A 114498-nucleotide genomic window follows, 5' to 3' on the forward strand; every position below is an offset into this window, starting at 1 on the left:
TTTCGCTTTGAACGCCGCTGAGTGCGTCCGTCGGGTTCTCTTCGTCATCTTCCGGGTTCCTTTGCCGGCATTATCGCCGGCTCAGGCCCCGAGCGTTCCACTTATCCGGCTGTCCGAATTTGCGCAGCCACCTCTTCCGCCTAGGCAATGCACGGAGCAGCAGATAGAACAAGTCATCGCCACATCTATCTGGCGTTCGTAGGGTTGGCAATCAACGATCGGTCCGGCCAGTCACGGTCCGCGCCCGTCGCACCGATACCCTGAACCACTGCTCCTAATGCGCATATAAATCATCTCTGGTTAACAGAATATGTTAATGGCGTTATCATTAAAGTCACGATTCCTTTTTGCGCGCGGGCATCGGTGAAACCGTTTTGGGTGAAGCGCCGGACCTTGCCGGCACCCGGACACGCGGGGCAATCCCATCGCGGCCGTTCCGTAAAACGTCGCGCCATCCATGCTGCTCGGTACCGAGCCGCCAAGCCACTGCCATTCGATGCCCGTGCATTACTTCCGAAGCCTGACGGGAAAGCAACGTAACGCCCACGCCAACCGTCAGTTGGGATTCTCGCTTGCCTTCATCGCGGGTGCGATCAACGCCGGCGGATTCTTGGCTGTCAAGCAATACACGTCTCATATGAGCGGCATCGTGTCGGCGATCGCGGATCAGCTCGCACTGGGCGACGTGCCGCTCGCGCTTGCCGGCATCGGCTCGCTGTCGTCGTTCATTTTCGGTGCCGGCTGCTCCGCCGTCCTGATCAATTGGGGACGCCGCCGCGATCTGCACAGCCAATATGTGCTTCCGCTGCTCGTCGAGGCGGTGCTGCTGCTGTTGTTCGGACTGCTGGGCAGTCATCTCGCGCTGCGCGAAGCGTTCTTCGTCCCCGTCACGGTAGTTCTGCTCTGCTTCATCATGGGACTGCAAAACGCAATGATCACGAAGTTGTCCGGCGCAGAGATCCGTACCACGCATATGACGGGGATCGTGACCGACATCGGCATCGAGCTGGGCAAGCTTTTTTACTGGAACTCGTCGAAGGCAGCCGTAGGAGCCAAAGCCGTGATCGCCAACCGCACGAAACTGAAAATTCACGCGACCATGCTCGCCTCATTCTTCACGGGCTGCGTGACAGGCGCACTCGGCTTCAAGCATGTCGGCTATGTGTCGACCGTGCCGCTCGCGGCGATATTGGTCGCGCTCGCGATCGTGCCGATCATCGACGATATGCTGGCTTTTCTTTATCGACGGAACCGTTAGCGGCCGAGCGCGGCTCGTCGTCAAACGAGCCGATTGCAAGGCATTACCGCCTGACGCGGCTAGCCAACGAAAGACGCGGAGCGGCTCCGCACTATCCGCACGAAGCGTCCGAAGGCTATCGGAAACCTTATCGCACCAAGCTGTCGCGCGTTTGGGCGGCGCTCCGAAGCGAATGCATTACAATCGGATTCACATATCTGCCTGAACCATGCCGAGATGGAAACGAAAACCGCACGATTGACCGTTCTGATCGACCCTGCCAAAAAGAAAGCATTCGAAACGCTGTGTGCGGAACAGGATCTCACTCCATCGCAAGTCGTGCGCCAGCTCATTCGCGAGTATCTGGCGCAGCATGGCGTGACGTATAAAACGAAAAGCGCGCTCGGCGGCCGAGCTCGCCGACGGACCGAATAACCGCACGCGCGCGCCGTACCGAATATTCTCCGTTGCGCGGTTATACTCCGCACTCATCGGACGCATCGCTGTCTGCCAAATGATTCGTCATCCTTCGGATATCGGGGTGTCGAATTTCTACGATTCGCTCCGACTCGCTACCTCGCTCCTACCGAATGCTGACCTCTAACCGGCGGGCACGGCTTCCTGCGCACGCAGCAGCATGAACGCACCGCTCGCTGTCGAAGCCAGATGACATGCGCGGCGCACGTGCCCATGCGTAAGCGGCAGTCCGAATCGATCTCATGCGTCATTTCGCGGTTGATAATCTTTTTACAGTAGCGGGCTTATTTTTTACCGCGTTTCGATATTTTTGAAACCATACTGTTCCGTCTATCGATGCAGGTTTAAGCCAATTCGAAAGCGGATATGCATGCGCATGCATGCTTTATCGTTTGTCGTGCGCGCCTGCCTCACCGACGACGATGTCCGACTATCTGCCGATCCGTTATCCGCTCCAAAGTGTGCCGCAACGCGCATCGTCTGATCGCACGACGGTCGGCGGGCTCCAGCGTCCCGCAAGCGTTGCAGCCACTCATCCAGCCCGGTTTCCCTCTCCGGCGTTCACCGGCTGCCGGAGCGTTTCATCCGTTGTTTTCCATTCATCATGACAGAGCTTTCGATCATCAAGACATCGCTTTTCGCTGCCGCGATATCCGGCACGCTTGTCGCTTCCGCGCACGCTCAGAGCAGCGTCACGTTATACGGTCTCATCGATACCGGTATTGTTTATACCAACAATCAGAACGGCCACAGCAGCTGGCGAATGGGCACCAGCTCGACGCAGAACACCGTCTTCGGGCTCAAGGGAGCCGAGGATCTGGGTGGCGGTTTGCACGCGGTGTTCAAGCTCGAGCAAGGCTTCAATCTGAACAACGGCAGCCAGGCGTTCTCCGGTGACGCATTCGGCTCGCAGGCATGGGCGGGACTGCAAAGCGAGCCATACGGCACGGTGACGTTCGGCCGCCAGTTCGATGTGCTCAATGATTTGCTCGGACCGCTATCGGCCGGCAGCAATACCTGGGGCGGTAATCTGGCCGCGCATCCGTTCGGGAACGACAACCTCGCCGCGAATTCCGTCACGGCCAACAATACGGTCAAGTACGTGAGCCCCACGCGCTATGGCGTCACGGCCGCAGGCATGTATTCGTTCAGCAACCAGGCGGGCGGCTTTGCGAACAACCGTGCATACGGGATCAGCGCCGCGTTCGCGCAAGGGCCCGTCAATGTCGCGGCAGGCTATTTGCAGTTCAACAACGCGGGCGGCGGCCCGGCGGGCGGCAATCCGAACGGCGCGCTCGCGCAGAGCGACAGCAGCGCGAACTTCATAGCAAAACGACAGCGCATCTGGGGTGCCGGCGGCAGCTACGCGCTGGGCCCGGCCACCGTCGGGCTGGTGTGGAGCCACACGCAGATCGACGACATGATCAACGTGATGTCGCTCGGCAGCGGCAGTTACATGCCGCTTCATGGCACGCTGCGCATCGACAACTATGAAGTCAACGCGAAATACGCGATCACGCCGGCATGGGTCGTATCGGCCGCTTACACATTGACCGACGGCGCTTATTCGAACGGGGCGACGAACGCGTCTCCCAAATGGAACACGGTGATGCTGCAAACCGCTTATTCGCTGAGCAAACGCACCGATGTCTACGTCGAAGGCGTGTATCAGCACGTGCATGGCGCGCCTTCCGGCTCCGCGCTCGCCAATGCGATGATCAATACGCTGTCGCCGTCTTCGACCGGTACGCAAGTGGCCGTCACGGCCGGCCTGCGGCACGCGTTCTGAGCGCGCGGCAACGCCCGTTCCCCTCAGCGGCGGCACTCAACGGATGCCGCCGCAAGATCCGGCACGGCGCGGTACAACCCGGGCGATGCGCCACACTCCGCGGCAACGCGCGGCGCGACGCCGTCGCATCGGCACACGCCGCTCCATCCCGCCCGTTACGCAGCAACCGGCCCGCGACTCGGCAGGGCCTCGGGCTTCGGCATCGCGCCGCGCCAGTCCTCGCCGCCTTCGAGCGCGGGCGTCGAGTCGAACAGCTCCGCGATCCAGTCGGCAAACACGCGGACTTTCGCCGACAAATGACGGTTGTTCGGATAAACGATCGAGATCGGCTTGGGCTTCGGATTGAAGTCCGGCAGCACTTCCCGCAGGGTTCCGTTGAGCAGATGCGGCAGCACCATGAAGAGCGTCGGCTGAATCATTCCAAAGCCCTCGATGCCACATGTCACATAGGCATCCGAATCGTTGACGAGAACCACGCCGTCCATCCTGACCTCAACCGTCTTGCCGTCGATCAGAAACATCCACGGCAGCGGCCGGCCGCCGTGGTTCGCGGGGAAATTCACCGCGTGATGTTCGGCCAGATCCTCGATCGCGCGCGGCTCGCCGTGGCGCCGCAGATAATCGGGTGACGCGCAGGTCACGCGCCTGAGCATGCCGATCCGGCGCGCGACCATCGACGAATCCTCGAGCGGGCCAACCCGGATCATGCAATCGACGCCCTCCTCGATCGGATCCACCAATCGGTCCGACAACCCCAGATCGAGCGTGATGTCAGGGTAGCGCTGACGGAACATCGACAGCGCGGGTATCACGAGCCGGCGCCCGAGCGAGCCCGGCATATGAACCCGCAACGCGCCGCTTGGCTTGCGGTTGCCCGCCTGAAAGCTCGCGTCCGTCTCCGCGATCTCGGCCATGATCTTGATACAGTGCTCGTAGTAAGCGGTGCCGTCCGGCGTGAGCGCGAGCCGGCGAGTCGTCCGGTTCATCAGTCGCACGCCGAGCAGTGCCTCGAGATTCTGGATGATCGTCGTCACCGTCGCGCGCGGCATGCCGAGCGTGTCGGCCGCCCGCGTGAAGCTGTTCGCGTCGACTACGCGCGTGAAAACTTCCATTGCCTGGATGCGGTCCATGCTATCCCCTTCGAATCGCCAACAGCGCAAAATAGAACTCCGGCGATATCCGATACAAGTCGTTTTCTTATTATTCGTGTTCACCGAATAGTGATGCACGCCGGCGCCGCGCGCGCTTGCCGCGCCCGCGAACGTCCGCGTCGATTGTTGGAAACGCCTGCGCCCCGGGGCGGTTCTTGCAAAAGGGACGCGCGGTAGCAGCAAAACCGGTCCGCGCATCCGGCCGCCCCTGCGATGCGCGCTTTTGCGCGCCGCCGCCGCGTCAACGCACGAACCGTAGCGTATGCTCGGCCGCTCCCGGCAGAAAAGGCTGGGGTGCGCCCTTCACCCATGCATCGTGGCCCGCCAGAAAGAATGGGCTGAACGGATGGCCGCTCTGCCCGCCCGGCATGTTGAAAATACCGCCCTCCTCGTGCCCGGGCGACACGACCATGCGCTCCGACTGTCCAAAATCCGGCCCGGCCACGCGCGGCATATGGATATCGCCCGGCACCTGATCGGCCGGTGCGGACAGCCAGCGCCCGAAAAATGGCACGCTGCGCGCGAACGGATGGGCGATGCTCAGCGTATTGCGCGCCCCCCAGGTCGCGCCGGCGAGCGGCGCGCCGTCCACGGTCAGGGCCGCGATCGTCTTGTCGATTGCGCTCAATTGCACGTCGCGCCAGTTCGATGTGCCGCCCGGCAACCACGCGGCCGGCCGCTCGTCGAGCAGCCGCGCGACGAGCACCGGCCAGCGCGGATTCGCCAGCGCGTAATCCGCGCCGGCGTCCAATTGCTTCAAGCGCGCGTCGAGGCCGCCGAACAGCATGTCGTACAGGCGAAACAGGAAGCCGCGCGCGAGCGTGTAGCCGACCGAGTCGACACTCGCCCGGCCCGTCCAGCCGTGTTCAAGCAACCGTTTGAATTCGGCGCGCGCCGGATGGTCGGCGAGCGCAGCGTCGTCGAGCACGCGCAGTGCGCGCTCGCGCCACGGCGACATGAAGCGCGCGCGATCGTCGAGGTCGACCTGATAGGCGGCACGCTCGTCGGTACGGCCGAGCGCCGTCAGCGCATCGCGCAATTGGCCGGCGCGCGCGCCGAGATCCGCGCCGCCGTCGCCGATCAACTGGTACGCGTCGCCCGCCAATTGCCGGCTGTTCGCCGTCCACAGCTGACCGGCCGCCGGATCGACGATGCGCGGATACGCATCGGGCGGCAACGGCACGCGCCACGACGGCGCACCGTCGTCCGCGCTCGCACGGCGATCGGGCAACGCGCCCGCGATCGTCCAGCCGATGTGGCCCGCGCTGTCGCCGATCACGATGTTCTGCGCGGGAATGCCGGCCGCATGGGCGATGTGGATCGCCTCGTCGACATCGTGAGCGTCGGACATGCGCGCCAGCGCCAGATTCACCGCGCCGGGCGTCTGCGCAATCCAATGGACTGCGTAGTATTGGCCGCCGATCTCGCGTACCGGCCCGACGGACGTTTGCAGCACGGTCATCTGGACCGGCGCGGCGTCGCGCACCCGGATCGTTTCGGTATAGGCGTGCGCGGCTTCCCACGTGCCACCGAGCCGGAAGGTGTGCGCATCGCTCTCGTGCGGCTCGAGCGGCACCAGTTCGAGACCGTTCACGTAGCCGTTGGTGAACCCCCACGCAACCTGGCCGTTGCTGCCGACCACGACAGCCGGCACGCCCGGCAGCGTGACGCCGGCAACGCGCCGCACCACGCCTGCGTCGCTCCGATACGCAAACGCGGCACGATACCAGATGTTCGGCAGCCGCAGCCCCAGATGCATGTCGTCGCCGACGATCGCCGCGCCGGTCGCGCTGCGAGGGCCGGCCAGCACCCAATTGTTGCTGCCGACCGACGATTGATCGTCGATCGAGACGAGACGTGCGCCGACGTTGCCGGGGGGTTGCGGCGGTGCGGCACGCAACCATGCGGGCGCGGCATCGGGCACCGGCGCGGCCGGCCCGGCGATCGCGGGCGCATCGAGCGGCGCATCAAAACGGCTCGATTCAGGCAGCAAAAACGCAAGCTGACGCGGCTCGGCATGTTCCTGCAACCAGCGCCGCGCGACCGCGCGCGACGCAAGCCTGCCTTGCAGATCGAAATACATCGCCCAAATCGCGAGCAGCGAGTCCTCCGGCCGCCACAATCTCGGCGGCATCCGCAACAGCCCGTATTCGAACGGACGAACATGCAGCGCGGACAAGCCGTCGTTGACGCCTTGCGTGTAGCGCTGCAACAACCGCGCATCGTCGACCGGCAGTTGCGACAATGTGTCCGCGGCAAGCTCGCGCAGCCGGAACGATCGATGCTCGCGATCGACGCCAAGCGCCTGCGGCCCAAACAGTTCCGACAGTTCGCCCGCGCCGATCCGCCGCAGCAAATCCATCTGGAAGAACCGGTCCTGCGCATGCAGATAGCCGATCGCATAGGCCGCATCGAAGCGGTCGCGCGCGGTGATCGTCGGCACGCCGAGCGCATCGCGCCCGGCCGTCACCGGCGCGCCGAGCGTCGGCACGCGCACGTCGCCGTCGAGCTGCGGCAGGCTCGCGCGCAGCCACGCGGCCACGCCTGCGGCCACGGCCAGCAGAATCATCAATATCAGGCCCGACAGGATCTTGAGCCAACGCAGCGTACGGTTTTTGTTCGGTGTCATGAATGCGCGAGTCCATCGGTTTGGAGTGATCGCGTAGCGCGTCGGGCAGCGCGGCCGTGCTGCGCATATTCATTGGCGGCGCGCGTTGCGTCAAGGTCGGCGCAGTCGAATTTGCGCGCAGGCGTTCATCTTTGGCGCGCGGCCGGCGCCGCCGGCGCCCGCAGCGGCGCAAGCGTCATGAAAGCGAAATCGTTTCCAAAACGTGTTGCTTTCCGGGCCAATCCGTAAGGAATACTGCACGAATTGGTACTAAACTACTCGAAACGGGCGTCGCCTGCGCCGGCGCCCTCGGGGAGATGCCGCCATGAACCGGCCGCTGATTCGGATCGCGCCGCGCCCGTCCGGGACGCTGCCATCCTGGAAGAGTGTCAAATGGTCGCTGGTGGCGATCGTGGTGATCGCGCTCGCCGCCGCGACGCGGCTCGTCCAGATCGAAATCGACACGTCGTGGCTGCAAGCGCGGTTTCTGTCGGCGCTCACGCGCGGCATCGGCTACGAACCCGGTGACGGCGTCAGCCACCGGATCCGCTTTCCCGAGCGCGGGCCGTACGATCTTCGCCTCGGCTACGCGCTGCTGCCGTCGTTCGAGCACCGCCTGTTGTCGCGAGGCTTTGCCGTCGCGTCGCAAGCGCGTGCGTCGGAGCGCATGCTAGCGCTCGCCGACGACGGCCTGTTTTTGCCCTACGGCGAAAAAGATCAGGCCGGCCTGTCGATCGTCGACACCGCGAACGCACCGCTCTTCGACGCCGTCTATCCGCATCACGTCTATCGCGACTTCGCCGCGATCCCGCCGGTCATCGTCCAGTCGTTGCTTTTCATCGAGGACCGCTACCTGCTCGATCCCGATCAGCCCAGCCGCAATCCCGCGATCGACTGGGGCCGCTTCAGCCGCGCGCTCGCGGACCAAGCCACGCGCGTCGTGAATCGGCATCATGCGGCGGCAGGCGGCAGCACGCTCGCGACGCAGATCGAGAAATTCCGGCACTCGCCCGACGGGCGCACGGCGACGCCGCCGGAGAAACTTCGGCAGATCGCGTCGGCGTCGGTACGCGCGTATTTGAACGGCGCGCAGACGATGCCCGCGCGCCGGGCGATCGTGGTCCATTACCTGAACGCCGTGCCGCTCGCCGCACGGCCCCATATCGGCGAAGTGACGGGCTTGGGCGATGGCCTTGCCGCGTGGTACGGCCGCGACTTCGACGAGGTCAACCGCCTGCTCGCCGCGCCGTTCACGCCCGACAACGCCGGCGCGCAAGGCGTCGCGTTCAGGCAGACGCTGTCGCTGATGATCGCGCAGCGCGCGCCGTCATACTTCCTGAATCGCGGCTATCCGGCGTTGCAGCGGCTCACCGACAGCTATCTGCGCTTACTCGCGAGCAATGACGTGATTGCACCGCCGCTGCGCGATGCCGCGCTGGCCGCGCGCATCGAGCGCAGCGGCGCGCCTGCGCAGCCCCCCGCGCCATCGTTCGTCACGCGCAAGGCAGTGACGTCGGCGCGCGCGTATCTGCTCGGCGCGCTTGGCGTCGACAACGTCTACCAGCTCGACCGCCTCGATCTGCGCGCGACCGACACGCTCGACAACGCCGCGCAGCAAGCGGTCGCGGCGGCGCTGGCGCGCGCGTCGACGCGCGACGGTGCGCGCGCCGCGGGCCTGTATGGCTTCGAGATGCTGCGCCCAGGCGATGATCCGTCGAAGATTCTGTATAGCTTCACGCTGTACGAACGCCACGGCGGCGCGAACCTGCTGCGCGTGCAGACCGACAGTGTCGACCAGCCGTTCGACATCAACCAAGGCGCGCGGCTGAACCTCGGTTCGACCGCGAAACTGCGCACGCTCGTCACGTATTTACAGATCGTCGCCGAGCTGCATACGCGCTATGCGGCGATGAGCGACACGGAACTCGCGCAGATCAAGCCCGATCCGTCCGACGCGCTCACGCGCTGGGCGCTCGACTATCTGATGCACGCACCGAATCGCTCGTTGCAGCCGATGCTCGATGCCGCAGTCGAGCGCAAATATTCGGCCAACCCCGGCGAAACCTTCTATACCGGCGGCGGCGCGCAAAGCTTCACGAATTTCGCGAAATGGGAAAACCACAGCGTGCTGAGCGTGCGCGCCGCATTCCGGAATTCGGTCAATCTCGTGTTCGTGCGGCTGATGCGCGACATCGTGCGTTACGAAACGATCCGCGCGAACGGCCCGCCGTCACAATGGCTCGACGATCCGGCAGAGCGCCGCCGCTATCTGCTGCGCTTCGTCGACGACGAAAGCCGCGTGTACGTGAAGCGCTTTTATACGAAGTACGCGGGCCGATCCGGCGACGGCGCGCTCGCTGCGATGCTCGACAACGTGCGCAAATCGCCGCCGCGCGTCGCGACGGTGCTGCGCAGCGTCGCGCCCGACGCGCCGCGCGAATGGTTCGATGCGCAGATGCGCGCGGCGCTGCGGCACACACCCGCCGCCCAAACGCTGTCGGACGACGCGCTCGCGAAGCTCTATGCGAAGTACGCAGCCGATCGCTTCAATCTCAACGACTGCGGCTACATTTCCGGGGTTCACCCGCTCGCGCTGTGGACGCTCGCGTATCTGCGCGCGCATCCGAACGCCGCGCTCGACGACGTGCAGAACGCGAGCCGCGACGCACGGCTGAGCGCATACACATGGCTCTTCAAAACGCGCTATCACGCGACGCAGGACCGGCGGATCCGCCGCATCGTCGAGCTGCGCGCATACGATGCGATCGGCGCGTCGTGGCGCGCGCTCGGTTATCCGTTCGAGCATCTGACGCCTTCGTATGCGGCGGCGATCGGCGCGTCGGGCGACCAGCCGGCCGCACTCGCGAAGCTGGTGGGCATCATCGCGAACGGCGGGATGAAGGTGCCGGACGAACGGATCGCATCGCTCGACTTCGCGCGCGGCACGCCTTACGAAACCCGCTTCGTGCATACGGCAGGCACGCCGCAGCCGCTGCTGTCGCCGGAAATCGCGAACGAAGCGCGCGCGCTGCTGCGCGAAGTCGTTCAGCAGGGCACCGGCCGGCGTCTCGCGCAGGGGCTGACGTTCGCCGACGGCAGGACGCTCGACGTATACGGCAAGACCGGCACGGGCGATCAGCGTTACAACGTGTATGCGCGCGGCGCGCGCTTGATCGAATCGCGCAAGGTCAACCGCAGCGCGACGTTCGCGTTCGCACTCGGCGAGCGCTTCTTCGGCGTGCTGACCGCCTATGTGCACGAACCCTATGCCGCCCGCTACGATTTCACGAGCGCAATGGCGGTGCAGTTGCTGAAGTCGCTCGCGCCGGCGCTGCAGCCGCTCGTCGCACAGCCCGCGCGGCAAACAAATGCGCTACGGCCCGCCGCGCTGCCCGCGGATCATCCGGCGCCGCGAGCGCGTGCTTCATACGTCATTGACTGATCACGCACACTTGCCGCACGTAGGCGAATCGGCCGAGCCCAGACGGGAGAGCAGGGCGCGCGCCTGCTCGACGACATCGCTCGCGAGCGGCCGGAACGTAAAGCGCTCGGCCTGCGGCAACCGGACGAAATGCGCGCGACTGCTGCGCGCATAGGCGGGATCGTAATGCACGTCGACGAGTTCCTCGAACAGCTCGCTGCGCCGATCCTCGTCGAGCAGCGCATGCCATTTGCCGATCCGCGCGTGCCCATGCAGCGGCACGAGTTTTTCGAGCTGAATCTTGAAGAACGTGGTGAGATCGAACAGATGCCCATAGTCCTGCAACAGCAACTCGACGCGCTCGTCCCGCGCGGTTTCGACGTTGACGCAATCCGCGCGATGCATGCCGTTGAGCAGCGAAAGCGGCAGTGCGATCGCGCCGATGCGCCGGCTTTCCGCCTCGACGAAGACCGGCCGCCCGCGATCGAAACCGCGCAGCGTGCGTACCAGAGCCGTGTCGAACGCTTTCTGCGACGGTTGCTCGCCACTGGGCAGCGCGCCGAGCAGCGAGCCGCGGTGTGCGGCAAGCGCCTCGAGATCGAGCGTCTGCGCGCCGGCGGCCGCGAGCGCGTGCAGCAGGCGCGTCTTGCCGCTGCCAGTATGTCCCGTCAGCACGACGTAGCGAAATCCGTCGGGCAGCGTGTCGAGCGCCTCGATGACCGAACGGCGGTACGTCTTGTAGCCGCCGTCGAGCTGGCACGCACGCCAGCCGATCATGTTGAGCCAGACGGTCATCGCGCCGGAACGCTTGCCGCCACGCCAACAGTAGACGAGCGGGCGCCAGTTGCGCGGACGATCGGCGAACGTCGTATCGAGATGCGCGGCGATATTGCGCCCGACCATCGCCGCGCCCACGCGCGTCGCCTCGAACGGCGACACCTGCTTGTACATCGTACCGACGATCACCCGTTCCTCGTTGCTGAGAACGGGCGCGTTCAGCGCGCCGGGAATATGGTCTTCCGCATATTCGAGCGGCGTGCGGACATCGATGATCTCGTCGAATTCATCGATCCGGTCGAGGGAAACGGGTTGGGGGTTCAACGTATCGGGTACGGCGGGGCCGCATCGCAGGCGCAAAGGGGCCGCTATTATCGCACGTGCGCCCGCTGCGCCGGCCGGGGTGGCTGCCGAATGCGCCAGCCGGTGCAAACCGTGCGCCGACGCATGCGGTCGCGCTCCTTTACTTGCGGCGCGCCTTGCTGAGCACGACCGTCTCGAACAGCTCGTACTCGGCCGTAGGCTTCTGGTCGGCGCCAGGCGCATGGTAGTACTTCACCGTGATCGACGTGTCGCCGCCGCGCTCGCCCGGATCGTAGTCGAACACCGCGATCCCGTAGCCCGTGCCGGTATCGTGCCGCGCGGACCAGATCGCGTCCTCGAGCGCATCCGCGCCATGCCGCACGAACGTATTCGGCGCCGCGCCCGGCACCGGACGGTTTGGCTTCGTGAACACGCGCGCCTGCGGCAGCCCGGTGGCCGGATTCTCGCCGTAAGTATCGGCCGGCGCGCTCGTGCCGCCGCCGCCGAGAATCAAATGGATCGTGCCGTGCGTCGTGTCGTACTTGCCGTCCACCGGCTCCGACGTGATCACTGGCCGCGGCTGCAACGTATCGACCACCTCGCCCGTCACGGCATCGACGCCCGTGCGATGCCGGCAGCCGCGCACCGGAAAGCTGCGCTCGTAGTCGTGGTCATGGCCGCACAGCACGAGATCGACGCCATAGCGATCGAACAGCGGCAGCCACGCTTCGCGGATGCCTTTGTCGGAGCCGTTGCCGCTCTTGGACGAACTCAACGCGTCCTGATGCATCTGCACGACGATCCAGTCGATGTCGCGATCGCACGATGCGCGGCGCAGTGTCTGTTCGAGCCAGCGCGTTTGCTCGCCGCGACTGTAGCCGCGCAAATAGAACGACGTGCCGGGCTCGATCGCCGGATTGCCGGTGCTCGCCGCGGGCACGAGCGGATTCGGGCCCGCGACGAACGCGCCCGCATCCTGATAGACGACGTCGTCCGCATCGAGCGACACGAACAACACCGCGCCGACGCGAAAGCTGTACCAGCGCCCCGGAAAACGCGTGCCGTTCTCCGGCAGCGTGTAGCGCGCGAGATACGAATCGAAGCCTTGCGGGCCATTGTGAAACTCGACTTCGTGATTGCCGGGGCATGGCATCCACGGACGATTCGCGGCCGATGTCTGGTTGTTGTTGCCGAAATCGCGCCACACGGCCGGCTGATGCTGCGGGTTCAGGTTCGCATAGCAAAGATCGCCGTTCAGCAAATGGAAGAGCGGCTCGAAGCGCTCGACCGCCTGCACCGCGAAACGGCTTTGCGGCGACGACAGCACCCAGCCGGTGTTCGGCGTCGCGAGATCGCCGTAGCTCGTCCAGCGAAACGGCGCGCGGCCGTGCGGCGCCGTCCGGAAACGCGCGGCGAACGGCTGCGCGGCATTGCCGTCGTTGTCGGCCGTGACCTCGTAACGGTAGACGGCACCGGGCTTCAGGCCGTGCAGCCGCGCATGATAAGTGAACACCACCTCGCCGTTCAGGCCGTCTGTATAGGCGCGCTGCACGCCATGCGCCGTGCGCCACGCGCTGTCCGGGCCCATGAAGCGCACGCGCGGATTCACCGCGGCCGCAAGCGTCGCCCACGACACGATCACCTCCGACGCGTCGCCATTGCCCCAGGTCAGATGGATCTGCTCGGGGGTGCCGTCCGGCGCGGCGGCCGCCGCCCGCGCGGCAGCGAAGCCGCTCGCCGCGCTCGCGAAGCCGGACGCGCCGGCGAATTTCAGGAAGCCGCGGCGCGACACGCACGCGTGCGGATCGGCGGGCGGCTTGCCGGATGTTTCGGGCGTTTCGGATGTTTCGGGCGCTTCGCTGGCGGTCTTGTTCGGCATGGCTGTCGTTCTGCTTTCGGCGGTCGAGGGGCGAAAGGCAGCTTTCGCTGCGCGGAGAAATCGTTGCAATACAGGACGCGACGATAGACCGGAAAGTGTGACGACGCGATGTCATCGCGTAGGCGCGTAGGCGCTTAGCGTATGGTGCGACTGCGACTGCGACTGCGACTGCGACTGCGACTGCGACTGCGACTGCGACTGCGACTGCGACTGCGACTGCGACTGCGACTGCGAGCAGCACGGTAAGCACGCGTATCACGCAATGCAAGCTCCATTCGGCTAAACGTCCGGCATCCGGCGCCCGCCCGGACATCACGATGCCAGCTGCACGCGCGCCCTGCGCACCTCATAACGCCCGCGCCCCGCCGCCTCGCCGCGCGCGACGGCTTGCGCTTGGCCTGCTTCGCTTCGCGCTCCCGGCTCCATTGCTCGAGCAGCGCGCGCGTCTGAGCATTGATCGTCGCTTTCAGCAGCGCCACGCGTGCATCGTCAAACTCGTTCCATTGAAGCAACGTGAGCATCGAACGCCGCGCGGTATGAAAAATCATGAATTGGCCAAACAGGCTCGACATCCGAATCAGCGTGACGGGATCGTCCGGCGCGCTGCCCGTGATGCGCGCGATGAGCGCCGCGCCCACGTCGTTAAGCGGCCGGCGCACGCGCCGCGTGATGATCTCGGTCGCGCTGTCCGGCTCGTAGCCGGCCTGTTCGCGCGCAAAGAACATCCGCTGGCTCTGTTTATTCGCCTTCTCGAACATCCGCCCGGCGACGATTTCCAGGATCTGCACGAATGCCTCGATCAGCTCGGGCACCGGCGCGTTCGCGTCGAGCACCCGCCGCGCGTGCTCGACGGCAGGCCCGAACTCGTTCCACGCCTGATCGGCGATCGCCTCGATACACGCGCGGTACACGCCTTCCTTGTTCTCGAAGTAATACTGCAACGCGGGCGCATTGACGCCCGCGCGCGCCGCGATGTCGCGCGTGGACGCGCCGGCGAAACCATGTTCGCCGAACAGCTCGACGGCCGCCTCGATGATGCGCTGCTTCGTCTCTTCTCCGCGCGCGTAGCCGGCGGCCGACGCACGGCGAAGCTTCTTCGCCTCTTTCATAACCTTCTCGTGAATCGTCTTTGCGCATTCTACTTGACTTATTTTTATCAAGTGGAATAATTCTTCCGCCTGGAATAAATTGAACGGAATCGGACAGTCAAGATGTCGACAGCAGCAGGCAATCCGCCGAAAGGAAATCGCCAGGAAGACGCGGCGGCGCCCGCGCGCCGGCCGTCGAAACGCACGATCGGGATCGTGCTGGGCGTGATCGCCGCGATCGCGGGCGCGATATGGCTCGCGCGCTGGTGGAGCGTCGGCCGCTTCATCGAAAGCACCAACGATGCGTACCTGCAAGCGGACAGCGTCGTGATCGCGCCCAAGGTGTCGGGCTACGTGACCGACGTCTATGTGCGCGACAACCAGCCAGTGCATGCGGGAGACCCTCTCGTGCGCCTCGACGTGCGCCAGTACCGGGTGTCGCTCGACCAGGCGCTCGCGACCGTCGACGCGCGCCGCGCCGACATCGCGCGCGCCGAAGCCGAGATCCGGCAACAGCAGGCGAACATCGCGCAGGCGGATGCGCAACGGCGGCTCGCGCAGGTCAGCGCGCGCCATGCGAGCGACGAGGTCGCGCGTTATGCGCCCCTCGTGTCGACGGGCGCCGAAACCGCCGAGCGTCTCGCCGATTTGAAGAGCACACGCGACCAGGCGCAGGCGACGCTCGCCGCGAATACCGCGGCGCTCGCCGCCGCGCGCTCGCAAATCGCATCGACGGGCGCGCAGCTCGCGCAGGCGCGCGCGCAGTTGGAGGCCGCCGAGGCAAACGCCGCACAGGCGCGCCTCGATCTGGACAACACGATCGTCAAGAGCGCGTTCGCGGGGCGCGTCGGCGACCGCACGGTGCGCGTCGGCCAATACGTGCAGCCCGGCACGCGTCTGCTGACCGTCGTGCCGGTGCAGGACACCTACCTGGTCGCGAACTTCAAGGAAACGCAAATCGGCCGGATGCGCGCGGGCCAGCCGGTCGCGCTGAGCATCGATGCGCTGCCCGGGCGCAAGCTGCACGGCGTCGTCGACAGCTTCGCGCCCGGCACCGGCTCCCAGTTCGCGCTGCTGCCGCCCGAGAACGCGACCGGCAATTTCACGAAGATCGTCCAGCGCGTGCCCGTGCGCATCCGCGTCGATGCCGATCGCGATGCGCGCGACGTGCTCGTGCCGGGTCTGTCCGTCACCGTCGACGTCGACACGCGCTCGAACCCGGGCGACGATACGGCGAAACGTCATGGCTGATGCGAACACCGCGGCCATGCCGCCGCACCCCGAGCGCGCGAGCGCGACCGATTGGATCGCGGTTGCCGCAGGCGCGCTCGGCGCGCTGATGGCAACGCTCGACATCTCGATCACGAACTCGGCGCTGCCGCAGATCCAGGGCGAGATCGGCGCGACCGGCACCGAAGGCACGTGGATCTCCACCGGCTACCTGATGTCGGAAATCGTGATGATTCCACTTGCCGCGTGGTTGACGCGCGTGTTCGGGCTGCGCAACTTCCTGCTCGCGAACGCGGCGCTCTTCATCGCGTTCTCGATGATGTGCGGCTGGTCGGGCACGCTCGCGATGATGATCGCCGGACGCATCGGCCAGGGCTTCACGGGCGGCGCGCTGATCCCGACCGCGCAAACCATCATCCGCACGCGGCTGCCGGTCTCGCAATTGCCGGTGGGCATGACGCTGTTCGGCCTCATCGTGCTGCTCGGCCCGCTGTTCGGGCCGGTGCTCGGCGGCTGGCTCGCGGAAAACGTGAGCTGGAGCTGGTGCTTCTTCATCAATCTGCCGGTCTGCATCTTGCTGATGACGCTGCTGCTCGTCGGGCTGCCATCGGATCGGCCGCAGTGGCACGCGTTCGTCAACGCCGACTGGCTCGGCATCGCCGGGCTCGCGATCGGCCTGAGCACGCTGACCGTCGTGCTCGAGGAAGGTCAGCGCGAGCGCTGGTTCGAATCGCAGATGATCGTCACGCTCAGTTGCATCTCCGCGTTCGGCATGCTGCTGATCGCGCTGTCGCAGCTCACCGCGAAGCGGCCAATCATGCGGCTCTCGCTGATGCGCAATCCGCGCTACGCGAGCGTGATCGTCATCGTGTCGGCGGTCGGCGCGGCGCTCTACGGCGTGTCGTACCTGCTGCCGCAGTTCCTGAGCATCGTCGCCGGCTACAACGCGCAGCAATCCGGCGCGATCATGCTGCTGTCTGGGTTACCCGCGTTCCTCGTGATGCCGATCCTGCCGCGCCTGCTCGGCAAGGTCGATTTCCGCGTGCTCGTGATCGGCGGGCTGCTGCTGTTCTTCGCAAGCTGCATGCTCGACATCGACCTCACCGCGCAAAGCGTCGGCCACGACTTCGTCTGGTCGCAGCTCATCCGCGGCGTCGCGCAGATGCTCGCGATGATGCCGCTCAACCAGGCGTCGATGGCAGCCGTCGCGCGCGAGGATTCGGGCGACGCGGCGGGCCTCTACAACATGGCGCGCAATCTCGGCGGCTCGATCGGGCTCGCGATCATCGGCACCGTGATCGATCGGCGCACGACGTTTCACGCCGCGAGAATCCGCGAATCGCTGAGCGCGAACTCGGCGCTCGGCCAGGAGCGGCTTGCCGCGAACGCGGCCGGCTGGTTCGCTCAGACAGGCGATCTCGCCTACGCGAAGATGCGTGCGCTCGGCCAGCTCGCGCTGCAGATCCAGCAGCAGGCGGTCGTGATGACCTACTCGGAAACCTTCTATCTGCTCGGGCTGGCGCTGCTCGCATGCGTGCCGCTCGCGCTCCTGCTCAGGACGCCCGCGAGGCAGCAGAACGCGCCGTCCGCAGGCCACTGACGAATCGATTCACCATGATTGCTCCTCGCTTTTCCCGCACCGGGTGCGCCGCGCTTGCCGCACTCGCCGCGTGCGCGCTTGCCGGCTGCACGGTCGGCCCCGATTACCGCGGCGCGCCGAGCGCGCCCGACGGCGTGCAGCACGCGCGGACGTTCGTACGCGCACCGGCGGCAGGCGTCGCAAGCGTCACGCCCGAGCCGAGCCGATGGTGGCTCGCGCTCGGCGATACATATCTGAACGACCTGATCGACGCGGCGCTCGCGCACAACCCGGATCTGCACGCCGCGCAAGCGCGGCTGCGCGAGGCGCGCGCGCAACTCACCCGACAACGCGCCGCGGCGCTGCCCAAGGCGTCCGCCGATGCCGCCGCGCTGCGCATGCGCGCGCCCGATGCCAGCGTGATCGGCTTGCCCGCGGGCGCGGCGCAAAACGCAGCGATGCCGGCCGCGATGGCCGGCACCGGCCCGCTGCAGCTCTACACGGCAGGCTTCGATGCGACCTGGGAAATCGATCTGTTCGGCGGCACGCGGCGGGCGACCGAGGCCGCGTCGGCCCAGGCGGACGCGGTCGAGGCCGATCTCGCCGATACGCAGGTGTCGCTTGCCGCCGAGGTCGCGCAAGCGTATATCGATCTGCGCGACGAGCAGCAGCGCCTCGCGCTGTCGCAACGCACGGCCGACATCCAGCAAAAGATGCTCGATCTCACGCTGCAGCGCCGCGCGCGCGGCGTAGCCGCTGACGCCGACGTCGAGCGGCTCACGACCCAAGTGGAAAACACCCGCGCGACGCTGATTCCGCTCGACGCGCAAGTAAGCGAATCGCTCGACCGCCTCGCGGTGCTGACAGGCCGCGCGCCCGGCGCGCTCGACGCCGCGTTGTCCAAGCCCGCGCCGCTGCCCGGGTTGCCGGCGTCGGTGCCGATCGGCGAGCCGGCCGCGCTGCTCGCGCGCCGCCCCGATATCCGCGCGGCCGAGCGCCGGCTCGCGTCGAGCAACGCGCAAATCGGCGAGCGTATCGCCGACTACTTTCCGAAGCTCACGCTGATGGGCAATCTCGGCTTTTCCGCGAGCGCGCCCGGCCATCTGTTTCGCCAGCAAAACTTCAGTTGGATGGGCGTACCGTATCTGCAATGGAACGTGCTCGACTTCGGCCGCACCCAAGGCGCGGTGCGCGCGGCCGAGGCGTCGCGCGACGAGGCCGACGCACGTTATCAAAAGACCGTGCTTGCCGCGCTGCAGGACGCGAATGCCGCGCTGTCACGTTACGGCCATCAACGCGAGCACGTCGTTACGCTGCGCAAGGTCGAAACGTCGGCGAGCCATTCGGCGGCGCTGATGCGTCAGCGCTATGCGGCGGGCGTATCCACGCTGATCGATCTGCTCGACACGCAGCGCGAGGAATTCAGCGCGCAGCAGAACGTGATCGCAGGCCACGCGGAATTGCTGAAGGACTACGTATCGCTGCAAAAAAGCCTCGGGCTTGGCTGGCAGCCGGCTGTGAGCCCGACGGTGAGTACGGCCGCGAGCCCGGTTGCGAGTGCGGTTGTAGGTCAGACGGTGGGTTCGGTTACGAGCCCGAATTGAAACCCTGACGGCGATGACGGTCTCGGCTTGCGCGCCCGCCCGCGTTACGCGAATGCAGCCGAAGCGAAGGTCCGCTCGCGCTGCGCTCGATCCATCGCGGACCGCCGATTTCCGCGCACGGGCGACTGAGCGCAGCGCACCGCCACAAAAGAAGCGATGCATAACCGGGCGCCAAGCCGCCCGGCGAGTCGCACCGGAAAACCGGCGGCCGCACGCCGCGTCACTGCGACCGGCCGTCGTAATGCTGGACGGTAACCGCGTCGAGATCGATACCTTCGACGCATCGCAGATTGATCGCCGCCATTGGGTTGCCCTTCGGATCGACGCCTTCGCCAAACGGATGAATGCCGCACACCGCGCAGAAGTGGTGCTTGATCACATGCCGATTGAACGTATAGGTGCTCATGCGCTCCTGCGGCATGAGCAGCCGCAAGCTGGCACGCGGCACGAACCACATCAGCGCACCCTTGCGCGAACAGAGCGAGCAATTGCATGCGAGCGCTCCGCCGATTTCGCCTTCGACCTCGAACTTCACATTGCCGCAATGGCAACTGCCGGTATATAGCATGACCGCCTCCTTGACCAGGACTGAATCGGATAGGCGTCGAGCCGGCTCTGGGGCCGGTTGCCGAGCGCGCGATCACGGTAGCTCAGCCGATGGCGGCACGCAATTGGGGAGCTGCCGTAGCGGCGGGTCGGCGGGTCGGCGCGTCGGCGCGTCGGCGCGTCGGCGCGTCGGCGCGTCGGCGCGTCGGCAAGCATAAACCCCGAGCGGCGATCGCGGCCTGCCGTGACAGGGTCGGCCAAATAGCGCCAGCCCTTCTATCCTGGAAAATTGATCCACGGTCTCCCAGACCATCGCACGGTATCTCGAGCCTGCCTTCATGGACCGAATCCGCGAGCGCGCAATATGTCTTAACCGTTCGAAATTGGCCCTATCCGTCGACCCGGGTCCGGCATGCCGGGTCAAATGCCCGGCACTCAGCACATTGCACGCCAAGCAAAATGAGGAAAGGGGCCCGGGGCCAGCGGCGCATGTAGATTTCTTCTCAATCCCGAAAGCCGCTGGCAAATCACGACAAGCCGTTACTTCACCCGCCTCAAGGTACTCGAATCGACGTGCGTAAACGGCTTGTTGTACACGTGCAACCCAGTCTGTTGCGAATACTTTAATTCGTCTCCCGTTATGTCGATATTAATCAAAAAATCATTCGTTTTATCATTTTTCGACATAAATTGCGATTCAGCCACACCATGCGATTTAAGCGTCATTTTCTCGCCCGCCTTCCCCTCGGCCAAAACGCACACCGCCCGCGGAATACAAAACGCATCGTAGACCATCTGGTTTTTCTTATCGTAGATCAAATATCCACGCTGATCGTGAAACTTCTTGCGATCCGATCGCCGAAATACCTCTTGCTTGTAATACATCGCGACAAGATATTGCTCGCTCGCATTCGTGGCGTCAGCGGCCGGCTCGAACGTCAGCACTTCGTAGTATGGCGATACCGAGGGCATCCCCTTGCCCACTTTCGAGGTAGCTTGTCCAGGAGCAACATCGACGCCACCGGACTCTATGGTCTTCCAGGTTCCAACCAACTTCGCCAACGGCCCAAAATCCATTCCATCGATTACGGTATCTTTTGCATGGGACGTCATCGATGCGAAAATCATTGAACAAATAATAAACTTTCTCAACATTTCCCCCTCCATTTCTCGCCATGGACGGATACAGCATATCATATAATATTATCAAGATAAGTATTTTCAGAGACAACCTGAAATAATACGATCAAGGATTCGCATATATATTTAAATTGCTCGAAATCCCTTTCGAATCCAATGATTGATTCGCACCCTTCCGCAATCGTCCCCTCGCTGTTTCATCGGCCCCGCCGATTTCATCACGCGATATAAACATCATTGCGCCAATATTCCAAAGTACTGACGCATAAACCAAGAAAATCAAAGCGCCGGTGCCATTGCGCCAAACAGCAGGTTACCGGTCCGAACACATAAACGCGAAAAACTGGATGAATGCTCCGCGCACATTGAGCCAGGCAATGACGCCGGCGCAGAAACGGCTGCATCCCGGTCAACCGAAATCGGCCCCAATCGCGCCGAACCGCAACGCTACGCCGCCGCCCCTCCCGAGCCCCGCCCGCATCCTGACCACTATTTGCACAACCGCGCGATCGATTCTGCTTATCCCGCCCGCGGATGTACGATGTTGCGCGCGAAATCGTCAGAACCAGGAGACACCCAGATGAAAATCATCCGCCTCGAAACCTTCGTCGTCCCGCCGCGCTGGCTGTTTCTGAAGATCGAAACCGACGCGGGCATCGCCGGCTGGGGCGAACCGATCGTCGAAGGCCGCGCGCACACCGTCGAGGCGGCAGTGCACGAGCTGGCCGACTATCTGATCGGCCAGGACCCGCTGCGCATCGAAGATCACTGGCAGGTGATGTACCGCGCCGGCTTCTATCGCGGCGGCCCGATCACGATGAGCGCGATCGCCGGCATCGACCAGGCGCTTTGGGACATCAAGGGCAAGCATCACGGCGCGCCCATCCATGCGTTGCTCGGCGGCCCCGTGCGCGATCGCATCAAGGTCTATTCGTGGATCGGCGGCGACCGCCCGAACGACGTCGCGAACAACGCGCGCGCCGTCGTCGAGCGCGGCTTCCAGGCGGTGAAGATGAACGGCTCCGAGGAGTTGCAGATCATCGACTCGTTCGACAAGGTCGAGCGCGTGATCGAAAACGTCGCCGCGGTACGCGACGCGGTGGGGCCATACGTCGGCATCGGCGTCGATTTTCACGGCCGCGTGCACAAGCCGATGGCCAAGGTGCTCGCGAAGGAACTGGACCCATACAAGCTGATGTTCATCGAGGAGCCCGTGCTGTCGGAGAACGCGCAAGCGCTGCGCGACATCGCGAACCAGACCAGCACGCCGATCGCGCTCGGCGAGCGGCTCTACTCGCGCTGGGATTTCAAGCACATCCTTGAGGGCGGCTATGTCGACATCGTGCAGCCGGACGCGTCGCACGCAGGCGGGATCACCGAATGCCGGAAGATCGCGACGCTCGCGGAAAGCTACGACGTCGCGCTCGCGCTGCACTGCCCGCTCGGACCGATCGCGCTCGCCGCGTGCCTGCAGCTCGACGCGGTCAGCTACAACGCATTCATTCAGGAGCAGAGCCTGGGCATCCACTACAACCAGGGCAGCGATCTGCTCGACTATCTGTGCAACCCGGACGTGTTCCGCTACGCGGACGGCTTCGTCGCGATTCCGCAAGGCCCAGGGCTCGGCATCGACGTCGACGAGGAAAAAGTCCGCGAGATGGCGAAGACCGGACATCGCTGGCGCAACCCGGTCTGGCGGCATGCGGACGGCAGCGTCGCGGAATGGTGAGCGCTAAGGCCGGCGTCGCGGCGGGGCCAGTCACGCCGCTTCGCTGTGCCCGGATCGCTTGGCCCGTGCGCGCCGAACGCCCGCGTGGCGCCTCACCGGGCGCCGCGGGCTACGATCGCACCACCACACGCCGCGCCGTCACCCTGCCGCGATGGGCGCCGTCGACGACAGCACCGCCGCCGCGATAAACACGCCGATCATCGTCACCGCTTCGAGATGCAGCACATTGTTGAATGTATGGGCATCCTCGGTCGACGCGGTGCGGCGCAACCGCGGCAGCGCCGAAAAGCGGTTCAGCGCCGCGAGCACGGCGGCGAGCGCGACGAGCGCGAGCTTCAGCAACAAAACGCGCCCCCACGGGCTCGCGTCGATCGACGCGAACATACCGTCTGTCGCGCGCATCGCGTTGAGCAAGCCGGTGACGAGCACGAACGCGAACGCCCCCGCCGACGCGCCAGACAGCCGTTGCGCAATGCGGATCAGCGCGCCGCGCGCGACCGACGCGCGCATGGCCGGCAACACCGCCATGCCGCCCGCGATCACGAGGCCGCCCCACACCGCCGTCGCGGCTATATGCACGATTTGCACGCCGATCGCCGCCGAAAACACGCCCGAATCGGCAGCGTGTCCCAACGAAGCCTTGCCGGCCGCGACGATCAGCGCCGCGAGCCCGTACAGCGCGCCCGCGAGCGAGCCGCCCGGACGCACGAACGCGGCGACCGCGAACAGCATCGCGCCGCCACACGCGACGCTCCACGCCCAGCCGACGTGAGTCTGCGCGAGCACGGCAGGAATCGCGCCGAACGCGCCGGCCAGGCCCGTGCCGCTCATCGACGCGGCCTGATAGACGAGCCAGCCCGCATCGGCAAGCACCAGCACCACGGCAGCGACGGCCAGCGACCGCAGCGCCTGCCGCCACGCGGGATGCGACGGCGCGGTGACCTTCGTCGCGCCGTCTTGAGCCAGCCACATACCAATCAGCGCGGACCCGACGGCAACTGCGAACGCAACGTCGCCGAGCGCGGCAAGCGCCGCCTGACCCAACCACAGACTGTCGAGCTTCATCGCACACCGCCCGCGCCGCTCGCGCGCGACGCCGCCTGCTCAAGGATCACGTCTGAAAAATGATGGAAATGAGGAATTTGCGCGGAAAATTCCGAAAAACAAGAAAAAGAAGACTTCATCGACTCGCATCAGAGAAAAAACCGGCGGCGCCCGGACCGGCTGTCCGAGCGTCGCCCCCGAGTGTACGGGCATTGCACGCGGCTGCGCAGCTTGCGGCCGTCCGGGCCGCCATTCGCGCGGCAAATTGTCGCAACCGGGCCACGGGATTGATTCACCGACTGTGCGTCAAATAGCCGCCATTAACCATCGATGATAGAATGCCGCGTCGCAGCAGCCCGGCTGCCTGCCATCATTTGCTTCTTGCCGTCATGCCGAGCCGATCGGAGCCCGGTCAGGTCCCCGACGAATAACAATGGAGTCCCGTGTGTCTTCTAGACGCCTTTTCCGTCCGCTGTTCGCCGTCTTGCTGACGGGCGCAGCGGGCCTGCTGAGCACTGCGCACGCGCAAACCAAGCCCACCGAGCCAGCCGCCGCGAAGGCGCCGTTGAAGGCGCCCGATACGATGGCCGAGCGCGTGCGCGGCTGTACGGCCTGCCACGGCACCCAGGGCCAGGGCACCGACAACGACTACTTCCCGCGTCTGGCAGGCAAGCCGGCTGAATACTTGTACAACCAGCTCGTGAACTTCCGCGACGGTCGCCGCAAGTATCCGCCGATGAATTACCTGCTCACGTATCTGAACGACGATTACCTGCGCGAGATCGCCCAGCACTTCTCGGAGCAACGTCCGCCGTATCCGGCGCCGGCAAAACCCACCGTGCCCGCGGCCGTCGTCGAGCGCGGCAAGCAGCTCGCGCTGCGCGGCGATCCGTCGAAGAAGCTGCCCGCGTGCGTCGCATGCCACGGCACCGCGCTGACCGGCATGCAGCCCGCGATCCCGGGTCTCGTCGGCCTGCACAGCGATTATCTGAGCGCGCAAATCGGCGCATGGCGCTCGGGCACCCGCCATGCGAAAGCGCCCGATTGCATGCACGAGGTCGCGAGCAAGCTGTCCGACGAGGACGTGACCGCCGTGACCGCGTGGCTTGCCGCGCAGCCGGCGCCCGCCAACCCCGTGCCGGCCCCGGCCCGTTCGATGAAGACTCCGCTCGCCTGCGGCAGCGAACCGCAATAAGGCAAGGGAGACAGACTAAATGAAACGCAAGTCCCTGTTTGCATTCTCGGCTGTCGCGATCGTCGCGGCAGCGGCCCTCGTGCCGGTCCTGTGGCCCGGCAACGACACGCTGCACGGCAACGCCGCCGTCGCGGCCACGCCCGCCGATCAGGCCGCGCTCATCAAAAAGGGCGAATACCTCGCGCGCGTCGGCGACTGTATCGCGTGCCACACCGTGCGCGGCGGCAAGCCGTTCGCAGGCGGCCTGCCGATGGCCACGCCGTTCGGCACGATGTACACGCCGAACATCACGCCGGACGACAAGAACGGCATCGGCAAGTGGACGTCGGACGATTTCTACCGCGCGATGCACACCGGCCGCTCGAAAGACGGCAGCCTGCTCTATCCGGGCTTCCCGTTCGCGAGCTACACGAAGGTCACGCGCGCCGATTCGGACGCGATCTACGCGTATCTGCGCTCGGTCGCGCCGGTGGCGGTGCCGAGCCGTCCGCACGAGCTGAAGTTCCCGTTTAACAACCGCAATCTGCTGATCGGCTGGCGCACGCTGTTCTTCAAGGAAGGCGAGTACAAGCCGGATCCGACGAAATCGGTCGAATGGAACCGCGGTGCGTATCTCGTCGAGGGCCTCGGCCATTGCTCGATGTGCCACACGTCGATCAACATGATGGGCGGCCCGGTCTCGTCGTCGGCGTTCGCGGGCGGCCTGATCCCGCTGCAGAACTGGTATGCGCCGTCGCTGACGAACGACAAGGAACTCGGCCTCGGCGACTGGCACGTCCAGGAACTGTCCGATCTGCTGCAAGCAGGCGTGTCCAACAAGGGCGCCGTGTTCGGCCCGATGGCGGACGTCGTGCACAACAGCCTGCAGTACATGACGGACGAGGACACCCGCGCGATGTCGACTTACCTGAAGTCGATCCCGCAAAAGGCCGAGGCGCCGAAGAACATGCAGTACGAGCCGTCGAAGCAGTTCGGCAACGAGTTGCTCGCGCAAGGCAAGAAGATCTACGCGGACAACTGCGCGACCTGCCATGGCGCGAACGGCGAAGGCAAGCCGACCGCGTATCCGCCGCTCGCGCAGAACCGTTCTATCATGATGGAATCGGCCGTCAATCCGATCCGCATGGTGCTCAACGGCGGCTATCCGCCGAGCACGTTCAAGAATCCCCGTCCATACGGCATGCCGCCGTTCGCGCAGTCGCTGTCGAACCAGGAAGTCGCGGCTGTCGTCACGTATATCCGGATGTCTTGGGGCAACAACGGTTCGCCGGTTTCGCCGCAACAAGTGAGCGACCTGCGTTCCGCGCCGCTGGATTAAGCGGAGTTTGACGCAAACGGGGCGCGGCAGCGGGAAACCGCGGCCGCGCCCTTTGTTTTTTCGGCGACGTCCGCCTTTTCGCGCGGGCCGTGCGAAGACGCCGCCCTTCCAATAATCAAGAGTCTTTATGTCTTTCGCCTCTCTCGGCCTGGCCGAACCGCTCGTGCGGGCTGTCAACGAACTGGGCTATACGCAGCCCACACCGATCCAAGCCCAAGCCATTCCCGCCGTGCTCGGCGGCGGCGACCTGCTTGCCGGCGCGCAAACCGGCACCGGCAAGACCGCCGGCTTCACGCTGCCGATCCTGCAACGCCTGCACGCGTTCTACACCGATAACCGCAGCGCGCAGCGCGCGGTGCGCGCGCTGATCCTGACGCCGACGCGCGAGCTTGCCGCACAAGTCGAGGAAAGCGTGCGCGCGTACAGCAAGTACCTGCGGCTGCGCTCGACCGTGATGTTCGGCGGTGTCAGCATCAATCCGCAAATCGATGCGCTCAAACGTGGCGTCGACATCGTCGTCGCGACGCCAGGGCGTCTGCTCGATCATATGCAGCAAAAAACGATCGACGTGTCCAAGCTCGACATCCTCGTGCTCGACGAAGCCGACCGGATGCTCGACATGGGTTTCATCCACGATATCAAGCGCGTACTCGCGAAGCTGCCGGCAAAACGCCAGAACCTGCTGTTCTCGGCGACGTTTTCCGACGAGATCAAGTCGCTCGCGGACAACCTGCTCGATTCCCCCGCGCTGATCGAGGTCGCGCGGCGCAATACGACGGCGGAGACGGTCGCGCAGAAGATCCATCCGGTCGATCGCGACCGCAAGCGCGAACTTCTCACGCACCTGATCCGCGAGCACAACTGGTTCCAGGTGCTCGTGTTCACGCGCACCAAGCACGGCGCGAACCGGCTCGCCGAACAATTGACGAAGGACGGCATCAGCGCGATGGCGATCCACGGCAACAAGAGCCAATCGGCGCGCACGCGCGCGCTTGCCGAATTCAAGAGCAATACGCTGCAGGTGCTCGTGGCGACCGATATCGCCGCGCGCGGGATCGACATCGATCAACTGCCCCACGTCGTCAATTTCGACCTGCCGAACGTGCCCGAGGACTACGTGCACCGGATCGGCCGCACGGGCCGCGCCGGCGCGAACGGCGAGGCGGTGTCACTCGTATGTGTCGACGAGAAGCAATTGCTGCGCGACATCGAGCGGCTCATCAAGCGCGAAATTCCGCAGCAGGTGATTGCGGGCTTCGAGCCCGATCCAAACGCAAAACCGGAGCCGATTCAGCGGCGCGGGCAACGGGGCGGCGGCCGGGAAGGTGCGGCAGGCGACGGCAATCGCGCGCCGCGCGCCGCGCGCGAGCCTAAGCCGGCTGGCTCTCAGAGCACCGCGCGGCGCGACGGCAATACGCAACCGAAGCAGCCGAAGTCCGCGCAACCCAAGTCGGCCAAACCCCAGCCGCCGGCGCGCAACGGCGGCGGCAATGGCCGTCCGTCCAGCGGCAACAACGCGCCCGCGAATCGCGACCGTCCTGCGCGCCGAAGCCAGCGCGCACGCTGATCGGCCATGCCGATGCCGAACGACCGCGCCGAGCAGCCGCGTAATCGCGCGATAGCTCGGCGCGGCGCAACGCACGAAACCGGCGAAACGCGCCATTGCGGCAGCACCCGCTCGGCAAGCGCTTGTTCGCACACATTGCCGGGCGCTTCACGCTTCATCGCCGCGCTTCAACCGCCGCGCTTCAATTGCTCGATTTGCCGCGCCCAGCGGGCCAGCACATCGGGGGCGTCGGCGGCAAGTTCGAACGTGATGCCCGAGACCACGCGCGCATAGCCGACGCGCTGCGCTTCGCCGCCGGCGAGCGTCGCGGCGAAGCGCGCGAGGCCATCGACGGTCGAGTCGATCGAGTCGATACGCAATTGCGCTTGATGGAACGCGTGGCCGGCGACGAATGCGAGCGTCGCGGCGCGGTATGCAATGAGCGCACGCGCGGTGCGCGAATCCGGCCATAACGAAAAGCGCAGCGTATGCGCGTCGGGCGCATAAAGCTCGCCCGCGCTCAGCAGCGTCGTGCGCGGCTGCGGCGGGTCGACGCCGCGATCAACGACCACAAGCGCGGCCGTCCAGCCCGCCTTGCTCGCGAGCGCTTCGCCGTCGAGCAGCGCGAGCGCGGCGGCTGGCCACGCGTCATAGGCGGCACGCTCGAACGCGCGCCTGTCCGGATCGGTCATCGATGCTTTTCCTGCGACACGGTTCCGCGCGCCTATCCTGCGCGCGCGATCAAATCAACGAAAGAACACGTGTTGCGTGAGTTTCGCGAGCGGATAGTGAACGCTCGGCTGGATCTTCGCGGGCAAATCGAGCGGCTTGAGCAGCATCTTCACGCACATGTCGGCGGACAGATTACGCCGCACCAGCGCGCTCACGCGCGCCGTGAGCGCGCGGCAATGGGCGGAATCGCTCGCGCGATCCGGATAGCGGACCGCGAATACGTGCCGCAACGCAATTTCCGAATCCTCGTTGCGGATCTCCAGCACACGCCGCGTCAATGCGCCGAGCACCGCGAGCCGGCCGTTGCCCTCGATCTTGTTGTACTTCTTGAAATAGCGGAAGAAGTGCTTGTAGTGGCGCACTTCGTCGGTGCGGATGTTATCGGTGATTTCCTTGAGCACGGGCTCGTCCGAGCATTCGTTGATCGCGCGATACAACGTCGCGGTGCCCGTCTCGACGACGCAGCGCGCGACCATCTCGAGCGCACGCGTCTTCTCGAACGCCTCGAGCGAGCAGGTTTTCGAATACTCGTCGAAGAAATTCGCAAACGCCAGATCCCAGTCGAACTCCGGCCACACGTAGGCGATATAAGCCTTCAGCGCACGGCCGTGCTGCAGCTCCTCGCACTCCCATTCATGGTTGAGCCATGCGGACACTTCGGGATCGTCGTCGAAGAACTGGCTCAGGTTGCTCGTGTACAGATCGGAGCCGCTTTCGATGAACGAAGCAGCGCACAGCAACAGCAACAAATCCTCGTTCGCTACCGCGCGTTGACGGTCGATACGCGTCAGGTCGATGTCTTCGATGCGCCAAGGCATCTCGTGCGTGGTGTCAGCCAACATGTTTCGCGCTCCCAAGCACCGCCCGCGTCCATCATGAAAGCCACGCTGCGCGCGGCTTCCCGCCGGAGGCGGCGCGTTGCAATCGGTTGTTCGGCATATTCGGCCATCTTAGCCGGATTTTTTCGATCGTGTCTTGAAGCAATGACCGCGACCGGCAGCATCGGTTCGATTATCACGCAATATTAGAATCCGTTATCCGATGTGAGGAATTCGAAAGGCACGGGATAAATCCACGCGCCATTTCGTTTCGTGTGCCCCCATACCGGCGGCGAATGCCGGCGGCTGCCGGCGGGCGCGATACGGGCGGATGAACCGCACGGGCAACGCCGCCGCATGCGTCGGAGCCGCGCGCAAAACGGCCCGGGCGGTCGGATTACGCTTCGCGCGGCCGGGCTTATTCCGCCAGAACCGATGTGCTTGACTAGTTGGCGTCCTCAGTACCCCGCCGCCAAACCGTCGCGACGGCTGTCGCTCGCCGCGACATAGCCGCGCTGCGGCTCGTCGTGATCGAGCCGCCAGATGAACTGGCCGGAACCGAAGTCCATATAAGGATCATCGACCGACTGGATCGTGTGGCCGCGGGCCGCCAGTTCGGCCGCGACGGCCGGCTCGAAGGTCGCTTCGACATCCAGCGTGAACGTGCGGCTCACCTTCCAGCGCGGCGCGTCGCACGCGGCCTGCGGCTGCTGGCCATAGCCGAGCATGCGCACGATCGTCTGCAGATGGCCTTGCGGCTGCATGTCGCCGCCCATCACGCCGAAGCTCATCACCGCCTCGCGCATGCCGTTGGCCTCGCGCGTGACGAACGCGGGAATGATCGTGTGAAACGGCCGCTTGCCGCCCGCCACGACGTTCGGCGAAGCCGGGTCCATCGAAAAGCCCACGCCGCGGTTCTGCAACGCAATGCCCGTGCCCGGCACGACGAGCCCCGAGCCGAAGCCCATGTAGTTCGACTGGATGAAGCTCACCATCATTCCACGCTCGTCCGCCGCCGACAGGTAGACCGTGCCGCCCGCGCGCGGCATTCCGAACCGGAAGTGCGTCGCGCGCTTCATGTCGATCAGTTTCGCGCGCGCGTCCAGGTACGCGTCGTCGAGCATCTGCGCGGGCGTGACCGTCATCGCGCGCGGATCGGCAACATAGCGGTAGAGGTCGGCGAACGCGAGCTTCATCGCTTCGATCTGCACGTGCTGCGCATCGGCGGAATCGAGCGGCAGGCTCGCGAGATCGAAGCGCTCGGCAATGCCGAGCGCGATCAGCGCGGCGATCCCCTGCCCGTTCGGCGGAATTTCATGCACCGTGTAGCCGAGGTAATCGCGGCCAATCGGCTCGACCCATTCGGGCCGGTACGCGCGCAGATCGGCGGCCGTCAGCGCGCCGCCGCCTTCGCGGAAGAATGCGGCGATCGTCTCGGCGATTTCGCCTTCGTAGAACGCGCGCGCGCCCTCGGCGGCAAGGGTGCGCAGCGTCTTCGCGTGCCCCGGCAGGCGCACGAGTTCGCTCACGTCAGGAGCGCGCCCGCGCGGCATGAAGGTTTCGGCAAAGCCCGGCTGCCCCGCGAGTTCGGGCACCGCCGCTGCCCATTTATGCGCGACGATCGCCGCGACCGCATGCCCTCGCTCGGCGAGTTCGATCGCCGGCTCGAGCAGATCGGCAAACGGCAATGAGCCGAACTTCGCGGACAACGCCTCCCAGCCGGCGATCACGCCGGGCACCGTGACGGTGTCCCAGCCGCGCGTCGGCTGTCGCGCGAGGCCGTTGCCCGCTTCGCCGTGCCGCTGGCGGAAATAGTCGATGCTCCAGCCCGCGGGCGCCACGCCCGATGCATTGAGCCCGGTGAGCTTCACACCGTCCCAGACGAGCGCGAACGCGTCGCCGCCAAGCCCGCACGACACCGGTTCGACGACCGTCAGCACGGCCGCCGCCGCAAGCGCCGCGTCAACCGCGTTGCCGCCCTTCCACAACATTCTGAGCCCCGCCTGCGCGGCCAGCGGATGCGATGTCGATACGATGTTGCGCGCGAACACGGGCATACGCGTCGTCGGGTACGGATTGCGCCACACAAAAGGCGTCGCGCCGGCGCGCGGCGTCTCGAGCCGCCGTTGGCCGGCGCGGCCGGCATCGCCGGCTTCGCGAAGATGGGCCGCAGGCGGCGTGTTCGGAGAAGAACTCATGATGGGCACCCGGATGGCAAAGCGGAATCGGTCATTGCATCGCGAACGCAGCGTTCCAACAAATTCATTTGTCACATAAATCCATGCGCAAATAGCATGAATACGCGCAAACACGCCTTACAATGCGGGGACACCGCCCGCCCACCGATCAATCGAGCCGAATCGGACACCGAAACAGCCTATGACACGAGACCCCCGCCTCACCCTGAACGCGCGCCAGCAGGAACTGCTCGGATGGGTGCAGCGCGACGGCTTCGTCACCGTCGACGATCTTGCCTCACATTTCAACGTCACCCCGCAAACCATCCGCCGCGACGTCAACTGGCTCGCCGATCTGAACCTGCTGCGCCGCTACCACGGCGGCGCAAGCCTGCCGACCAGCTCGGAAAACGTGTCGTACACAGCGCGCCAGCGGATGTTTCACGACGAGAAACGCCGGATCGCGGCGCTCGCCGCATCGCACATCCCGGATCAGGCGTCGCTCTTCATCAATCTCGGCACGACGACCGAAGAGGTCGCGCGGGCGCTGAACCGCCACCGCGGCCTGCGCGTGATCACGAACAATCTGAACGTCGCGAGCATGATGAGCGGCTACCCCGAATGCGAGGTGCTGATCACGGGCGGCATCGTGCGGCCGTGGGACAAAGGCATCGTCGGCGAACTCGCGATCGATTTCATCCGCCAGTTCAAGGTCGATTACGCGATCATCGGCACCTCGGCGATCGAAACCGACGGCACGTTGCGCGATTTCGACACGCGGGAGGTCCGGGTGGCCGAGGCGATCATCGAGCACGCCCGCACCGTCTATCTGGTCACCGATCATTCGAAATTCGGCCGCCCCGCGCTCGTGCGCCAAGGGCACCTGAATCAGATCCACGCGCTTTTCACCGACAAGCAGCCGCCCGACGAAATGACCGAGACCATCACCCAAGCGGGCACGCAGGTCTACGTCGCCGACTGACCGCCCAGGTGCCGCACGCTGCTGCGCCGCACCCTGAACTTCAAGTGAAATCAAGGAATTGCCGCGCCTGCCAAGCCATTTGCCAGTTCACCTGATGTCAATCAAAAAATTATTGGGGCGCGATTTGTAGATGCCCGCCGGCTTGACTAAACTCCAATTCCCCGGCGCGGTTGCACGCGTGACGTGCAACCGGGGCGATGCCGATCGCATCATGGCCGGGCAGCGGCTTTCCCCCCAACGCCTTCCCTTGCTGGGTAACTCGGCCGGGTTCGTGCGCCGGCCATTTCGACAGTATGGTTGTCTTGGAGAGAACGATGCTAAGTCCGCATGAATTCGCCACGCTGTTGCTTGTGAAGGATGCCCCCGATCAAGCCGACATGGACCGCGACGAACTCGACGCGCTGCTTGAACGGCAACTCGTAAAGCTGGAATCGCTCGGCTCCGGCAAAAAATACTGCGTGACCGAAAGCGGCGATGCCGCGCTGCGTTCGATCAAGCTGCGCTATTCATGATGCGCCGTGCACGGCGCATCCCGCGTGCGTCGGCGCGCCTTTCTTTCATCCGCGCTGCATCAGCCGCCGCGTAACGTCGGATCGACTGCCGCGCGCCAGCTTAGCGCCCGCGCACGCGCTTCGTTCAAATAATTGACCCAGCGGCCGCGCTCGGCCGGGTCATGGCTCGACGCCTGCGCCGCATACTGCCGCGAAAGTTCGTTTTCGAACGCGCAAAATCGCTCGTCGGTCAGCTTGCCGTGACGCTTGGCCACCCACGCATCGGACAACGCCGAATAGACGGCGCCCGCATCGTCGCCGTAATCGCGCGCATCGCCGCAGGTGTGTTGCAGTTCGGCCAGCGACGCCCCGCCCCACGCCCCGGACAGGAAGCCGCCACCCGCGCATCCGGCCATGCACGCCAACGCGCCGGCCGCAATCAGGGTCCGCATGTGTCACCTCGCTAGACAATGTCCCGCCAGTATCGTCGGTTAGCCCACACTGCGCCACTGGTCCGCCAAGGCGAACTTTACTTTTTCGAATTCGATCGCTAAAGTTCGATTTCGAACATTTCGAGTTCGGTTATTTTGTATTACGAAAAGATAGGACAGAGGGTGACACAACAGCATCGCTATGACCTGCTCGTCGTCGGTGGAGGAGTCAACGGCGCGGGCATCGCGCGCGACGCGGCCGGCCGCGGCCTGTCCGTGCTCGTTTGCGAGCAGGACGACCTCGCATCGCATACGTCGTCGTCGAGCACGAAGCTGATCCACGGCGGCCTGCGCTATCTCGAATACAAGGAATTCGGGCTCGTGCGCAAGGCGCTCCAGGAACGCGAGACGCTCTTGCGCGCGGCGCCGCACATCATCGGGCCACTGCGCTTCGTGATGCCGCACATGCCGAACCTGCGCCCGGCGTGGCTGATCCGCATCGGCCTGTTTCTCTACGATCATCTCGCCAAGCGCGACCTGCTGCCCGGCTCGCGCGGCATCACCATGAGCCGCCACCCGGCGGGCGCGCCGCTCGTCGACACGATCAAGCGCGGCTTCGTCTATTCCGACGGCTGGGTCGACGACGCGCGGCTCGTCGTGCTGAACGCGCTCGATGCGAAAGAGCGCGGCGCCGAAATCCTCACCCGCACGAAACTCGTGTCGGCCGAGCGCCGCGACGACGAATGGCTCGCGCAGCTGCAACGCGCCGACGGCTCGACGCTCGCCGTGCGCGCGCGCGCGATCGCGAATGCGGCGGGCCCGTGGGTCGGCGACGTGCTGCACGGCGCGCTCGCGCGCGGCGCGCATCATAGCGTGCGGCTCGTCAAGGGCAGCCACATCGTCACGCGCCGGCTGTTCGATCACGACCACGCCTACATTTTCCAGAACCCGGACAAGCGGATCATCTTCGCGATTCCATACGAACGCGATTTCACGTTGATCGGCACGACCGACGTTGCGTATCAAAGCGATCCGGCGCGCGTCGCGATCGACCGCGACGAAACGCAATATCTTTGCGAGTCGATCAATCGCTATTTCAAGCGTAAGATCTCGCCCGCCGACGTCTGCTGGACATATTCCGGCGTGCGTCCGCTGCTCGAGGACGAAAACTCGGACAACCCGTCGGCCGTCACGCGCGACTATCGCCTCGAGATGGACGATGGCCGAGGCGCGCCGCTGCTGTCCGTTTTCGGCGGCAAGATCACGACGTTTCGCAAGCTCGCCGAGGAGGCGACCGATCTGCTGTGCAACGTGCTCGGCTCGCCGCAGCGCGCCTGGACGGCCGGCGTGCCGCTGCCGGGCGGCGACATCGCCGAGGCGCGCTTTGCGCCGTTCGCCGATGGCTTCGCGAAACGCTACCCGTGGCTGCCGGCCGCGCTCGCGCGCCGCTATGCGCGTGCCTACGGCACGCGCGCCGAGCGCGTGATCGGTCAAGCGAAGTCGCTTGCCGAACTCGGCGCCGAGTTCGCACCGGGGCTCTACGAAGCGGAATTGCGTTATCTGCGCGACGTCGAATGGGCGCGCTGCGCGGATGACGTGCTGTGGCGGCGCTCGAAGCTCGGCCTGCATGTCACGCCGGGCACGCTCGACACCGTGACGGCGGCGCTCGACGCCTGGTTCGGCGGCGCGCGCGCGGCGGCGGGCGTCGCGCGCTGACGCGCGCCCGGCGGTAACCGGCAGATCGGCTGGCCAATCTGCAACGCAACGCATGCGCCGCATTTGCGGCGCTAATCACAACTACGGATGGAGATGAGACAAATGCAGGATCAGTACATCCTCGCGCTCGACCAAGGCACGACTAGCTCCCGCGCCATGCTGTTCGATCGACAAGGCAACATCGTGTCGATCGCGCAAAAGGAATTCGCGCAGATCTACCCGCAGCCGGGCTGGGTCGAGCACGATCCGCAGGAAATCTGGTCGACGCAGGCGGGCGTCGCAGCTGAAGCCGTCACGCGGGTCGGCCTGAACGGCACGGCGATCGCCGCGATCGGCATCACCAACCAGCGCGAGACGACCATCGTCTGGGATCGCGACACGGGCCTGCCGGTCTATAACGCGATCGTCTGGCAGGATCGCCGCACCGCCGATTTCTGCGACCAATTGAAGGCGCAGGGCTTGAGCGAAAAGGTGCGGGCGAAAACCGGCTTGCCGATCGACGCGTACTTCTCGGCGACCAAGATCCGCTGGATTCTCGACAACGTCGACGGTGCGCGCGAGAAGGCGCGCCAGGGCAAGCTCGCGTTCGGCACGGTCGACAGCTGGCTCGTGTGGAACTTCACCAAGCACGAACTGCACGTGACCGACGTGACGAACGCGTCGCGCACGATGCTCTTCAACATCCACACGCTCGACTGGGACGACGAGTTGCTCACCGCGCTCGATATCCCGCGCAGCATGCTGCCGCAGGTGAAGGCGTCGTCCGAGATCTACGGCCACACGAAGACCACGGTGTTCGCGTCGAAACTGCCGCTCGCCGGCATCGCGGGCGACCAGCAAGCGGCGCTCTTCGGCCAGATGTGCACGACGTCCGGCATGGTGAAGAACACCTACGGCACCGGCTGCTTCCTGATGATGAACACCGGCGACAAGCCGATCGAGTCGAAGAACAATCTCGTCACGACGATCGCCTGGCAAGTGGACGGCAAGACAGCGTACGCGCTCGAAGGCAGCATCTTCATCGCGGGCGCGGTCGTCCAGTGGCTGCGCGACGGCCTCGGCATCATCAAGAGCGCCTCGGAGATCGAAGCGCTCGCAAACAGCGTCGCGCATACCGACGGCGTCTATCTGGTGCCCGCTTTCGCCGGCCTCGGCGCGCCGCACTGGAACGCGCGCGCGCGCGGCTCGCTGTTCGGCGTCACGCGCGGCACGACCTCCGCGCATCTGGCGCGCGCGGCGCTCGATTCGATCGCCTACCAGTCGCTCGACGTGCTGAAGGCGATGGAAGCCGATTCGGGCATCCGGATCGGCGAGCTGCGCGTCGACGGCGGGGCGAGCGCGAACAACCTGCTGATGCAGTTCCAGGCCGATCTGCTCGGCGTGGACGTGGTGCGTCCGCGCATCACCGAAACGACCGCGCTCGGCGCCGCATATCTCGCGGGCCTCGCCATCGGCTACTGGGGCAGCATCGACGAAGTGCGCAGCCAATGGCAGCTCGAGCACCGCTTCGCGCCGGCGATGCCAAGCGCGCAGGTCGACACCTGCCTCGCGGGCTGGCAGCGCGCCGTGCGCGCGGCCAAGGCGTGGGCGGACGACACGCACTGAGCCGGCTCGATCCGATCCGGCTGAGCCGGCTGCATGCCGGCATCCATCACGAAAACGCATCACAACAAGCAGGCGGGCCGCGCGATACGAGCCGCGAGCCCGCCGCAACGGTAGAGAGACAATCATGTCACCATACATCGCAGAATTCATCGGCACGGCTTTGCTCGTGCTGCTCGGCAACGGCGCGGTCGCCAACGTGCTGCTTGCGAACACCAAAGGCAAAGGCGCCGACCTCATCGTCATCGTGATGGGCTGGGCGATGGCGGTGTTCGTCGCGGTCTACGTGACCGCGTCGTTCTCCGGCGCGCACCTGAATCCGATCGTCACGATCAGCCTCGCGCTCGCGGGCAAGTTCGCTTGGTCGAAGGTGGCCGGCTATGTCGTATCGCAAATGCTGGGCGGCATGGCGGGCGCGCTGCTCGTCTGGCTCGCGTATCGCCAGCACTTCGCGAAGGAAGCCGATCCCGACCTGAAGCTCGCCGTGTTCTGCACCGCGCCCGCGATCCGCAGCGTCGCGCACAACGTGCTGACCGAAGCGATCTGTACGTTCGTGCTGATTCTCGGCGTGTTGTATCTCGCATCGCCGCAAGTCGGCCTAGGTGCGCTCGACGCGCTGCCCGTCGGCCTTCTGGTGCTCGGTATCGGCATCTCGCTCGGCGGACCGACGGGTTACGCGATGAGCCCCGCGCGCGACCTCTCGCCGCGCATCATGCACGCGCTGTTGCCGATTCCCGGCAAGCGCGACAGCGACTGGCGCTATGCGTGGATTCCGGTGATCGGCCCGCTCGTCGGCGGCGTGCTCGCGGCAAATCTCTATCTGTACCTGCACGCGACGCACTGAGCCAAGCAGCGCGCCTCGGTACGAAATATCGCCCCTTCGCGCGGCAATGCGCGAAGGGGTTTTTGTTGGAGCCGGCCTCGTCGGGCGCTTGAGTGGCGCTCGCCGGGCGCGGCGGACGAGCCTGCGGCAACAACGCGGCAGCGCCGGTTACCAGCACACGCCGCCCGGCCTGCTCGCCGCGACGGTTTGCGCCGATCGGCGCGCTCGGCGTCGCCGGCTGTTCGCCGCTCGCGCATCGAGCGGCGATGATACACATTGCGCCCGCCACCGCGCGTCACCGATTCGTATGCCTCGGCAGCCTGGCTCAGCCGCTTGAGCCGTTACGCAAAGGGTCAAACGCGCGACGGGTACGCTGCGTGGATGGCGATGACCGCCAAGGCACCGCAACGGCCATCGCCGCCCCCACACCGCTGCGGCGCCGCACGCTTACGCTCGCACATCGAGCGTGCGCCGCGCCAAAGCACGTATCATGACGCTTCGTTGCATTCCTCATTCCGTTTCCCCATGCTTGACCATCTCATCTGCGATTGCGACGGCGTGCTCGTCGACAGTGAAGTGATCGCCGATCGCGTGCTGTTCGACACACTGTCCGCCACGTTCCCCGCGATCGATTTCGAGGCCGACGCAAAAGCCGCATTCGGCCAGCAAACGTCGCGCTTTCTAGCCGGCCTCGAAACGCGCCACGGCATCGTGATGCCGGCGGATTTTCTCGAGACGATCGAGCGCAACATCGAAATCGCGCTCGCGCAACAGCTCAAGCCGATCAACGGCGTGCGCGATGCATTGTCGAAAATTCCCCTGCCCGCGGCCGTCGTGTCGAACAGCCGCCTCGAGCGGGTGCGACGCTCGCTCGAACGCGCGTCGCTCACCGACGTATTCGGCGAGCGCATTTTCAGCGCGCAGCAAGTCGCGCGCCCCAAACCCTACCCGGATGTCTACCTGCATGCGGCCCAGGCGCTCGGCGTCGAGCCGGCGCGCTGCGTCGTGGTCGAGGACAGCGTGCCGGGGCTGAATGCGGCGCGCGCGGCCGGCATGAAGACGATCGCGTTCGTCGGCGCGAGCCACATTCCCGAAGGCTACGCGGATACGCTGCGCAACATGGGGATCGCGCGAATCATCGGTTCGATGGAGGAATTGCCCGCGCTCGTCGACGCGGGCATGCAAGGCAAGTTCGGCAACGCGCAGTCCTGAAATCGCGCGCCCGGCCGCGATGCATGCGGCAGGCGCGCTACACCGGCTTACGCCGGGTCCGCGCAGTACGCGTCGTGCGCCTCCCGCGCTTCATGCTCGCGCAGCGCAGCAAGGCGCGCGCGAAACGCCACCAATTCGGCGATCGTCAGCATCGGCAGCCCATGCCGCTCGGCAAAGCGTTCGACATCCGCGCCGCGCGTCATCGTGCCGTCTGGATTCATCAGCTCGCACAGCACGCCCGCCGGCTGCAGGCCCGCGAGAATCGCGAGATCGACGGTGCCTTCGGTATGGCCGCGCCGCGCCAACACGCCGCCGGGCGCCGCGCGCAGCGGAAACACGTGGCCGGGGCGCACGATATCGGACGGTTTCGCATCGTCGGCAATCGCCGCGCGGATCGTCGTCACGCGATCGGCCGCCGACACCCCCGTCGATACGCCGACGCGCGCCTCGATCGACACCGTGAACGCCGTGCCGTTCCTGCTCTCGTTCAATACCGCCATCGGCGGCAATTCGAGCGCGCGCACCTTCGCATCGGTCAGGCACAGGCACACGATGCCGCTGCATTCGCGAATGAGCAGCGCCATCGTTTCGGTGCTCAACCGCTCGGCGGCGACGATCAGATCGGCTTCGTTCTCGCGATCGTGATCATCCTGCAGCACGACCGCGCGCCCGGCTCGCAATGCGGCGAGCGCGGCAGCGATGCGCGGTGGCACCGGTTCGGTTTCGAGCAACGGAAGATCGGAAAATGCATCGGCGGGAGCCGACGACAAAGGCAACGGAAAAGACATGATGTGAAACGCTCCTCGCGGATAAGAATTGGGCGAAAAACGTTTCAGGGCTTTGCAAATAGACAGCGCGACGCCGCCGGCGCGGCACGCGGACAACACCGCGCGCCAGACGAGGTCGCGCACTGGACCATCTGCACATCTTCTTTCATCCGGACTGTGACCGTCGGCTCTGGCATCGGACCAGATCTGCTGACCCCGCGCATCATCGCGCGGGCGCTCGCGGGCTTGCCGGCACTAGGCCGGCCTACCGCCGGTGGGGAATTCCGCCCCGCCCTGAAGACGTATGGATGCCGGATCGACCGGCGGATGAAGCATACAACAGCGCGGAAATCGCCGCAGCGAGAACCCGCCAAAACCCTACTGAAGACACTGTCTAAACCGGCGCGCTTGCCGCGCCGGGCAAGCCGCTATGCCGGCACCTGCCAGCGCGGCGGAATCTCCGCATTCACCGTGACGCGAAACGCGCGCGCCTCGGTATCGCCCGGGTTGCGCAGCGTGTACGGCTGATCGGCGTCGAACACGATGGCGTCGCCCGTCGCGAGCAATTGGCGGCGATCATGCACGCTCAGCTCGAGCGTGCCTTCGCTGACGACGAGATTGATGCTCGTGCCCGGCGCGCGCGGCGTACCGGCCTCGGTATGCAGCGGCGAAATGCGCAACTCGTGGAATTCGGCAACGGCGGATTCGCCTTCCGGATAAAGCGCGCGCGCGGAGAAACGCCCATTCGAGCTGACGACGCGCACCGCACGATCGGCGGCCAGATGCTCGAAGCCGTTGAGCGCATGCCGCCGCAGAAACGCGGCGACCGATACCTTCAGCGCCGCCGCGACCTTGCAGAGCACCTTGATCGATGGCACGCTGCGCGCCGATTCGATCTGCGCGAGCATCGCGCGCGACACGCCGGACAGCCGCGCGAGCGCATCGAGCGACAACTGGCGCTCGGCGCGCAAGCGGGCGAGATTCACGCCAACGAGCCGCTCGAGCGCGTCGAATTCATGCGAAGCCGCAGCCGACGCGGCGGCATCCGTGGAAGACACTTCGCGCACGAGCGCCAACGGAGAATACATGACGTTACCTCCAAGGCCACAACCAGCCCAGAACTCAAGTGAGGCAAGACTAGCACCCGCGTCGCGCCGGTCAAACAAAGTTATCTTCACACTGTTATCAGGATTGCAGAGGACAGCGCGCCGCCGTATGTCATCGCGCCGCTGCAGCCGCCCCGGCCGACGCTCGCGCATCGAGCCGCGCGGCGAGCGTCGTGACCGCGATCGCCGCGAGCGTGACAGCGGCCGCCACCCAGGGCAGCGCATCGAGCGCCAAGCCGTGCGTAAGCGCGACGCCGCCCAGCCACGCACCGCCCGCATTGCCCGCGTTGAACGCGCCGATATTGAGCGTCGACGCGAGATTCGGCGCATGCGCAGCCTTCTCGACGACGCGCATCTGCAACGGCGGCACCGTCGCGAACGCGGCGATCCCCCAAACGAACACAGTGACGGCGGCCGCGACGGGCAGATGGCTGGTTCTCGCGAACACCGCCATTACCGCCGCGAGCACAGCAAGGATCGCGATCAGCGAGCGCATCAACGCGCGATCCGCGAGCCTGCCGCCAATCATGTTGCCGATCGTGAGCCCGACGCCGAACAGCACGAGGATCAATGCGACCGAACGCGGCGCGAAACCCGTCACGTCCTCGAGAATCGGCGTGATATACGTGAACACGACGAACACGCCGCCGAAGCCGAGCACCGTCATCGCGAGCGCGAGCCATACCTGCGGCTCTTTCAGCACGCTCAGCTCGCGGCCGAACGCGACGCGCGCCGCATCGGGCTGCTTCGGCACGAGCGCGGCGATACCCGCGAGCGACGCGACGCCAAGCGCCGCGACGATCCAGAACGTCGTGCGCCAGCCGAGCGTCTGGCCGACGAAGGTGCCGAACGGTACGCCGAGCACGGTCGCGAGCGTGAGCCCGGTAAACATCAATGCGATCGCGCTCGCCCGCTTGGTCGGCGGCACCAGCGATGCGGCGACGACCGAGCCGATCCCGAAAAACGAGCCGTGCGCGAACGATGTGACCACGCGCGCGACCATCAGCATGGCGTAGCCGTGCGCAAGCGCGCACAGCACGTTGCCGACGATGAAGATCGCCATCAGCCATTGCAGCGCCGCCTTGCGCGGCATCCAGCTCGTAAGCACGGCAAGAAGCGGCGCCCCCGCCGCGACGCCGAGCGCGTAGCCGCTCACGAGCAGGCCGGCGGCGGGCAGCGTCACCGCGAGGTCGCGCGCGACATCGGGCAGCAAGCCCATGATGACGAATTCGGTGGTGCCGATCGCGAAAGCGCTGATCGCGAGTGCGAGCAACGGTAAAGGCATGGAATTCTCCTGATCCAAGTTCTGATGCAAATCCTGACGGCAAGCGCGGCGTCACCGTTTATCCCGCACCGCAACGAGCGCGCATTGTCTCGAATCAGTGAATTTTTGATAATGGGCGTAGCATTTGAAGCATTTTCAAACGCCGTTGAAAAATCGCATGGACCGACTGGGAGATATCCGCTTGTTCGTCGAGGCTGCGGAACTGGGCAGCCTGTCGGCTGCGGGACGCAAGCTCAACTTGACGCCCGCCGCCGCGAGCGCGCGGCTTGCGAAGCTCGAGGCACAGGTGTCGACGCGCCTGTTCGAGCGCTCGACGCGCCGGCTGCGGCTCACCGACGAGGGGCGGCTCTATCTGAACTGCTGCCGCCAAGCGCTGCAGGCGCTCGACGACGCCGACGCGATGCTGCAGGAGGGCCGCCATGCCGTGAGCGGCAAGGTGCGGCTGTCGTCGACGTCGGATTTCGGCCGCCATCTGCTGCTCGACTGGCTCGACGCCTTCATCGTCCGCTATCCGGACATGCGGTTTTCGCTCACGGCGTCCGATTCGTCGTCGAATCTGTGGCAGGACGAGATCGACCTCGCGATCCGCTTCGCGGCGCCGCCGGACGGCGCGCTCGTCGCGCGGCGCCTCGCGACGAACCGGCGCGTGCTGTGCGCGTCGCCCGCGTTCGTCGCGGCGCACGGCACGCCGAAGGACCCGCACGATCTGGCGCGTTTTCCGTGCAACGTAATCACGATCGCGTCCGGGCCGCTGAACGTGTGGCGCTTCACGCGCGGCGACGAAACGCAAACCTACACCGTGCCGCTCGATAACGCGCACGAGACGAACGACGGCGGCCTCACGCGCGAATGGACGATCCGCGGCTACGGGATCGCGCTGAAATCGATCTGGGATATCGCGGACGACGTCCGCGCGGGCCGTCTACAAGTGCTGCTGCCCGACTGGCGGCACCACGATGCGCCGCTGCACGCGATCTATCACAGCAAGCGCTACATGCCGCCGCGCGTGCGCGTGCTGCTCGATTACCTCGTCGAGCGCTTCGCGCAGGAAGAAGCCGCGCTCGACGATTTATTGAACGCGTGCCGGTGACGCGGGCGGGCCGGCGTACCGGCCAGGCCGGTGCGCCCGAATCCGCGCGACGCGGCCGCACCGCCAACGCCGTTGCCTATCCGGTTTCATCGCTCGCCGGGCGCCCCGAAAAGCTATAATAGAAAGCTTTCCCGGCGGCATCCTCCCCTCGCGACGCGCACATCGGCACCTGCGGCCGTGCGCGCCGCGTCGCACCGATCCGTCCCCCCAATCGATTTGAACGACGCCCCCAGGTCAACCACTGCGAACGGCGAACCCTCATGACCAAAAAAGTTTACGTCAAGACCTTCGGCTGCCAGATGAACGAGTACGACTCGGACAAAATGGTCGACGTGCTCCACGCCGCCGAAGGGCTGGAGAAGACCGACTCCCCCGAGGACGCGGACATCATCCTGTTCAACACCTGCTCGGTGCGCGAGAAGGCGCAGGAGAAAGTGTTTTCCGATCTCGGCCGCGTGCGCGAGCTGAAGGAGGCCAAGCCGGATCTGTTGATCGGCGTCGGCGGCTGCGTCGCGAGCCAGGAAGGCGCGTCGATCGTCGCGCGCGCGCCTTACGTCGATCTGGTGTTCGGCCCGCAAACGCTGCACCGGCTGCCGAAGATGATCGACGCGCGCCGCGCAAGCGGCCGTGCGCAAGTCGACATCACGTTTCCCGAAATCGAGAAGTTCGATCATCTGCCGCCCGCGCGCGTCGAGGGGCCGAGCGCGTTCGTGTCGATCATGGAAGGCTGCAGCAAGTTCTGCAGCTACTGCGTCGTGCCGTATACGCGCGGCGACGAAGTGTCGCGTCCGCTCGACGACGTGCTGACCGAAATTGCCGGCCTCGCCGACCAGGGCGTGCGCGAGGTGACGCTGCTTGGCCAGAACGTGAACGCCTATCGCGGCGCGCTGACCCGCGGCTCGTCCGCCAAGGGGGCTTCGTCCGGATCGCACGAGATCGCCGATTTCGCCACGCTGATCGAATACGTCGCCGAGATTCCCGGCATCGAGCGCATCCGTTACACGACGTCTCATCCGAAGGAGTTCACGCAGCGGCTGATCGACGTCTACGCGAAGGTCGACAAGCTCGTCGATCACCTGCACCTGCCGGTCCAGCACGGCTGCGACCGGATTCTGATGGCCATGAAACGCGGCTACACGGTGCTCGAATACAAATCGGTGATTCGCAAGCTGCGCGCGATCCGCCCGAATCTCTCGCTGTCGACCGACATCATCGTCGGCTTTCCCGGCGAGACCGACGCCGATTTCGACAAGACGATGAAACTCGTCGACGAAATGAACTACGACACCAGCTTCTCGTTCATCTACAGCCCGCGCCCCGGCACGCCGGCCGCGAACCTCGCGGACGACACGCCGCGCGAGATCAAGCTCAAACGGCTGCAACATCTGCAAGCGACCATCGATGCGAACGTCGTCCGGATCAGCCAGGCGATGGTCGGCAAGGTCGAGCGGATTCTCGTCGAAGGGCCGTCGCGCAAGGATCCGAACGAACTCGCGGGACGCACCGAGAACAACCGGGTCGTCAATTTCCCCGCCCCCGTCGCATCGCACCCGCGCCTGATCGGCCAGATGGTCGACGTGACGATCAATCACGCTTATCCGCATTCGCTGCGCGGCGAGCTGGTGCTCGCGCACGACGATGCAAGCACGAACACGCATTGACGCGATACCCCGCCATCGCTGGAGCCTGACGCCACTTTGAAAACCGCCCAAGCACTGGAATTCACCGCGCCGCGCGACGACAACACGCGCCTGGCCAACCTCTGCGGCCCGCTCGACGAAAACCTGCGCCAGATCGAACAGGCGCTCGACGTGACGCTGTCGCGTCGCGGCCACCGGATCGCGATCCGCGGCCGCGGCGCCAAGCTCGCGCTCGCCGCGCTCGAGGATTTCTACAACCGCGCGCGTGATCCACTGTCGGTCGACGACATCCAGCTCGCGCTCGTCGAGGCGCGCCATCCGGGCAACCCGCGCCACACCGGCAACGGCGGCGACGAAATCGACGTGCGCCTGCGTGGCGACCCCGACCATCCGTTCGACGAGCCAGCGGGCAACGCCGGCGAACCCGCCGGCGACGACGCGGCACCCAAGCTCTACACGCGCCGCGCCGATCTGCGCGGCCGCACGCCCGCGCAGCGCGAGTACCTGAAGCAGATTCTGTCGCACGACGTCACGTTCGGCGTCGGGCCGGCGGGCACCGGCAAGACATATCTGGCGGTCGCGTGCGCGGTCGACGCGCTCGAGCGCGACCAGGTCAAGCGGATCGTGCTGACGCGCCCGGCCGTCGAGGCGGGCGAGCGGCTCGGCTTTCTACCGGGCGATCTCGCGCAGAAGGTCGATCCGTATCTGCGGCCGCTGTACGACGCGCTGTACGATCTGCTCGGCTTCGACAAAACCGCGAAGATGTTCGAGCGCCAGATGATCGAGATCGCGCCGCTCGCCTATATGCGCGGGCGCACGCTGAACCACGCGTTCATCATCCTCGACGAGGCGCAGAACACGACACCCGAGCAGATGAAGATGTTTCTCACGCGGATCGGTTTCGGCTCGAAGGCGGTCGTCACCGGCGACACGACGCAGGTCGATCTGCCGCGCGGCCACAAGAGCGGCCTCATCGAGGCCCAACAGGTGCTCTCCGGCGTGCGCGGCATCGCGCTCACGCGCTTCTCGAGCGCCGATGTGGTCCGGCATCCGCTCGTCGCGCGGATCGTCGAGGCGTATGACGAATTCCACGCGCAGCGGCAGGACGACTAGGGCCGATTCGCGCCGGCAACGGGCTGGCGAGCGCCGCCGCTTCCGAAGGCCCGCCTTTTCCGGCGGAAAAGGGCGCCCCGCGCCACATCGCGCGGGGCGCACGCCAAGTTCGCCTCTGCCGCCAGATCCGGCGCGGCGGCAAGACTCGATGATCAGGCTATGCAAGCCCCCCGCTTCACCGGTGCGATACTCCTCCCCAACCATCGCCGGACGCCTGTCCATTTGGTGTATCCTCAGCGCGTTCAAACCGACGTAAGCGTGATGAAATCGTCTCGTCCTCCGAAAAAGCCCGCGCACGCCGACGCGGCGCAAACTGAAGCTCCCCGCCTGTCGTTGTTCGACGCCAAAGGCAAAGTCAAAACGATCGATGCGCAAGCGCTGCGCGTCGATTTCGCCGACGGCCGCAGCCTGATGTTCGACCTGTCCGGCCACTCGGGCGACGCAGCCGTCGCGATCGTCGCGCAGCATGCGAACCCGGCGCTGCGCGCGAGCCTCGCGCTGCGTCCCGAGCATTACGACAGCGTGATCGTCGCGGTCGGCGCCGACGAAAACCCCGACCATGCGCATGACGAAGCCGATGAGGCGCGCGAGCCCGAACTCGACCTTGCGCTCCAATATGGCGACGAAATCGGCGATGCGCAGCGCAAGACGCTGCCCAAGCGCAAGGTGATCGCCGAATGGCTCGAGGCAGCGCTGTTCGCCGACGCCCAGTTCACCGTGCGCTTCGTCGGCGAAACCGAAGGCCGCGCGCTCAACGCAAGCTACCGGCACAAAGACTACCCGACCAACGTGCTGACCTTCGCATACGGCAACGAGCCGGACGGCGCGACGGTCGCCGATCTCGTGCTGTGCTGCCCCGTCATCGAGAAGGAAGCGCGCACGCAAGGCAAAACGCTCGTCGCGCACTACGCGCATCTGCTCGTGCACGGCGCGCTGCACGCGCAGGGCTACGATCACGAGCGGGGCAAAGCGGATGCCGCCGAAATGGAAGCGCTCGAAGTCGATATCCTCGCGCGGCTCGGCTTTCCGAATCCGTATCGCTGATCCGCGCAGCCGTCAGCCGTGGACCGCCCTGCCCCCATGCTGCCCGCCTGCGCGTATCCGCCGCCGCTCGGCGAAGCGCGCTACCTGAGCGACGCGGAACTCGCGGCGTCGCTCGCCGCAGCGCTCGTCAACTGGGATCGCATAAGCGACCTGTGGCTGTTCGGTTATGGCTCGCTGATCTGGAACCCCGGCATGCCGACCGCCGAGGCCGTGCGCGCAAAGATTCACGGCTATCATCGCGGACTCTATTTGTGGTCGCGCGTGAACCGCGGCACGCCCGAACAGCCGGGACTCGTGCTCGCGCTCGACCGCGGCGGCTCGTGTACCGGGCTCGCATTCAAGCTCGCCGGCCGCACCGCGATGCCGCACCTCGAAGCGCTATGGCGGCGCGAGATGGCGATGGGTTCGTACCGTCCCGCGTGGCTGCCGTGCGTGCTCGCGAACGGCGAGCGCGTCAACGCGCTCGCCTTCGTCATGCGGCGCGACGCGCCGACCTACACCGGCAGGCTGCCCGACGAAATCGTGAAGACCGTGTTCGGCTGCGCGCGCGGCCGCTACGGCACGACGCTCGACTACGTGAGCCGCACCGTCGCCGCGCTGCGCGACAGCGGGATGCCCGACCGCGCACTGGAGGCGCTGCTCGCGCGTTGCCGTTAGCGGGCGGCGCGCGGCGCGCCGGCCGGCTGCGGCGGGGCCATCGCGCCACGCCACGCGATGCGAATAAGTCCCTGTGCCGCGCAATGCGAGAGCGATCGCGACGCGCGCCATGCGGGCCGCCGGCAAAACCCGCGCGCCCGTTGCGGGCTCGCGCCACGGCCCGCGAACACGCGGCCGGTGCATGCGCCGGCCATCGCCGCAGCCGCCCGGGCAAGCCCTTTGCCGCCAGTGCCCGCTCGCCGCTTTCTGCGCTACGATGAAGGTAGCCGAGCGGGCAGCCGCAACGCAATCGCCCAATCCGCATCCGCACCGCCCGCGTGCCCCGCACGACCGACACGGCAGCGCAACGGCCTTGGTGTATCCTTCTCAACTCCGTGACAGCGCGCTTTCCATCAAGCGGGAGCGCACCACCATGAACGATTCGTATCCCAGTCGAAAGCCTACCGACAAACCGCATGAAAAGCGCTCGCTGCTCGAGCGCCTGACCGACTTCATCTCGCCCGAGCCCGAATCGCGGGCCGAACTCCTCGAAATCCTGCAGGACGCGCACGAACGCAATCTGATCGACGCTGATTCGCTGTCGATGATCGAAGGGGTGTTCCAGGTATCCGACCTGTGCGCGCGCGACATCATGGTGCCCCGCGCGCAAATGGACGCGATCAACATCGCCGACAAGCCCGAGGATTTCATCCCGTTCGTGCTCGAAAAAGCGCACTCGCGCTACCCCGTCTACGAAGACAACCGCGACAACGTCATCGGCGTGCTGCTCGCGAAGGATTTGCTGCGCTTTTACGCCGAAGAGGAATTCGACGTGCGCGGAATGCTGCGCCCCGCCGTCTTTATCCCCGAATCGAAGCGGCTGAACGTGCTGCTGCACGATTTCCGCGTGAATCGAAACCATCTCGCGATCGTCGTCGACGAATACGGCGGCGTCGCAGGCCTCATCACGATCGAGGATGTGCTCGAGCAGATCGTCGGCGACATCGAGGACGAATACGATTTCGACGAGGAAGCAGGCAACATCATCGCCGCGCCGGACGGCCGCTATCGCGTCCGCGCGCTCACCGAGATCGAGCAATTCAACGAAACGTTCGGCACCCATTTTTCGGATGACGAAGTCGACACGATTGGCGGACTCATCACGCACCATTTCGGCCGCGTGCCGCATCGCGGCGAAAAAGTGCGCCTGGGCGACCTGGTATTCGAGATCCAGCGCGGCGACGCCCGCCAGATCCACGTGCTGCTCGTGCGCCGCACGCCACTCGCGAGCCGGCGCGGTCTCACGGCCGGCGAAACCGAATGACCGCGCGATAGCGCCACGATCGGCGCCGCCCTTGACGCCGGCTGGCCCGCAAGCCGCCCTCTTCAACGCTTTTCCGACGCCCGCATGGCCGAACCGATTTCGACCCGCCCGCCGCACGGCGCTTGCCCAACGGCCGCCGGCAGCGCGCTGCCCGTCTGGCACTATCCCGCCGCGCTGCTCGCGGGCGCGGCCAATACGCTGACGTTCGCGCCGACGCCGCACGGCGGCTGGCTGCAAATCGCCGTGTTCGCGTGGCTGTTCGCGCAGCTCGCGCGCACCACCCGCTGGACGCAAGCGGCGGCAACGGGCGGCGCGTTCGGCTTCGGCAACTTCATCACCGGCATCTGGTGGCTCTATATCAGCATGCACGTGTACGGCGAGATGGCCGCGCCGCTCGCGGGCGGCGCGCTTGTGCTGTTCTGCGCGTATCTGTCGATCTATCCCGCGTTCGCGGCGGCACTCTGGTCGTTGTGCACCCGGCGCGCGCATCGCATGGCTGCCGCCGGCCAACGCCCGTTGCCGCCGGCGTGGTATCACGCGTTCGCGTTCGCGAGCGCGTGGGCCGTCGGCGAATGGCTGCGCGGCACCGTGTTCACCGGCTTTCCGTGGCTCGCGAGCGGCTACGCGCAAGTCGACGGCCCGCTTGCCGGCTATGCGTCGCTCGTCGGCGTCTATGGCGTCGCGTGGGTGCTCGCGCTCGTCGCGGCTCTGGCGGTGCAGGCGGTCGTCCGCGTGCGCGCCGGCAGGCGCGCGGCGGCCTCGCCGGGCGACGCGCGCCCCGCGAACGCGGCGGGCACGGCGAACGCCGCCGCGCCGGCGCTCACGGCGCTCGCGCTCGTCGCGGCCGGCCCGCTGCTCGCGCTCGTGCCGTGGACCGTGCCCGCGAACGCGCCGCTCGATGTGCGGCTGCTGCAAGGCAACGTCAAACAGGAGATCAAGTTCGAGCAAGCGGGCATCGACGCGGCGATCGAGCTGTATCAAAAGATGATCACCGACAAGCCGGCCGATCTGATCGTCACGCCGGAAACGGCAATAGCGGTCATGACGATCCAGGACTTGCCCGAGTCGTTTGCCCGCGCGATCCGCCAGTTCAGCGACACGACGAACACGTCGATCGTGTTCGGCGCGGTGGGCGATACGATCACCGAGGACGGCAGAATTGTCGATTACACGAACAGCCTGTATGGCGTAACGCCGCATTCGCGCGACATCTACCGTTACGACAAGCACCACCTGGTGCCGTTCGGCGAGTTCATCCCTTGGGGTTTTCGCTGGTTCGTCGACCTGATGAAGATGCCGCTCGGCGATTTCGCGCGCGGCGCGCTCGTGCAGCCGCCCTTCATCGTGCGCAACCAGCCGGTGATGGTCGACATCTGCTACGAGGATCTCTTCGGCGAGCAGATCGCCGCGTCGATCCGCGACAATCCGGTGTCGCCCGGCGTGCTCGTGAACGCAACGAATCTCGCGTGGTTCGGCGACACGATCGCGCTCGACCAGCATCTGCAAATCGCGCGGATGCGCTCGCTCGAAACGGGCCGGCCGATGCTGCGCGCGACCAATACCGGCATGACGGCCGCGATCGACGCGCACGGGCGCGTGATCGGCCGATTGAAGCCTTACACGATCGGCTCGCTCGACGTGCGGATCGAAGGCACGGCGGGCCGCACGCCGTATGTGATGAGCGGCGACAGTACGGTGCTCGCGCTTTCGCTGCTGCTGCTCGCAGCCGGTTTCGCGCTCGGGCGCAGATCGCGCCGGCGCAGCTGACGCGCCGCCCGTTCACGCTCGACCGGGCGCGCGCGGTGCCGTGGCGCCCTCCATGCCGGGCGCGGCTGGACGGCAAGCGGCGCGCAATGTGCCGCGAAACGCGCGAAATACACAAAACGCGCGCAACGTGAGCTGCACCGCCATTGCGCGCCACCCCATTCCGAACGCACCCCCGCGCCGATCCGGTAAAATTGCACGTTTCAGCACAGACCCCAGCCGCGCGCCGCGCGAGCTGACGGCACGGGCGCCGCCCGCGCCGGCGGCCCGCAACGCCCGCCCAGCGCCCCGAAGGCTCCTCATGCTCACGTTTCAGCAAATCATCCTGACGCTCCAGTCCTATTGGGACAGGCAGGGCTGCGCCCTGCTCCAGCCGATCGACATGGAAGTCGGCGCCGGCACGTCGCACGTGCACACGTTCCTGCGCGCGGTCGGCCCCGAGCCGTGGCGCGCCGCCTACGTGCAGCCGTCGCGACGCCCGAAGGATGGCCGCTACGGCGAAAACCCGAACCGTCTGCAGCACTACTACCAATACCAGGTGGTGCTCAAGCCGGCGCCGGAAAACATCCTCGATCTGTACCTCGGCTCGCTCGAAGCGCTCGGCTTCGATCTCAAGCAAAACGACGTGCGCTTCGTCGAAGACGACTGGGAAAATCCGACGCTCGGCGCGTGGGGGCTCGGCTGGGAAGTGTGGCTAAACGGCATGGAAGTCACGCAGTTCACGTACTTCCAGCAGGTGGGCGGCCTCGACTGCAAACCGGTGCTGGGCGAGATCACTTACGGGCTCGAACGTCTCGCGATGTATCTGCAGAAGGTCGAAAACGTCTACGACCTCATCTGGACCGAATGGGAAGAACAAGGGCCGAACGGCCCCGAGCTGCGCCGCCTCACGTATGGCGACGTGTATCACCAGAACGAAGTCGAGCAGTCGACGTACAACTTCGAGCAAGCGAACGTCGAGCTGCTGTTCACGTTCTTCAACAGCTACGAAGCCGAGGCGAAGCGGATGATCGACGCGCAGCTCGCGCTGCCCGCGTATGAGCTGGTGCTGAAAGCCGGCCATACGTTCAACCTGCTCGACGCGCGCGGCGCGATCTCGGTGACCGAGCGCGCCGCGTATATCGGCCGGATTCGCGCGTTGTCGCGGCTCGTCGCGCAGGCGTATTACGATTCGCGCGAAAAGCTCGGCTTCCCGATGATCGGCAACCTGGTCAAGGGCGTGCCCGGCCTCATCACCGACGCGCAGGAAGCCGCGCAGCCCGCGTGGGCGCCGGCGCTGAAAGCCGAACGCAAGATCGATCAGGACTGACGAGATTCTCCACATCATGACGCAAAACCATCCCGCTCCCCTGCTCGTCGAACTGCTGACCGAAGAACTGCCGCCCAAGGCGCTGGCCCGTCTCGGCGACGCATTCGCCGAAGGCCTCGCGCAGCGCCTCGCCGCGCGCGACTTGATCGAAGGTGAACTCGCGTTCGAGCGCTACGCGACGCCGCGGCGTCTTGCCGTCGTCGTGCACCAGGTGCGCGCCGTCGCGCCCGATCGCCAAGTCCGCGAAAAAGTGCTGCCGGTGTCGGTCGCGCTCGACGCCGACGGCAAACCAACCGCGCCGCTCGCGAAGAAGCTCGCGGCGCTCGGCCACTCGAATCTGTCCGTGGCCGATCTCGAACGCGCGCAGGACGGCAAGGCCGAAGCGTTCTTCGTCAACTACACGGCGGCCGGCACGCCGCTCGCCGCCGGCCTGCAGGCCGCACTGGACGAAACGCTCGCGAAGCTGCCGATTCCGAAGGTGATGACCTACCAGCGCCCGGACGGCACCGACGTCCAATTCGTGCGCCCCGTGCATCGGCTCACCGTGCTGCACGGCCAAGCCGTCGTGCCCGTGACCGCGTTCGGCATCGACGCGGGCGACACCACGCTCGGCCACCGCTTTCTGTCCGACGGCCGCATCGCGATCCACGACGCGAGCGCCTATGCGGACACGCTGCGCGCAAAGGGCCGCGTGATCGCGCAATTCGCCGAGCGCAGGGAAGCGATCCGCACGCAGCTCGACGCGCATGCCGAAGGCGATCGCGTCGTGATGCCGCAAGCGCTGCTCGACGAGGTGACCGCGCTCGTCGAATGGCCGGTGGTCTATCCGTGCCGCTTCGAGGACGAATTCCTGCAAGTGCCGCAGGAATGCCTGATCCTGACGATGCAGACCAACCAGAAGTATTTCGCGCTCACCGACGCGGCGGGCAAGCTGCGCTCGCGCTTTCTGATCGTGTCGAACATCGAGACGAAAACGCCCGCCGAAATCGTCGAGGGCAACGAGCGCGTCGTGCGCCCGCGCCTGGCCGACGCGAAGTTCTTCTTCGAGCAGGACAAGAAGGTCAAGCTCGCCGATCGCGTGCCGCGCCTCGCGAACGTCGTCTACCACAACAAGCTCGGCTCGCAACTCGCGCGCGTCGAGCGGATCGAGGCGCTGGCCGGCGAGATCGCGCCCGCGCTCGGCGCCGATGCCGCGCTCGCGCGGCGCGCCGCGCGTCTGGCGAAGGCGGACCTGTTGACCGACATGGTCGGCGAATTCCCCGAGCTGCAAGGCACGATGGGCACATACTACGCGCGCCACGACGGCGAACCGGACGAGGTCGCGCTCGCGTGCACCGAGCATTACCAGCCGCGCTTCTCCGGCGATGCGCTGCCGAGCCAGCCGGTCAGCACTGCCGTCGCGCTTGCCGACAAGCTCGAGACGATCGTCGGCATCTGGGGGATCGGCCTTGCGCCGACGGGCGAGAAAGATCCCTACGCGCTGCGCCGTCATGCGCTCGGCGTGTTGCGGCTGCTGCTCGAAAAGCGGCTGCCGCTCGACCTCGTCTCGCTGCTGCGTGCCGCGCATGCGCGCTTCTCGGCCGTGCCAGACGTCGCCGAATCGACGGATGCGCTCCATGCGTTCTTCATCGACCGCCTGCGCGGTCTGCTGCGCGAGCGCGGCTACACCACGGGCGAAATCGACGCGGTGCTGGGCCTGAATCCGACGCGCATCGACGATCTGATCGAGCGCCTCGACGCGGTGCGCGAGTTCACGCGCCTCGCGGAAGCGCAGGCGCTCGCCGCGGCGAACAAGCGGATCTCGAACATCCTGAAGAAGTCCGACGGCGGCACGAACGGCGCGGTGCAGGCCGCGCTGCTCGTCGAGGCGGCCGAGAAGGCGTTGCACGACGAGCTGGCGCAGGTCGCGCCACGCGTGCAGTCGCAGCTCGCCGCGCGTGCGTACACGGGCGCGCTGTCCGCGCTCGCGGCGCTGCGCGCGCCCGTCGACACGTTCTTCAACGACGTGATGGTGAACGCCGACGACCCGGCGCTGCGCGCGAACCGGCTCGCGCTCCTCGCCGCGCTGCATCAGCAGATGAACTGCGTCGCCGATATCTCGAAGCTCGCCGCATAAGACCGGGAGCCACGCGATGCCGACCAGCGCCAGCAAAAAACTCGTCGTCCTCGATCGGGACGGCGTCATCAACGTCGATTCGGACGCGTTCGTCAAATCGGTCGACGAATGGATCGCGCTGCCCGGCAGCCTCGAGGCGATCGCGCGGCTCAACCATGCGGGCTACCGGGTCGTCGTCGCGACCAATCAGTCAGGCATCGGCCGGGGGCTGTTCGACATGGCGACGCTCAACGCGATGCATTTGAAGATGCAACGCGCGGCCGCCGCGGTCGGCGCCCGGATCGACGCGGTGTTCTTCTGCCCGCACACGGCCGACGATCACTGCGACTGCCGCAAGCCGAAGCCCGGCATGATGAAGCAGATCGCCGAGCGCTTCGAGATCGATCCGGCCGCCACGCCGATCGTCGGCGATTCGCTGCGCGATCTGCAAGCAGGCGCGGCACTCGGCTTCAGAACGCATTTGGTGCTGACCGGCAAAGGCAAGAAGACGCTCGCCGACGGCGGCTTGCCGGACGGCACCCGCGTTCACGACGATCTGCGCGCCTTCGCGCTCGATTTTCTTTCCGAAGAACAAGAGTGAAGCGCCCCGCTTCCTCGCCCATTGACGCCACGCCATGCGCTTCGTCCGCTCGCTGCTCTTCACTCTGTATCTGATCGTCTACACGATCCCGTATGCGATCGCCTGCCTGATCGCGTTTCCGTTCATGCGTGCGACCGCGCGCTACTGGATGGCGGCCGGCTGGTGCAAATCGACGATCTTCGTCGCGCGCTGGCTCAACGGCATCCGTTACCGGATCGAAGGCCTCGACAATCTGCCAAACGGGCCGGCCGTGCTGCTGTCGAAGCATCAATCCGCTTGGGAAACGATCGCGCTGCCCGCGCTGATGCCCAAGCCGCTTTGCTTCGTGCTCAAGCGCGAACTGCTGTACGTGCCGTTCTTCGGCTGGGCGCTCGGCATGCTGCAGATGGTCTATATCAACCGCAAGGACGGCAAGCATGCGTTCGATTCGGTGATCCGCCAGGGCAAGGTGCGGCTCGACGACGGCGCATGGATCATCATCTTCCCCGAAGGCACGCGCACGCCGGTCGGCAGCCAGGGGAAGTACAAGACGGGCGGCGCGCGCTTCGCGGTCGACGCCGGCACGCCTGTCGTGCCGATCGCGCATAACGCCGGACACGTGTGGCCGCGCAACTCGTTTACGAAGTTTCCCGGCCTGGTCACGGTGTCGATCGGCAAGCCGATCGACACGCACGGCCTCACATACGAACAATTGAACGAACGCGTCGAGAACTGGATCGAAACGGAAATGCGCCGCATCGACCCCGACGCATACCGGCACGAGCGCGACGCACGCGGCGGCAACGCGCGCGCGTCGAGCGCGGCGTCCACCTGAGTCAAGGTTTTACCCATTGCGCACTGCTAAACGAAGAGAACTGATGCCGAAGCGTCCCAGGCCACGGCCGGCTGTCGTGGCGCTCGATCACCGCCAGCTCGACCTGCCGCTCTTCGATGGGCCAGCCGCGCCGGCGTCCGTGGGTGCGCCGGCGGCCGGCGCTTCGCCCGCTGCGCATCCCGCGCCGGCCGCCGGCCTGTCCGCGTCCGACGCCCCCCCGCCCGCCGACGACCGTTCGCGCCTGCGCACGCTCGCGCTCGACGGCCGCGTGCTCGCGTACAAGCTCAAGCGCTCGGCACGGCGCACGATCGGCTTTGCGATCGACGGCAATGGTTTGACGATCACCGCGCCACGCTGGGTGACGCTCGCCGATATCGAAGCGGCGATCGCCGAGAAGCGCCGCTGGATCTTCGCGAAGCTCGCCGAATGGCAAACGCGTGCCGAGCAGCGCGCGCTGCCGCAAATCGATTGGAAGGAAGGCGCGCAGATTCCGTATCTCGGCAAGTCCGTCACGATCACGCTCGCGTCGGCGCAAGGCGCGCTGCGCTTCGACGCCGCCGCCGCGACGCTCGGGCTCGGCCTGCCCGCGCACGCGAGCGGGCAGCAGATCAAGGATCGCGTGCAAGGCTGGCTGCAAGGCGAAGCGAAGCGGATCTTCGGCGAACGGCTCGCGGTCTATGCGCAAAAGCTCGGCGTCACGTATGCGGCCTATGCGTTGTCGTCGGCCGCGACGCGCTGGGGAAGCTGCTCGAGCGACGGCAAGATCCGCCTGAACTGGCGGCTCATTCACTTTCCGATGTCGATCGTCGATTACGTGGTCGCGCACGAGCTGTCGCATCTGCGCGAGATGAATCACAGCCCCGCGTTCTGGCAGACAGTCGAATCGATCTTTCCTGAATTCCGCGAGGCGCGGCATACGCTCAAGCATCATCCGCCGGAACTGCTGCCCGCGCTCTGATCCGAACCCGGCCCGCGGCGGCCGGGTTCAAGGCCGCCCGCGTCAGTGCGGCTTGCGCTGAATGAATTCGATCTTGTAGCCGTCCGGATCCTCGACGAACGCGATCACCGTCGTGCCGTGCTTCATCGGACCGGCTTCTCGCGTGACCTTGCCGCCTTGCGCCTTGATCCGCTCGCACGCCTGGTATGCATCGTCGACCTCGAGTGCGAGATGACCGAAACCCGTGCCGATTTCATACGATTTCGTGTCCCAATTGTGGGTCAGCTCGATGACCGTATGATCGCGCTCGTCGCCGTAGCCGACGAACGCAAGCGTGAACTTGCCTTCCGGATAATCGTCGCGACGCAACAATTTCATGCCGAGCAGTTCGGTGTAGAACTTGATCGAGCGGTCGAGATCGCCGACTCGAAGCATCGTGTGAAGCAAACGCATAGGGGGTACTCCGTGGGGACTTGCGTGAACGCACGAATGTACCAGAGACGCGCGAATCCCGCTGCCGCGCCCAGGCGCTTTGCCCCGACTTCGTCACATCGACCTTTCGCCAAGCCTGCGCAGTGTTCTGTAGCCCACGCAGCGCGCGTGCCCGCTCGTCGATTAGGATTGACGCATCGCCTCCGATAGGCGCACGATGCTTCGCACAGGTCCGGTCAGCGGAAAAATCGAAGCGCTGCGCTCAAGCTTGCGCTTGGCCGGATAGTTAGGACACGGCAATTATTGCCGTCCGATTCGACTAGGCCGAAGTCGTGTCTTGAAAAAAATGCCGCGCGGTCCCGGACGGCGCGCGGCCCAATCCAATCGATAGAGAACAATGAGAGAAACAATGCATAGCCAGCCCTCAAGGGGGGCCCTTCGCTGGCGCTTGTCGCTCGGCGTTTTGTTGACCGCGGTGCTCGCCGCGTGCGGTGGGGGCGATGATTCCGGCTCGTCGTCGGTGTGGCCCGCCGATCGCGCGCTCACCGATCCCAATCACTACGCGGCTTACCAGGACCCGCAGGCGTCGCTCAGCGCGGCCTATCGGAACGGCCCCAATGGCGGCGCCGGTTCGAAGGATGTCGATGTCGCGAACGCGAGCCTTGCGCAAAGCGCCGTCGACGAAACTCCCGCCACCAAGCATCACCGCGCCGTGATCAACGGGCAGACGATCGAGTACACGGCGCGCGCCGGCCACTTGATCGCGTGGGCGCCCAAGAGCCCGAACAATCCGGCTCAACGCGACGCCGAGGCGTCGATCTTCTACATGTCGTACACGCGGGACGATATCCCGCACGCGCAGCGCCCGGTCACGTTCATCTTCAATGGCGGCCCCGGCGAGCCGTCGATCTGGATGCATCTGGGTGCGTGGGCGCCGAAACGCCTGAAGATCGACGCGCCGAATCTGCCGCCCGGCCCGAACATCCCCGACAGCTTCCCGCTGATCGACAACCCGCAATCGCTGCTCGACCAGACCGATCTCGTCTATGTCGACATCGCGGGCAGCGGCTTCTCGGAAGCCATCGCACCGCACAAGAACCAGGACTTCTGGAGCACCGACGCCGACGCGGGCATCTTCCGGGATTTCATCACCGCGTACATCAACCGCTACAACCGGCAAAGCTCGCCGAAATACCTGTTCGGTGAATCGTACAGCGGCATTCGCACGCCGATTGTCGCGGACCTGCTGGTGCAGGCGGGCACGAGCAATTACGCGCCCGATCCGAGCGGCGCGAAGCCGATCGTGCTGAGCGGCATGGTGCTGCAATCGCCGATTCTGGATTACGGTTATCTTTCGACGCAGGCAGACGCTCGCGAAGGCTTCTTCCCGACGGTCGGGATGGTCGTCGATTTCTACGGCAAATCCACCGCGCGCGGCGTGATGACGGAGCCGCAGTACGCGGACTACCTGCGCAATTTCACGACGGCCCAATATGCGCCCGGCCTCGCGGCGTCGAATTTCCCGCCCGCGACCATCTCGCAGCTGAGCGCGATCACCGGCCTGCCGGCCAGCACGCAAATGAAGGATTGGCTCGCGATCGATCCGAACAGCCTGCTCTTCAACAGCGTCGCGAGCGCCATCTACCCGAACGCCGCCGCGTCCGCGCAATTCAATGCGTATGACGGCCGGATAAGCACGACGGCAAACATCAAGTACGATATTTCGTCATACGAAAATGCCGGCTTCTACGGCGCGATCAAGCCGCTGCTGCTCGATCAGTTCGGTTACCGGAATCAGGACCCGACGCAGATCTACGGCAGCGACATCGCGTTCAATTTCTGGAACTGGAACGCGCCGCACCGCGGCTCGACGAACCCGAGCAGCGTGCCGGATCTCGCGGAAACGCTCACGCTCGATCCGTCGGTCAAGGTGCTCGTGATCCACGGCTACCACGACGGCGTAACGCCGTTCTTCCAGACCGAACTCGATTTGCAGCACGGCGGCGTGTGGCCGGCGGCGGGACAAACGCCGCGGATCACGGTCAAAGAATATGATGGCGGCCATATGGCTTATTTGACCGAGGCGTCGCGCGATCCGATGCGCGCCGACCTGCGGCAGTTCTATAACGCCAGCGCGCCGGCCACGGCCGTGGCCCGACAGCAAAAGGCCGGCTGACAAGCACATGGGAGAAACTATGTTGATGCGTGATTTTCTTGTAACGACCCTGCTTGCCGCGTGCGTGACGGCGCCGGCCTATGCATTCGATGGCGGCGTGCGGCCGATCGCGTCATGGTCGCAGGATGCGGCGTTCGCGGACGTCGCAACCATCAAGGTCGGCGAGCATCTGGCCAAGCCGCCGCGCACGACGACGGAGCGCAAGGTGATGCGCGAGCAGACGCCCGAATCCACCGGCAATGCGATCGTCACGAACCTGAAATCCAAGTTCGATGCGGCAGCCGATCCGAACACCCATCTGCTGACGAAGGCGGCGGCCAGCAACAGCGGCTGGGGATGGGCCGCCGATCATTTCGACGCCATCGACGAACAGAAAAAAGGAGCGGTCAGCTTCGACGATATTCTGCGTTATCTGAATCGCAACGCCGTCGTGCCGTTGAAGGGAGCGTAACGCCGCTTGTGCGCGGCGGACGTTCCCCGTCTGACTTAACGCAGCTTCTGATACGCGGCCCCGATGACGGGCCGCGTCTTTTTTGCGCTCGTGCCGCGCGCCCCCGCCGCCGATAACGGCGACGTGCGGACCGCGATCCCGCATCCCACCGCGACGGTCCATCCGCGCATCGCCGAGCGCGCCGGCGCACACGCCGTCACTCGCCGGCGCGCCGCCGCTTCTCGAGCGCCTGCGCAACGCGCACGTACTCATCGACGCTGACATCCTCCGCGCGGCGCGAAAGATCGAAACCGAGCGCATCGAAATCCACCGCGTCACGGTATTCGCCGAGCGTATTCCGCAACATCTTGCGGCGCTGCGAGAACGCGGCCGTCACCAAGGCGCCCAGCACGGCCGGATCGACGGCCGCCAGTTCGTGCGGCGCATGCGGAATCATCCGCACGATCGCCGAGTCGACCTTCGGAGGCGGCTGGAACGACTCGGGCGGCACATCGATCAGCTTGTCCATCGCATAGCGGTATTGCAACATCACCGACAGTCGGCTGAACGCCTTCGTGCCCGGCTCGGCCACCATCCGTTCGACCACCTCATTCTGCAACATGAAGTGCTGATCGATCACGGCGTCCGCGAACGACATCAGATGAAACAGCAGCGGGCTCGAAATGTTGTACGGCAAGTTGCCGATGATCCGCAGCGACGGCTTGCCCTGCGGCGCATCCGCGCGCGCGAGCGAGCCGAAATCGAATGCGAGCGCGTCGCCGGCGTGCAACTCGAGCAGGTTGCCGAAGCGCTGCTTGAGCCGGTCGATCAAATCGCGATCGAGTTCGACTGCGTGCAGCGGCGATTCGGGCGTCGCGAGCCGCGCGATCACGGGGCCCGTCAGCGCGCCGAGCCCCGGCCCGATCTCGACCATTCGTTCGCCGCGCTCGGGGCGAATCGCCGCGACGATCGCGTCGATCACGCCGTGATCGACGAGAAAGTTCTGCCCGAAGCGCTTGCGCGCGAAGTGTCCTTGGTGCTGTCTGCTGTTCGACATCGAAAGATAGAAAAACGGATGACGCGTGAAATTCAGTGCGCGGCCCAAGCCGCGCCGGTTCGGTTCGCCGATCAGCCCGCGCGCCGATGGCGCGCGATCGTCACCGCGGCATCGATCGCCGCGACGAGGCTGCCGCAATCGGCGCGGCCGGTGCCCGCCAGATCGAGCGCGGTGCCGTGATCGACCGACGTGCGCACGATCGGCAGCCCGAGTGTGATATTCACGCCTTCGCCGAACGTCGCGTACTTGAGAACCGGCAAGCCCTGATCGTGGAACATCGCGAGCACGCAATCCGCGTGTTCGAGGTGGCGAGGCTGGAACAGCGTGTCGGCCGGGTACGGGCCGCGTGCGTCGATGCCCGCCGCGCGCGCGCGCGCGATCGCCGGCTCGATCACGTCGATCTCCTCGCGGCCGAGATAGCCGTTCTCGCCCGCATGCGGATTGACGCCCGTCACGAGGATGCGCGGCGCGGCAATGCCGAATCCGCGGCGCAGATCGCGATCGATGATGCCGAGCGTGCCGACGAGGCCATCGATACTCAACGCGGCCGATACGTCCTTGAGCGGCAGATGGGTCGTCGCAAGCGCGACGCGCAGCGCCCGCTCGCCCGTGCCGGCGAGCATCATCACCACCTGCGGCGTGCGCGTGCGCTCGGCCAGATATTCGGTGTGGCCGGTAAACGGCACACCCGCGTCGTTGATCGTGCTCTTTTGCAGCGGCGCCGTGACGATCGCGTCGAATGTGCCGTCGAGCGCGCCGTCGATCGCGGCGTCGAGCAGATCGAGCACGTAGCGCCCGTTCGCCGGATTCAGCTTGCCCGCTTCGGCCGGCACGGCAAGCGCGCGATGCATGATTTCCACGGACGATCCGATCACGCGGGCATCCGGCGCGGCCCGTACCGGCGCGGCGGACGTGCCCGCCGCATTCGCGCCGCCGGCATCCGGCCGCTGGTGCGCATCGGCCGCGCGCGGCAGCGCACCGCCCACGGCTTCGCGCCCGCCCAGCGCTACGGCTTGCGCCCAATCGACGCCAACCGCGCCCGCGCGAGCAGCAAGCAAATCCGCGTCGCCAAGCACGATGAAACGTGCATCGGGCCAGCGCGCGGCCGCGCCGGCCAATGCCAGCGCCGTCAGCTCGGGACCGACGCCAGCGGGCTCGCCCGTCGTGATCGCGATGCTGAGCGGTTGTGCCGGGGTCGACATGGCGGGCTTCGCGGCAAACGAGTTTATTGCTGCGTGACCGGCAGCTTGATCTGCACGTAAGACGAATCGCGCAGCTCGCGCAGCCAGTCCGCGTAAGCCTGTTCGGCCTTACGCTGGCCGATCGCCTGACGCGCGATATCCATTTGCTGCTGCACGGAGCCTTCCGCGTCGCGGCGGCCGAGCACCTGGATCAGGTGATAGCCGTACTCGGTACGCACCGGATTGCTGACCTGGTTGTCGCCGAGCGCGTTCATCGCCCGCTCGAATTCCGGCACGGTTTCGCCCGGGCTGATCCAGCCGAGATCACCGCCTTGCGAGGCCGAACCGTCCTGCGAATAGGTTCGCGCGAACTTCTCGAAATCACCTCCCGCCTCGATCTGCTTGCGGATCTCGATCAACTGCTGGCGCGCCTGCGATTCCGATTTGCCTTCGCCGACGCGCAGCAGAATGTGCCGCACGTGCGTCTGCACGATCTTCGCCGACGCGGCCGGGCTTTGGCTTGCGCGACGCTCGACGAGACGCACGATCTCGAAGCCGTCGGGCACGCGGATCAAGGCCGGGTTGACTTGGCCGGGACGCAGCTTCGACGCCGCATCGATGACATCCTGCGGCAGCGAGGCCGGTGCCTTGAAGCCGAGATCGCCGCCCTTTTTCGCGTCGTCGGCTTCCGAGTTGCTCTTCGCGAGCCGCTCGAAGTTCGCGCCCGACGCAAGCGCCTGCGACAGCAAGCCCTCCGCCTTCTTCTGCGCGGCGTCGATCTCGGCCTGCGGCGCATTGGCGGGCGCCTTCACGAAGATGTGCTCAAGCCGCAGATCCTGCTGCGAGCCCGCGTTCGGGCCGCGCTGGCTCGCGATATAGCTCGCCACTTCCGCGTCCGACACGGTAATCTTGCTATCGACTTCCTTCTCGCGCAGCTTCGACAGCAGCAGCTCGGTGCGCGCGTCGCGCGTGAACACGTCCCAAGGCACGCCCTGCGCCTCGATGCGCGCGCGGTACTGGTCCAGCGGCATGTTGTTCGCCGCCGCGAGCCGTTGCAGCGTCGACTGCACGGACGCGTTGTCGACCACGATGCCGTCGTCCTTCGCACGCTGGATCTGAATCCGCTCGAGCACCATCTGGTTCAGCACCTGCGCGCGCAACTGGTCGGCTGGCGGCACGGGCGCGTTCTGCTGCTGCAGGCGCCGCGCGATCAGGCCGGTGCGCTGGTCAAGCTCGCGCCCTGTGATCACGTCGTTGTTGACGACGGCAACCACCTCATCGGCGAGCGACGCCCCCTGCGTGCTCAGCGCCTGCGCAAACGCGGGCGCGACCGTGATCAGCGTCGCGACCAGACCGGACGCGACAGCCGCGAAGCGAAGGGTTTTCTTCATTGCCACTGGTACTCCATTGAAAGCGGGCTGCACCGACGCCGCTTATTCGGCGATTAATCGTAATTGCTGAAGCGCGACAGCGGCGGCGGCGCGCTCGGCAGCGGCGTGTATCCCTGCACGCCCGTCTTGAACGCGGCGATCAGGCCGTTGTCGACGCTCGTCAGGCCCTTGAGCACGAGTTGCGCCAACACGCGGGTCGCCGACGTCTGCTGATTCGACGTGTTCACGCCGTTCGCGTAGCGCTGGACCCCGACGCCCACCGCCCAGCAGTCGGCATCGTACTGGAAGCCGACGAGACCGTCGACAACCCGGCTCGACGCGAGGTCGTAATTGAAGCGGCCGACCGCGTAGAGCCGCCGCGTGAGCGGCCACTGCGCGGCCACGAGGAACTGGTTAATCGGCTCGAGCGACAGCGTCGGGTTCTGGCGCGTATAACGGTAGCCGACGTTGATCACGCGCCGCTCGCCGGGACTGAAGCCGAAGCCGACGCTCGACTTGACGAGCTGGCCGTTGTCGGCGTTGTACTGGAACGCGGTTTCCGACGCGAAGCCCGCGCCGAGCTTCACCGACGCGCCGAGGATCAGGTCCGAATGTCGCGGCTGACCGGCCGTCGCGGGCGTCGAGCCCAGTGTCACGCGCTGATCGGTGAAATAGTACTGCTGCGCGATCACGAAACGCGCGCGCTCGTCGCCTGTGTTGGCGTTGATGAAACGGGTGGTCAACGCGGCCGTCAGACGGTTCGCGTCGGCGATCCGGTCGTTGCCGACGAAGGTGTTCGGCGTGAAGATCTCGGCGAGCCCGAAGTCCGACACCGCGGTATCGAAGAGCGGGGCGTCCTGCTGGTTCCGGTACGGCGTGTACACGTAGTACAGACGCGGCTCGAGCGTCTGGATGTAATCCTGGCCAAACAGGCGCACCGAGCGGTCGAACACGAGCCCCGCATCGAGGCTGAAGGTCGGGATCGAGTACGTGAAGCGCTTCGGCTGACCGGGAACGCCGCCCGTGGTGGTGGTCAGATCGTATGATGCGATATGCAGCTGCGCCTTCGGGACGACGAAGTAGCCAGGCCCGTACAGACCGTAGGAAATGTACGGATTGAACATCACGCGATCGCCTTCCGGCATATCGGATGTCGTGATTCTGAAGCGCGAATAATCGGCTTCCGCGCCAAAGTCGAAGCCGCCGACGTTGTATTTCGTGTACTTCACGTTCAACTGCGGCTCGCGGCCGTAAGGCGCGATCGACGGCGCGAGCGTCTGCCAGTGCTGGTAACGCCCGAGCACGGACCACGGCCCGTTGTTGTACGTGAGGCCGGCCTCCTGCTGGTACACCGTCTGGACGCCGCTCAGGAACTGGTTCGTCGAGCCGAAGTCGCCCGGATACGTGTTGTCCGAGACCTTGTTGTAGTTGATGTAGCCGCCGAAGCCGTGGCCGAAATTCTGCTGGTGCTGCCAGTAGAGCGCATAGCGGTTGCGATTCGCGACCCGGTCGTCCGGCAGGAATTCGCCCGTCAGCGTGCCGGCGTAGTTCGTCGATAGATAGCGGAACGTCGCCTGCGTGAACACGCCGCGCTTCGAGATGATGCGCGGCGTCAACGTCAGATCGCGGTTCGGCGCGATGTTGAAGTAGTACGGCAGCGAGAATTCGAAGCCGTTCGTCGAGCTGTACGGCGAGAACGTGGGTGGCAAAAAGCCGCTGCGGCGGTTGCCCGACAGCGGGAACGTGAGCCACGGGCTGCCGAAAAGCGGCACGCCCTGGAAGAACAGCACGCCGTTTTTCGCGACGCCTTCGTCCGCGCCCGTATCGAAATCGAATTCGCTGCCCTTGATGTACCACGCCGGATTGGTCGCGCACTGGCAGCCGGTATAGGTGCCGTTCGTAAACACCGAGCGCTCGCTGTCGAGCAGCTGCACGCGCTCCGCGCTCCCTGAGCCGCCCGTCGCCGCGAAATGGTATTTCGGCGTCGTCATGTAGCCCTGGTTCGCCTCGACCTTCAGGTGCGCCTCGGGCCCCTTGAACGTCGCGCCGCCGTTGGCCACCGTCACCGCGCCGTAGGCGTCGGCGAGATCCGTGTCCTCGTCGTAGTGAATCGCGTCCGCCTTGACGACCGCATTGCCCTTGCGGATCTCGGCCGAGCCCTTCGCGGCGAGATCCTGGTCGGCCGTGCCGCTCGCGTGATCGGCCAGCACGAACGCCGCGGGCTTGCCGTGCTCGTTTTGCGAATGTTCGGTGAGCTGCGGCGCGAGGCGCAGATCCCATGGCGAACCGAGCGGCTGCGGCTCGGCCGCGGCGCCCGAAAGCTGGGCCTGCGACACCACCGGCACGAGGCCCGGTACGGCCAAAAGCGCGACCGCAAGCCGCTTTTTGCGCGGGGCGGCATCGCAGGCTGGAACGAGCGGGAATTTCGATTTAGGCGGCATCTATCGTTCGGCGAATCGTCCGTGTCAATATCCGGCCCGCATACCGCAACCCGCGCAATCGAACCGTGACTGCGGCTTCGCGCATACCGGGGGAAACGGGCAAAAACGATCGGCTTTGCGGGCGGCCGGCCCGCGCCAGCGGGAATTGATACGGGACGCGTCAAAAAAGTCGTGGGGTATTATATGGCAAGACGTTCCCCCTTCCCGACTTTCAATGACGCCGCCCGCCGCCGACCCTCGCCTTACTCTCCTCGCCGCCTGGCTTGCCCCATTCGCCGACCGTTACGCACTCGAGCTCGCGACGCTCGCTCCCGCCTCGTCGGACGCGGGCTTTCGCCGCTATTTCCGCGTCTCGGCCGCCGCCGCGCCAAGCGGCACCATGATCGCGGTCGACGCGCCGCCGCCCGAGAAATGCCGGGAATTCGTGCAGATCGCGCAACTGCTCGACGCCGCCGGCGTGCACGTGCCGAAAGTGCTCGAACACGATTTCGACGCGGGCTTCATGCTCGTCAGCGACCTGGGCTCGCAGCCGTACATCTCGGTGCTCGACCCCGCCGCGCCGGCCGCCGCGCGGCCGCTGATGCGCGATGCACTCGACACGCTGATCCGCTGGCAGCGCGCGACGCGCGAAGGCGTGCTGCCGCCGTTCGACGAAGCGTTTCTGCGCCGCGAGATGGAGCTGATGCCCGAGTGGTATATCGGCCGGCATCTCGGCAAAACGCTCGACGAGCGCGCGCGCGGCGTGCTCGATCGCACGTTCGCGCTGCTGATCGCCAGCGCAACCGCGCAGCCGCAAGGCTACATGCTGCGCGATTTCATGCCCCGCAACCTGATGGTCGCGCAGCCGAACCCCGGCGTGCTCGACTTCCAGGACGCCGTGCACGGGCCGCTCACGTATGATGTCGTGTCGCTGTTGCGCGATGCGTTCATCAGTTGGGACGAGGCATTCGAGCTCGACTGCTTTGCGTATTACTGGGAGCAGGCGAAGAAAGCCGGACTGCCCGTCGAGCCGGATTTCGGCGAATTCTACCGGCAGCTCGAATGGATCGGGTTGCAGCGGCACATCAAGATCCTCGGTCTGTTTGCGCGAATCAATTATCGCGACGGCAAGCCGCACTATCTCGCCGATCTGCCGCGCTTCATCGGCTATGCGCGCAAGGTTTCGCTGCGCTACCGGCCGCTCGCGCCGTTCGCGAAGCTGCTCGACGAACTCGAAGACAAAGCGGCCGAAGTCGGCTACACGTTCTGACCGGCACGATGACATACACCCTCGATACGGCGATGATCTTCGCCGCCGGACGCGGCGAAAGGATGCGCCCGCTCACCGACACGACCCCGAAGCCCCTGCTCGCGGCCGGCGGCAAACCGCTGATCGTCTGGCAGATCGAGCGGCTCGCGGCGGCCGGCATCGAAACGATCGTGATCAACCACGCGTGGCTCGGCCAGCAGTTCGAAGCCGCGCTCGGGGACGGCTCGCGCTGGGGCGTGCGGCTCGTCTACTCCGCCGAGGGCGACGCGCTCGAGACAGCGGGTGCCATCGCATACGCGCGGCCGTTGATCGAGCGCGGGCGCGGGCCGACCGTGTTCGTCGGCGTCGCAGGCGACATTTACGCGAACTTCGATTACGCGATGCTGCGCGCGCGCGCCGCCGCGCTTGCCGCCGCACCCGAGCCGGGGATGCATCTCGTGATGGTGCCGAACCCGGCGTTCCATCCGGCGGGCGATTTCGCGCTCGCCGAAGATGGGCTGCTGTCGCTTGACGGCGAGCCGCGCGTCACGTTCGGCAGCATCGCGCTGTACGACACGCGAATGTTCGACGATCTGCCCGCCGGCACGCGCCGCGCGCTCACGCCGTATTACCTCGGCGCGATCGACGCGCGCCGTGCGACAGGTCAACTGTACGAAGGAATGTGGGAAAACGTCGGCACGCCCGCGCAGTTGGGCGCGCTCGATGCGGCGCTGCGCGCGGCGCGCTGATACGGTGTGCGGCACACGCACGCGGCGTGCCGCACACGGGCGGAAAACGGCGGCGCGCAAAGTCGGGCCCCACGGTGCAATCGCGCACGCCGCGCCGGCATTCATGCACGGTCCCGCCGCCGTTCGATCTGCCGCGCTGGGACGCCGCGCGCGACGCCGGCATCATCACGCCTGCTGCGCCGCCCCCTGCTCGGCCGCGCGCTGCTGCAACGCCCACATCTGCGCATACAGCCCATGCGCGCGCAGCAACGCATCGTGCGTGCCGCGCTCGACGATGCGCCCATGATCCATCACGAGAATCTGATCGGCATGCACGACGGTCGACAGACGATGCGCGATCACGAGCGTCGTCCGATGCCGCGCGATCTGCTCCAGCTCGTGCTGGATCGCGCGCTCGGAACGCGAATCGAGCGCGGACGTCGCCTCGTCGAACACCAGGATCGGCGGGTTCTTCAGAATCGTGCGCGCGATCGCGACGCGCTGCTTCTCGCCGCCCGACAGCTTGAGCCCGCGCTCGCCGACCGGCGTGTCATAGCCTTTCGGCAAACTCTCGACGAACGCATGAAGATGAGCCGCGCGCGCTGCGGCGATCACCTCGTCGCGCGTCGCGCTCGGCCGGCCATAGGCGATGTTGTAGTAGATCGTGTCGTTGAAGAGCACGGTGTCCTGCGGCACGATCCCGATCGATGCGCGCAGCGAATCCTGTTTCACGTCGCGGATGTCCTGCCCGTCGATCATGATCGCGCCGCCCGTCGTCCGGTCCAGATCGTAGAAGCGAAACAGCAGCCGCGCCAGCGTCGATTTGCCCGAGCCGCTATGGCCGACCACCGCGGTCGTCGTGCCGGCCGCGATCGTGAAATCGACGTCGTGCAGGATCTGCCGCGACGGATCGTAGCCGAAGTTCACGTGCGCGAAGCGCAGTGCCGCGCCGCGCACGTCGAGCGCCGGCGCGCCGGGCGCGTCGTCGACCTCGCGCGCGGCCGACAGCAGCCCGAACATCCGGTCCATGTCGGTCAGGCTCTGCTTCAGCTCACGATAGATGACGCCGAGAAAATTAAGCGGAATGTAGAGCTGCAGCATGAAGGTGTTGATCAATACGAGATCGCCGAGCGTGAGCTTGCCGGCAAGCACGCCCTGGGTCGCACGCCACAGGATGAACACGAGCCCCGTGCCGATGATCGCCTGCTGCCCGAAGTTGAGCAGCGACAGTGAATGCTGCGAGCGGATCGCCGCACGGCGAAAGCGCGCGAGATTCTCGTCGTAGCGCCGCGCTTCCCATTCCTCGTTGCCGAAATACTTGACGGTCTCGTAGTTGATCAGCGAATCGATCGCGCGCGCATTCGCCCGCGAATCGAGTTCGTTCATCGTGCGCCGGAAATGCGTGCGCCACTCCGTCACCTTCACCGTGAACGCGATATAAGCGACGAGCGCCGCGAGCGTCACATACGCATAGTAGGCGTCATACCGGAACGCGAAAAAGCCGAGCACGAGCCCCACTTCGACGAGCGTCGGCAGAATGCTGTACAGCGAGTAGGAAATGAGCTGCTGGATACCGCGCGTGCCGCGCTCGATGTCGCGCGACATGCCGCCCGTCTGCCGCTCCAGATGAAATCGCAGCGACAGCCCGTGCAGATGCCTGAACACCTGCAGCGCAAGCCGCCGCACCGCGCTCTCAGTGACCTTCGAAAACAGGATCTCGCGCAGCTCGGTGAACAGCGACGTCGACAGCCGCACGAGCGCATACGCGATCACGAGCAGCCCGATGCCGCCCGCGAGCACGATGCCCGGCGACTGCTCGGCGCGGCCGAGCGCGGTGAGCTGATGAACGGCCGCGAGACTGTCGACGATCCGCTTCATGACGATGGGCACGCCGAGATTGGCGAGCTTCGCGCCGATCAGGCACGCGAGCGCGAACGCAACGCGCCATTTATAAGCCGTCAGGTAAGGCAGCAGCGAGCGGATCGTCTGCCAGTCGTTGCGTGGCCCGGCGACCGCCGGCGCGGGCTCGGAGGAAGCGGAATAACGGCGCATGGGGAATCGGCCGAACGGTACGTCGGCGAACTTTCTCGTACAATTTCCAGATTGCCGTATTGTCGCAGAAGCCGGGATGCGCCGCTGACCGCCCATGCCGGCCCGTTTCTTACAAGATGGAAGCTTCAACCATGACCGATTCGTCCCTGCCCGAACTCCCGCAAGAACCGCCCGCGCTGCGCGTCGTGCCGCAACCGTCCGACGCCAACGTCCACGGCGACGTATTCGGCGGCTGGATCATGTCGCAGGTCGATATCGCGGGCTCGATTCCGGCAAGCCGCCGAGCGAACGGGCGGGTCGCGACGGTCGCGGTCAATTCGTTTCTGTTCAAGCAACCGGTATTCGTCGGCGACTTGCTGAGCTTCTATGCGCGTATCGTGAAGACGGGCAATACGTCGGTGACGGTGGAAGTCGAGGTGTATGCGCAACGGCTAAGCCTCATGAGCGAGGTCGTCAAGGTCACCGAAGCAACGCTCACCTACGTCGCGACCGGCAACGACCGCCGCCCGCGCCCGCTGCCGCCCCTCGAATAAGCGCGGCCGCGCATGCGGCCCGCTTGCGCGGCGCATACGCTGCCGTCCTCGTCCGGCACGCCGCGCGCGCCCCATGCATATACGGTTACGCGCCGCTGTACACCTCGCCGGAGCGGCACAGTTCGATTCATGATGCGGCGAGCCCGAATTCGCGCATCGCCGGGATAAAGTCGTGGTTGAGCTTCGGCTTGCGCGACAGCTTTGTCAGCACGTAGCGTTGAAACGGCGTGAGCGCGGACCACTGCGCGGCCGACGGCGCCGGCAGCCCGGCAAGCGCGCTTTGCGCGACGAGCGCGTCCGGCACCGCATCGGCGTTACGCCACGCCGGATGCTCTTCGGGTTGAAACCAGCTCGGCTCGACGCTCGCGTGCGTGCGCAGCATCTCGAAGAGCGCGTGATCGAAATTCGGCTCGATCGCGACGTCTTCGTCGGCCGGGAAACACGCAAGCAGCTTGCGATCCTCGATCGGCAGCCTCTGCCACTGCTCGAGCGAGATCCGCAGCCCGAAGCGATCGAGATTGAAACGCACGATCATCGGAATATAAGTCAGCCCCTGCGATGAAACGACCTCGAAATTGAACAGCAGCGGCGCGTTGCTCAGCCCCATGTTTGCCCCCATCCTGACGATTGCCGACCCATTGGGCCCGTCTGGAGTATTTTAGAACCTCCGCGGGCGGCGAGTACCGCCGCCCGCCGATCCGTATAAGGAGCCTGCCGTGAAGCTGTCCGAAGCCGCCGAACCCAGCGGCGTCGTCGAACTGCCGGTGCGCCGCCGGCGCGGCGACGCGATCGACGCGACCTTCGATCGCGTCGGCCAGGAATGGCCCGTCGCGCTCGTCTTCAACGGCATCTCGCACGCGGTGATGATGTGCACACCGCGCGATCTCGAGGCATTCGCAGTGGGCTTCGCGCTGTCGGAAGGCATCGTCGAGCGCGGCAGCGACGTGAAGGATATCGATGTGGTGCTGCACGGCGGCGGGCCGATCCCGCATGCCGAAGTCCAGTTGACCGTGGTCCAGCAAGCGTTCGCCGCCCTGAAGGAGCGGCGCCGCGCGCTCGCCGGCAGAACCGGCTGCGGCGTGTGCGGCATCGAGAGCATCGATCTGCTTGATCTCGCGCCGCAGCGCATGCCGGACCGCGGCTTTCTCGCGCGGGTCGCGCCGGACGCAATCGCGCGCGCCGCACGCGAGTTCCCCGCGCACCAAACGCTCACGCAGCAAACAGGCGGCCTGCACGCGGCCGCGTGGTGCGACGCGGCAGGAGCAATCCGACACGCATTCGAGGACGTCGGCCGCCACAACGCGCTCGACAAACTGATCGGCACACTCACGCTCGAACGCGCGGATACGACCGACGGCTTCGTATTCCTGTCGAGCCGGGCAAGCTATGAGCTTGTGCGTAAGTCCGCACGCGTCGGCATTCCGATGGTCGCGACGATCTCCGCGCCGTCGTCGCTTGCCGTCGAAATTGCGCGCCAGGCCGGGCTGCGGCTCGTGAGCTTCTGCCGGGAAGCCGGCTATGTCGATTACGGCACCGCCGATGCATAGGAACCCGCCTCGCCGTCAAGCAGCGCGTGTGTGCAAGCGGCCGCTGCATTCGCACTCAATGCCCGTTGCGACACGGGCGCCGGGCATCGAGCACTGAGCGCCGGATGCCGGGCGCCGGCCACCGAGCGCTGAGCACCGAACACCGCATCGAACAGATTGCCGAACGCAAGCCGCTGCGCGACGCCAATCGCGGACAACGCGGCAAGCGCCACACGGCGATCGCGCGTGCCGCCGCATTCCCACGCCGCCGCTTCACCGCGCGCACCGATCAGTCGAACTGCTGGAAGTCCGGCTTACGCTTTTCGAAGAACGCGCTGATCGCTTCGCGCACTTCGGGCGAGCGCAACATCGCGCCGAAGTGCTCGGCCTCGTCCGTCATCCGCGTGGCAATGGCGGCACCTTCCGTCGCTCTGAGCAGCGCCTTCGTCACGCGCAGCGACGACGCCGGCAGCGCAACGAGCTTGGTCGCCTGCTTCGCCGCGAACGCACCGAGTTCGGCCGCCGGCAGCACCCGGTTCACGAGGCCGATGCGGTGCGCTTCGAGCGCATCGAACGGCTCGCCGAGCAAAAGCTTCTCGGCCGCCACCTGATAGCCGGAAAGACGCGGCAGCAGCAAGCTCGACGCCGCTTCCGGGCACAGCGCGAGCTGCACGAACGGCAGCGACAATTGCGCGGTATCGGCCGCGTAGACGAGATCGCAATGCAGCAGCATCGTCACGCCGATGCCGACCGCCACGCCCTCGACCGCCGCGACGATCGGCTTCTCCAGCGTACTGATCTGCCGCAGGAACTGGAACACGGGCGCGTCCTGATCCTTCGGCGGCGTCTTCATGAAATCCTCGAGATCGTTGCCGGCGGTGAAGTGACCATCGCTGCCGCGAATCAGGACCGCGCGCACCGATTTATCTTCGCGCGCCGACTTGAGCGCGTCGGCCATCGTCTGATACATCGCCAACGTAATCGCATTGCGCTTCGCCGGGCGCGCGAGCGTGATCGTCAGCACACCGTCGGCGTTTTTGAGCTGGATATCCATCTGAATCGTCTCCTGGGGCCGCTTGCACAGACGCCCCGACTGTCTCGTTCAAAAAAAAAACGGTGCGCGAGCTGGCCGCCCGCGCACCGTCGTCATGCCATGCGAATTCCGGTCAGAGCCGCTCGATGATACCCGCCGCGCCCATGCCGGTGCCGACGCACATCGTCACCATCCCATACTTCAGGTTGCGACGGCGCAGACCGTGCACGACCGTCGCAGCGCGAATCGCGCCCGTCGCGCCGAGCGGATGGCCGAGCGCGATCGCGCCGCCAAGCGGGTTCACCTTGGCCGGATCGAGGCCAAGTTCGCGGATCACGGCAAGCGATTGCGCGGCAAACGCCTCGTTCAGCTCGATCCAGTCGATATCGTCCTGTTTCAGGCCCGCGGCCTTCAGCGCGGCCGGAATCGCTTCCTTCGGGCCGATGCCCATGATTTCCGGCGGCACGCCGCGCACCGCGAAGCTGACGAAGCGTGCGAGCGGCGTCAGGTTGAATTGCTTGAGCACCTTCTCCGACACGACGAGCAGCGCACCCGCGCCGTCCGACGTCTGCGAGCTGTTGCCCGCCGTTACCGAACCCTTGTTCGCGAACGTCGGGCGCAGTTTCGCGAGCGCTTCGAGCGACGTGTCCGCGCGCGGACCTTCGTCGAGCTTCAATTCGCGCGTCTTCACGACGATCTCGCCCGTTGCGAGATCCGGGAAGCGCTCGGTGATCGTGTACGGCGCGATCTCGTCGGCGAATTCGCCCGCCTGCTGCGCGGCGATCGCCCGGCGGTGCGATTCAAGCGAAAACGCATCCTGGTCCTCGCGGCTCACCTTCCACTGATCCGCGACGCGCTCGCCCGTCAGGCCCATCCCGTAGGCGATCCCGAAATCCTCGCTGCGATCGAAGATATGCGGCGACATCGACGGCTTGTTGCCCATCATCGGCACCATGCTCATCGACTCGGTGCCGGCCGCGAAAATCGCGTCCGATTCGCCGACGCGAATGCGGTCCGCCGCCATCGCAAGCGCGGTGACGCCCGACGCGCAGAAGCGGTTGACCGTCACGCCGCCGACCGTCTGCGGCAGGCCCGCCAGCAACGCACCCATCCGGGCGACGTTCAGGCCCTGCTCGGCCTCCGGAATCGCGCAGCCGACGATCGCGTCCTCGATCAGCTTCGTGTCGAACTCCGGCACTTGCGCCACCGCGGCCTTGATCGCGTGGACCAGCAGCTCTTCCGGGCGCGTGTTCTTGAATGCACCGCGCGGCGCCTTGCCAATCGGCGTGCGGCTTGCGGCGACGATGTATGCGTCTTGCAACTGTTTGCTCATTTCAGGCTCCTTTGCAAGGCTCAGTTAGTTCCGAACCGGCTTGCCGGTCTGCAACATGCCCATGATCCGCTCCTGCGTCTTTTGCGTGCCGAGCAGCTCGACGAACGCACGGCGTTCGAGCGCAAGCAGCCAGTCTTCGTCGACCGTGCTGCCGCCTTCGACGTCGCCGCCGCACACCGCTTCGGCAATGCGGCTCGCGATCAGGAAATCGTGATCGCTGATGAAGCGGCCATCACGCAGATTGACGAGCTGCGCCTTGATGGTCGCGATGCCCGAGCGGCCCGCGACCGGAATCGCCTTCGCCTTCAGCGGCGGACGATATCCCGCGTCGGCAAGCGCCCGCGCTTCCTTCTTCGCGATATCGAGCAGCTCGAATACATTGAAGACGATCGTGTCCGACGGCTTCAGATAGCCCATCGCGCGCGCCTCGTGCGCGGACATCGAGACCTTCGCCGTCGCCGCGTTCTCGAACGGTTTCGTGAGGAACTTCAGCAAGTCGTTGGTCGCGTTCGCCGCCGCGGCCGCTTCAGCCGCACGCACCGCCGCTTCCTTCAGGCCGCCGCCTCCCGGCACGAGACCGACGCCGACCTCGACGAGACCGATGTAGCTCTCGACGTGCACGACGCGCTTCGCGCTGGACAGCATCAGCTCGCAGCCGCCGCCGAGCGCCAGGCCCGACACCGCCGCGACAACCGGCACGTTCGCGTACTTGACGCGCATCAGGCCATCCTGGAATTTCTTCACGAACGGCTCGATACCCTTCGCGCCGCCCATCATGAACGCGGGCATCGCCTCTTCCAGGTTCGCGCCGGCCGAGAACGGCCCGCCCGGGTTGCCCAGCTTCAACGACGACGGCTGCCAGACCACCACCGCCTTGTAATCCTTCTCGGCCAACTCGATCGCCTGCGCGAGGCCGTCGATCACGCCCGCGCCGATCGTGTTCATCTTCGTCTTGAACGACACGATCACGACATCGTCCTCTCCCGCGCGGTCATCGACCCAGATGCGCACCGAATCGCTCTCGGCGAGCGTCTTGCCGAACTTGAGCGGATCGCGGCCGGTTTCGCCCAGAAGCGGCGCACGGAATACCTGACGCTCATAGACGGGCAGCGTCGAGCGCGGCACGAAAGCCTGCGCGGCCGGCGACCACGAGCCTTCCTCCGTATGCACGCCGCCCTTGTCGGCGACCGGGCCTTCGAGCACCCATGCGGGCAGCGGCACGTTCGCAAGCGTCTTGCCGGCCGCGATGTCCTCCTGCACCCACTCGGCGATCTGCTTCCAGCCGGCAGCCTGCCAGCCTTCGAACGGACCGTCGCTCCAGCCGAAGCCCCAACGGATCGCGAGGTCGACGTCGCGCGCATTGTCGGCGATCGATTCGAGGTGGAACGCGATGTAGTGGAACACGTCACGGAAGATCGACCACAGGAACTGCGCGTGCGGATGCTGCGTCTCGCGCAGCAGCTTCAGGCGCTCGGCCGGCGGGCGCTTCAGAATGCGCGCGACGGTCTCGTCCGCCTTGGCGCCGCCATCGACGTAGGTGCCCGTTTTCGGATCGAGCACCTTGATCGCCTTGCCTTCCTTCTTGTAGAAGCCGCCGCCCGACTTCTGACCCAGCGCGCCCTGCTCGACGAGCTTCGCGAGCACGGCCGGCGTCTTGTAGACCGGGAAGAACGGATCGTCGGCGAGATTGTCCTGCATCGTCTTGATCACGTGCGCCATCGTGTCGAGGCCGACCACGTCCGCGGTGCGGAACGTCGCCGACTTCGCGCGGCCCAGACGGCTGCCCGTCAGATCGTCGACTTCGTCAAAACGCAGGCCGAACTTCTCGGCCTCGGTGATCACCGCGAGAATGGAGAAGATGCCGACGCGGTTCGCAATGAAGTTCGGCGTATCCTTCGCGCGCACCACACCCTTGCCGACGACGCTCGTCAGGAAGGTCTCGAGCTGGTCGAGAATCTCGGGGCGCGTATGGGCGGTCGGGATCAGTTCGACCAGGTGCATGTAGCGCGGCGGGTTGAAGAAATGCACACCGCAGAAACGCGCCTTCAACTCGTCGGCGAAACCGTCGGACAGCTTCGTGATCGACAGGCCCGACGTGTTGGTCGCGAAAATCGCGTTCGGCGCGATATGCGGCGCGACCTTCTTGTACAAATCGTGCTTCCAGTCCATCCGCTCGGCAATCGCCTCGATCACGAGATCGCATTCGGCAAGCTTCGCGATGTCGTCGTCATAGTTCGCGGGCTCGAGATATTGCGCGTCGTCCTTCACGCCGAACGGCGCCGGCGACAGCTTCTTCAAGCCCTCGATCGCCTTCAACGCGATGCCGTTCTTCGGACCTTCCTTGGCAGGCAGATCGAACAGCAGCACCGGCACGCGCGCATTGACGAGATGCGCGGCGATCTGCGCTCCCATCACGCCGGCGCCCAGCACGGCGACCTTGCGAATGTTGAATTTGCTCACAGTACTCTCTCTCCGGATTGAGCCGCGAATCGCGGGGCGGTAGGCGCCGCGTGCGGCAAATGAGTGCTACGAATTCGGTTTGTCCGGGCGGCAGCCGCCGCCCGGATCTCGTCGCATCAGAACAGTGCTTCGTCGACTTCCATCAACGTCTTCGAGCCTGCGCGGGCGAGGCGGATCGACGCGGCCGTTTCCGGCAACAGACGCGCGAAATAGAAACGCGCGGTCGCAAGCTTCGATTTGTAGAACGGATCGCCCGATGCTTCCTTGTCGAGCGCGATGCGCGCCATGCGCGCCCAGAAATACGCGAACACCAGATGGCCGACGGTGCGCAGGTACGGCACGGCCGCCGCGCCGACTTCATCCGGGTTCTGCATCGCCTTCATGCCGATTTCCATCGTCAGCTTCTGCACCTTCTCGCCGATGTCGGCCAGCGGCGTGACGAACTCGGACATCTCCGGCTTCACGCCTTCGGCCTCGACGAACTCGGTGACGATCTTGCCGAACTTCTTGAGCTTCGCGCCCATGTCGCCGAGCACCTTGCGCCCGAGCAGGTCGAGCGCCTGAACCGAGTTCGTGCCTTCATAGATCATGTTGATCCGCGCGTCGCGCACATACTGCTCCATTCCCCATTCGGAAATGAAGCCGTGGCCGCCGAACACCTGCATCGCGTGGTTCGTGCATTCGAACGCGTTGTCGGTCAGGAACGCCTTGATGACCGGCGTGAGCAGCGCGACGAGATCGTCCGCATCCTTTCTCACCGCTTCGTCCGAATGAGACAGGTACTTGTCGATCTGCAGAGCCGACCAGTAAGTGAACGCACGCGCGCCTTCCGCGTAGGCCTTCTGCGTGAGCAGCATGCGGCGCACGTCCGGATGAACGATGATCGGATCGGCCGGCTTGTCCGGCGCCTTCGGCCCCGTCAGCGAACGCATCTGCAGCCGCTCCTTCGCATAGGCGAGCGAATTCTGATACGCGACTTCGGTGAGGCCCAGGCCTTGCATCCCGACGCCCAGACGCGCGGCGTTCATCATCACGAACATCGCGTTCAAGCCCTTGTTCGGCTCGCCGACCAGCCAGCCCTTCGCGTTGTCGAGGTTCATCACGCACGTCGAATTGCCGTGAATGCCCATCTTGTGCTCGATCGAACCGCACTTGATGCCATTGCGCTCGCCCGGCTCGCCCGACGCATCGGGGATGAACTTCGGCACGATGAACAGCGAAATGCCTTTCGTGCCCTTGGGTGCGTCCGGCAGGCGCGCAAGCACAAGGTGGACGATGTTCGACGACATGTCGTGCTCGCCGCTCGAAATGAAGATCTTGGTGCCGGAGATCGCATACGAGCCGTCGCTGTTCGGCTCGGCCTTCGTGCGCAGGATACCGAGATCGGTGCCGCAGTGCGGCTCGGTCAGACACATCGTCCCGGTCCATTCGCCGGAAACGAGCTTCGGCAGATATTGCTTCTGCAACTCGGGCGCGCCGTGCGCGTGCAGGCACTCGTAAGCGCCGTGCGACAGGCCCGGATACATCGTCCATGCCTGGTTCGCCGAGTTCAGCATTTCATACAGCGCGTTGTTGACGAACGCGGGCAGCCCCTGGCCGCCGTAGTCCGGATCGCAGCCGAGTGCCGGCCAGCCGGCCTCGACGTACTGCTGATACGCTTGCTTGAAACCCGTCGGCGTCGTCACGACGCCGTCGCCGGCATAGGTGCAGCCTTCGCGATCGCCAACCTGGTTGAGCGGATAAATCACTTCCGAGCAGAACTTGCCCGCCTCCTCGAGCACTTGGTTGATCGTGTCGGCGTCGAGATCCGCGTGCTTCGGCATCTGCTTGACCTCGGCTTCGACATTCAGAAGCTCGTGCAACACGAATTGCATGTCGCGCAACGGCGCGGCGTACTGTCCCATGACTCTCTCTCCAAGAATGGCAATCGGCTCAAGCTCCCGGCGGACTCACTGATGACCGCTAACGGCTCTCGCTCTGGTACGAAACAATCGTCTTTTCAAGCGCGGCCCACGTGAGGCTCACGGCGCCCGGCAGATGCAGGAAACGGGCGTCGTGGTGCAAACCGAGCGTGAAACTGTACAACTCGAACAGCATCAGGTCCGGATCGGTATCCGGGCGCAGATGCCCCTCTTCCTTCGCCTGCGAAATCGCTCGCAGCAACGCGGTGCGCCAGGTCCGCACGCTCGCGAACAGCTGTTCGCGCACGGGGCTGTCCGGACGATCGTCGTACTCGACAGCCCCGCTGATGTAGATGCATCCCGTCGTCACCTCCTGGATGCGCTTCTCCATCCAGCGAGCCAGCATCGCACGCAAGCGCGGCAGACCGCGCGGCTCGCGCAGGCTCGGGAAGAACACCTCCTCCTCGAAGCGGCGGTGATACTCGCGCACGACCTCGACCTGCAGGTCATCACGCGACCCGAAGTGCGCAAACACACCGCTCTTGCTCATTTGCATCCGTTCGGCCAACATGCCGATCGTCAGACCTTCGAGCCCGTCACGGCTCGCCAAGTCCAACGCTGCATCGAGGATTGCGGCACGCGTCTGTTCGCCTTTTCGCATAGCTTTTTAGTAACCGTTCCTATTGGCTGAATAAAATCGAACGGCCGTACTATTATTGAGTGCGGCCGCTGGCGAAACAAGGAAATTATTAGAAATCGGTTTCTAACCGGCCCATCGTTTCGCAAAGCCTGTTCACCGATGAGTGGGACCCTGCGGGAATCCCGGCGCGCGCACGCAATTAAGCGGGCGCTTAGTCGTAGCCGCCGACCGTGAGCAGCTTCATCGCGCCACGATACACGGTATAGGCAAACCAATTGGCGAACCGTTCGACGACCGGCCGCACCGCATAGCGTGCCGGATCGATCGCGCGGCCGTCGGCGAATGCATCGGCAATCGCATTGCGCAGCGCGGCAATTTCGTCACGATGTCTGACGAGCACGACGTTCGCCTCATTGTTCAACATCAGGCTCAGCGCGTCGAGGTTGGACGAGCCGACCGTCGCCCAGTGATCGTCGATCACCGCGACCTTGCCGTGCAACATCGTCTTGTCGTATTCGGCCACGTGCACGCCCGCCCGCAGCAATGCATGATAGAGGAACGGTACCGCCATATCGAGCGATGCGAACTCGTTGCGTCCGATCAGGATCCGCACGTCGACGCCACGGCGCGCGGCGCCGGTCAGCGCGCGCCGCAGCTTTCTGCCCGGCATGAAATACGGATTCGCGAGCAGAATCGCCTGCCGCGCGCGGCCGATCGCCGCGAGATACGCCTTCTCGATCGCGCGGCGGTTCAGCACGTTGTCGCGCGCGACGAACGCGACGCTCGGCTCGGTCACGACGCGCAACGCACCCGCCTTTACCCAGCGGTGGCTGCGCATCCAGCGGCGAAAGCGCGCGGCAAACGCGGCGCGGTCGGCATGACTGCCCGGCAAAAGATCGTCCGCATAGCGCTTGTGCCCGACGGCGATCCGATACCACTGAACTTCGAACGCGGCGCGCACGTCGGCAACGACAGGCCCTTGCAATTCCAGCGCGAAATCCCAGCGCGGAAACGGCAGCCGCGTGCCGTTCTGGTCGTAGTCGTCGACGATGTTGATGCCGCCGCAGAACGCATGGGCATCGTCGATGAATGCGAGCTTGCGATGGGTGCGCGAGAAGCCGAAACGGCCGAACAGATAAGGATTGTAGATCCGGTGCTCGATGCCCGCCGACGCCCACTCGCCAAACAGCGGCAGCCGCGCCGTGCCGATGCCGTCGGTGATCACCCGCACGCGCACGCCGCGCTGCGCCGCGCGCAACAGCGCATCGGAAACCGCGCGCCCCGCCGGATCGTCGCAGAATATGTAGGTTTCGAGCGCGACCTCGCTGTGCGCCGCGTCGATCTGTGCGATCAGCGCGGGAAAGAATGCTTCGCCGCCCTGGCAAAGCCGCACCGTATTGCCGGACGTGAACGCGAGCCGCGACGCGGAACCGCGCTGTCGCGCGAACATCCGCCGCCACTGCGCGAGCCGGCGCCGCGCGCGCGCGCTCATGCGGCGCGTGCGCCGATGCGCTGCGGCAATTGCAGGATCGCTTCGGCGTTCGACGGCGAATAGCAGCGTGCGGCGGCTTCGCGGTAAGGCAGCCACAGGTAGTCGGTGTGTTCGCGCGGCGACAACGTCACGCCGATACGCGCCGGCACCTCGAGGCCGAACCAATGCTCGGTGTTGCGCGTGACGCCGGGGGCGTAGCGGTGCAGGTAATGCGGGTAGATCGTGTATTCGATCTGGTGCCGCCAATCGACGAGCGCGTCGGCCGGCACGCCCGCGCTGCCGACGACGATACCCGTCTCCTCGGCAACTTCGCGCGCGGCGGTCAAAGCAAGCGGCTCATCCAGCGCGTCCTTCGATCCTGTCACGGATTGCCAGAAATCGGGCTGATCGGCACGCTTGATGATGAGCACGTCGAGCGCGCGCGTGTGGATCACGACGAGAACGGATTCGGGAATTTTCGGCGGTTTCGTCATCAGGATGTTTCGGCGCCCGCCCGCTCGATGCGGCGGATGACGCAGCGCCGTCAAGAAGCCATGACGCCGACTGTACCGCAAAATGACGACGAAAAAGCACAAAGGGCGCATCTGCGCCCTTTGTGTGTGGTCCGGCCTGCATTGCCGGAGCGGTTCGTTCGATCGGCCCGCCAACGTAGCCGGCCCGCCGCATGCGCCGACGCGCAAACGCGGGCCCGGGCCGTCTCGCGACGGCGGCTACGCGCTCACGCCTTCGGCTGTTCCGGCTGACGCAAGCGGATATGCAGCTCGCGCAACTGGCGCTCGTCGACGGGGCTCGGCGCTTGCGTGAGCAGACACTGCGCGCGCTGCGTCTTCGGGAACGCGATCACGTCGCGGATCGAATCGGCGCCGGCCATCATCGTGACGATCCGGTCGAGGCCGAACGCAATCCCGCCGTGCGGCGGCGCGCCGTATTGCAACGCATCGAGCAGGAAGCCGAACTTGGCCTGCGCTTCTTCCGGGCCGATCTTCAGCGCGCGGAACACCTTGCTCTGCACTTCCTCGCGGTGGATACGCACCGAGCCGCCGCCGATTTCCCAGCCGTTGAGCACCATGTCGTAAGCCTTCGCGAGACAACGGCCCGGATCGGTCTCGAGATATTCGAGATGCTCGTCCTTCGGGCTCGTGAACGGATGGTGCGCGGCCACGTAGCGCGCTTCCTCGTCGTCGTATTCGAACATCGGAAAATCGATCACCCACAGCGGCTTCCAACCCGTCTCGACGAGGCCGTTGGCCTTGCCGAACTCCGAATGGCCGATCTTCAGGCGCAGCGCGCCGAGGCTGTCGTTGACGACCTTCGCGCGGTCGGCCGCGAAGAAGATGATGTCGCCGTCCGCGGCGCCCGTGCGCTCGAGAATCGCCGCAATCGCCGCATCGTGCAGGTTCTTCACGATCGGGCTTTGCAGGCCGTCGCGGCCCTTCGCGCGCTCGTTGACCTTGATCCACGCAAGCCCCTTCGCGCCGTAAATGCGCACGAACTCCGTGTAGCCGTCGATATCGCCACGCGACAGCTCGCCGCCCTTCGGCACGCGCAACGCCGCGACACGGCCGTCCTTCGCGTTGGCCGGCGTGCTGAACACCTTGAAGTCGACGTCCTTCATCGCATCGGTCAGCTCGGTGAATTCGAGCTTCACGCGCAGGTCCGGCTTATCCGAGCCGAAACGCGCCATCGCTTCCGAGTAAGGCATCACCGGGAATTTCGCATCGAGTTCGACGTCGATCGTCGTCTTGAAGATGTGACGGATCATGTTCTCGAACAGGTCGCGGATTTCCTGCTCGCCGAGAAACGACGTTTCGCAGTCGATCTGCGTGAATTCCGGCTGACGGTCGGCGCGCAGATCCTCGTCACGGAAGCACTTCGTGATCTGGTAGTAGCGGTCGAAGTTCGCGACCATCAGCAATTGCTTGAAGAGCTGCGGCGACTGCGGCAACGCGAAGAACTGGCCCGCGTTCACCCGCGACGGCACCAGGTAGTCACGCGCGCCTTCCGGCGTGCTCTTCGTCAACATCGGCGTTTCGATGTCGATGAAGCCCTGCTCGTCGAGATACTTGCGCGCCTCGATCGCGACGCGATAGCGCAACCGCAGGTTATGCTGCATCTGCGGACGGCGCAGGTCGAGCACGCGATGGGTAAGGCGCGTGGTCTCCGACAGGTTGTCGTCGTCGAGTTGGAACGGCGGCGTGACCGACGCGTTCAGCACGGTAAGCTCGTGGCACAGCACCTCGATCTTGCCGCTCTTCAGGCCCGAGTTGATCGTGCCTTCCGGCCGGCCGCGCACGAGGCCCTTGACCTGGATGCAGAACTCGTTGCGCACGCCCTCGGCGGTCGCGAACATCTCCGCGCGATCCGGATCGCACACCACCTGCACGAGACCTTCGCGATCGCGCAAGTCGATGAAGATCACGCCGCCGTGGTCGCGGCGGCGGTGGACCCAGCCGCACAGCGACACCGTCTGGCCCATCAGGTGTTCGGTCACGAGACCGCAGTATTCAGTTCGCATCGACATGATGTTTGCTTTCTTTCGTAGTGGTCAACGGGAAGAGCCGCACTCTCTCCCGGGTATTACATCGGCGGCTCGACGGGACGGCGCGCGGGCGCGGGCGCGGCGACAGGCGTGGCAGGCGCGACGACGCCCATCGAGACGATGTACTTGAGCGCGGCGTCGACCGACATATCGAGCTCGACAACCTCGCTTTTCGGCACCATCAGGAAGAAGCCGGACGTCGGGTTCGGCGTCGTCGGCACGTACACGCTCACGTACTCTTCCTTCAGATGATTGACCACGTCGCCGCCCGGCGTGCCGGTCAGAAACGCGATCGTATAAGAGCCGCGGCGCGGATACTCGATCAGCAGCGCCTTGCGGAACGCATTGCCGCTGGAGGACAGCAGCGTGTCGGACACCTGCTTGACGCTCGTATAGATCGGCCCGACGACCGGAATGTGGCGCACCACCGCATTCCACCAGGTAACGAGCTTCTGGCCGACGAAATTCTGCGTCGCGAGCCCGACGATGAAGATGAACGCGAGCGTCAGTACGGCGCCGATCCCCGGCAGCCGGAAGCCGAGCAGCCGCTCCGGCTGCCACGATTGCGGCAGCAGCAGCAGGGTCTGATCCATCGTGCCGATGATGAGTCCGAGCACCCACAGCGTGATCGCGAGCGGCACGAGAACGAGAAGTCCGGTCAGGAACACCGATTTGAGGGTCGTCTTTTTCATCGTCTGACGTCGAAAGATCGCGCCGGGGCGTCAAGCGCGGAACGCGCCGCCGACACGGGCGGCGCGACGATCAACTGCTGCTCGCTGGCGCGGCGGCCGGCGCCGGCGTGCTGGCCGCGCTCGCACTGCCCGCTGGACTGTCGGCCGACGCCGGCTTCTCGCTGCCCGCGTTCGCGTTGCCGCCGGATTGTCCGGCGGCCGTCTCGCCGGCCGCCGCAGCGGCGCCCTGCGCCTGATTCGCCTGGTTCGAACCGCCCGAGCCGCCGCGAAAATCGGTCACGTACCAGCCAGAGCCCTTCAATTGGAACCCCGCCGCCGTGACCTGCTTACGAAACGTATCCTTCCCGCACTCCGGGCACTGCGACAACGGCGCGTCGCTCATCTTCTGAAGCACATCCTTCGCGTAACCGCAGGCTTCGCAACGATAGGCGTAGATCGGCATGGCATCTTCCCGCAGAAAAACCGGTATGAAAAGCTTGCAAAGCTCCGAATTATAGCCGAACGCGCAATGCTGCCGCCGGCATGCGCGGGGGCGAACCGCGGCTAGGTCCGGCGCCAGGTAAGCCAGCGCTCGCGGCCGCCGAAAACCGGCAGCGACTCGTCAACCGGGGCGTCGTCGATCAGTTCGAACGACGGCGCGAAAAGCGCGTCGATCTGCGCGCGCTCGATGCCGAACGGCGGCCCGCCCGGCGTCGCGCCCAGCAGGAAGAAACCGGCCAGCAGCCCGCCCGCCGGCAGCAGCGCCGCGACCCGGCGCGCGTAATCCGGCCAGAGCGCGTTGGGTATTGCGCAGAGAAACGCGCGCTCGTAGATCCACTGTGGCGCGAGCGGCGGCTCGTATGTGAAGAAATCCGCCAGCTCGACCACGCCGGCATGCTCGCCGAGCTGCCGGCGCGCGGCGTCGACCGCTTGTGCGGAGAAATCGATCGCACGCACAGGCCACCCCGCCTGCGCGAGCCAATGTGCCTCATATGCACTGCCGCAGCCGGGAATCAACACCGGGCACGGCGCGAGCTTCGACGCGAATGCGGCGAACGCATCCGGCACCTTCGCGAGATCCCACGGCGTCACGCTATGCTCGTAGCGCTCGTCCCAGAATGCGGCGTCGGCGGGGTTGCGCGTCGTCAAATTCGCCGCTGCAGAATTCGTCTGCGCCGAGTCGAGCGCGCGCCGCCCGTCCGCGTGGTCCGTCTTCGTTTTTTCACTCATCGCTTGACCGGCCTTTCCCGGATTTGCCTACGTCAGCGGCGCTCGCCTACGAAACGAAACGCCGGTGGCGTTCGTCGTGCGCGAGCGCCGCACGCACGCTGACGCGCCCCGGCGCCAGCGCCACGCCGTCAGGTCGCCGATGCCAGCACGATCAGCACGCGCGCGATCACCGCGCCCGCGCCGACTGCGAGCCCGAACACGAGCAACGCCTGCAGCAGCCGGTTGGTTCGCTTCTGTTCGACGAGAATCTGCCGGATCAGCTCGTCGCTCGCCGCGCGCGGCGCATCGTGCTGCGCGGCGAGCGCGTTGTGAACGAGGCGCGGCAACTGCGGCAGCGTCTTGCTCCATTGCGGCGCCTCGACCTTGAAGCGCTCGTACCAGCCACGCAGCCCGATCTGCTCGGTCATCCAGCGCTCGAGATACGGCTTGGCCGTCTTCCACAGATCGAGATCCGGATCGAGCGAGCGGCCGAGCCCCTCGACGTTCAGCATCGTCTTCTGCAACAGCACCAATTGCGGCTGGATCTCGACGTTGAAGCGACGCGACGTCGAAAAAAGCCGCATCAGCACCTGGCCGAGCGAAATGTCCTTCAGCGCGCGGTCGAAGTATGGCTCGCACACCGCGCGAATCGCGCTCTCCAGCTCCTCGACGCGCGTATCGGCCGGCACCCAGCCCGATTCGAGGTGCAGCGTCGCGACGCGGTGGTAGTCGCGCTTGAAAAACGCCAGGAAATTCTGCGCGAGATAGTTCTTGTCGAAATCGGACAGCGCGCCGACGATCCCGAAATCCAACGCGACATAGCGGCCGAAGTGCTTCGAATCGAGGCTCACCCGGATGTTGCCCGGATGCATGTCCGCATGGAAGAAGCCATCGCGGAACACCTGCGTGAAGAAAATTTCCACGCCCTCGCGCGCGAGCTTCTTGATGTCGACACCGGCGTTGCGCAGCGTATCGATCTGGCCGATCGGCACGCCCTCCATGCGCTCCATCACGAGCACGTTCGAGGTCGAGTAGTCCCAGAACATCTCCGGCACGAGCAGCAGGTCCAGCCCCGCGAAATTGCGGCGCAACTGACTGCCGTTGGCCGCCTCGCGCATCAGGTCGAGTTCGTCATGCAGATACTTGTCGAACTCGGCCACCACCTCGCGCGGCTTCAGCCGCCGGCCGTCGGCCCACAGCCGCTCGGCCCAGGTCGCGATGTCGCGCAACAGCGCGAGATCGGAATCGATGACGGGCAGCATGTTCGGCCGCAACACCTTGATCGCGACCGCCCTGCCCGCATGCACGCCCTGCTTGAGCTTCGCGAAATGCACCTGCGCGATCGACGCGCTCGCAACCGGCTCGCGCTCGAACTCGTCGAACAGTTCGTCGATGCGCGCGCCTAGCGCCTTCTCGATGAGCGCAATCGCCACCGCCGAATCGAACGGCGGCACCTGATCCTGTAGCTTCGTCAGCTCGTTCGCGAAATCGACGGGCAGCAGATCGCGCCGCGTCGACAGCACCTGGCCGAATTTCACGAAAATCGGCCCGAGGCTTTCGAGCGCGCGGCGCAGCCGTACCGCCGGCGGATCGGAAAAACGCCGGCCGATCGTCATGATGCGCAGCAGCAGCTTCACGCGCCGGCTCTGGATGCCGGACAGCATCACCTCGTCGAGGCCAAACCGCGCGACGGTATAGAGAATCTTGATGAAACGGAAAATGCGCATGCCCTGCGGCCCTCATTGCGCGCGTCGCGGGCTACCGCCCGCGCGCGCGTCGATTTTTTGCTCCAGCCGTTCGATCCGCTTGTCAACGCGCGCGAGCGCATCGCGGGCACGCGCGAGCTCGGCGTCGAAATCGGCAAGCGCGCGCTTGCGCACTACCTGCGGGTTTTCGTCGAGCCAATATTCGGCGATCGAATCGAGCACGTTACGGCCGGCCCGGCGCGCATGGCCGCCCGCCGAGCGCACGGATGCCGCGATCCGGTGCGCGGCGGCATCGCCGACGAATCTCGCCAAATCCTCCTCCGGCTCCCAGCGCAAATGCTCGGCGAGCTTCGCGATCTGCGTCGCGAACTCAGCGTCCCCGTCGATCTTCACATGCTTCATCATCGCCGCCTGGCCGCCCGTCAAAAACGCGCCGAGCGCGTCCCACGAGCCGCCGCCCGCATGGCCGGCAAGCGCGATCGACACATCGACATGGCCCGCGTCGGGCTCGTCGAGCGCGGCGAGATAGCCGTCCGGCTGCACAAGCAGCACGAGGACAACGGGTGGAACGTCAAGCCGGGCGGTCTTGCCGGCATAGGGAATCAGGCGTTCGCGCGCCCAGGTCTCGCGGGCGAGCAAATGATTGACGGCGGCTGCAAAAGGCTTGGCGGCTAAAGTCATCTGGTTGGCAAAGAAAAGCCCGCGCAGGCAAGGCGCCTGCGCGGGCTTCTATTGTAACGTCGGTTCGGGCGCGGCCTCGCATGGCGCGACGCGCCGGCTGACGTCGATCAGTGCCCGGTTACCTGCTGAATACCCGCCAGCAGCCAACCGGCGCTGCCCGATTTGGACAGGTTCCACACTTCGTTGAACGGCTCGGCCGGCGCGCCCGCCGCTTCGCGGATCAGACCATGGAAGCGCACGCTCGCGACGTGCTCGCTGCCACGGTCCTCGACCGACAGCAACTCGGCGTCGAGCCGCACGACGTCGGTCTGGTTCGCGGCGGCACCGCGCCCGTCGAGGTCGATCTTCACTTCGGCGAACATCTCCGGCGTCGTGAATTCGCGGATGTCGGCCAGATTGCCCTCATCCCACGCGGCCTGCAGACGCACAAAGTAAACCTTCGCGTTGCGCAGGAACGTCTCGGTGTCGAAACCGGCCGGCACCGACGGCGCGGCGACCGCGGCAACCCCGCCGCCGAACACGCGCTGCGCTTCGCCTGCGTAGGCGCTGCCTGTGCTGGTCGATGCGCTGGTCGATGCGCCCGCCGACGCACTGCCGAATGCGCCGCCGAACGCGCCATTCGACGCACCCGAACGCGCATCGGCCGCGTCATAGCCGCCGCGGTTCAGCGACGAAGGCTGACCGCCCGCATACGCCGGCTGCTGGGCGGCGCGCCGGCCCGCCAGTTTGCGGAACAACCAAATGCCGACCATCGCGAGCAACGCGATCACGATGACGTTCGCCATCATGCTCGCGAACGCGCCGCCCAGCCCGAAATGCGATAGCAGCGCGGCAATGCCAAGGCCGGCCGCCAAACCGGCGATCGGCCCAAGCCAACGCGACCGATTGGGCTGAGCCGCCGGCGCGGGCTGCGCACGCGGCGGCTGAGCCGGCGCCGCCTGCTGCATCGGCTGCTGCTGCGCGGGCGGCGTCGCCTGCCGCTGTTGCAGCGACTGCGACTGACGGCCGATGCTGCGGCCGCCGCCCATGCGCTTGGCTTCGGCATCGAGCGACGCGAACGTGCCGGCTGCGAGGAGGCCGACCATCACGAACGTGCCGATGCGTCGCGCCCACGACTTCGGCTGCCTGCTTCGGTTGAACGACGGACGGGTTTCGGACATGCTGGCCTCCTGCTTACTGTAAGGAAAATGTATGGACAGAACCCCTTAGTACTTGGTTCCGATGTGTAAAGCTACCACGCCACCTGACAAATTGTAATATTTGACGGCATCGAGGCCCGCTTGTTCCATCATCGCCTTAAGCGTGTCCTGATCCGGATGCATCCGGATCGATTCGGCAAGATACCTGTAACTGTCGGCATCTTTTGCGATCTTGTCGCCAAGCCACGGTAATACTTTGAAAGAATAGACATCGTAAGCTTTTTTCAGCGGCGCCCAGACTTTCGAGAATTCGAGCACGAATACCCGGCCGCCCGGCTTCGTGACGCGGCGCATCTCGGCCAGCGCCACCTCCTTGTGCGTCATGTTGCGCAGGCCGAACGCAACGGTGACGATGTCGAAATAATTGTCCGGAAACGGCAGCTTTTCCGCATCGCATAGCAGCGACGGCGTGACGACGCCCTTGTCGAGCAACCGGTCCCGGCCGACACGCAGCATCGATTCGTTGATGTCGGTATGCCAAACCTCGCCCGTGAGCCCTGCGGCCTTCGCGAACGCCTTGGTCAGGTCGCCCGTGCCGGCCGCGATGTCGAGCACCTTGAAGCCCGGCCGGACATTCGCCTGCGTGACCGTGAACGCCTTCCACGCACGGTGCAGGCCCGCCGACATCAGGTCGTTCATCACGTCGTAATTGCTCGCGACCGAGTGGAACACCCCCGCGACCTTCCGTGCCTTCTCGTTCTCGTCGACCGTTTCGAAGCCGAAGTGGGTTTTGCTCATCGCGTTGATCCTCTATTCATCGCAAACGGCGCCGTGGCGGCGCCGTCGTCGTTCAATGGCGGTGGCCGTGCGGCACGGTGTCCGCCGGCATCGGCGCGTCGCGCTCGACGCCCGCCGCCTTCAGTTTGTCGAAATATTCGCGCCAGAGCGCATCTTGCCGGGTCGCCAGCTCGTACAGCCACGCCCATGAATAAATGCCGGTCGAATGGCCGTCGGAGAACGTCGGCTTCAATGCGTAGTTGCCGACCGGCTCGAGCGCCGTGATCGTCACGTCGCGCTTGCCGGTTTGCAGCGTTTCCTGGCCGGGGCCGTGGCCGCGCACCTCGGCGGACGGCGAATAAACGCGCATCAGCTCGAACGGCACGCGGTAGGTATCGCCGCCCGGATATTGAAGCTCGAGCACGCGCGACACCGCATGCACGATGATGCCCGACGGCACGGGCGCCGCGGCCGTATCAGCGCTCATTCGCGCCTCCGTCGGCAAACAGCTCGATCTCTTCCTGCACCGCGCTGTGCAAAAGCGTGGCCTGCGCGGCGCGCAGGCGCAGCATCGCGTCGGACACCGAGCGCTGGCGCGGTGCCCAGATCGGCTGCGGGAAATGCGCGTCGTTCGAAAAGCGCGGAATCACATGCCAGTGCAGATGCGGCACCTGATTGCCGAGACTCGCGAGATTCACCTTGGTCGGCTGCATCACGCGCCGCACCGCGCGCTCGACCGCATAGACGATGCGCATCAAATGCGTGCGCTCGGCATCGGACAAATCGGAAAACTCGGCAACGTGCGCCTGCCAGATCACCCGGCAAAAGCCCGGATAGTCGGTTTCGTTCGTCGCCAGGACGACGCGCACCGCGTCGTCCTTCCAAAGCAGCTCGCCGCCGTCTTCGCGGCAGAATATGCAATCCATCGTCAAATCCTCAACGGGTGGCCCGTCCGTCACCTTACACCAGGACGCGCTCGATCCCGCCGCTGTTCGCACGCGCGACGTAATCGGCCATCCAGTTTTCGCCGAGCATGTGGCGCGCGATCTCGACAACGATGTAATCGGCTTCGATATCCGCGTCCTCGCTGTAGCGCGACAGACCTTGCAGGCACGCCGGGCAGCTCGTCAGAATCTTGACGTCCTGATCGCCCGCCGGCGTCTGGCCGCTCGCACCGCCGCCCGACACCACCGGAATGTTACGCAATTTCGCCACGCCCTTTCGGATCTCCTCTTCCTTGCGGAAACGCACCTGCGTCGAAACGTCCGGGCGCGTGACCGCGAGCGTGCCCGATTCGCCGCAGCAGCGGTCGTTCTTCGCGATCTTGTAGCCGTCCTTCTCGGCGCCCATCAGGTCGTTGACGAGCTTGACCGGGTCGACCGTCTTGATCGGCGTGTGGCAAGGGTCGTGATACATGTAGCGCGTGCCCTTCACGCCGTCGAGCTTGAGCCCCTTTTCGAGCAGGAACTCGTGGATGTCGATGATCCGGCAGCCGGGAAAGATCTTGTCGAATTCGTAGCCGGCAAGCTGGTCGTAGCAGGTGCCGCACGACACCACCACCGTCTTGATGTCGAGGTAGTTCAGCGTGTTCGCGACGCGATGGAACAGCACGCGGTTGTCGGTGACGATCTGCTCGGCGCGGTCGTACTGGCCCGAGCCGCGCTGCGGATAGCCGCAGCACAGGTAGCCGGGCGGCAGCACCGTCTGCACGCCGGCTTCCCACAGCATCGCCTGCGTCGCGAGCCCGACCTGCGAGAACAGCCGCTCGGAGCCGCAGCCGGGGAAGTAGAACACCGCCTCCGAATCGACGGTCGTCGTCTTCGGATTGCGGATGATCGGCACGATCTTGTTGTCCTCGATGTCGAGCAGCGCGCGCGCCGTCTTCTTCGGCAGGTTGCCCGGCATCTTCTTGTTGACGAAGTGAATCACCTGCTCGACCACGGGCGGCTTGCCGGTCGTCGCGGGCGGGTGCGCGGTCTGCTTCTGCACGACTTTCTTCAGCATGTCGTTCGCGAGGCGCTGCGCCTTGTAGCCGACCCCCATCATCACCGCGCGCGCCGCGTTGATCGTCTGCGGATTGGTCGCGTTCAGGAAGAACATCCCGGCCGCGCTGCCCGCGTTGAACTTCTTCTTGCCCATCTTGCGCAACAGGTTGCGCATGTTCATCGTCACGTCGCCGAAATCGATCTTCACCGGGCACGGCGTCGCGCATTTGTGGCAGACGGTGCAGTGATCGGCGACGTCGTTGAACTCGTCCCAGTGCTTGATCGACACGCCGCGGCGTGTCTGTTCCTCGTACAGGAACGCCTCGACGAGCAGCGACGTGGCGAGGATCTTGTTGCGCGGGCTGTACAGCAGGTTCGCGCGCGGCACGTGCGTCGCGCACACCGGCTTGCATTTGCCGCAGCGCAGGCAGTTCTTCACCGAATCGGCGATCGCGCCGATGTCGGACTGCTGCATGATCAGCGATTCGTAGCCCATCAGCCCGAAGCTCGGCGTGTACGCGTTGCGCAGGTCCGCGCCGTCGAGCAGCTTGCCCTTGTTGAAGCGCCCTTGCGGATCGACACGCTGCTTGTACGCACGGAATTCACCGATTTCGGCATCGGTCAGGAACTCGAGCTTCGTGATGCCGATGCCGTGCTCGCCGGAGATCACGCCGTCGAGCGAGCGCGCGAGCGCCATGATCCGCGCGACCGCCGCGTGCGCGTCCTGCAGCATCTCGTAGTTGTCGGAGTTCACCGGCAGGTTGGTGTGGACGTTGCCGTCGCCCGCGTGCATATGCAGCGCGACGAACACGCGGCCGCGCAGTACCTGCTTGTGGATTGCCTGCGCCTCGTCGAGGATCGGCTTGAACGCGCCGCCGTTGAAGATCTGGCGCAGTTCCGCGCGAATCTCCTGCTTCCACGACACGCGCAACGTGCGGTCCTGCGCGACGTCGAAGACGCGCGCGCCGGCTTGCGCGTCGACGCGATCGGCGAGCTTCTCCGCGAGCGCCGCGTAGCCGAGCGCGACGAGATCGTGCTGCGCATCGGCAAGCGGTTTGTCGAGCGAATCGCGCAGGTACGTCCAGCGCGCACGCACGCGGCCGAGCAGGTCGAGCGCCTGCTGCACGCGATCTTCCAGCAGCTCGGCGCTCGGAATCTCGTTCGCGTCGTCGCTCTTGCCGAGCGGCAGGTTGCCCGCGCTGAAGAATGCCTCGAGCGCATCGACGAGCTGCAGCTTGTTCTTGATCGACAGCTCGATGTTGATCCGCTCGATGCCGTCCGTGTACTCGCCCATCCGGTCGAGCGGGATCACGACGTCCTCGTTGATCTTGAACGCGTTGGTGTGCTTCGCGATCGCGGCGGTGCGGCTGCGGTCGAGCCAGAAACGCTTTCTCGCCTCGGCGCTCACCGCGACGAAGCCCTCGCCGCTCTTGCCGTTGGCCATCCGGATCACGTCGGACGTCGCGATCGCGACCGCATCCGCGTCGTCGCCGACGATGTCGCCGATCAGCACCATCTTCGGGAACGCCTGGCGCTTGCTCTTCGTCGCATAGCCGACCGCGCGCAGATAGCGCTCGTCGAGATGCTCGAGGCCCGCGAGAATCGCGCCGCCCCGCTTGGACGTCTCGAACAAATAATCTTTGATTTCGACGATGCTCGGAATCGCCTCGCGCGCCTGGCCGAAGAATTCGAGGCACACGGTGCGCGTGTGCGCGGGCATCTTGTGCAGCACCCAGCGCGCGGACGTGATGAGGCCGTCGCAACCTTCTTTCTGCACGCCCGGCAGGCCGGCGAGGAATTTGTCGGTGACGTCCTTGCCGAGCCCGGCCTTGCGAAAACGCCGGCCTTCGATGTCGAGCGTCTCGGTGCGAAGCAGCTTTTCGCCCGGCGCGCGCGCGCCGTCGAACCACTTCAGTTCGAAGCGAGCGATCGCGATGTCGTGAATCTTGCCGAGGTTGTGGTCGATACGCGTGACTTCGAGCCAGTTGCCGTCCGGATCGACCATTCGCCACCACGCGAGATTGTCGAGCGCGGTACCCCACAGCACCGCCTTCTTGCCGCCCGCGTTCATCGCGATGTTGCCGCCGATGCACGACGCATCGAGCGAGGTCGGATCGACCGCGAACACGTAGCCGGCCGCCTCGGCCGCTTCAGTCACGCGGCGCGTGACGACGCCCGCGCCGGAAAAGATCGTCGGCACCTTGTGCGCGACGCCCGGCAGCTCGGTCAGCTCGACGGCGCCCAGTTGCTCGAGCTTCTCGGTGTTGATGACGGCGGAAAACGGCGTGAGCGGCACCGCGCCGCCCGTATAGCCGGTGCCGCCGCCGCGCGGAATCACGGTCAGGCCAAGCTCGAAACACGCCTTCACCAGGCAGGCGATCTCGGCCTCGGTATCGGGCGTCAGGATCACGAACGGGTATTCGACGCGCCAGTCGGTTGCGTCGGTCACGTGCGACACGCGGGCGAGGCCGTCGAAGCGGATGTTGTCCTTTTGCGTGCAGCGGCCGAGCACCTTCGTCGCGCGGCGGCGCAACTCGGCCATCCGGTCGAATTCCTGCGCGAAATCGTCGACCGCGCGATGCGCGGCCGCGGCGAGCATGCCGACGCGCGCGGCGCGCTCGCGGCCCGCCTCGTCGCCGTGTTCGGACAAATCGGCATGGCGGCGCTTCTCGATCTCGGTCAACCGATGGTTCAACGCCTCGATCAACAGCGCGCGGCGTTTCGGGTTGTCGAGCAGGTCGTCCTGCAGATATGGATTGCGGCGCACGACCCAGATGTCGCCCAGCACTTCGTACAGCATCCGCGCCGAACGGCCGGTGCGGCGCTCGGCGCGCAGCTCGTCGAGTACCGCCCAAGCCTCTTCGCCGAGCAGGCGAATCACGATCTCGCGATCGGAAAACGACGTGTAGTTGTACGGGATTTCGCGCAAGCGCGGAGCGGGGTCGGCGACGACGGCGGCTGCCGCGCCGTGCGGATCGAAAACTTGCGGTGCGTTCATTGTTCGGACGATTCAAAAGCCGCTCACGCGCTTCAATCGAGCGCGAAACCGGCAGGCGCGTGGTGCGCGATTTTGGGGAAATCTTCTATTACCAGGCGCGCGGCAGTGTTGCATGAGGCCCGAGTCCGCTGCGCGGCACCGGGTCGGACGCGAAAACGTCATTCCGGGGCAAAGCGCTGCAGCATCCACTCTGGACGACAACCTGACTTGGGACCGGAGTAAGCGCTAAAAGCGCTAACTCCGGATCGACACGGCCTGGCGGCGCTCGAAATCAGCGTCACGATCGCGCACGGCGCGCGTGCCGCTCCGCCGCAGGGCAAGCTGCGCGCGGCGATGGCTTCAAAATGGCGATCCGAGGCTGCCTTTGCATCTTCCGATCCTTGATTTAAGTCGGAATTCTAACCCAGGTTAGACCAACGCGTTAATCGTCAAGCGCGCATCGAATGACCGTCCGGACGGTCGACGAACCACGTGGCCAATTGTGCCAATTGTGCCAATTGTGCCAATTGTGCCGATTGGCGCTGCCCAGCGCGCGGCCGGCCATGCGGCTGAGATCGAAGCGACGCGAGTTGGCGCTATCATTATTCTTTCATCGCCTTATTACCTCATTGCCTTTTGCGCCGCATCGACGCTTTTTGCCCCTTCTTACATGGCCTCGCACGATTACCTGAAGAAAATCCTGACCGCTCGCGTGTACGACGTCGCCCGCGAAACGGAGCTTGAACGCGCGCGCAACCTGTCGGTGCGGCTGGGCAACGACGTGTGGCTCAAGCGCGAGGACAACCAGCCGGTGTTTTCGTTCAAGCTGCGCGGCGCGTACAACAAGATGGCGCATATTGACGCCGAGGCGCTCGCGCGCGGCGTGATCACCGCGTCGGCGGGCAACCACGCGCAAGGCGTCGCGTTCTCGGCCGCGCGGATGAACGTGCGCGCGATCATCGTCGTGCCGGTCACCACGCCGCAGGTGAAGGTCGACGCGGTGCGCGCGCACGGCGGGCCGGGCGTGGAGGTGATCCAGGCGGGCGAGTCGTACAGCGACGCGTATGCGCACGCGCTGCGGCTTCAGGCCGAGCGCGGCCTGACGTTCGTTCATCCGTTCGACGATCCGCACGTGATCGCGGGCCAGGGCACGGTCGCGATGGAGATTCTGCGCCAGCACCAGGGGCCGATCCATGCGATTTTCGTGCCGATCGGCGGCGGCGGGCTGGCGGCGGGCGTTGCCGCCTACGTGAAGGCGGTGCGGCCCGAGATCCGGGTGATCGGCGTGCAAACGGACGATTCGTGCGCGATGGCGCAATCGCTTGCGGCGGGGCGGCGCGTCGAGCTGAGCGAGGTCGGGCTGTTCTCGGACGGCACGGCGGTCAAGCTGGTCGGCGACGAGACGTTCCGCCTGTGCGCGGCGCATCTGGACGGGGTCGTGACGGTCGATACCGACGCGCTGTGCGCGGCGATCAAGGACGTGTTCCAGGACACGCGCAGCGTGCTCGAGCCGGCCGGCTCGCTGGCGGTGGCGGGCGCGAAGGCGTATGCGCAGCGCGAGGGGCTGGCCGGCAAGACGCTGGTGGCGATCACCTCGGGGGCGAACATGAACTTCGACCGGATGCGCTTCGTTGCCGAGCGCGCGGAAGTGGGCGAGGCGCGCGAGGCGGTGTTCGCGGTGACGCTGCCCGAGGAGCGCGGCAGCTTCCGGCGCTTTTGCGCGCTCATCGGCGAGCGCAACGTCACGGAGTTCAACTACCGGATTGCGGATGCGCAGACCGCGCATATTTTCGTCGGCGTGCAGATCCGGCAGCGCGGCGAATCGGACGCGATCGCGGCGAACTTCGCCGCGCACGGCTTTGCCACGGTCGACCTGACGGGCGATGAATTATCCAAGCAGCACGTGCGCTACATGGTCGGCGGGCGCTCGCCGCTCGCGCGCGACGAGCGGCTGTTTCGCTTCGAGTTTCCGGAGCGCCCGGGCGCGCTGATGAAGTTCCTGTCGGCGATGGCGCCGGAGTGGAATATCAGCCTGTTTCATTACCGAAATCAGGGCGCGGATTACAGCTCGATCCTGGTCGGCCTGCAAGTGCCGCCGGCCGACCATGCGGCGTTCGAGCGCTTCCTGGTCGCGCTCGGCTATCCGTTCTGGGAAGAGAGCAGTAATCCGGCGTACCACCTGTTCCTGGGCTGACATCAATGCGGTAGCCGCGATCGACGGCCGCAAATGAATCGAACCTGTCGATACCGGCCGATTCGAACCGCTATCGCCAGCGCCAAAATAAACGGCCCCGATCAGTGCGAATGGCGGTGATGAATATCCGGAAAATGCGCGTGCGTATGCGTGAGCGGCGTATGCCGATGCGTATGCGTATGCGGTTCGTCGCCATCCCAGTCAAAATCGTGCGTGTGCTGGTGATGTGCGTCGTGGCGATGCCGGTGGCTGTGCTCGAGCGCCTCGTGCGTATGCGGATGCTCATGTCGCTCGCGCAGATGCAGCCAGATGCCGACGGCCATCAACGCCGCTGCCGCCCAAAACGACAGCGCAGGCCATTCAGGCCAAATCGCGAGCGACAACCCCACGCCGAATAGCGGCGCCACCGAAAAATACGCGCCGGTGCGCGCGGTGCCAAGGTCGCGCAGCGCAAGGACGAACAGCACGAGGCTCACGCCGTAGCCGGCGAAGCCGGTCAGCATCGCGGCGGCGACCGCCGGCACGGCTGGCAGCCGCGAGCCGAGCGCAAACGCGATCACGAGATTGACCGTGCCCGCGACCAGGCCTTTGATGCACGCGATCGTCGCGGCGTCGTGGGCCGACACCTTGCGCGTCAGGTTGTTGTCGATCGCCCAGCATGCACACGCCGCCGCGACGAGCAGCGCACCTGCCGGCAGGTGCGCCGCGCCCGGATGCCAGGACAGCAGTACGCCGCCCGCGACGATCGCAGCCATGCCGGCGAAGATCTGCCCATCGACGTTCTCGCGAAACACCAGCCACGCGATCACGGCGGTAAATACGCCTTCGAGATTGAGCAGCAGCGCGCTCGTGGCGGCGGGCGTCGCAGCGAGGCCGAGCATCAACAGCGCGGGGCCCGCCACGCCGCCCGCCACGACCGCGCCGGCGAGCCAAGGCAGTTCCGCCGGCGGCAGGCGTGCGGCCACGCTATGGTGCGCATCGGCGGGCTCGCCGCGCGACAGGCGCCGCACCAGGATGAAGACCGCCAGGCCGGCTCCGCTGCCGAGGTAGAACAGCCCGGCGACCATGAACGGCGGCAGGGCGCCGAGCAGCAGCTTCGCGACCGGGGTGGTGGAGCCGAACAGCACGGCGGCGAGAAGCGCGGTAAAGACCGCATGCGTTCGGACGAACATGGGCGTGGCGCGTGCGCGTGAAATGGGAGCAGGGAATGTGACGCAACGATATCGCAAACCCGGCGCGCCGGTCATTCGTTCGGTGCCGGGCGGGCAAAACGCGTCGCGGCGGGACAACATGGCAAGGTGGAGCCGCCGCGGCGGCGCGGGATGCCACGAAACGCAGCGCGGCAGTAGGCGCGCGGCGCAAGGCGGCGCGATGAGGTTGGCGGCACCCGGCGCAACGGGCGGCAGGCAGTCCAATGCAATGAACGGTTTGCCGAATTCGGCGCGTGGCGGCGTGCCGCCGCCGCGTCGGCAGCCTCGAGCGTCAACCAGGGCGATGCCATTCACGATGGCAAACGCGAACACGAGGCGGAGCGTCCGCACGCGCTCAATCGATCGCGGGAAAGCCGGCGCGCCCTTGCGTCAAATCGAACAGTGCATCGCGTGCCGCGTCGAGCGCGGCGGCGGGCAGCCGGATCACGAGTTTGACCGTCATCCCGTACACGCTGTCGACCAGTTCGTGCTTTTCCTGCTCGATCCAGCGACGCACGCGCGCCTCGTCGGGATAACCCATCTCGATCGCGAGCCGCGCATACGCGATCCGGTCGACGCGCTCGGCGTCGGCGAGCGCGGCGGCGATTGCATCGGTATACGCGCGCACGAGGCCGCCCGCGCCGAGCTTCACGCCGCCGAAATAGCGCACGACGGCGCCGAGCACACCGTCGAGGTCATGATGGCGCAGCACCTCGAGAATCGGGCGCCCGGCCGTGCCGGACGGCTCGCCGTCGTCCGACATGCCGGACTGCCCGCCCGCGAGGAGCGCCCAGCAGACGTGCGTTGCGCCCGGATGTTCGGTGCGCAGGCGCTGTAATTCGACCATCGCGGCGTCACGACCATCGACCGGAATTGCATAGGCGATGAAGCGGCTCTTGCGGATCTCGATTTCGCGCGTGGTGATGTCGGCGAGTGTGCAGGTCATGTCGGATGTTGCATAACGTTCGATGTATTCAATGACGTAGGCCGTTCCCCGGGTGAGTGAAGCCGTGCCGCTCGAACGGTCTCAGGCAACGGTCGGCCCGCGTTGCGGCGGCCGGCGGCCGGGCCGGTGACGGATCGGTCACGAAAAAGAGAATTTTACGGCGTTGCGCATTGCGGCGGTGCGCGGTGCAGTGGCGCGCGGGGGAAGGCCGTCGCCGGGCGCCGTGCATTGCACGAGCTGGCAGGTGCTGCGGCGGTCGAAAAAGCAGCCGCGATTCATTCGGTATGCCGCACATCGCGGGAGAGCGGACTATCCGGTAGTGGGCTTGAGCGGTTTCGCGCCGATGTCGATTCCAATCGGCGTCGGCCGGCCGAAACGAACGTGGCGCCGGACCGGGGCCGCCCGCACCGTGCCCGGCGCCGGCTGCGATGGCGAGCAGCGACGCCATTTCGGCGCACGTTGCCGCCGAGGGTTGATCGAAGTCAACGCACGGGCGTCGCAGGCCGCCGATCATGATAACGAAGCTACGCGCGACGGTGCGCATGGCGGGTTATCTAGCGGAGTCATCCATGTACCAGAACATCATGGTTGCGACCGACGGCAGCGTGCCGTCGATGCATGCGCTCGCCGAGGCGCTGAAGCTGGCGAAGCTGAGCGGCGCCCGTGTGCGCGCCGTCTATGTGATCGATACGTCGGTGCTGTTCACGTATGCGGGTCTCGGCGATCCGCGCGAACTGCTCGAAGACGCGCGCATCGGCGGTGCCGAGGTGTTGACGAACGCGCAAAGCGCGTTGGCGCAAGCGGGCGTGGCGGGCGATACCGAGTTGATCGAGACCGATAGCATTGGCGACGATATCGCGAGCCGGTTGGAGCGCTATGTCGAGCAGCACCATTTCGATCTGGCCGTGATCGGCACACACGGGCGTCGCGGCGTGCGTCGTCTGCTGCTGGGCAGCGTCGCGGAACGCTTCGTGCGCACGTCGAGCTGCCCGGTGCTGTTGGTGCGGGCCGACGAGCCGCCGCGCAGCGCGCGTGCGGCGGCCTGATCACGCGGAGCCGGACATGGCGCGCAAACAATATCGGATCGTCGCCGCCACGATCTGCGTTTTTCTGTCGCTCGCAGGCATGATGGCGGTGGTGACCAGCATGCTGTTCGATAACGGCGCGGCGTTGCGCTATGGCGCGATCGGATTGATTGCCGGGATCGCGGGCTTCGTCGTGATGCTCAATCCGGGCGAGAAGCGCACGTAACGTTGTGCAGACCGGGGCGTGAGCGGACGACGTGTGCCGGTGCCGATTCGAGCGTGCATGTCGAGGCGAGCCAGGCGACGCGAGCGCTGGGGCATCGGATTGTTGCCGGGATGCCGAATACGGTCAAACTCGAGGCGCGTGCATCGCAAGCTTCGCATGCATTTGGCGTCGCCCATTTGACCATCGGCGGGCGTGCCGGGCGGCGGATATCGGAAGGGCGCGATGCGGATTCAATTTTCCGCACATTTCGCCGCGTACTGCGCCCACGATCTGCCTATGCGCTGTTCGCGCGTCGGGCAAACGCCGGCGACTCGCGCGCGAACGTTGCGCGCACGGCTGAAACGCTTGGAGATCACGTCGACGCCTGCGCGTTGCGTGATCGGAACATTCCCGTGCCCGGCAAGCCGGAAAGTCGATCTCGCTCAGATGCAAGGAGGCGGACATGACGCTGACAGGCACGATTCATACGACGCAATGGTCGGTCGACGTCGACACGTCCGCTGCACCGGAAGGCGGCTATCGCTGCCGCATTCAGGTGGCGCACCAGTCGGCTGGGCAGGCGTTCGAGCGCGCCTTCGAACTTGGCCGCACGTTCGCGACCGAGCGCGACGCGGTGCTTGAAGGATTGCGCGCGGGCATGACGTGGATCGAGATGAAAACGTCGCATGCGTTCAACGTAAATTGACGTGACGGCCGGCTGGTCAGCCGCACGGAGCGATGGCCGGCACGAATCCGACGGTTCCCCGGCGTTGCCTCGTGCCGACACGCCCGATATGCGCGAAAAATGCCCCGCCATGCACGGCGAGCAACGCATCCCGTTACTGTTCATTTTTATTCGACATGGCAGACGGCGAAGCGCCGGCACACGGTCGCCCGGATACCGGCGTCGAAGCGCCCGATCGACGACCGGAATCATTCGAATAGCACGCTCGCGCTGCGGCCTGCGATGCCGCTTGATGCACGTCAACGCGCGAACGGCAGCCATCCGGATCATATGAACCGGGGTTGAAATCAGGACGGCTTTGCATGGGGTTTGGCGTGTCGAGGCGGTAAGCCGGATGGGCTCGAGGTGCGATGGGAGGAGAGTTTGATGGGCGTCGGCATGCAAATCGCCTATTTCGGTTTCGCCGGATCCGCGCGGATCGAGGCCGAAGCCAGCGTGCAGCTCATGCGGCTCGGCCGCTTCGACGGCAAGATCGCGAACTGTCTGCTTGTGGTCGAGGCGCTGCACGAATCCGATGGCTGCACACTGTATGACGCGCGGCTCGATTTGCTCGCCCGCGGTCGTGAGTCGATGCCGAACATGCGCTGCACGCACGCCAATGCGCTCGTCGCGATCCGGCATGCGTTCGATGTGGCGGAAGCGCTGCTCTTGCGCGCGCGGCTCGATGAATCTTGACGCAGAGCGTCGGTACAGGCGGAAGGAGAGCGTGATGCGTGACGAAGGGTTGATCGAGTTGCTGCGTGAGGCGGCCGCAGACACGTCGATTCCAGATGGGGCGCTACAGCGCTGGTTGGACGATGAAGTCGCGCGGCTCGAAGAGGGGGCGTTGATTCACGATTACGTGCGCGTGTTCGCGATACGGCGCGTGCGCGAGCGGCTGGCCGCCGTGCGCAAGCGTTGAGCCGCGCGCGCTGCGCACGGCGATGCCACCGGGCGATGTGCGCACGCAAAGCGTGGATTACCTACGCGATGGCGTATGGGTGAAGCGTGTGGCTTCATAGCGACTGCGCACCACGGCGATGCGGCGTTCTTCGTGCCGGCAGCGAACAGCCAAGCGCCCCAGATGCCGGTGCGCATTCGCGGTCGCTGCCGCCAGCCGTTGGCGAAAACGCAAGGGCGGGGCCGGCAGCGGGACGTCGGCCGCGTGGCCGCGCTACCGTTGCGTCGCGCATCGCACGGCGCGGCCTGCGCCGATGCCTGCCGCGCTCAGATGCGTTGCAGCCCGTCGAGATCGACGATGCGAATCCGTTTGCCGCGCGTGGCGACGAGGCCGTCGCGCTGAAACTTCGACAGCATCCGGCTGACGGTTTCGAGCTTCATGCCCAGATAGCAGCCGATTTCCTCGCGCGTCATCCGCAAATTGAACTCGGCCGGCGAATAGCCGCGCGCCTCGAAGCGTGCCGACAGATTCAGCAAGAACGCGGCGATCCGCTGCTCGGCCGTCATCGTACCGAGCAGCGCCATCAGGCTCGATTCGCGAACGATTTCGCCGCTCATCAGTTGGTAGACGTGGTGCTGCATCGGCTTTACGTCGCGGCATACCTGCTCGAGCTGCGCGAACGGAATGATGCAGACCGTGCTGTCCTCCAGCGCGCGCGCGTCGGTGTTGTGGCGTCCCGTGTGCAGTCCGTCGAGCCCGAGAGATTCGCCCGCGATCTGGAAGCCGGTCACGTGTTCGCGGCCGTCGCGATGCGTGAGTACGGTTTTGAACGAACCGGTGCGCACCGCGTAGATGCTTTGAAACGGGTCACCGGACCGGTACAGCGTATCGCCGCGCTTGACTTGCCGGGTCGTGCAAATCAGCGCGTCGAGCTGGGCGAAATCGGCGGGCGTCAGATTCGGCGGCATGCAGACTGCGCGCAGCGCGCACGATGAACAGCGCACCGTGCTGCGCTTGGGCTGATTCGCGCGCATCGATGCCGGCATCGGCGAAATGGGATGGATCGGGATAGCGGTTAGGGCGTGGTTCAGCATGATCTGCTCCGGTTTATTGGCTCATATCCGATCGGCGTTGGTGCGCGATCGCTTCGATCGTTCTGCATGCGGCGTCAAACTCGACGGTCTTGTCGAAGAAAAAATCCGCGCCGGCCGCGCGGGATGCCGCGCGGAATGCCGGCCCCGACAAATTCGTCAGCACCACCGTCACGACTCTCGGAACCCGGCGCGACAGCGTCGCGATGAGTTCGAGGCCATTGCCGTCGGCAAGACGAAGGTCGATGATCGCGATGTCCGGCTGGCACGCGGACAACCCCGCCAGCGCCGCAGCCAAATCCTCCGCTTCTCCGACCACGGCAATGCCGGCCAATGCGCCGAGCCGCGCGGCGATCCGGCAGCGCACCGGCTTGGCGTCGTCGACGAGATATACGCTTACGGGTGCCGGCGTGGGTCTGACATTCATGGGCGTCAGTATCGTCTGCCCAGCGCGCGGGGAAAATCGGCGCCGCTTGAAGTTTGAGTAGGCTCGGCGGAAGTGTTGTAGGGGGATTCCTACAACGATGCGGCGTTGCGTCGCGTTGCCATCGTCAGGCCCCGCAATGGGCCGAGGGTTGGGATGCCGCCAGCTTGCTTCGACGCTGGTTGTCGCGCGCGGCGGGTACGGTCGCGGGGGAGGGTGACGCGCAAGCGGCTGCCATGCGTTTCCGTTCGGCAACAGGGCGCGATGCCGATCCCATTGATGTGCCCCGCTGCCGGCGCGCGCCGATTCGGATAAATGCGGGCAAGCGCGTGGCCGGGCCGTGCGGGTTCCAGGCGGTCGCGCGAACCGGCGCGGCAGCGGGCCGTATGAGAAACAGACCGGCGCCGGGCGTGGCAAGAGCGATGAAGCGGCGCCGCAGTCTTGAGTTCCGCTGGCGCCGCAGGTTGTCGTCAGCGCTTCGCTACCGACGCCGTCGACGCTTGCCGCAAATATTCGCGGACTGGCGGCATGCGCGAGACGTTTGCGCCCGTCACGCTGATCGAGCCTGTCGTCGAGCAGCCGGGCGGCGGGGGCAGCGGATTGCCGTCGAGCGTGTTCGCCTGGCAAATGAGCTGGCTTGCCGAGCAGCCAGCCGCCTGCAACAGCGCGATCGGCGTATCGTTGATCGACGCGAACGCATTGCCGGACACGTTGACGTCGCAGACGTTGCCGAGCGTGCGCAGGCCCTGATAGTGGGTGCGGGAGACGCGGTTGCCCGTCACGGACACGCGCGTGACCTTGCCGCTCGGCCAGGTGTTGATCTCGATTCCGCCCATGTATGCCGGATCGCGCGGGTTGTTTGGATTGGGCAGCTCGATGTTGGATACGTCGTTGTTCGACACGACGACGTTCGTCGAATTGTAGGTATTCCAGCTATCCTCCTGCGCAACGAGGATGCCCGCCGCCTTCTCGACGTTCTGCACCGTGTTGCCGGTGATCGTCACGTCCGCGCCGCCGACCACGGTCGCGCCGCGCCCCCAGTAGTTGCCGAGCAGCTTGTTGTTCTGGATCAGCACGTTGCTGCACATCTTGCCGTCGGGGATATAGCTGACGACGGCGACCATGTCGTCGCCCGTGTTCTTCACCGTGTTGTCACGCACGAGCACGTTGCGCGAGCCGTGGGTGGTATGGATACCGTCGGCGAGCGTGTCCTGCACCGTGTTGCCGACGACCGCGACATCCGCGCCGCTGAACACGAAGATGCCCGCGCTCGCGCCGCCGCGAATCGTCACGTCGAGCACCTGGATGCCGGAGCCCTCCACATCGACTTTCGTCGAGCTGGGTGTCGCCAGCCGTGTCGTTCCGGTGCCGACCAGCGTCACGCCGACGAGCGTCGAATTCTGGCCGCGCATTTCGATCGTCTGATCGGCGTCGTTGGTCGCGATGAGCGTCGCGCCGTAGCCCGACACCACCGCTTGCAGAGTCTTTACCACCAGCGAGCGGCCGACGACGTACTGCCCCGGTGCGAACACAAGGCGCTGGCCGGCTTGCAGCGAGTCGAGCGCGCGCTGGATCGTGTCGGCCTGATCGGTGTTGTCGCCCGTCGGATGAAGCGTGACGTCGGGGAGTGCTGCCGCGAGCGGTGCGGGTGCGGCGGGCTGGGCGGCTTGGCTGGCCGCGGCAACGGACAGTGCGGCGACGAGTGCGGCAAGAGCGGGAAGCGATCGAGTCATGGTGAACCTTTCTTGGTGGAATTTTTCGTTAGCCTCACGCTAAGCTTTCGAAAGGATCGGCGTCGGTGTGTTAGCCAACACTTTGTGCCGTGTCGAATCCAAATATCGACGCGCGATGCGCGTGCGGCTTTGCGTGCGCATCCGCCGGTGTGTGAAGCCGGCGATCGGCTCGTGGCGCGCGTCGCGATGTGGGATCGCTGATGTCCGGCTGGCTTATCCGGTCGCGCGCCGCCGCCACCTATCGCTAGGTTCGCGCCGACAGCCATTCGGCAATGCGCGGCCATGCGTTTCGCAACGTGCGTGAGCCCATGAAGAGGCCGATATGGCCGCCGGGTACGAGCTGGCTCGTCACATCGGACGCGGGTGTGCCGAGATAGTGGCGCGCATCGAGCACCTGCTCCGGTGTCGTGATGTCGTCGTCTTTGCCGGCAAGCAGATAGACCGGGCACGTAATGGTCTTCAGATCGAGCGTGCGGCCCAGCGCGACGAATGTCCCCTTCGCGAGCCGGTTTTCCTTGAAGAGCTGCACGATCGCCTGCAGATACCAGCGCCCGGGCAGATCCACGGGATTCTCGTACCAACTCGCGAATGCCTCCGCACGGCGCACGTAGGTCGGATCGTCGATGTGCTCGTACATGTCGATGAGATTGCCGACATAATGCTGCTCCGGATGCATATTCTTCCAGCCGCGCAGCATCATACGGCCGCGCATCAGTCCGCCGCCGGTTCGCACGAGTTCTTCGTAAAACGATGTCGGATACGCGTGCGCCATGCGCTTGATCGGGCCGTCGCCGGCGTCGGTATCGATCGGTGAGCCGGCGAGCACGACGCTTGCCACCTTGTGCGGAAACCGCGCGGCATACATCGCGCACAGCCAGCCGCCCTGACATAGCCCGACGAGGTTGACGCGGCCGCCGATCTCGTCGACGCACACGTTCAGTTCCGCGAGATATTGATCGATCTCCAGATCCTTCATGTCGTCCGTCGCGCTATGCCAATCCGTCAGATACAGGCGCGTCACACCATGAGTGCGCAGTGTCTCCATTAAGCTCTGGCCGGGCTGATAGTCGGCGATCATCGCGCTATGGCCGGCGTAGGGCGCGTCGACGATCGTTGGCAGCCCGGCGGCCGGCGCGATCGAATAATCGCGAAACGTCATCGTGCGCAGCGCGAGCAGCGGCCGGTTCGGCGACGCGAGCGACGGCCGCAGCTCGAAATGCAGCTTTTCCTCTTCGGCGAGGAAGTGCATGTAGCGGGCCGTCCAGCTATTGCCGGCTTCGATGAAGGTGGCGGCGGCGGCGAGCGGCCAGAAGATCGGCAGCGTGGGAGGGGCGACAGGCGGGGCGTTCGAGGGACGGTTCATGCGGGTGTCGGCGGTCCGATTGAAACTGGTCAAATACCGCTCGGCCAGCGCTGGCTGGGAACGGCGGCGCGGGGCGGTGTGGCGGGGAGGGTGCGAATGCGCTCGCGCCCCCGGCGGCGAGTCGACGCAATAAGAAAGCGGCAATGCCGATAGGCGGCGCGTAACGATGTGTTGTTGCATCGACGCGTGGCGCTGCCTCGAGGACGAACTCGGCAGCGCGCGAACCGCGCGTTGCCCACAGCGTATGTGCGGTGCCGGGCATGGCGTGCGCCCGCATGGTCGAGCGAGGCTCCGCCGTCGGCCGCCATTCAGCGGGCGGCGCGCGCCGGGGCTACGGATGCCGCGGGCGCGGGCGTTGCCGCACGCTCGGCAATGCGGTCCATCAGCTTCGCACAGAGATAAACGAGTAGCGCGCCCGCGGCAGCGCCGTGCAGGTCGCCTGACATCGTTGACAGGCTGGTCAGCCGATCGAGCCCGGTGACGACGGCGGCCGTCGCGAGCCAGAGTACGAGCGCATCGACTGGGCGGTCGTGGCGCAGAGGGTGCGCAAACGGTGCGGGCCGTGGAGCGCGGGCGGAACGACGCAAGGTTCGCATGACTGCCTCCTGAATGAAGTAACGCGACAAGTTGAATCGATTGTGGGCGAATCGGCAGGCAACCTGATGATCTGCATCAAATGCCGAAATGCGGGCGCGGATAGTCTTGGTTTTGTCATATCGATACCGGCTTGAAGAACATGCATATCCGAGAAATTCGTTCGAAGATCGACAGCACGCAGTCGACACGCAAGATCACACGTGCAATGGAAATGATGGCGCGCACCCGGATGGCCAGCGCGCAGCGGCGCGCGCGCGAGTTTCGTCCATACGCGGCGCGCGTGACGGCGATCGCCCAGCGGATGTTGCGCGATCGGCCCGATTACACGTCGGTGCTGATGAGGCGGCGCGAGCCGGTGCGTCGCGCGGGCTTGATCGTCGTCAGCACCGATCGCGGCCTGTGCGGGCCGCTCAACACGCGGCTGCTCGTCGCGTGTGCCGATACGCTCGACGCATGGCAGCGTAAGGACATACAGAGCGAGCTGAGCGTGATCGGCGCGCGCGGTGCGGCGCCGCTCGCCCGGCATGGCGCAAACGTTGTCGCGCGCACCGCCAATCTCGGCGGCGAACGGCAATTCGATGCGGTGCTCGGCGCGCTGCTGGTGCCGCTGACCGCGTTCATCGACGGCGAGCTGGACGAGGTGTGGATTGCCTATAACCGGTTGACGAGTGCGCTGTCCTACGAGCCTCGAATCGAACGGATCTTGCCGGTCGACGGCATCGAACCGCTCGGTAGCGAGCCGCTTGCGCCATACCTGTACGAACCGGCGCCGAAGCCGGTGGTGGATACGATCCTGTTACGGTACGTCGAAGCGTGCTTTTACCAGGCGGTGGTCGAGAACGGCGCATGCGAGCAATGCGCGCGGATGTTCAGCATGCAGGCCGCGACGCGCAACGCCGACCAGATGCTGCGCGATCTGCGGCATCTGTACCAGAAGACACGGCAGGCACGGATCACGACGGAACTGTGCGAGATCGTGGCCGGCGCCGCGGCGATTTGACGGAGCGTGCGATGCCGTTATCGTTGCGAGTCGATGTCCTGAGCATCGACGCCGTGCTCTATGCGGGTGAAGCGCGCATGGCCATCGTGCCGGGCGACAGCGGCGAGCTGGGTATTTATCCGCGGCATGCGCCGCTCTTCACGCGGATCCGGCCCGGCGTCGTCACGATCGTCGATGCGCGCACGGGCAAGCCGCTGCGTTTGCTGGTCGCGGGCGGCGTGCTCGAGGTGGCGCGCGAGGGCGTCACGCTGATTGCCGATCATGCGTTGCGCACGCCCGAGCTGGATGCGATGCGTGCGGGCGCGGCGCGCCGCGCGGCCGACGAGTGGCGCCGGCGCTATGCGCAAGAAGTCCGGCGGCCGTTCGATGTGGCGGCGGCGAAGACGGAATTGATCGACGAGATTCGCCGGTTTTTCGCCCTTGCGATGCATCGTGAGACGGCGCGCGACGGCGTGGATGCGCCGAGGTAGCGGCGTGGGCGCCGGCGGCCGATGCCGGCTTGGGCGCGCCGATTCGGAGCAGCACATGACGGGCCCGCCGTTTCGGCGCGGCGCGCTCATGCGCCCGAAGCCGGTTCGCCGCCGCCGTTACAACTCGTCGGGATCGTCGAACAGACGATGGCGCATCGCATAGCGCACGAGCGCGGCCTCGTGCGGCATCTGCATCTTTTCGAGAATGCGGGTCTTGTAGGTGCTGACCGTCTTCGTGCTCACGCAAAGCGTTTGTGCGATCTCGGAAATCGTCTCGCCGGCGGCGATCCGGCGGAACACGTCGAACTCGCGATCCGACAGGCGGTGGTGCGGCAGGGTGTCGGCGGGCTCGTTCAGGCTCTGCGCGAATTGCTCGGCCATCGTGATGCTGACGTAGACGCCGCCGGCCGCGATCTTCGTTACCGCGCCCACCAGCTCGGCGCTCGCGCTTTCCTTCGTCATGTAGCCGGACGCGCCCGCGCGGAATGCGCGCACTGCATACTGCTGCTCCGCGTGCATGGTCAGCACGAGGATGCGCAACGCGGGCTTTTCGTCCTTGATCTGTTTGATCAGCTCGATACCGTGGCGGCCCGGCATCGATAGATCGAGCACGAGCACCTGCGCGTCGGCGTCGCGCACGAGTGCGATCGTCGATGCGCCGTCCCACGCTTGGCCGGCCACTTCGAAGCCGCTCGCGTTTTGCAGGATATGGCGCAGGCCGTCGCGTACCAGCGTGTGGTCGTCGGCGATGAGTACCTTGATCATGAAAGCGACTCGGATTGTTGGATTGCGTGCAGCGGCAACGCGACCGTGATCGTGAAGCCTTGCCCGGGCGTACTGTCGATCGTCACCGTACCATCGAGCATGTGCGCGCGCTCGCGGATGCCGATCAGGCCAAACGACTGGCCTTCGCGGGTGCCGCCACGGGCGCCCTGGCCGTTGTCGGCGATGCGCAGCACGCAGTGGCCGTCATCGATTTTCAATGTCAACGCCACCTGCGTTGCGTCTGCGTGCCGCGCGACGTTGGTCAGCGCTTCCTGGACGATACGGAACAGCGTCGTCGCGCCGGCGTTCGTCAACGCGATATCGGCGAGCGCGATGCGCCGCTCGACTTCGATGCCGTAACGATTCGTGAAGTCGGTCGCGAGCCATTCGATCGCGGGAACGAGGCCGAGATCGTCGAGCATGACCGGGCGCAGATCCGCCGCGATGCGCCGCACCGACGCGACGGTCGAATCGATCAGCCGGTGCATGCCGCGCAACTGGCCGCGCACGTCGGCGCCCGGCTGGCCGGATGCGGGCGGCGCGCTTTGCGTATCGGCGGCAGCGCTGGCGCTGCCGAGCGCCAATTCGACGGCCGACAGATCCATTTTCAGCGCGGTGAGCTGCTGACCGAGATCGTCGTGCAGCTCGCGCGCGATCCGGGTCTTTTCCTCTTCGCGGACGTTCTGCAAGTTCGCCGACAGCCTGCGCAGTTCCTCGCGCGATTGCTTGAGCGCATTGTCCGCGCGCACGCGTTCGGTGACGTCGCGCAGCATCACCGTGTAGAGCTTGCCGGAACCGTCGCGAATCTGCGAGATGGACGCCTCGATCGGAAACTCCTCACCGTTGCCGCGCAGCCCGAATAACACGCGCTGACGCCCCATCTGCCGGTCGGATACGCCAGTGACGCCGAATTGCTCGACATGCTTCGCATGCGCGGCGCGAAAGCGCTCGGGGATGAAGCGCGACAGCGGCGCGCCGATCGCATCCATTGCCGATACGCCGAAGACGCGCTCGGCCGCCGGATTGAAAATCACGATCGTCTGCGTTTCGTCGATCGTGATGATCGCCTCCATCGACGAGCGGATGATGCCCATCATCCGCGCTTCGTCGAGCGTGCCGTCCGGCCGCTGCGCCGGCGCGGCCGAACGCCGGCGCGCGAGCCGGTACGCGATGACGGCGGCAGCCGCCGATGCGGCGAACCCGGCGGCGAGCGCGGCGATCGCGTTCGGCGGCAGCGCGGTGTTGTCCGCCGCAGCGTATGCCAGCGACAACGTTTCGCCGCCGAACGTCAGCGTATCGGTCTTGCGCCACGTCGCGCCGCCGTCGCGCGGTCCGGCGGACGGCGATCCCGTCGCATAGATCAGCGCGGCCGGATTGCCTGCGGCGATCTGCAACTCGATGCCGGCGCTGTTCGCGAATTCCAGGAAACGGCGCGGATCGAGTGTCGCATAGACGAATCCGGCCGTTGCTGCGCGGCGTTCGTGGGCGGTTGCATCGACGTTGCGGCTGCCGTTCGCATCGCGGTGCGCACCGCCGCTCGCATAGACCGGCACGTAGAGCGTGAACGCCTGCCGGTTGTGCATGCCGCCGGCGTCATGTGGCACGGGGCGTGCGGCGAGCGCGAGCTGGCCGGTGTCGGTGGCGCGTTGCAATGCGTCGCGCGTCGCCGCATCGTCGACGAGCGCGGCGAACGGCGCGGCGTCGCTGGTTTGGTGCGCGCGGGCGTCGAGCGTGCCTAGCGTGCGCACGGGTGATTGCAGATCGTCGAGTTCGAGCTGGCCGACGTAACGGCGCCACGCATCGTCCGACGGCGGGAACGATGCGGCGACGAAGCCGCGCGCGCTACGCACCACGGCGGCCGCATCGTACAAATGCTGTTGCAGCGATGCAGTGACGTGATCGGCGCGCAGTGCGAAACGCTCGTGAGCAGCATTGCGTGCTTGCTCGTATGCGCGATGCGCGATCGCAATCGACGCGGCGGCGCCGAGCACGAAAGTCAGAACGGCGACCGACATCGCGCGCGTCCCCAAACGGGCGTTTCGCGATGCCGGCGCGAGGTTGGGGGAAGGCGCGCTAACGGTCATCAATGATCATGCCGGCCGGTTGGCCGATAGGTGTGGTGTGAAGGGTTGCCGCCATGCGACGCGGCGGCGCTGGAATTATTAGGCGAAATTGTGCGCGTTTTACGGGATTTCTCCAAATTCGAACTCCGATGGATCGCAGTGGTGTCGGGTTGATGACGATAGGAACGAATTGCCCCGGCACTTCGAATGCCGCGCGCACGCTGCCAAGCCAGCGCGCAATGACAGCGCACTGACAGCGCACATACGCGGGAGCCGCGCTCGAAACCGTGCCGCGTCGCCGCCTCTGGTGCGCATGCGGGATGGATGTCCTGCCGCGCGCCGTCAGGCCAAGGTTGGCGGCGCGCTCGGCCGACGATGCGTGAGCTGCCGAACCGCCGGGCAGTTCGGCATGCATCGAACCGCTTGATTCAGGTCAACCGGCCCCGGCGAATGGCCTCGTACAGTGAAATGCCACGGGGATGCGCCCCATCGACGGAGGAACGGCAATGAAAGCATTGGTATATCACGGTCCCGGTCGCAAATCGCTCGACGAGCGGCCGATGCCGGAACTGCAATCGGCAACCGATGCGATCGTCCGCGTCACGCACACGACGATTTGCGGCACCGATCTGCATATCCTGAAGGGCGACGTACCCACTTGCGAGCCGGGGCGCGTGCTCGGGCATGAAGGCGTGGGCATCGTCACCGTGGTCGGCGCGGCGGTCGATGCGCTGAAGCCGGGCGATCGCGTACTGATCTCCTGCATTTCGTCGTGCGGCCGCTGCGCGAATTGCCGCCGCGGCCTCAATTCGCATTGCGAGACAGGCGGCTGGATTCTTGGCCATCGAATCGACGGCACGCAAGCCGAATACGTGCGGATTGCGCATGCGCAGACAAGCCTCTACCGGATTCCCCCCGGCATGGACGACGAGGCGCTCGTGATGCTGTCAGATATCCTGCCCACCGGTTTCGAGTGCGGTGTGCTCAACGGCAAGGTGCAGCCGGGCTCGACGGTCGCGATCGTCGGCGCGGGGCCGATCGGGCTCGCGGCGCTGCTGACCGCGCAGTTTTATTCGCCTGCACAGATCGTGATGATCGATCTCGACCGCAACCGCTTGGAGATTGCGCGGCGTTTCGGCGCGAGCGCATGCATCGACGGGCGTGCCGGCGATCCCGCCGCCGAAGTGATGAAGTTGACCGGCGGCGTCGGCGTCGATTGCGCGATTGAGGCGGTGGGCATTCCGGCGACGTTCGAGCTTTGTACGGAGATCGTCGCGCCGGGCGGCGTGGTCGCGAACGTCGGCGTGCATGGCGTCAAGGCCGATTTGCATCTCGAGAAACTATGGGACCGCAATGTCACGATTACGACGCGGCTTGTCGATACGGTCAGCACGCCGATGCTGCTGAAGACCGTCGGCGCGGGGCGGCTGGACCCGAAACGGCTGATCACGCATCGCTTCGCGCTCGACGATATCGAGCAGGCTTACGACACGTTCAGCCGGGCGGCCGATACGCAAGCGCTAAAGGTGATCATCGAGACCGCATGACGGCGGCGGCCGCAAACCGGGCGCCGGCTCGCGGCCGCTTCGTTTCACCGGTCTTGTTGCCAATCGGGTTCGAGTCGACATGGTTCGGCGCATGGGTCGATGGCCGGGGCCCCCGCGATCGAAAGATGTCGATCCAAAAATGACGATATGCGACACGCTATGCCGTTTTGTACGCCGGAATAGATCGGCCGCATGTGCGACGCGAGAACGGTTGCCTGAAAAACGATGAGCGCGAGTAAATATTCGGTGGGGCGGATCAACGTTGACGGCTCGCGTTGCCAGCCATCGATTTTGAACGCGATGCGGAAGCGGATGTGGCCGAAAGCCGCACGCTTGCGGCAGATGCGCGGACATGCAACTGCGGGCTCAACCGGTCGTTCGGCTCGGCAGAGCGTTGCGGGGCTTGGCGCTCGCGCATTGACGCGCTATCGGGCCCGTGTGCTGTTATTTGCGCGGCGGTGACGATCATGATCGTCGGATATCGGCCTGTGCGCCGGTTTTGCCGTATCGCGGCTTATTGCGCGAGCATGATTTCGGACAATGCCCAACCTGTTCTATACCACGCATAAACGCCCGCAAGCAGAAAGAACAGCAGCATGCCGGCGCAAAAATCGCCTGCCGCCCCAAATTGGCTCGATTGATCGTTTTGATGTTGCCGAATCGAATTTCTCAAATTCCGGAAACTCGAATTAGAACTCGGTTTGCAGAAAGACGATTCGTCCGCTCGCAGCCGCTCGGAATGCAGGGCGGATTTTCTGCCGGCAAGGACCGTTCCCCATTTGGGGTGGGCAGGTAATCGCATCAGGGCCTCTCAGTATTCTTGCCGCTGTCGGGCAATAGCGTGCGCGGCTGAAGGAAATGTCGATCTCACGGGATTAATGATAATGCGAAATTTCTGACAGGAATGTGTAAGTTATTATGAATTTATAGTGCATATATTTTCCCCGATATTCATTTTTGTTGCTACGGAATGAAGTGATCCGCGTAATCGCGCGTATAGCGGAAATGCACCTGGATGGAAAGCTTATTCTGAATGCGGCTATTCAGCCTGTACCGGGAAAATGATCGATTCGCGATTCCGACCGGGTAGATCGAGCCGGTGTTGCCGATATGCCGAGTGATTGGATCGATCGAATGGCTGGTTAAGCTTTTAGCCGATGCGATTTGCCGTTATCGCGAAATCGATTGAGTCGGGAATGACGCGGCGCGGCGGCGTATCGATGCCGCCGCGCCGGCCGTTCATGCAATGCCGCCGTTCGCGCGCAGCACCTGTGCGTTCACCCATCCGCCGTCCGGGCCGCAGAGGAACGACACGACGGCCGCGATGTCATCCGGTTCGCCGAGGCGTTCCAGTGGCGGCATCTTCGCGTAGTGCTCGATCAACTCGGCCGATTTCCCGTCAAAAAACAACGGTGTCGCGACGGGTCCGGGCGCGACGGCGTTCACCGTGACGCCGCGTCCGCGCAACTCCTTCGCGAATACGCGCGTGAATGCTTCGACGGAGGCTTTCGTCGCGTTGTAGATCGCATAGCCGGGCAGGTTGAGCGCAAGCACGGTGGTCGAAAGGTTGACGATACGGCCACCGTCGTTGATACGCGCGGCCGCTTCGCGCAGCGTGTTGAACGTGCCGCGCACGTTGATCGCGAAGCTCTGCTCGAACGCCGCGTCGCTGAATTCGGCGATCGGCGCGGTGTGGAGGACGCCCGCGTTGTTCACAAGCACGTCGAGCTTGCCCAACTGCTGTTCGACAGCGTCGAACATGCGGCGCACATCGTCGGCTTGGCCGATATCGGCTTGCACGGCAAGCGCGTGCGAGCCGGCCTCCTTCAGTTCCGCGGCGAGCGCCTGCGCTTGCTGCGCGTTCGCCGCGTAGTTGACGGCGATGGCGAAGCCGTCAGCCGCGAGGCGCCGTGCAATGGCAGCGCCGATGCCGCGCGACGCACCGGTGACGACAGCGACTTGAGCGTTCCTGACCTTGTTCATGATGAATGTCCTCAGAGGAGTAATCGGTGAGCGGAATCATCGGGCATTTCTTGGGATGGATAATCGGCGCCATATGGATATAATAATTCTATTTTCATTAACAATTGACCCGGAATCGACGCGATGGACCGGTTTCAGGAAATGCAGGTTTTCGTGCGGATCGCGCAGCGGCAGAGTTTCAGCCGCGCGTCGGATGACTTGCAGATCCCGCGCGCCACCGTCACCAATCTGATGAAGCGGCTGGAACAGCGGCTGGGCGCGCGCCTGCTCGAGCGGACCACGCGTACCGTGCGCCTGACGCCCGATGGCGACGCGTACTATCAGCGTTGCGTCAGGCTGATCGCCGATCTGGAGGAGGCCGAAGGCGCGTTTCGGAACGCCACGCCGAAGGGACTGTTGCGCGTGAATCT

The 114498-nt window shown here is 65.6% G+C and carries 98 protein-coding genes and 1 riboswitch (1 of these 99 only partly in view); of the genes, 46 read left to right on the plus strand and 52 right to left on the minus strand.

From position 1 onward, the window contains the following. Positions 1-496: 496 nt before the first annotated feature. From BSIN_RS01470 to BSIN_RS01480, 3 genes are all read left to right on the plus strand, one after another. Positions 497-1258 (plus strand): YoaK family protein, encoded by a 762-nt coding sequence (locus BSIN_RS01470; RefSeq protein ID WP_089339348.1) that lies wholly within the window; start codon positions 497-499, stop codon positions 1256-1258. A gap of 216 nt (positions 1259-1474) precedes the next feature. Continuing rightward, complete coding sequence (locus BSIN_RS01475) at positions 1475-1672, plus strand: ribbon-helix-helix protein (protein WP_059520576.1); 198 nt, start codon at positions 1475-1477, stop codon at positions 1670-1672. Positions 1673-2336: 664 nt separating this feature from the next. Further along, a complete protein-coding gene (locus BSIN_RS01480) occupies positions 2337-3503 on the plus strand; it encodes a porin (RefSeq protein WP_089339349.1) in 1167 nt (388 codons plus the stop codon). 155 nt (positions 3504-3658) lie between these two features. Here the strand turns inward: BSIN_RS01480 and BSIN_RS01485 are convergent, their stop codons facing one another. Together BSIN_RS01485 and BSIN_RS01490 are read right to left on the minus strand one after the other, a co-directional pair. Beyond that, complete coding sequence (locus BSIN_RS01485) at positions 3659-4633, minus strand: LysR family transcriptional regulator (RefSeq protein WP_089339282.1); 975 nt, start codon at positions 4631-4633, stop codon at positions 3659-3661. Positions 4634-4895: 262 nt separating this feature from the next. Beyond that, a complete protein-coding gene (locus BSIN_RS01490) occupies positions 4896-7283 on the minus strand; it encodes a penicillin acylase family protein (protein WP_089339283.1) in 2388 nt (795 codons plus the stop codon). Positions 7284-7587: 304 nt separating this feature from the next. Here BSIN_RS01490 and BSIN_RS01495 point away from each other — a divergent pair, with 304 nt between their 5' ends. Beyond that, positions 7588-10704, plus strand: a complete 3117-nt coding sequence (locus BSIN_RS01495; RefSeq protein WP_089339284.1) for a transglycosylase domain-containing protein — start codon at positions 7588-7590, stop codon at positions 10702-10704. On the opposite strand, the gene mnmH is transcribed toward BSIN_RS01495, so the two are convergent. The 3 genes from mnmH to BSIN_RS01510 form a co-directional block, all read right to left on the minus strand. Further along, positions 10705-11784, minus strand: a complete 1080-nt coding sequence (gene mnmH / locus BSIN_RS01500) for a tRNA 2-selenouridine(34) synthase MnmH (protein ID WP_089339285.1) — start codon at positions 11782-11784, stop codon at positions 10705-10707. Positions 11785-11923: 139 nt separating this feature from the next. Beyond that, entirely contained in the window at positions 11924-13642 is a 1719-nt protein-coding gene (locus tag BSIN_RS01505) for a purple acid phosphatase family protein (RefSeq protein WP_256583528.1), read from the minus strand. 134 nt (positions 13643-13776) lie between these two features. Then, the gene (locus BSIN_RS01510; RefSeq protein WP_175581860.1) at positions 13777-14751 is read right to left on the minus strand and encodes a CerR family C-terminal domain-containing protein; all 975 of its coding nucleotides are present in this window, start codon (positions 14749-14751) and stop codon (positions 13777-13779) included. Between the two features lie 102 nt (positions 14752-14853). Here BSIN_RS01510 and BSIN_RS01515 point away from each other — a divergent pair, with 102 nt between their 5' ends. Genes BSIN_RS01515 through BSIN_RS01525 form a run of 3 tightly spaced genes read left to right on the plus strand, consistent with a single transcriptional unit; the run spans position 14854 to position 19143 of the window. Further along, a complete protein-coding gene (locus tag BSIN_RS01515; RefSeq protein ID WP_089339286.1) occupies positions 14854-15981 on the plus strand; it encodes an HlyD family secretion protein in 1128 nt (375 codons plus the stop codon). Then, positions 15974-17560 carry an MDR family MFS transporter gene (locus BSIN_RS01520; protein ID WP_089339287.1) on the plus strand — a complete coding sequence of 529 codons (1587 nt, stop codon included), beginning with the start codon at positions 15974-15976 and terminating at the stop codon, positions 17558-17560. Before BSIN_RS01515 ends, BSIN_RS01520 begins: the two co-directional genes overlap by 8 nt. A gap of 14 nt (positions 17561-17574) precedes the next feature. Further along, entirely contained in the window at positions 17575-19143 is a 1569-nt protein-coding gene (locus BSIN_RS01525; RefSeq protein WP_089339288.1) for an efflux transporter outer membrane subunit, read from the plus strand. 220 nt (positions 19144-19363) lie between these two features. Here the strand turns inward: BSIN_RS01525 and BSIN_RS01530 are convergent, their stop codons facing one another. Together BSIN_RS01530 and BSIN_RS01535 are read right to left on the minus strand one after the other, a co-directional pair. Next, entirely contained in the window at positions 19364-19711 is a 348-nt protein-coding gene (locus tag BSIN_RS01530; protein WP_089339289.1) for a GFA family protein, read from the minus strand. Between the two features lie 518 nt (positions 19712-20229). Then, complete coding sequence (locus BSIN_RS01535; RefSeq protein ID WP_069235334.1) at positions 20230-20844, minus strand: heme-binding beta-barrel domain-containing protein; 615 nt, start codon at positions 20842-20844, stop codon at positions 20230-20232. 565 nt (positions 20845-21409) lie between these two features. Here BSIN_RS01535 and dgoD point away from each other — a divergent pair. Further along, positions 21410-22558 (plus strand): galactonate dehydratase, encoded by a 1149-nt coding sequence (dgoD, locus tag BSIN_RS01540; RefSeq protein ID WP_089339290.1) that lies wholly within the window; start codon positions 21410-21412, stop codon positions 22556-22558. A gap of 138 nt (positions 22559-22696) precedes the next feature. Here dgoD and BSIN_RS01545 read toward each other — a convergent pair whose 3' ends face one another. Beyond that, the gene (locus BSIN_RS01545; RefSeq protein WP_059519627.1) at positions 22697-23623 is read right to left on the minus strand and encodes a CopD family protein; all 927 of its coding nucleotides are present in this window, start codon (positions 23621-23623) and stop codon (positions 22697-22699) included. Positions 23624-24035: 412 nt separating this feature from the next. Here BSIN_RS01545 and BSIN_RS01555 point away from each other — a divergent pair, with 412 nt between their 5' ends. The 3 genes from BSIN_RS01555 to BSIN_RS01565 all read left to right on the plus strand — a co-directional run bounded on the left by BSIN_RS01555 (position 24036) and on the right by BSIN_RS01565 (position 27682). Continuing rightward, positions 24036-24797, plus strand: a complete 762-nt coding sequence (locus BSIN_RS01555) for a c-type cytochrome (RefSeq protein ID WP_059519626.1) — start codon at positions 24036-24038, stop codon at positions 24795-24797. 19 nt (positions 24798-24816) lie between these two features. After that, positions 24817-26115, plus strand: coding sequence for a c-type cytochrome (locus tag BSIN_RS01560; protein WP_059519625.1), 1299 nt, complete (start codon positions 24817-24819; stop codon positions 26113-26115). A 127-nt stretch (positions 26116-26242) separates the two neighbouring features. Further along, a complete protein-coding gene (locus BSIN_RS01565) occupies positions 26243-27682 on the plus strand; it encodes a DEAD/DEAH box helicase (protein WP_089339291.1) in 1440 nt (479 codons plus the stop codon). 167 nt (positions 27683-27849) lie between these two features. Here BSIN_RS01565 and BSIN_RS01570 read toward each other — a convergent pair whose 3' ends face one another. From BSIN_RS01570 to BSIN_RS01580, 3 genes are all read right to left on the minus strand, one after another. Continuing rightward, complete coding sequence (locus BSIN_RS01570; RefSeq protein ID WP_089339292.1) at positions 27850-28353, minus strand: hypothetical protein; 504 nt, start codon at positions 28351-28353, stop codon at positions 27850-27852. Between the two features lie 54 nt (positions 28354-28407). Next, positions 28408-29235 carry a ferritin-like domain-containing protein gene (locus BSIN_RS01575; RefSeq protein WP_059519622.1) on the minus strand — a complete coding sequence of 276 codons (828 nt, stop codon included), beginning with the start codon at positions 29233-29235 and terminating at the stop codon, positions 28408-28410. A 434-nt stretch (positions 29236-29669) separates the two neighbouring features. After that, on the minus strand, positions 29670-31268 hold the full coding sequence (locus BSIN_RS01580; RefSeq protein ID WP_173678603.1) for a gamma-glutamyltransferase family protein: 1599 nt from the start codon (positions 31266-31268) through the stop codon (positions 29670-29672). Between the two features lie 322 nt (positions 31269-31590). Between BSIN_RS01580 and BSIN_RS01585 the strand changes: the two genes are divergently transcribed. Then, the gene (locus tag BSIN_RS01585; RefSeq protein ID WP_089339294.1) at positions 31591-32370 is read left to right on the plus strand and encodes a DeoR/GlpR family DNA-binding transcription regulator; all 780 of its coding nucleotides are present in this window, start codon (positions 31591-31593) and stop codon (positions 32368-32370) included. A gap of 314 nt (positions 32371-32684) precedes the next feature. Continuing rightward, entirely contained in the window at positions 32685-32882 is a 198-nt protein-coding gene (locus tag BSIN_RS01595; RefSeq protein ID WP_059519620.1) for a phage tail assembly chaperone, read from the plus strand. A gap of 59 nt (positions 32883-32941) precedes the next feature. Here the strand turns inward: BSIN_RS01595 and BSIN_RS01600 are convergent, their stop codons facing one another. Further along, complete coding sequence (locus tag BSIN_RS01600; RefSeq protein ID WP_059519619.1) at positions 32942-33313, minus strand: hypothetical protein; 372 nt, start codon at positions 33311-33313, stop codon at positions 32942-32944. Positions 33314-33475: 162 nt separating this feature from the next. Here BSIN_RS01600 and glpD point away from each other — a divergent pair, with 162 nt between their 5' ends. From glpD to BSIN_RS01620, 4 genes are all read left to right on the plus strand, one after another. Beyond that, positions 33476-35008, plus strand: coding sequence for a glycerol-3-phosphate dehydrogenase (glpD, locus tag BSIN_RS01605; protein WP_089339295.1), 1533 nt, complete (start codon positions 33476-33478; stop codon positions 35006-35008). Positions 35009-35110: 102 nt separating this feature from the next. Beyond that, complete coding sequence (glpK, locus tag BSIN_RS01610) at positions 35111-36613, plus strand: glycerol kinase GlpK (protein WP_173678604.1); 1503 nt, start codon at positions 35111-35113, stop codon at positions 36611-36613. A 124-nt stretch (positions 36614-36737) separates the two neighbouring features. After that, entirely contained in the window at positions 36738-37454 is a 717-nt protein-coding gene (locus BSIN_RS01615) for an MIP/aquaporin family protein (RefSeq protein ID WP_059519617.1), read from the plus strand. A gap of 504 nt (positions 37455-37958) precedes the next feature. Further along, a complete protein-coding gene (locus tag BSIN_RS01620; protein ID WP_089339296.1) occupies positions 37959-38645 on the plus strand; it encodes an HAD family hydrolase in 687 nt (228 codons plus the stop codon). Between the two features lie 47 nt (positions 38646-38692). Here the strand turns inward: BSIN_RS01620 and ribB are convergent, their stop codons facing one another. The 3 genes from ribB to BSIN_RS01635 form a co-directional block, all read right to left on the minus strand. Further along, the gene (gene ribB, locus BSIN_RS01625; RefSeq protein ID WP_089339352.1) at positions 38693-39433 is read right to left on the minus strand and encodes a 3,4-dihydroxy-2-butanone-4-phosphate synthase; all 741 of its coding nucleotides are present in this window, start codon (positions 39431-39433) and stop codon (positions 38693-38695) included. Positions 39434-39566: 133 nt separating this feature from the next. Beyond that, a riboswitch (FMN riboswitch) is annotated at positions 39567-39718 on the minus strand. Positions 39719-39840: 122 nt separating this feature from the next. Then, positions 39841-40500, minus strand: a complete 660-nt coding sequence (locus BSIN_RS01630) for a helix-turn-helix domain-containing protein (protein WP_089339297.1) — start codon at positions 40498-40500, stop codon at positions 39841-39843. Positions 40501-40630: 130 nt separating this feature from the next. Then, the gene (locus tag BSIN_RS01635) at positions 40631-41803 is read right to left on the minus strand and encodes an MFS transporter (RefSeq protein WP_089339298.1); all 1173 of its coding nucleotides are present in this window, start codon (positions 41801-41803) and stop codon (positions 40631-40633) included. Between the two features lie 157 nt (positions 41804-41960). Between BSIN_RS01635 and BSIN_RS01640 the strand changes: the two genes are divergently transcribed. From BSIN_RS01640 to BSIN_RS01700, 12 genes are all read left to right on the plus strand, one after another. Continuing rightward, complete coding sequence (locus tag BSIN_RS01640; protein WP_089339353.1) at positions 41961-42893, plus strand: LysR family transcriptional regulator; 933 nt, start codon at positions 41961-41963, stop codon at positions 42891-42893. A 260-nt stretch (positions 42894-43153) separates the two neighbouring features. Further along, on the plus strand, positions 43154-44554 hold the full coding sequence (miaB, locus tag BSIN_RS01645) for a tRNA (N6-isopentenyl adenosine(37)-C2)-methylthiotransferase MiaB (protein WP_089339299.1): 1401 nt from the start codon (positions 43154-43156) through the stop codon (positions 44552-44554). Between the two features lie 36 nt (positions 44555-44590). Then, positions 44591-45646 carry a PhoH family protein gene (locus tag BSIN_RS01650; RefSeq protein ID WP_089339300.1) on the plus strand — a complete coding sequence of 352 codons (1056 nt, stop codon included), beginning with the start codon at positions 44591-44593 and terminating at the stop codon, positions 45644-45646. A gap of 261 nt (positions 45647-45907) precedes the next feature. Further along, positions 45908-46690 (plus strand): rRNA maturation RNase YbeY, encoded by a 783-nt coding sequence (ybeY, locus tag BSIN_RS01655; RefSeq protein WP_089339354.1) that lies wholly within the window; start codon positions 45908-45910, stop codon positions 46688-46690. A gap of 18 nt (positions 46691-46708) precedes the next feature. After that, positions 46709-47347 (plus strand): gamma-glutamylcyclotransferase, encoded by a 639-nt coding sequence (locus BSIN_RS01660; RefSeq protein ID WP_173678601.1) that lies wholly within the window; start codon positions 46709-46711, stop codon positions 47345-47347. A gap of 412 nt (positions 47348-47759) precedes the next feature. After that, complete coding sequence (locus BSIN_RS01670; protein WP_059519610.1) at positions 47760-48650, plus strand: CorC family transporter; 891 nt, start codon at positions 47760-47762, stop codon at positions 48648-48650. A gap of 84 nt (positions 48651-48734) precedes the next feature. Further along, positions 48735-50417, plus strand: coding sequence for an apolipoprotein N-acyltransferase (lnt, locus tag BSIN_RS01675; protein ID WP_089339303.1), 1683 nt, complete (start codon positions 48735-48737; stop codon positions 50415-50417). A gap of 298 nt (positions 50418-50715) precedes the next feature. Further along, a complete protein-coding gene (glyQ, locus tag BSIN_RS01680; protein ID WP_089339304.1) occupies positions 50716-51723 on the plus strand; it encodes a glycine--tRNA ligase subunit alpha in 1008 nt (335 codons plus the stop codon). A 16-nt stretch (positions 51724-51739) separates the two neighbouring features. Next, positions 51740-53839, plus strand: coding sequence for a glycine--tRNA ligase subunit beta (gene glyS / locus BSIN_RS01685; RefSeq protein WP_069234962.1), 2100 nt, complete (start codon positions 51740-51742; stop codon positions 53837-53839). A 16-nt stretch (positions 53840-53855) separates the two neighbouring features. Further along, positions 53856-54419, plus strand: a complete 564-nt coding sequence (gmhB, locus tag BSIN_RS01690) for a D-glycero-beta-D-manno-heptose 1,7-bisphosphate 7-phosphatase (protein WP_059519606.1) — start codon at positions 53856-53858, stop codon at positions 54417-54419. Between the two features lie 34 nt (positions 54420-54453). Further along, positions 54454-55233 (plus strand): lysophospholipid acyltransferase family protein, encoded by a 780-nt coding sequence (locus BSIN_RS01695; protein ID WP_069234963.1) that lies wholly within the window; start codon positions 54454-54456, stop codon positions 55231-55233. Positions 55234-55276: 43 nt separating this feature from the next. Then, positions 55277-56191: a M48 family metallopeptidase gene (locus tag BSIN_RS01700; RefSeq protein WP_089339305.1), complete on the plus strand. Its 915-nt coding sequence runs from the start codon at positions 55277-55279 to the stop codon at positions 56189-56191. A 42-nt stretch (positions 56192-56233) separates the two neighbouring features. Here the strand turns inward: BSIN_RS01700 and gloA are convergent, their stop codons facing one another. Next, entirely contained in the window at positions 56234-56623 is a 390-nt protein-coding gene (gloA, locus tag BSIN_RS01705; protein ID WP_059519600.1) for a lactoylglutathione lyase, read from the minus strand. Between the two features lie 388 nt (positions 56624-57011). On the opposite strand from gloA, the gene BSIN_RS01710 reads away from it, so the two are divergent. Then, positions 57012-58778, plus strand: a complete 1767-nt coding sequence (locus tag BSIN_RS01710) for a S10 family serine carboxypeptidase-like protein (protein WP_218192391.1) — start codon at positions 57012-57014, stop codon at positions 58776-58778. A 19-nt stretch (positions 58779-58797) separates the two neighbouring features. Next, positions 58798-59229: a hypothetical protein gene (locus BSIN_RS01715; RefSeq protein ID WP_059519596.1), complete on the plus strand. Its 432-nt coding sequence runs from the start codon at positions 58798-58800 to the stop codon at positions 59227-59229. Positions 59230-59425: 196 nt separating this feature from the next. Here BSIN_RS01715 and rsmA read toward each other — a convergent pair whose 3' ends face one another. From rsmA to BSIN_RS01735, 4 genes are all read right to left on the minus strand, one after another. After that, positions 59426-60265: a 16S rRNA (adenine(1518)-N(6)/adenine(1519)-N(6))-dimethyltransferase RsmA gene (rsmA, locus tag BSIN_RS01720; RefSeq protein WP_059519634.1), complete on the minus strand. Its 840-nt coding sequence runs from the start codon at positions 60263-60265 to the stop codon at positions 59426-59428. Positions 60266-60336: 71 nt separating this feature from the next. Then, a complete protein-coding gene (pdxA, locus tag BSIN_RS01725) occupies positions 60337-61467 on the minus strand; it encodes a 4-hydroxythreonine-4-phosphate dehydrogenase PdxA (RefSeq protein ID WP_089339307.1) in 1131 nt (376 codons plus the stop codon). Between the two features lie 23 nt (positions 61468-61490). Then, positions 61491-62837, minus strand: coding sequence for a peptidylprolyl isomerase (locus BSIN_RS01730; protein ID WP_089339308.1), 1347 nt, complete (start codon positions 62835-62837; stop codon positions 61491-61493). Positions 62838-62890: 53 nt separating this feature from the next. Further along, positions 62891-65257 carry an LPS-assembly protein LptD gene (locus tag BSIN_RS01735; RefSeq protein WP_089339309.1) on the minus strand — a complete coding sequence of 789 codons (2367 nt, stop codon included), beginning with the start codon at positions 65255-65257 and terminating at the stop codon, positions 62891-62893. 214 nt (positions 65258-65471) lie between these two features. On the opposite strand from BSIN_RS01735, the gene BSIN_RS01740 reads away from it, so the two are divergent. Then, a complete protein-coding gene (locus BSIN_RS01740) occupies positions 65472-66506 on the plus strand; it encodes an aminoglycoside phosphotransferase family protein (RefSeq protein WP_089339310.1) in 1035 nt (344 codons plus the stop codon). Between the two features lie 8 nt (positions 66507-66514). Continuing rightward, positions 66515-67234 carry an N-acetylmuramate alpha-1-phosphate uridylyltransferase MurU gene (gene murU / locus BSIN_RS01745; protein ID WP_089339311.1) on the plus strand — a complete coding sequence of 240 codons (720 nt, stop codon included), beginning with the start codon at positions 66515-66517 and terminating at the stop codon, positions 67232-67234. A gap of 165 nt (positions 67235-67399) precedes the next feature. On the opposite strand, the gene BSIN_RS01750 is transcribed toward murU, so the two are convergent. Continuing rightward, entirely contained in the window at positions 67400-69265 is a 1866-nt protein-coding gene (locus BSIN_RS01750; protein ID WP_089339312.1) for an ABCB family ABC transporter ATP-binding protein/permease, read from the minus strand. 131 nt (positions 69266-69396) lie between these two features. On the opposite strand from BSIN_RS01750, the gene BSIN_RS01755 reads away from it, so the two are divergent. Next, a complete protein-coding gene (locus BSIN_RS01755; protein WP_059519583.1) occupies positions 69397-69798 on the plus strand; it encodes an acyl-CoA thioesterase in 402 nt (133 codons plus the stop codon). Between the two features lie 127 nt (positions 69799-69925). Here BSIN_RS01755 and BSIN_RS01760 read toward each other — a convergent pair whose 3' ends face one another. Further along, positions 69926-70405, minus strand: coding sequence for a nitrate reductase associated protein (locus BSIN_RS01760; protein WP_059519581.1), 480 nt, complete (start codon positions 70403-70405; stop codon positions 69926-69928). 109 nt (positions 70406-70514) lie between these two features. On the opposite strand from BSIN_RS01760, the gene fdhD reads away from it, so the two are divergent. Next, the gene (fdhD, locus tag BSIN_RS01765; protein ID WP_089339313.1) at positions 70515-71345 is read left to right on the plus strand and encodes a formate dehydrogenase accessory sulfurtransferase FdhD; all 831 of its coding nucleotides are present in this window, start codon (positions 70515-70517) and stop codon (positions 71343-71345) included. On the opposite strand, the gene BSIN_RS01770 is transcribed toward fdhD, so the two are convergent. The 19 genes from BSIN_RS01770 to BSIN_RS01860 all read right to left on the minus strand — a co-directional run bounded on the left by BSIN_RS01770 (position 71324) and on the right by BSIN_RS01860 (position 93888). Beyond that, the gene (locus tag BSIN_RS01770; protein ID WP_125910495.1) at positions 71324-71542 is read right to left on the minus strand and encodes a hypothetical protein; all 219 of its coding nucleotides are present in this window, start codon (positions 71540-71542) and stop codon (positions 71324-71326) included. The genes fdhD and BSIN_RS01770 overlap by 22 nt on opposite strands. 71 nt (positions 71543-71613) lie before the next feature. After that, positions 71614-72378, minus strand: a complete 765-nt coding sequence (locus BSIN_RS01775; protein WP_089339314.1) for an enoyl-CoA hydratase — start codon at positions 72376-72378, stop codon at positions 71614-71616. 112 nt (positions 72379-72490) lie between these two features. Next, positions 72491-73690: an acetyl-CoA C-acyltransferase gene (locus BSIN_RS01780; protein ID WP_059519573.1), complete on the minus strand. Its 1200-nt coding sequence runs from the start codon at positions 73688-73690 to the stop codon at positions 72491-72493. A gap of 24 nt (positions 73691-73714) precedes the next feature. After that, positions 73715-76150 carry a 3-hydroxyacyl-CoA dehydrogenase/enoyl-CoA hydratase family protein gene (locus BSIN_RS01785; protein WP_089339315.1) on the minus strand — a complete coding sequence of 812 codons (2436 nt, stop codon included), beginning with the start codon at positions 76148-76150 and terminating at the stop codon, positions 73715-73717. 116 nt (positions 76151-76266) lie between these two features. Further along, positions 76267-78054, minus strand: coding sequence for an acyl-CoA dehydrogenase C-terminal domain-containing protein (locus BSIN_RS01790; RefSeq protein ID WP_059519569.1), 1788 nt, complete (start codon positions 78052-78054; stop codon positions 76267-76269). 58 nt (positions 78055-78112) lie between these two features. Continuing rightward, positions 78113-78712 (minus strand): TetR/AcrR family transcriptional regulator, encoded by a 600-nt coding sequence (locus BSIN_RS01795; RefSeq protein WP_059519567.1) that lies wholly within the window; start codon positions 78710-78712, stop codon positions 78113-78115. A gap of 190 nt (positions 78713-78902) precedes the next feature. Continuing rightward, entirely contained in the window at positions 78903-80183 is a 1281-nt protein-coding gene (clsB, locus tag BSIN_RS01800; RefSeq protein WP_089339316.1) for a cardiolipin synthase ClsB, read from the minus strand. Continuing rightward, positions 80180-80656: a dihydroneopterin triphosphate diphosphatase gene (gene nudB / locus BSIN_RS01805; protein ID WP_089339355.1), complete on the minus strand. Its 477-nt coding sequence runs from the start codon at positions 80654-80656 to the stop codon at positions 80180-80182. Before nudB ends, clsB begins: the two co-directional genes overlap by 4 nt. A gap of 245 nt (positions 80657-80901) precedes the next feature. Beyond that, the gene (gene aspS, locus BSIN_RS01810) at positions 80902-82704 is read right to left on the minus strand and encodes an aspartate--tRNA ligase (RefSeq protein WP_089339317.1); all 1803 of its coding nucleotides are present in this window, start codon (positions 82702-82704) and stop codon (positions 80902-80904) included. Between the two features lie 56 nt (positions 82705-82760). Continuing rightward, positions 82761-83414 (minus strand): DUF502 domain-containing protein, encoded by a 654-nt coding sequence (locus BSIN_RS01815; RefSeq protein WP_089339318.1) that lies wholly within the window; start codon positions 83412-83414, stop codon positions 82761-82763. Between the two features lie 70 nt (positions 83415-83484). Continuing rightward, entirely contained in the window at positions 83485-83856 is a 372-nt protein-coding gene (locus BSIN_RS01820; protein WP_089339319.1) for an FmdB family zinc ribbon protein, read from the minus strand. Between the two features lie 101 nt (positions 83857-83957). Next, complete coding sequence (locus BSIN_RS01825) at positions 83958-84623, minus strand: class I SAM-dependent methyltransferase (protein WP_089339320.1); 666 nt, start codon at positions 84621-84623, stop codon at positions 83958-83960. Between the two features lie 128 nt (positions 84624-84751). Next, the gene (ubiB, locus tag BSIN_RS01830; RefSeq protein ID WP_059519553.1) at positions 84752-86329 is read right to left on the minus strand and encodes a ubiquinone biosynthesis regulatory protein kinase UbiB; all 1578 of its coding nucleotides are present in this window, start codon (positions 86327-86329) and stop codon (positions 84752-84754) included. Between the two features lie 12 nt (positions 86330-86341). After that, positions 86342-86989: a ubiquinone biosynthesis accessory factor UbiJ gene (locus BSIN_RS01835; RefSeq protein ID WP_173678602.1), complete on the minus strand. Its 648-nt coding sequence runs from the start codon at positions 86987-86989 to the stop codon at positions 86342-86344. A gap of 107 nt (positions 86990-87096) precedes the next feature. Beyond that, on the minus strand, positions 87097-88149 hold the full coding sequence (locus BSIN_RS01840; RefSeq protein WP_089339322.1) for a Tim44 domain-containing protein: 1053 nt from the start codon (positions 88147-88149) through the stop codon (positions 87097-87099). A 45-nt stretch (positions 88150-88194) separates the two neighbouring features. Next, complete coding sequence (gene ubiE / locus BSIN_RS01845; protein WP_089339323.1) at positions 88195-88926, minus strand: bifunctional demethylmenaquinone methyltransferase/2-methoxy-6-polyprenyl-1,4-benzoquinol methylase UbiE; 732 nt, start codon at positions 88924-88926, stop codon at positions 88195-88197. 52 nt (positions 88927-88978) lie between these two features. Continuing rightward, entirely contained in the window at positions 88979-89392 is a 414-nt protein-coding gene (locus tag BSIN_RS01850; RefSeq protein WP_089339324.1) for a gamma-butyrobetaine hydroxylase family protein, read from the minus strand. Beyond that, entirely contained in the window at positions 89382-89831 is a 450-nt protein-coding gene (locus BSIN_RS01855; RefSeq protein WP_089339325.1) for an HIT family protein, read from the minus strand. The genes BSIN_RS01850 and BSIN_RS01855 overlap by 11 nt, the downstream gene beginning before the upstream one ends. A 34-nt stretch (positions 89832-89865) precedes the next feature. Next, on the minus strand, positions 89866-93888 hold the full coding sequence (locus BSIN_RS01860; protein ID WP_089339326.1) for a DUF3683 domain-containing protein: 4023 nt from the start codon (positions 93886-93888) through the stop codon (positions 89866-89868). Between the two features lie 607 nt (positions 93889-94495). On the opposite strand from BSIN_RS01860, the gene ilvA reads away from it, so the two are divergent. Beyond that, positions 94496-96061 carry a threonine ammonia-lyase, biosynthetic gene (gene ilvA / locus BSIN_RS01870; RefSeq protein ID WP_256583529.1) on the plus strand — a complete coding sequence of 522 codons (1566 nt, stop codon included), beginning with the start codon at positions 94496-94498 and terminating at the stop codon, positions 96059-96061. A gap of 101 nt (positions 96062-96162) precedes the next feature. Here the strand turns inward: ilvA and BSIN_RS01875 are convergent, their stop codons facing one another. Both BSIN_RS01875 and BSIN_RS01880 read right to left on the minus strand, forming a co-directional pair. After that, on the minus strand, positions 96163-97233 hold the full coding sequence (locus BSIN_RS01875) for a DMT family transporter (RefSeq protein WP_089339356.1): 1071 nt from the start codon (positions 97231-97233) through the stop codon (positions 96163-96165). Between the two features lie 373 nt (positions 97234-97606). Beyond that, complete coding sequence (locus BSIN_RS01880) at positions 97607-98197, minus strand: IMPACT family protein (protein ID WP_089339328.1); 591 nt, start codon at positions 98195-98197, stop codon at positions 97607-97609. 569 nt (positions 98198-98766) lie between these two features. Here BSIN_RS01880 and BSIN_RS01885 point away from each other — a divergent pair. From BSIN_RS01885 to BSIN_RS01910, 6 genes are all read left to right on the plus strand, one after another. Beyond that, the gene (locus BSIN_RS01885; protein ID WP_089339329.1) at positions 98767-99243 is read left to right on the plus strand and encodes a universal stress protein; all 477 of its coding nucleotides are present in this window, start codon (positions 98767-98769) and stop codon (positions 99241-99243) included. A 16-nt stretch (positions 99244-99259) separates the two neighbouring features. Next, positions 99260-99448: a DUF2964 family protein gene (locus BSIN_RS01890; RefSeq protein ID WP_059519664.1), complete on the plus strand. Its 189-nt coding sequence runs from the start codon at positions 99260-99262 to the stop codon at positions 99446-99448. Between the two features lie 110 nt (positions 99449-99558). Next, positions 99559-99894, plus strand: coding sequence for a hypothetical protein (locus BSIN_RS25015; protein WP_143757265.1), 336 nt, complete (start codon positions 99559-99561; stop codon positions 99892-99894). Further along, complete coding sequence (locus BSIN_RS01895) at positions 99891-100133, plus strand: hypothetical protein (RefSeq protein ID WP_059519663.1); 243 nt, start codon at positions 99891-99893, stop codon at positions 100131-100133. The genes BSIN_RS25015 and BSIN_RS01895 overlap by 4 nt, the downstream gene beginning before the upstream one ends. A gap of 405 nt (positions 100134-100538) precedes the next feature. Then, complete coding sequence (locus BSIN_RS01905) at positions 100539-100847, plus strand: hypothetical protein (protein ID WP_089339331.1); 309 nt, start codon at positions 100539-100541, stop codon at positions 100845-100847. 34 nt (positions 100848-100881) lie between these two features. Further along, the gene (locus BSIN_RS01910) at positions 100882-101073 is read left to right on the plus strand and encodes a DUF3562 domain-containing protein (RefSeq protein WP_059519671.1); all 192 of its coding nucleotides are present in this window, start codon (positions 100882-100884) and stop codon (positions 101071-101073) included. Between the two features lie 305 nt (positions 101074-101378). Here BSIN_RS01910 and fnr read toward each other — a convergent pair whose 3' ends face one another. The 5 genes from fnr to BSIN_RS01935 all read right to left on the minus strand — a co-directional run bounded on the left by fnr (position 101379) and on the right by BSIN_RS01935 (position 106259). Next, positions 101379-102098 (minus strand): fumarate/nitrate reduction transcriptional regulator Fnr, encoded by a 720-nt coding sequence (gene fnr, locus BSIN_RS01915; protein ID WP_231936092.1) that lies wholly within the window; start codon positions 102096-102098, stop codon positions 101379-101381. Between the two features lie 61 nt (positions 102099-102159). Further along, positions 102160-102570, minus strand: a complete 411-nt coding sequence (locus BSIN_RS01920) for a response regulator (RefSeq protein ID WP_089339332.1) — start codon at positions 102568-102570, stop codon at positions 102160-102162. A gap of 467 nt (positions 102571-103037) precedes the next feature. Further along, positions 103038-104300 (minus strand): right-handed parallel beta-helix repeat-containing protein, encoded by a 1263-nt coding sequence (locus BSIN_RS01925; RefSeq protein WP_089339333.1) that lies wholly within the window; start codon positions 104298-104300, stop codon positions 103038-103040. A 244-nt stretch (positions 104301-104544) separates the two neighbouring features. Further along, complete coding sequence (locus BSIN_RS01930; RefSeq protein WP_089339334.1) at positions 104545-105663, minus strand: alpha/beta fold hydrolase; 1119 nt, start codon at positions 105661-105663, stop codon at positions 104545-104547. A 308-nt stretch (positions 105664-105971) separates the two neighbouring features. Next, positions 105972-106259, minus strand: a complete 288-nt coding sequence (locus BSIN_RS01935; RefSeq protein WP_143757267.1) for a hypothetical protein — start codon at positions 106257-106259, stop codon at positions 105972-105974. A gap of 140 nt (positions 106260-106399) precedes the next feature. On the opposite strand from BSIN_RS01935, the gene atpG reads away from it, so the two are divergent. After that, complete coding sequence (gene atpG / locus BSIN_RS01940) at positions 106400-107260, plus strand: ATP synthase F1 subunit gamma (protein WP_089339357.1); 861 nt, start codon at positions 106400-106402, stop codon at positions 107258-107260. 11 nt (positions 107261-107271) lie between these two features. Continuing rightward, positions 107272-107730 carry an ATP synthase F1 subunit epsilon gene (atpC, locus tag BSIN_RS01945; protein ID WP_059519655.1) on the plus strand — a complete coding sequence of 153 codons (459 nt, stop codon included), beginning with the start codon at positions 107272-107274 and terminating at the stop codon, positions 107728-107730. Between the two features lie 117 nt (positions 107731-107847). On the opposite strand, the gene BSIN_RS01950 is transcribed toward atpC, so the two are convergent. Both BSIN_RS01950 and BSIN_RS01955 read right to left on the minus strand, forming a co-directional pair. Then, positions 107848-108495, minus strand: a complete 648-nt coding sequence (locus BSIN_RS01950) for a response regulator (protein ID WP_089339336.1) — start codon at positions 108493-108495, stop codon at positions 107848-107850. Continuing rightward, positions 108492-110510, minus strand: a complete 2019-nt coding sequence (locus BSIN_RS01955; protein WP_440244573.1) for a PAS domain S-box protein — start codon at positions 110508-110510, stop codon at positions 108492-108494. The genes BSIN_RS01950 and BSIN_RS01955 overlap by 4 nt, the downstream gene beginning before the upstream one ends. A gap of 554 nt (positions 110511-111064) precedes the next feature. Here BSIN_RS01955 and BSIN_RS01960 point away from each other — a divergent pair. Then, on the plus strand, positions 111065-112105 hold the full coding sequence (locus tag BSIN_RS01960; protein WP_089339338.1) for a zinc-dependent alcohol dehydrogenase family protein: 1041 nt from the start codon (positions 111065-111067) through the stop codon (positions 112103-112105). Positions 112106-112619: 514 nt separating this feature from the next. Here BSIN_RS01960 and BSIN_RS25020 read toward each other — a convergent pair. Next, complete coding sequence (locus tag BSIN_RS25020; RefSeq protein ID WP_143757269.1) at positions 112620-112907, minus strand: hypothetical protein; 288 nt, start codon at positions 112905-112907, stop codon at positions 112620-112622. A gap of 437 nt (positions 112908-113344) precedes the next feature. Then, complete coding sequence (locus BSIN_RS01965) at positions 113345-114088, minus strand: SDR family oxidoreductase (protein WP_089339339.1); 744 nt, start codon at positions 114086-114088, stop codon at positions 113345-113347. 123 nt (positions 114089-114211) lie between these two features. Here BSIN_RS01965 and BSIN_RS01970 point away from each other — a divergent pair, with 123 nt between their 5' ends. Next, a protein-coding gene (locus tag BSIN_RS01970) for a LysR family transcriptional regulator (protein WP_089339340.1) crosses the window boundary here: on the plus strand, positions 114212-114498 show its beginning. 607 nt of this gene lie beyond the right edge of the window; the window shows 287 of its 894 coding nt (coding positions 1-287); the start codon lies at positions 114212-114214; the stop codon falls past the right edge of the window.

Source organism: Burkholderia singularis, from assembly GCF_900176645.1.
GTDB classification, from domain to species: domain Bacteria; phylum Pseudomonadota; class Gammaproteobacteria; order Burkholderiales; family Burkholderiaceae; genus Burkholderia; species Burkholderia singularis.

What these genes read in the sequence shown, in the direction of transcription:
- BSIN_RS01470 (WP_089339348.1), top strand. Translation starts at nt 497, where the DNA reads ATGCCCGTGCATTACTTCCGAAGCCTGACGGGAAAGCAACGTAACGCC.
- BSIN_RS01475 (WP_059520576.1), top strand. Translation starts at nt 1,475, where the DNA reads ATGGAAACGAAAACCGCACGATTGACCGTTCTGATCGACCCTGCCAAA.
- BSIN_RS01485 (WP_089339282.1), bottom strand. Translation starts at nt 4,633, where the DNA reads ATGGACCGCATCCAGGCAATGGAAGTTTTCACGCGCGTAGTCGACGCG.
- BSIN_RS01490 (WP_089339283.1), bottom strand. Translation starts at nt 7,283, where the DNA reads ATGACACCGAACAAAAACCGTACGCTGCGTTGGCTCAAGATCCTGTCG.
- BSIN_RS01495 (WP_089339284.1), top strand. Translation starts at nt 7,588, where the DNA reads ATGAACCGGCCGCTGATTCGGATCGCGCCGCGCCCGTCCGGGACGCTG.
- BSIN_RS01505 (WP_256583528.1), bottom strand. Translation starts at nt 13,642, where the DNA reads ATGCCGAACAAGACCGCCAGCGAAGCGCCCGAAACATCCGAAACGCCC.
- BSIN_RS01510 (WP_175581860.1), bottom strand. Translation starts at nt 14,751, where the DNA reads ATGAAAGAGGCGAAGAAGCTTCGCCGTGCGTCGGCCGCCGGCTACGCG.
- BSIN_RS01515 (WP_089339286.1), top strand. Translation starts at nt 14,854, where the DNA reads ATGTCGACAGCAGCAGGCAATCCGCCGAAAGGAAATCGCCAGGAAGAC.
- BSIN_RS01520 (WP_089339287.1), top strand. Translation starts at nt 15,974, where the DNA reads ATGGCTGATGCGAACACCGCGGCCATGCCGCCGCACCCCGAGCGCGCG.
- BSIN_RS01525 (WP_089339288.1), top strand. Translation starts at nt 17,575, where the DNA reads ATGATTGCTCCTCGCTTTTCCCGCACCGGGTGCGCCGCGCTTGCCGCA.
- BSIN_RS01530 (WP_089339289.1), bottom strand. Translation starts at nt 19,711, where the DNA reads ATGCTATATACCGGCAGTTGCCATTGCGGCAATGTGAAGTTCGAGGTC.
- BSIN_RS01535 (WP_069235334.1), bottom strand. Translation starts at nt 20,844, where the DNA reads ATGTTGAGAAAGTTTATTATTTGTTCAATGATTTTCGCATCGATGACG.
- dgoD (WP_089339290.1), top strand. Translation starts at nt 21,410, where the DNA reads ATGAAAATCATCCGCCTCGAAACCTTCGTCGTCCCGCCGCGCTGGCTG.
- BSIN_RS01545 (WP_059519627.1), bottom strand. Translation starts at nt 23,623, where the DNA reads ATGAAGCTCGACAGTCTGTGGTTGGGTCAGGCGGCGCTTGCCGCGCTC.
- BSIN_RS01555 (WP_059519626.1), top strand. Translation starts at nt 24,036, where the DNA reads ATGGAGTCCCGTGTGTCTTCTAGACGCCTTTTCCGTCCGCTGTTCGCC.
- BSIN_RS01560 (WP_059519625.1), top strand. Translation starts at nt 24,817, where the DNA reads ATGAAACGCAAGTCCCTGTTTGCATTCTCGGCTGTCGCGATCGTCGCG.
- BSIN_RS01565 (WP_089339291.1), top strand. Translation starts at nt 26,243, where the DNA reads ATGTCTTTCGCCTCTCTCGGCCTGGCCGAACCGCTCGTGCGGGCTGTC.
- BSIN_RS01570 (WP_089339292.1), bottom strand. Translation starts at nt 28,353, where the DNA reads ATGACCGATCCGGACAGGCGCGCGTTCGAGCGTGCCGCCTATGACGCG.
- BSIN_RS01575 (WP_059519622.1), bottom strand. Translation starts at nt 29,235, where the DNA reads ATGTTGGCTGACACCACGCACGAGATGCCTTGGCGCATCGAAGACATC.
- BSIN_RS01580 (WP_173678603.1), bottom strand. Translation starts at nt 31,268, where the DNA reads ATGCCCGTGTTCGCGCGCAACATCGTATCGACATCGCATCCGCTGGCC.
- BSIN_RS01585 (WP_089339294.1), top strand. Translation starts at nt 31,591, where the DNA reads ATGACACGAGACCCCCGCCTCACCCTGAACGCGCGCCAGCAGGAACTG.
- BSIN_RS01595 (WP_059519620.1), top strand. Translation starts at nt 32,685, where the DNA reads ATGCTAAGTCCGCATGAATTCGCCACGCTGTTGCTTGTGAAGGATGCC.
- BSIN_RS01600 (WP_059519619.1), bottom strand. Translation starts at nt 33,313, where the DNA reads ATGCGGACCCTGATTGCGGCCGGCGCGTTGGCGTGCATGGCCGGATGC.
- glpK (WP_173678604.1), top strand. Translation starts at nt 35,111, where the DNA reads ATGCAGGATCAGTACATCCTCGCGCTCGACCAAGGCACGACTAGCTCC.
- BSIN_RS01615 (WP_059519617.1), top strand. Translation starts at nt 36,738, where the DNA reads ATGTCACCATACATCGCAGAATTCATCGGCACGGCTTTGCTCGTGCTG.
- BSIN_RS01620 (WP_089339296.1), top strand. Translation starts at nt 37,959, where the DNA reads ATGCTTGACCATCTCATCTGCGATTGCGACGGCGTGCTCGTCGACAGT.
- ribB (WP_089339352.1), bottom strand. Translation starts at nt 39,433, where the DNA reads ATGTCTTTTCCGTTGCCTTTGTCGTCGGCTCCCGCCGATGCATTTTCC.
- BSIN_RS01630 (WP_089339297.1), bottom strand. Translation starts at nt 40,500, where the DNA reads ATGTATTCTCCGTTGGCGCTCGTGCGCGAAGTGTCTTCCACGGATGCC.
- BSIN_RS01635 (WP_089339298.1), bottom strand. Translation starts at nt 41,803, where the DNA reads ATGCCTTTACCGTTGCTCGCACTCGCGATCAGCGCTTTCGCGATCGGC.
- BSIN_RS01640 (WP_089339353.1), top strand. Translation starts at nt 41,961, where the DNA reads ATGGACCGACTGGGAGATATCCGCTTGTTCGTCGAGGCTGCGGAACTG.
- miaB (WP_089339299.1), top strand. Translation starts at nt 43,154, where the DNA reads ATGACCAAAAAAGTTTACGTCAAGACCTTCGGCTGCCAGATGAACGAG.
- ybeY (WP_089339354.1), top strand. Translation starts at nt 45,908, where the DNA reads ATGAAATCGTCTCGTCCTCCGAAAAAGCCCGCGCACGCCGACGCGGCG.
- BSIN_RS01670 (WP_059519610.1), top strand. Translation starts at nt 47,760, where the DNA reads ATGAACGATTCGTATCCCAGTCGAAAGCCTACCGACAAACCGCATGAA.
- lnt (WP_089339303.1), top strand. Translation starts at nt 48,735, where the DNA reads ATGGCCGAACCGATTTCGACCCGCCCGCCGCACGGCGCTTGCCCAACG.
- glyQ (WP_089339304.1), top strand. Translation starts at nt 50,716, where the DNA reads ATGCTCACGTTTCAGCAAATCATCCTGACGCTCCAGTCCTATTGGGAC.
- glyS (WP_069234962.1), top strand. Translation starts at nt 51,740, where the DNA reads ATGACGCAAAACCATCCCGCTCCCCTGCTCGTCGAACTGCTGACCGAA.
- gmhB (WP_059519606.1), top strand. Translation starts at nt 53,856, where the DNA reads ATGCCGACCAGCGCCAGCAAAAAACTCGTCGTCCTCGATCGGGACGGC.
- BSIN_RS01695 (WP_069234963.1), top strand. Translation starts at nt 54,454, where the DNA reads ATGCGCTTCGTCCGCTCGCTGCTCTTCACTCTGTATCTGATCGTCTAC.
- BSIN_RS01700 (WP_089339305.1), top strand. Translation starts at nt 55,277, where the DNA reads ATGCCGAAGCGTCCCAGGCCACGGCCGGCTGTCGTGGCGCTCGATCAC.
- gloA (WP_059519600.1), bottom strand. Translation starts at nt 56,623, where the DNA reads ATGCGTTTGCTTCACACGATGCTTCGAGTCGGCGATCTCGACCGCTCG.
- BSIN_RS01710 (WP_218192391.1), top strand. Translation starts at nt 57,012, where the DNA reads ATGCATAGCCAGCCCTCAAGGGGGGCCCTTCGCTGGCGCTTGTCGCTC.
- BSIN_RS01715 (WP_059519596.1), top strand. Translation starts at nt 58,798, where the DNA reads ATGTTGATGCGTGATTTTCTTGTAACGACCCTGCTTGCCGCGTGCGTG.
- rsmA (WP_059519634.1), bottom strand. Translation starts at nt 60,265, where the DNA reads ATGTCGAACAGCAGACAGCACCAAGGACACTTCGCGCGCAAGCGCTTC.
- pdxA (WP_089339307.1), bottom strand. Translation starts at nt 61,467, where the DNA reads ATGTCGACCCCGGCACAACCGCTCAGCATCGCGATCACGACGGGCGAG.
- BSIN_RS01730 (WP_089339308.1), bottom strand. Translation starts at nt 62,837, where the DNA reads ATGAAGAAAACCCTTCGCTTCGCGGCTGTCGCGTCCGGTCTGGTCGCG.
- BSIN_RS01735 (WP_089339309.1), bottom strand. Translation starts at nt 65,257, where the DNA reads ATGCCGCCTAAATCGAAATTCCCGCTCGTTCCAGCCTGCGATGCCGCC.
- BSIN_RS01740 (WP_089339310.1), top strand. Translation starts at nt 65,472, where the DNA reads ATGACGCCGCCCGCCGCCGACCCTCGCCTTACTCTCCTCGCCGCCTGG.
- murU (WP_089339311.1), top strand. Translation starts at nt 66,515, where the DNA reads ATGACATACACCCTCGATACGGCGATGATCTTCGCCGCCGGACGCGGC.
- BSIN_RS01750 (WP_089339312.1), bottom strand. Translation starts at nt 69,265, where the DNA reads ATGCGCCGTTATTCCGCTTCCTCCGAGCCCGCGCCGGCGGTCGCCGGG.
- BSIN_RS01755 (WP_059519583.1), top strand. Translation starts at nt 69,397, where the DNA reads ATGACCGATTCGTCCCTGCCCGAACTCCCGCAAGAACCGCCCGCGCTG.
- BSIN_RS01760 (WP_059519581.1), bottom strand. Translation starts at nt 70,405, where the DNA reads ATGGGGCTGAGCAACGCGCCGCTGCTGTTCAATTTCGAGGTCGTTTCA.
- BSIN_RS01775 (WP_089339314.1), bottom strand. Translation starts at nt 72,378, where the DNA reads ATGGATATCCAGCTCAAAAACGCCGACGGTGTGCTGACGATCACGCTC.
- BSIN_RS01780 (WP_059519573.1), bottom strand. Translation starts at nt 73,690, where the DNA reads ATGAGCAAACAGTTGCAAGACGCATACATCGTCGCCGCAAGCCGCACG.
- BSIN_RS01790 (WP_059519569.1), bottom strand. Translation starts at nt 78,054, where the DNA reads ATGGGACAGTACGCCGCGCCGTTGCGCGACATGCAATTCGTGTTGCAC.
- BSIN_RS01795 (WP_059519567.1), bottom strand. Translation starts at nt 78,712, where the DNA reads ATGCGAAAAGGCGAACAGACGCGTGCCGCAATCCTCGATGCAGCGTTG.
- clsB (WP_089339316.1), bottom strand. Translation starts at nt 80,183, where the DNA reads ATGAGCGCGCGCGCGCGGCGCCGGCTCGCGCAGTGGCGGCGGATGTTC.
- nudB (WP_089339355.1), bottom strand. Translation starts at nt 80,656, where the DNA reads ATGACGAAACCGCCGAAAATTCCCGAATCCGTTCTCGTCGTGATCCAC.
- aspS (WP_089339317.1), bottom strand. Translation starts at nt 82,704, where the DNA reads ATGTCGATGCGAACTGAATACTGCGGTCTCGTGACCGAACACCTGATG.
- BSIN_RS01815 (WP_089339318.1), bottom strand. Translation starts at nt 83,414, where the DNA reads ATGAAAAAGACGACCCTCAAATCGGTGTTCCTGACCGGACTTCTCGTT.
- BSIN_RS01820 (WP_089339319.1), bottom strand. Translation starts at nt 83,856, where the DNA reads ATGCCGATCTACGCCTATCGTTGCGAAGCCTGCGGTTACGCGAAGGAT.
- BSIN_RS01825 (WP_089339320.1), bottom strand. Translation starts at nt 84,623, where the DNA reads ATGAGTGAAAAAACGAAGACGGACCACGCGGACGGGCGGCGCGCGCTC.
- ubiB (WP_059519553.1), bottom strand. Translation starts at nt 86,329, where the DNA reads ATGCGCATTTTCCGTTTCATCAAGATTCTCTATACCGTCGCGCGGTTT.
- BSIN_RS01835 (WP_173678602.1), bottom strand. Translation starts at nt 86,989, where the DNA reads ATGACTTTAGCCGCCAAGCCTTTTGCAGCCGCCGTCAATCATTTGCTC.
- BSIN_RS01840 (WP_089339322.1), bottom strand. Translation starts at nt 88,149, where the DNA reads ATGTCCGAAACCCGTCCGTCGTTCAACCGAAGCAGGCAGCCGAAGTCG.
- ubiE (WP_089339323.1), bottom strand. Translation starts at nt 88,926, where the DNA reads ATGAGCAAAACCCACTTCGGCTTCGAAACGGTCGACGAGAACGAGAAG.
- BSIN_RS01850 (WP_089339324.1), bottom strand. Translation starts at nt 89,392, where the DNA reads ATGAGCGCTGATACGGCCGCGGCGCCCGTGCCGTCGGGCATCATCGTG.
- BSIN_RS01855 (WP_089339325.1), bottom strand. Translation starts at nt 89,831, where the DNA reads ATGGATTGCATATTCTGCCGCGAAGACGGCGGCGAGCTGCTTTGGAAG.
- BSIN_RS01860 (WP_089339326.1), bottom strand. Translation starts at nt 93,888, where the DNA reads ATGAACGCACCGCAAGTTTTCGATCCGCACGGCGCGGCAGCCGCCGTC.
- BSIN_RS01875 (WP_089339356.1), bottom strand. Translation starts at nt 97,233, where the DNA reads ATGTTCGTCCGAACGCATGCGGTCTTTACCGCGCTTCTCGCCGCCGTG.
- BSIN_RS01880 (WP_089339328.1), bottom strand. Translation starts at nt 98,197, where the DNA reads ATGACCTGCACACTCGCCGACATCACCACGCGCGAAATCGAGATCCGC.
- BSIN_RS01885 (WP_089339329.1), top strand. Translation starts at nt 98,767, where the DNA reads ATGTACCAGAACATCATGGTTGCGACCGACGGCAGCGTGCCGTCGATG.
- BSIN_RS01890 (WP_059519664.1), top strand. Translation starts at nt 99,260, where the DNA reads ATGGCGCGCAAACAATATCGGATCGTCGCCGCCACGATCTGCGTTTTT.
- BSIN_RS25015 (WP_143757265.1), top strand. Translation starts at nt 99,559, where the DNA reads ATGCCGAATACGGTCAAACTCGAGGCGCGTGCATCGCAAGCTTCGCAT.
- BSIN_RS01895 (WP_059519663.1), top strand. Translation starts at nt 99,891, where the DNA reads ATGACGCTGACAGGCACGATTCATACGACGCAATGGTCGGTCGACGTC.
- BSIN_RS01905 (WP_089339331.1), top strand. Translation starts at nt 100,539, where the DNA reads ATGGGCGTCGGCATGCAAATCGCCTATTTCGGTTTCGCCGGATCCGCG.
- BSIN_RS01910 (WP_059519671.1), top strand. Translation starts at nt 100,882, where the DNA reads ATGCGTGACGAAGGGTTGATCGAGTTGCTGCGTGAGGCGGCCGCAGAC.
- fnr (WP_231936092.1), bottom strand. Translation starts at nt 102,098, where the DNA reads ATGCCGGCATCGATGCGCGCGAATCAGCCCAAGCGCAGCACGGTGCGC.
- BSIN_RS01920 (WP_089339332.1), bottom strand. Translation starts at nt 102,570, where the DNA reads ATGAATGTCAGACCCACGCCGGCACCCGTAAGCGTATATCTCGTCGAC.
- BSIN_RS01925 (WP_089339333.1), bottom strand. Translation starts at nt 104,300, where the DNA reads ATGACTCGATCGCTTCCCGCTCTTGCCGCACTCGTCGCCGCACTGTCC.
- BSIN_RS01930 (WP_089339334.1), bottom strand. Translation starts at nt 105,663, where the DNA reads ATGAACCGTCCCTCGAACGCCCCGCCTGTCGCCCCTCCCACGCTGCCG.
- BSIN_RS01935 (WP_143757267.1), bottom strand. Translation starts at nt 106,259, where the DNA reads ATGCGAACCTTGCGTCGTTCCGCCCGCGCTCCACGGCCCGCACCGTTT.
- atpG (WP_089339357.1), top strand. Translation starts at nt 106,400, where the DNA reads ATGCATATCCGAGAAATTCGTTCGAAGATCGACAGCACGCAGTCGACA.
- atpC (WP_059519655.1), top strand. Translation starts at nt 107,272, where the DNA reads ATGCCGTTATCGTTGCGAGTCGATGTCCTGAGCATCGACGCCGTGCTC.
- BSIN_RS01950 (WP_089339336.1), bottom strand. Translation starts at nt 108,495, where the DNA reads ATGATCAAGGTACTCATCGCCGACGACCACACGCTGGTACGCGACGGC.
- BSIN_RS01955 (WP_440244573.1), bottom strand. Translation starts at nt 110,510, where the DNA reads ATGTCGGTCGCCGTTCTGACTTTCGTGCTCGGCGCCGCCGCGTCGATT.
- BSIN_RS01960 (WP_089339338.1), top strand. Translation starts at nt 111,065, where the DNA reads ATGAAAGCATTGGTATATCACGGTCCCGGTCGCAAATCGCTCGACGAG.
- BSIN_RS25020 (WP_143757269.1), bottom strand. Translation starts at nt 112,907, where the DNA reads ATGCGATTACCTGCCCACCCCAAATGGGGAACGGTCCTTGCCGGCAGA.
- BSIN_RS01965 (WP_089339339.1), bottom strand. Translation starts at nt 114,088, where the DNA reads ATGAACAAGGTCAGGAACGCTCAAGTCGCTGTCGTCACCGGTGCGTCG.